General features: G+C 46.7%; 99 protein-coding genes (1 of these 99 only partly in view). 70 read left to right on the forward strand and 29 right to left on the reverse strand.

What is annotated here, in order from left to right; genetic code table 11:
* Positions 1 to 1,668, reverse strand: partial view of a Tex family protein gene (locus tag E8M12_RS03685; RefSeq protein ID WP_136734733.1) — the 5' portion only. 648 nt of this gene lie to the left of the window's left edge; the window shows 1,668 of its 2,316 coding nt (coding positions 1-1,668); its start codon is at positions 1,666 to 1,668; its stop codon lies off the left edge, out of view.
* Positions 1,669 to 2,088: 420 nt separating this feature from the next.
* Here E8M12_RS03685 and greB point away from each other — a divergent pair, with 420 nt between their 5' ends.
* The 3 genes from greB to envZ all read left to right on the forward strand — a co-directional run bounded on the left by greB (position 2,089) and on the right by envZ (position 4,937).
* Positions 2,089 to 2,574 carry a transcription elongation factor GreB gene (gene greB / locus E8M12_RS03690; RefSeq protein WP_136734734.1) on the forward strand — a complete coding sequence of 162 codons (486 nt, stop codon included), beginning with the start codon at positions 2,089 to 2,091 and terminating at the stop codon, positions 2,572 to 2,574.
* A 211-nt stretch (positions 2,575 to 2,785) separates the two neighbouring features.
* Complete coding sequence (gene ompR, locus E8M12_RS03695; protein WP_136734735.1) at positions 2,786 to 3,511, forward strand: osmolarity response regulator transcription factor OmpR; 726 nt, start codon at positions 2,786 to 2,788, stop codon at positions 3,509 to 3,511.
* 130 nt (positions 3,512 to 3,641) lie between these two features.
* Positions 3,642 to 4,937, forward strand: a complete 1,296-nt coding sequence (envZ, locus tag E8M12_RS03700) for a two-component system sensor histidine kinase EnvZ (RefSeq protein WP_136734736.1) — start codon at positions 3,642 to 3,644, stop codon at positions 4,935 to 4,937.
* A 39-nt stretch (positions 4,938 to 4,976) separates the two neighbouring features.
* Here the strand turns inward: envZ and E8M12_RS03705 are convergent, their stop codons facing one another.
* The 4 genes from E8M12_RS03705 to hslR form a co-directional block, all read right to left on the reverse strand.
* Positions 4,977 to 5,315, reverse strand: a complete 339-nt coding sequence (locus E8M12_RS03705; protein ID WP_136734737.1) for a hypothetical protein — start codon at positions 5,313 to 5,315, stop codon at positions 4,977 to 4,979.
* Between the two features lie 217 nt (positions 5,316 to 5,532).
* Positions 5,533 to 7,152, reverse strand: a complete 1,620-nt coding sequence (gene pckA, locus E8M12_RS03710) for a phosphoenolpyruvate carboxykinase (ATP) (protein ID WP_136734738.1) — start codon at positions 7,150 to 7,152, stop codon at positions 5,533 to 5,535.
* A gap of 164 nt (positions 7,153 to 7,316) precedes the next feature.
* A complete protein-coding gene (gene hslO, locus E8M12_RS03715) occupies positions 7,317 to 8,183 on the reverse strand; it encodes an Hsp33 family molecular chaperone HslO (protein ID WP_136734739.1) in 867 nt (288 codons plus the stop codon).
* Positions 8,184 to 8,185: 2 nt separating this feature from the next.
* On the reverse strand, positions 8,186 to 8,599 hold the full coding sequence (hslR, locus tag E8M12_RS03720) for a ribosome-associated heat shock protein Hsp15 (RefSeq protein ID WP_136734740.1): 414 nt from the start codon (positions 8,597 to 8,599) through the stop codon (positions 8,186 to 8,188).
* Between the two features lie 372 nt (positions 8,600 to 8,971).
* Between hslR and gspC the strand changes: the two genes are divergently transcribed.
* From gspC to E8M12_RS03780, 12 genes are read left to right on the forward strand one after another with little or no spacing between them, the layout of a single operon-like run.
* The gene (gspC, locus tag E8M12_RS03725) at positions 8,972 to 9,901 is read left to right on the forward strand and encodes a type II secretion system protein GspC (RefSeq protein ID WP_169303026.1); all 930 of its coding nucleotides are present in this window, start codon (positions 8,972 to 8,974) and stop codon (positions 9,899 to 9,901) included.
* A 17-nt stretch (positions 9,902 to 9,918) separates the two neighbouring features.
* Positions 9,919 to 12,063: a type II secretion system secretin GspD gene (gene gspD / locus E8M12_RS03730; protein WP_136734742.1), complete on the forward strand. Its 2,145-nt coding sequence runs from the start codon at positions 9,919 to 9,921 to the stop codon at positions 12,061 to 12,063.
* Between the two features lie 11 nt (positions 12,064 to 12,074).
* Positions 12,075 to 13,652, forward strand: a complete 1,578-nt coding sequence (gene gspE / locus E8M12_RS03735; protein WP_136734743.1) for a type II secretion system ATPase GspE — start codon at positions 12,075 to 12,077, stop codon at positions 13,650 to 13,652.
* Between the two features lies 1 nt (position 13,653).
* The gene (gspF, locus tag E8M12_RS03740; RefSeq protein ID WP_136734744.1) at positions 13,654 to 14,868 is read left to right on the forward strand and encodes a type II secretion system inner membrane protein GspF; all 1,215 of its coding nucleotides are present in this window, start codon (positions 13,654 to 13,656) and stop codon (positions 14,866 to 14,868) included.
* An 11-nt stretch (positions 14,869 to 14,879) separates the two neighbouring features.
* Positions 14,880 to 15,347: a type II secretion system major pseudopilin GspG gene (gspG, locus tag E8M12_RS03745; protein ID WP_136734745.1), complete on the forward strand. Its 468-nt coding sequence runs from the start codon at positions 14,880 to 14,882 to the stop codon at positions 15,345 to 15,347.
* Between the two features lie 37 nt (positions 15,348 to 15,384).
* Positions 15,385 to 15,963 carry a type II secretion system minor pseudopilin GspH gene (gene gspH, locus E8M12_RS03750; protein ID WP_169303027.1) on the forward strand — a complete coding sequence of 193 codons (579 nt, stop codon included), beginning with the start codon at positions 15,385 to 15,387 and terminating at the stop codon, positions 15,961 to 15,963.
* Positions 15,947 to 16,339, forward strand: coding sequence for a type II secretion system minor pseudopilin GspI (gene gspI, locus E8M12_RS03755; protein WP_136734747.1), 393 nt, complete (start codon positions 15,947 to 15,949; stop codon positions 16,337 to 16,339). Before gspH ends, gspI begins: the two co-directional genes overlap by 17 nt.
* On the forward strand, positions 16,336 to 16,944 hold the full coding sequence (gspJ, locus tag E8M12_RS03760; protein WP_136734748.1) for a type II secretion system minor pseudopilin GspJ: 609 nt from the start codon (positions 16,336 to 16,338) through the stop codon (positions 16,942 to 16,944). The genes gspI and gspJ overlap by 4 nt, the downstream gene beginning before the upstream one ends.
* A complete protein-coding gene (gene gspK / locus E8M12_RS03765; protein ID WP_136734749.1) occupies positions 16,934 to 18,118 on the forward strand; it encodes a type II secretion system minor pseudopilin GspK in 1,185 nt (394 codons plus the stop codon). Before gspJ ends, gspK begins: the two co-directional genes overlap by 11 nt.
* Positions 18,118 to 19,365: a type II secretion system protein GspL gene (gspL, locus tag E8M12_RS03770; protein ID WP_136734750.1), complete on the forward strand. Its 1,248-nt coding sequence runs from the start codon at positions 18,118 to 18,120 to the stop codon at positions 19,363 to 19,365. The genes gspK and gspL overlap by 1 nt, the downstream gene beginning before the upstream one ends.
* A complete protein-coding gene (locus E8M12_RS03775) occupies positions 19,362 to 19,832 on the forward strand; it encodes a type II secretion system protein M (protein WP_136734751.1) in 471 nt (156 codons plus the stop codon). The genes gspL and E8M12_RS03775 overlap by 4 nt, the downstream gene beginning before the upstream one ends.
* Positions 19,829 to 20,581 (forward strand): type II secretion system protein N, encoded by a 753-nt coding sequence (locus tag E8M12_RS03780; protein WP_136734752.1) that lies wholly within the window; start codon positions 19,829 to 19,831, stop codon positions 20,579 to 20,581. The genes E8M12_RS03775 and E8M12_RS03780 overlap by 4 nt, the downstream gene beginning before the upstream one ends.
* Here the strand turns inward: E8M12_RS03780 and E8M12_RS03785 are convergent.
* The 3 genes from E8M12_RS03785 to rsgA form a co-directional block, all read right to left on the reverse strand.
* Positions 20,578 to 21,333: a glycerophosphodiester phosphodiesterase gene (locus E8M12_RS03785; protein WP_136734753.1), complete on the reverse strand. Its 756-nt coding sequence runs from the start codon at positions 21,331 to 21,333 to the stop codon at positions 20,578 to 20,580. The genes E8M12_RS03780 and E8M12_RS03785 overlap by 4 nt on opposite strands.
* Before the next feature lie 12 nt (positions 21,334 to 21,345).
* Complete coding sequence (gene asd / locus E8M12_RS03790; RefSeq protein WP_211244976.1) at positions 21,346 to 22,212, reverse strand: archaetidylserine decarboxylase; 867 nt, start codon at positions 22,210 to 22,212, stop codon at positions 21,346 to 21,348.
* 74 nt (positions 22,213 to 22,286) lie between these two features.
* Entirely contained in the window at positions 22,287 to 23,318 is a 1,032-nt protein-coding gene (gene rsgA / locus E8M12_RS03795; protein WP_136734754.1) for a small ribosomal subunit biogenesis GTPase RsgA, read from the reverse strand.
* Between the two features lie 150 nt (positions 23,319 to 23,468).
* Here rsgA and orn point away from each other — a divergent pair, with 150 nt between their 5' ends.
* Together orn and E8M12_RS03805 are read left to right on the forward strand one after the other, a co-directional pair.
* Positions 23,469 to 24,017 (forward strand): oligoribonuclease, encoded by a 549-nt coding sequence (orn, locus tag E8M12_RS03800; RefSeq protein ID WP_136734755.1) that lies wholly within the window; start codon positions 23,469 to 23,471, stop codon positions 24,015 to 24,017.
* Between the two features lie 101 nt (positions 24,018 to 24,118).
* Entirely contained in the window at positions 24,119 to 25,849 is a 1,731-nt protein-coding gene (locus E8M12_RS03805) for a hypothetical protein (protein WP_136734756.1), read from the forward strand.
* A gap of 1,130 nt (positions 25,850 to 26,979) precedes the next feature.
* Here E8M12_RS03805 and queG read toward each other — a convergent pair.
* Positions 26,980 to 28,122: a tRNA epoxyqueuosine(34) reductase QueG gene (gene queG, locus E8M12_RS03810; RefSeq protein ID WP_136734757.1), complete on the reverse strand. Its 1,143-nt coding sequence runs from the start codon at positions 28,120 to 28,122 to the stop codon at positions 26,980 to 26,982.
* Between the two features lie 10 nt (positions 28,123 to 28,132).
* Between queG and E8M12_RS03815 the strand changes: the two genes are divergently transcribed.
* From E8M12_RS03815 to E8M12_RS03870, 12 genes are all read left to right on the forward strand, one after another.
* Positions 28,133 to 29,623, forward strand: coding sequence for an NAD(P)H-hydrate dehydratase (locus tag E8M12_RS03815; protein ID WP_169303028.1), 1,491 nt, complete (start codon positions 28,133 to 28,135; stop codon positions 29,621 to 29,623).
* Positions 29,624 to 29,625: 2 nt separating this feature from the next.
* Entirely contained in the window at positions 29,626 to 30,096 is a 471-nt protein-coding gene (gene tsaE / locus E8M12_RS03820; protein ID WP_136734759.1) for a tRNA (adenosine(37)-N6)-threonylcarbamoyltransferase complex ATPase subunit type 1 TsaE, read from the forward strand.
* Positions 30,097 to 30,112: 16 nt separating this feature from the next.
* Positions 30,113 to 31,420 (forward strand): N-acetylmuramoyl-L-alanine amidase, encoded by a 1,308-nt coding sequence (locus E8M12_RS03825; protein WP_136734760.1) that lies wholly within the window; start codon positions 30,113 to 30,115, stop codon positions 31,418 to 31,420.
* A gap of 4 nt (positions 31,421 to 31,424) precedes the next feature.
* Positions 31,425 to 33,311: a DNA mismatch repair endonuclease MutL gene (mutL, locus tag E8M12_RS03830; RefSeq protein ID WP_136734761.1), complete on the forward strand. Its 1,887-nt coding sequence runs from the start codon at positions 31,425 to 31,427 to the stop codon at positions 33,309 to 33,311.
* Positions 33,308 to 34,255: a tRNA (adenosine(37)-N6)-dimethylallyltransferase MiaA gene (gene miaA, locus E8M12_RS03835; protein WP_136734762.1), complete on the forward strand. Its 948-nt coding sequence runs from the start codon at positions 33,308 to 33,310 to the stop codon at positions 34,253 to 34,255. The genes mutL and miaA overlap by 4 nt, the downstream gene beginning before the upstream one ends.
* Before the next feature lie 213 nt (positions 34,256 to 34,468).
* On the forward strand, positions 34,469 to 34,714 hold the full coding sequence (gene hfq / locus E8M12_RS03840; RefSeq protein WP_136734763.1) for an RNA chaperone Hfq: 246 nt from the start codon (positions 34,469 to 34,471) through the stop codon (positions 34,712 to 34,714).
* Positions 34,715 to 34,745: 31 nt separating this feature from the next.
* Entirely contained in the window at positions 34,746 to 36,032 is a 1,287-nt protein-coding gene (gene hflX / locus E8M12_RS03845; RefSeq protein WP_136734764.1) for a ribosome rescue GTPase HflX, read from the forward strand.
* Between the two features lie 58 nt (positions 36,033 to 36,090).
* Entirely contained in the window at positions 36,091 to 37,239 is a 1,149-nt protein-coding gene (gene hflK, locus E8M12_RS03850) for an FtsH protease activity modulator HflK (RefSeq protein ID WP_136734765.1), read from the forward strand.
* Positions 37,240 to 37,241: 2 nt separating this feature from the next.
* Positions 37,242 to 38,120 carry a protease modulator HflC gene (gene hflC / locus E8M12_RS03855; RefSeq protein ID WP_136734766.1) on the forward strand — a complete coding sequence of 293 codons (879 nt, stop codon included), beginning with the start codon at positions 37,242 to 37,244 and terminating at the stop codon, positions 38,118 to 38,120.
* A 135-nt stretch (positions 38,121 to 38,255) separates the two neighbouring features.
* Positions 38,256 to 38,444 carry a DUF2065 domain-containing protein gene (locus E8M12_RS03860; RefSeq protein WP_136734767.1) on the forward strand — a complete coding sequence of 63 codons (189 nt, stop codon included), beginning with the start codon at positions 38,256 to 38,258 and terminating at the stop codon, positions 38,442 to 38,444.
* A 227-nt stretch (positions 38,445 to 38,671) separates the two neighbouring features.
* Positions 38,672 to 39,967 (forward strand): adenylosuccinate synthase, encoded by a 1,296-nt coding sequence (locus E8M12_RS03865; RefSeq protein ID WP_136734768.1) that lies wholly within the window; start codon positions 38,672 to 38,674, stop codon positions 39,965 to 39,967.
* A 274-nt stretch (positions 39,968 to 40,241) separates the two neighbouring features.
* Positions 40,242 to 41,489, forward strand: coding sequence for a malic enzyme-like NAD(P)-binding protein (locus E8M12_RS03870; protein ID WP_136734769.1), 1,248 nt, complete (start codon positions 40,242 to 40,244; stop codon positions 41,487 to 41,489).
* 51 nt (positions 41,490 to 41,540) lie between these two features.
* Here the strand turns inward: E8M12_RS03870 and metJ are convergent, their stop codons facing one another.
* Positions 41,541 to 41,822 carry a met regulon transcriptional regulator MetJ gene (gene metJ / locus E8M12_RS03875; protein WP_136734770.1) on the reverse strand — a complete coding sequence of 94 codons (282 nt, stop codon included), beginning with the start codon at positions 41,820 to 41,822 and terminating at the stop codon, positions 41,541 to 41,543.
* 178 nt (positions 41,823 to 42,000) lie between these two features.
* Here metJ and metB point away from each other — a divergent pair, with 178 nt between their 5' ends.
* Genes metB through metF form a run of 3 tightly spaced genes read left to right on the forward strand, consistent with a single transcriptional unit; the run spans position 42,001 to position 46,555 of the window.
* Positions 42,001 to 43,161, forward strand: a complete 1,161-nt coding sequence (gene metB, locus E8M12_RS03880; RefSeq protein ID WP_136734771.1) for a cystathionine gamma-synthase — start codon at positions 42,001 to 42,003, stop codon at positions 43,159 to 43,161.
* Positions 43,162 to 43,175: 14 nt separating this feature from the next.
* Positions 43,176 to 45,671, forward strand: coding sequence for a bifunctional aspartate kinase/homoserine dehydrogenase II (metL, locus tag E8M12_RS03885; protein ID WP_169303029.1), 2,496 nt, complete (start codon positions 43,176 to 43,178; stop codon positions 45,669 to 45,671).
* Positions 45,671 to 46,555: a methylenetetrahydrofolate reductase gene (gene metF, locus E8M12_RS03890; RefSeq protein WP_136734773.1), complete on the forward strand. Its 885-nt coding sequence runs from the start codon at positions 45,671 to 45,673 to the stop codon at positions 46,553 to 46,555. The genes metL and metF overlap by 1 nt, the downstream gene beginning before the upstream one ends.
* A gap of 41 nt (positions 46,556 to 46,596) precedes the next feature.
* Here the strand turns inward: metF and argE are convergent, their stop codons facing one another.
* The gene (argE, locus tag E8M12_RS03895) at positions 46,597 to 47,745 is read right to left on the reverse strand and encodes an acetylornithine deacetylase (protein WP_136734774.1); all 1,149 of its coding nucleotides are present in this window, start codon (positions 47,743 to 47,745) and stop codon (positions 46,597 to 46,599) included.
* Positions 47,746 to 48,098: 353 nt separating this feature from the next.
* On the opposite strand from argE, the gene argC reads away from it, so the two are divergent.
* From argC to argH, 5 genes are read left to right on the forward strand one after another with little or no spacing between them, the layout of a single operon-like run.
* Entirely contained in the window at positions 48,099 to 49,142 is a 1,044-nt protein-coding gene (argC, locus tag E8M12_RS03900; RefSeq protein WP_136734775.1) for an N-acetyl-gamma-glutamyl-phosphate reductase, read from the forward strand.
* Positions 49,139 to 49,912 (forward strand): acetylglutamate kinase, encoded by a 774-nt coding sequence (gene argB / locus E8M12_RS03905; RefSeq protein WP_136734776.1) that lies wholly within the window; start codon positions 49,139 to 49,141, stop codon positions 49,910 to 49,912. Before argC ends, argB begins: the two co-directional genes overlap by 4 nt.
* Before the next feature lie 32 nt (positions 49,913 to 49,944).
* Positions 49,945 to 50,853: an ornithine carbamoyltransferase gene (locus E8M12_RS03910; RefSeq protein WP_136734777.1), complete on the forward strand. Its 909-nt coding sequence runs from the start codon at positions 49,945 to 49,947 to the stop codon at positions 50,851 to 50,853.
* Between the two features lie 14 nt (positions 50,854 to 50,867).
* On the forward strand, positions 50,868 to 52,082 hold the full coding sequence (locus tag E8M12_RS03915) for an argininosuccinate synthase (protein WP_136734778.1): 1,215 nt from the start codon (positions 50,868 to 50,870) through the stop codon (positions 52,080 to 52,082).
* A 1-nt stretch (position 52,083) separates the two neighbouring features.
* The gene (argH, locus tag E8M12_RS03920; protein ID WP_136734779.1) at positions 52,084 to 53,973 is read left to right on the forward strand and encodes an argininosuccinate lyase; all 1,890 of its coding nucleotides are present in this window, start codon (positions 52,084 to 52,086) and stop codon (positions 53,971 to 53,973) included.
* Between the two features lie 79 nt (positions 53,974 to 54,052).
* On the opposite strand, the gene E8M12_RS03925 is transcribed toward argH, so the two are convergent.
* A complete protein-coding gene (locus tag E8M12_RS03925) occupies positions 54,053 to 56,647 on the reverse strand; it encodes a penicillin-binding protein 1A (RefSeq protein WP_136734780.1) in 2,595 nt (864 codons plus the stop codon).
* A 308-nt stretch (positions 56,648 to 56,955) separates the two neighbouring features.
* Between E8M12_RS03925 and E8M12_RS03930 the strand changes: the two genes are divergently transcribed.
* From E8M12_RS03930 to E8M12_RS03965, 8 genes are all read left to right on the forward strand, one after another.
* Positions 56,956 to 58,035: a pilus assembly protein PilM gene (locus E8M12_RS03930; RefSeq protein ID WP_136734781.1), complete on the forward strand. Its 1,080-nt coding sequence runs from the start codon at positions 56,956 to 56,958 to the stop codon at positions 58,033 to 58,035.
* Positions 58,023 to 58,616, forward strand: a complete 594-nt coding sequence (locus E8M12_RS03935) for a PilN domain-containing protein (RefSeq protein ID WP_136734782.1) — start codon at positions 58,023 to 58,025, stop codon at positions 58,614 to 58,616. The genes E8M12_RS03930 and E8M12_RS03935 overlap by 13 nt, the downstream gene beginning before the upstream one ends.
* The gene (locus E8M12_RS03940; protein ID WP_136734783.1) at positions 58,616 to 59,218 is read left to right on the forward strand and encodes a type IV pilus inner membrane component PilO; all 603 of its coding nucleotides are present in this window, start codon (positions 58,616 to 58,618) and stop codon (positions 59,216 to 59,218) included. Before E8M12_RS03935 ends, E8M12_RS03940 begins: the two co-directional genes overlap by 1 nt.
* The gene (locus E8M12_RS03945; protein WP_136734784.1) at positions 59,218 to 59,754 is read left to right on the forward strand and encodes a pilus assembly protein PilP; all 537 of its coding nucleotides are present in this window, start codon (positions 59,218 to 59,220) and stop codon (positions 59,752 to 59,754) included. Before E8M12_RS03940 ends, E8M12_RS03945 begins: the two co-directional genes overlap by 1 nt.
* 2 nt (positions 59,755 to 59,756) lie before the next feature.
* Positions 59,757 to 61,835, forward strand: a complete 2,079-nt coding sequence (locus E8M12_RS03950; RefSeq protein ID WP_136734785.1) for a type IV pilus secretin PilQ — start codon at positions 59,757 to 59,759, stop codon at positions 61,833 to 61,835.
* 152 nt (positions 61,836 to 61,987) lie between these two features.
* Positions 61,988 to 62,506 (forward strand): shikimate kinase AroK, encoded by a 519-nt coding sequence (gene aroK, locus E8M12_RS03955; protein WP_136734786.1) that lies wholly within the window; start codon positions 61,988 to 61,990, stop codon positions 62,504 to 62,506.
* A gap of 3 nt (positions 62,507 to 62,509) precedes the next feature.
* The gene (gene aroB / locus E8M12_RS03960; protein ID WP_211244980.1) at positions 62,510 to 63,598 is read left to right on the forward strand and encodes a 3-dehydroquinate synthase; all 1,089 of its coding nucleotides are present in this window, start codon (positions 62,510 to 62,512) and stop codon (positions 63,596 to 63,598) included.
* Positions 63,599 to 63,614: 16 nt separating this feature from the next.
* Entirely contained in the window at positions 63,615 to 64,445 is an 831-nt protein-coding gene (locus E8M12_RS03965) for a Dam family site-specific DNA-(adenine-N6)-methyltransferase (RefSeq protein ID WP_136734788.1), read from the forward strand.
* Positions 64,446 to 64,476: 31 nt separating this feature from the next.
* On the opposite strand, the gene E8M12_RS16450 is transcribed toward E8M12_RS03965, so the two are convergent.
* On the reverse strand, positions 64,477 to 64,683 hold the full coding sequence (locus E8M12_RS16450; protein ID WP_281277702.1) for a DUF2970 domain-containing protein: 207 nt from the start codon (positions 64,681 to 64,683) through the stop codon (positions 64,477 to 64,479).
* An 82-nt stretch (positions 64,684 to 64,765) separates the two neighbouring features.
* A complete protein-coding gene (locus E8M12_RS03975; protein ID WP_136734790.1) occupies positions 64,766 to 65,683 on the reverse strand; it encodes a LysR family transcriptional regulator in 918 nt (305 codons plus the stop codon).
* A 176-nt stretch (positions 65,684 to 65,859) separates the two neighbouring features.
* Here E8M12_RS03975 and aptA point away from each other — a divergent pair, with 176 nt between their 5' ends.
* The 5 genes from aptA to E8M12_RS04000 all read left to right on the forward strand — a co-directional run bounded on the left by aptA (position 65,860) and on the right by E8M12_RS04000 (position 72,485).
* Positions 65,860 to 67,197, forward strand: coding sequence for an omega-aminotransferase AptA (gene aptA / locus E8M12_RS03980; protein ID WP_136734791.1), 1,338 nt, complete (start codon positions 65,860 to 65,862; stop codon positions 67,195 to 67,197).
* Between the two features lie 32 nt (positions 67,198 to 67,229).
* Positions 67,230 to 68,720: a CoA-acylating methylmalonate-semialdehyde dehydrogenase gene (locus E8M12_RS03985; protein WP_136734792.1), complete on the forward strand. Its 1,491-nt coding sequence runs from the start codon at positions 67,230 to 67,232 to the stop codon at positions 68,718 to 68,720.
* A 51-nt stretch (positions 68,721 to 68,771) separates the two neighbouring features.
* Positions 68,772 to 69,455 (forward strand): cupin domain-containing protein, encoded by a 684-nt coding sequence (locus tag E8M12_RS03990; RefSeq protein WP_136734793.1) that lies wholly within the window; start codon positions 68,772 to 68,774, stop codon positions 69,453 to 69,455.
* 102 nt (positions 69,456 to 69,557) lie between these two features.
* A complete protein-coding gene (locus E8M12_RS03995; protein ID WP_136734794.1) occupies positions 69,558 to 71,033 on the forward strand; it encodes an aldehyde dehydrogenase family protein in 1,476 nt (491 codons plus the stop codon).
* Between the two features lie 42 nt (positions 71,034 to 71,075).
* A complete protein-coding gene (locus tag E8M12_RS04000) occupies positions 71,076 to 72,485 on the forward strand; it encodes an NAD(P)/FAD-dependent oxidoreductase (protein ID WP_136734795.1) in 1,410 nt (469 codons plus the stop codon).
* A gap of 164 nt (positions 72,486 to 72,649) precedes the next feature.
* Here E8M12_RS04000 and E8M12_RS04005 read toward each other — a convergent pair whose 3' ends face one another.
* Positions 72,650 to 73,936: an NAD(P)/FAD-dependent oxidoreductase gene (locus E8M12_RS04005; protein ID WP_136734796.1), complete on the reverse strand. Its 1,287-nt coding sequence runs from the start codon at positions 73,934 to 73,936 to the stop codon at positions 72,650 to 72,652.
* Positions 73,937 to 74,120: 184 nt separating this feature from the next.
* Here E8M12_RS04005 and E8M12_RS04010 point away from each other — a divergent pair, with 184 nt between their 5' ends.
* From E8M12_RS04010 to E8M12_RS04025, 4 genes are all read left to right on the forward strand, one after another.
* Positions 74,121 to 75,614, forward strand: coding sequence for an aldehyde dehydrogenase (locus E8M12_RS04010; RefSeq protein WP_136734797.1), 1,494 nt, complete (start codon positions 74,121 to 74,123; stop codon positions 75,612 to 75,614).
* A gap of 313 nt (positions 75,615 to 75,927) precedes the next feature.
* Complete coding sequence (locus E8M12_RS04015; protein WP_136734798.1) at positions 75,928 to 78,354, forward strand: TonB-dependent receptor; 2,427 nt, start codon at positions 75,928 to 75,930, stop codon at positions 78,352 to 78,354.
* Between the two features lie 121 nt (positions 78,355 to 78,475).
* Positions 78,476 to 78,961 carry a P-loop NTPase family protein gene (locus E8M12_RS04020; protein WP_136734799.1) on the forward strand — a complete coding sequence of 162 codons (486 nt, stop codon included), beginning with the start codon at positions 78,476 to 78,478 and terminating at the stop codon, positions 78,959 to 78,961.
* A 109-nt stretch (positions 78,962 to 79,070) separates the two neighbouring features.
* Positions 79,071 to 79,580 (forward strand): hypothetical protein, encoded by a 510-nt coding sequence (locus tag E8M12_RS04025; RefSeq protein ID WP_136734800.1) that lies wholly within the window; start codon positions 79,071 to 79,073, stop codon positions 79,578 to 79,580.
* 199 nt (positions 79,581 to 79,779) lie between these two features.
* On the opposite strand, the gene E8M12_RS04030 is transcribed toward E8M12_RS04025, so the two are convergent.
* Positions 79,780 to 80,328 carry a cupin domain-containing protein gene (locus E8M12_RS04030; RefSeq protein WP_136734801.1) on the reverse strand — a complete coding sequence of 183 codons (549 nt, stop codon included), beginning with the start codon at positions 80,326 to 80,328 and terminating at the stop codon, positions 79,780 to 79,782.
* 363 nt (positions 80,329 to 80,691) lie between these two features.
* Here E8M12_RS04030 and E8M12_RS04035 point away from each other — a divergent pair, with 363 nt between their 5' ends.
* Together E8M12_RS04035 and E8M12_RS04040 are read left to right on the forward strand one after the other, a co-directional pair.
* The gene (locus E8M12_RS04035) at positions 80,692 to 81,975 is read left to right on the forward strand and encodes an NAD(P)/FAD-dependent oxidoreductase (protein ID WP_136734802.1); all 1,284 of its coding nucleotides are present in this window, start codon (positions 80,692 to 80,694) and stop codon (positions 81,973 to 81,975) included.
* A 48-nt stretch (positions 81,976 to 82,023) separates the two neighbouring features.
* Positions 82,024 to 83,757 (forward strand): amidohydrolase, encoded by a 1,734-nt coding sequence (locus E8M12_RS04040; protein ID WP_136734803.1) that lies wholly within the window; start codon positions 82,024 to 82,026, stop codon positions 83,755 to 83,757.
* Positions 83,758 to 83,820: 63 nt separating this feature from the next.
* On the opposite strand, the gene E8M12_RS04045 is transcribed toward E8M12_RS04040, so the two are convergent.
* From E8M12_RS04045 to E8M12_RS04065, 5 genes are all read right to left on the reverse strand, one after another.
* Positions 83,821 to 84,669 carry a hypothetical protein gene (locus E8M12_RS04045; RefSeq protein ID WP_136734804.1) on the reverse strand — a complete coding sequence of 283 codons (849 nt, stop codon included), beginning with the start codon at positions 84,667 to 84,669 and terminating at the stop codon, positions 83,821 to 83,823.
* A gap of 102 nt (positions 84,670 to 84,771) precedes the next feature.
* Positions 84,772 to 86,127, reverse strand: a complete 1,356-nt coding sequence (locus E8M12_RS04050) for an aspartate aminotransferase family protein (protein WP_136734805.1) — start codon at positions 86,125 to 86,127, stop codon at positions 84,772 to 84,774.
* Between the two features lie 13 nt (positions 86,128 to 86,140).
* Complete coding sequence (locus tag E8M12_RS04055) at positions 86,141 to 87,484, reverse strand: glutamine synthetase family protein (RefSeq protein ID WP_136734806.1); 1,344 nt, start codon at positions 87,482 to 87,484, stop codon at positions 86,141 to 86,143.
* On the reverse strand, positions 87,477 to 88,262 hold the full coding sequence (locus tag E8M12_RS04060) for a gamma-glutamyl-gamma-aminobutyrate hydrolase family protein (RefSeq protein ID WP_438363449.1): 786 nt from the start codon (positions 88,260 to 88,262) through the stop codon (positions 87,477 to 87,479). The genes E8M12_RS04055 and E8M12_RS04060 overlap by 8 nt, the downstream gene beginning before the upstream one ends.
* 240 nt (positions 88,263 to 88,502) lie before the next feature.
* Positions 88,503 to 89,147: a TorF family putative porin gene (locus E8M12_RS04065; protein ID WP_136734807.1), complete on the reverse strand. Its 645-nt coding sequence runs from the start codon at positions 89,145 to 89,147 to the stop codon at positions 88,503 to 88,505.
* A gap of 300 nt (positions 89,148 to 89,447) precedes the next feature.
* On the opposite strand from E8M12_RS04065, the gene rpe reads away from it, so the two are divergent.
* Positions 89,448 to 90,125, forward strand: coding sequence for a ribulose-phosphate 3-epimerase (gene rpe / locus E8M12_RS04070; protein WP_136734808.1), 678 nt, complete (start codon positions 89,448 to 89,450; stop codon positions 90,123 to 90,125).
* Between the two features lie 42 nt (positions 90,126 to 90,167).
* On the forward strand, positions 90,168 to 91,172 hold the full coding sequence (gene trpS, locus E8M12_RS04075) for a tryptophan--tRNA ligase (protein WP_136734809.1): 1,005 nt from the start codon (positions 90,168 to 90,170) through the stop codon (positions 91,170 to 91,172).
* Positions 91,173 to 91,248: 76 nt separating this feature from the next.
* On the opposite strand, the gene E8M12_RS04080 is transcribed toward trpS, so the two are convergent.
* Positions 91,249 to 92,223 (reverse strand): FHA domain-containing protein, encoded by a 975-nt coding sequence (locus E8M12_RS04080; protein WP_136734810.1) that lies wholly within the window; start codon positions 92,221 to 92,223, stop codon positions 91,249 to 91,251.
* Positions 92,214 to 93,467, reverse strand: coding sequence for a S1 family peptidase (locus E8M12_RS04085; protein ID WP_136734811.1), 1,254 nt, complete (start codon positions 93,465 to 93,467; stop codon positions 92,214 to 92,216). Before E8M12_RS04085 ends, E8M12_RS04080 begins: the two co-directional genes overlap by 10 nt.
* Before the next feature lie 333 nt (positions 93,468 to 93,800).
* Here E8M12_RS04085 and E8M12_RS04090 point away from each other — a divergent pair, with 333 nt between their 5' ends.
* The 3 genes from E8M12_RS04090 to E8M12_RS04100 all read left to right on the forward strand — a co-directional run bounded on the left by E8M12_RS04090 (position 93,801) and on the right by E8M12_RS04100 (position 96,857).
* A complete protein-coding gene (locus E8M12_RS04090) occupies positions 93,801 to 94,205 on the forward strand; it encodes a hypothetical protein (RefSeq protein ID WP_136734812.1) in 405 nt (134 codons plus the stop codon).
* Positions 94,206 to 94,552: 347 nt separating this feature from the next.
* Positions 94,553 to 96,370 carry a S8 family serine peptidase gene (locus tag E8M12_RS04095; RefSeq protein WP_136734813.1) on the forward strand — a complete coding sequence of 606 codons (1,818 nt, stop codon included), beginning with the start codon at positions 94,553 to 94,555 and terminating at the stop codon, positions 96,368 to 96,370.
* Between the two features lie 94 nt (positions 96,371 to 96,464).
* The gene (locus E8M12_RS04100; protein ID WP_136734814.1) at positions 96,465 to 96,857 is read left to right on the forward strand and encodes an MmcQ/YjbR family DNA-binding protein; all 393 of its coding nucleotides are present in this window, start codon (positions 96,465 to 96,467) and stop codon (positions 96,855 to 96,857) included.
* On the opposite strand, the gene E8M12_RS04105 is transcribed toward E8M12_RS04100, so the two are convergent.
* Both E8M12_RS04105 and E8M12_RS04110 read right to left on the reverse strand, forming a co-directional pair.
* Positions 96,854 to 97,051: a helix-turn-helix transcriptional regulator gene (locus E8M12_RS04105; protein ID WP_136734815.1), complete on the reverse strand. Its 198-nt coding sequence runs from the start codon at positions 97,049 to 97,051 to the stop codon at positions 96,854 to 96,856. The genes E8M12_RS04100 and E8M12_RS04105 overlap by 4 nt on opposite strands.
* A complete protein-coding gene (locus E8M12_RS04110; RefSeq protein ID WP_136734816.1) occupies positions 97,048 to 97,467 on the reverse strand; it encodes a hypothetical protein in 420 nt (139 codons plus the stop codon). Before E8M12_RS04110 ends, E8M12_RS04105 begins: the two co-directional genes overlap by 4 nt.
* Before the next feature lie 171 nt (positions 97,468 to 97,638).
* On the opposite strand from E8M12_RS04110, the gene E8M12_RS04115 reads away from it, so the two are divergent.
* Positions 97,639 to 98,655: a Gfo/Idh/MocA family protein gene (locus E8M12_RS04115; RefSeq protein ID WP_136734817.1), complete on the forward strand. Its 1,017-nt coding sequence runs from the start codon at positions 97,639 to 97,641 to the stop codon at positions 98,653 to 98,655.
* A gap of 72 nt (positions 98,656 to 98,727) precedes the next feature.
* On the opposite strand, the gene E8M12_RS04120 is transcribed toward E8M12_RS04115, so the two are convergent.
* Together E8M12_RS04120 and E8M12_RS04125 are read right to left on the reverse strand one after the other, a co-directional pair.
* The gene (locus E8M12_RS04120; RefSeq protein WP_136734818.1) at positions 98,728 to 100,119 is read right to left on the reverse strand and encodes an alpha-amylase family glycosyl hydrolase; all 1,392 of its coding nucleotides are present in this window, start codon (positions 100,117 to 100,119) and stop codon (positions 98,728 to 98,730) included.
* Positions 100,120 to 100,227: 108 nt separating this feature from the next.
* Complete coding sequence (locus E8M12_RS04125; protein WP_136734819.1) at positions 100,228 to 100,617, reverse strand: Hsp20/alpha crystallin family protein; 390 nt, start codon at positions 100,615 to 100,617, stop codon at positions 100,228 to 100,230.
* A gap of 232 nt (positions 100,618 to 100,849) precedes the next feature.
* Here E8M12_RS04125 and E8M12_RS04130 point away from each other — a divergent pair, with 232 nt between their 5' ends.
* Positions 100,850 to 101,524 (forward strand): type 1 glutamine amidotransferase domain-containing protein, encoded by a 675-nt coding sequence (locus tag E8M12_RS04130; RefSeq protein ID WP_136734820.1) that lies wholly within the window; start codon positions 100,850 to 100,852, stop codon positions 101,522 to 101,524.
* Between the two features lie 97 nt (positions 101,525 to 101,621).
* Complete coding sequence (locus E8M12_RS16270) at positions 101,622 to 101,798, forward strand: hypothetical protein (RefSeq protein WP_169303030.1); 177 nt, start codon at positions 101,622 to 101,624, stop codon at positions 101,796 to 101,798.
* Between the two features lie 59 nt (positions 101,799 to 101,857).
* Here E8M12_RS16270 and E8M12_RS04135 read toward each other — a convergent pair whose 3' ends face one another.
* On the reverse strand, positions 101,858 to 102,811 hold the full coding sequence (locus E8M12_RS04135) for an NAD(P)-dependent oxidoreductase (RefSeq protein ID WP_136734821.1): 954 nt from the start codon (positions 102,809 to 102,811) through the stop codon (positions 101,858 to 101,860).
* A gap of 244 nt (positions 102,812 to 103,055) precedes the next feature.
* Here E8M12_RS04135 and prmA point away from each other — a divergent pair, with 244 nt between their 5' ends.
* From prmA to purD, 6 genes are all read left to right on the forward strand, one after another.
* Positions 103,056 to 103,937: a 50S ribosomal protein L11 methyltransferase gene (prmA, locus tag E8M12_RS04140; RefSeq protein WP_136734822.1), complete on the forward strand. Its 882-nt coding sequence runs from the start codon at positions 103,056 to 103,058 to the stop codon at positions 103,935 to 103,937.
* Positions 103,938 to 104,158: 221 nt separating this feature from the next.
* Positions 104,159 to 105,124 carry a tRNA dihydrouridine synthase DusB gene (gene dusB / locus E8M12_RS04145; RefSeq protein WP_211244977.1) on the forward strand — a complete coding sequence of 322 codons (966 nt, stop codon included), beginning with the start codon at positions 104,159 to 104,161 and terminating at the stop codon, positions 105,122 to 105,124.
* Positions 105,125 to 105,141: 17 nt separating this feature from the next.
* Entirely contained in the window at positions 105,142 to 105,429 is a 288-nt protein-coding gene (gene fis / locus E8M12_RS04150; RefSeq protein WP_136734824.1) for a DNA-binding transcriptional regulator Fis, read from the forward strand.
* Positions 105,430 to 105,618: 189 nt separating this feature from the next.
* A complete protein-coding gene (gene purH, locus E8M12_RS04155; RefSeq protein WP_136734825.1) occupies positions 105,619 to 107,205 on the forward strand; it encodes a bifunctional phosphoribosylaminoimidazolecarboxamide formyltransferase/IMP cyclohydrolase in 1,587 nt (528 codons plus the stop codon).
* Positions 107,206 to 107,325: 120 nt separating this feature from the next.
* Entirely contained in the window at positions 107,326 to 108,132 is an 807-nt protein-coding gene (locus E8M12_RS04160) for a class I SAM-dependent methyltransferase (protein WP_136734826.1), read from the forward strand.
* Positions 108,133 to 108,159: 27 nt separating this feature from the next.
* Positions 108,160 to 109,443, forward strand: a complete 1,284-nt coding sequence (gene purD, locus E8M12_RS04165; protein ID WP_136734827.1) for a phosphoribosylamine--glycine ligase — start codon at positions 108,160 to 108,162, stop codon at positions 109,441 to 109,443.
* A 75-nt stretch (positions 109,444 to 109,518) separates the two neighbouring features.
* Here purD and E8M12_RS04170 read toward each other — a convergent pair whose 3' ends face one another.
* Complete coding sequence (locus tag E8M12_RS04170; protein WP_136734828.1) at positions 109,519 to 109,968, reverse strand: RNA recognition motif domain-containing protein; 450 nt, start codon at positions 109,966 to 109,968, stop codon at positions 109,519 to 109,521.
* Between the last annotated feature and the right edge of the window lie 346 nt (positions 109,969 to 110,314).

Here is a 110,314-nt window from a genome sequence, read left to right on the forward strand (position 1 = left end):
TTGATTGATGCGAATAAAGCCAGCCGCCTGCTCAAACGCTTTTGGCCCCAGGCGTGCAACTTTCAACAACTGTTTGCGATTGCTGAACGCGCCATGTTGGTCACGATAGGTGACGATATTCTGCGCCATGGTGCGGGTCAAACCGGAAACCCGGGTTAACAGGGGAACGGAGGCAGAATTTGCATCGACGCCGACGGCATTCACACAATCTTCCACCACAGCATCGAGGCTCTTGCTTAACTGACTCTGGCTGACATCGTGTTGATACTGGCCAACACCGATGGCCTTTGGTTCGATTTTCACTAATTCTGCCAACGGATCCTGCAAACGGCGGCCAATAGAGACGGCACCACGCAAGGATACGTCGAGCTCAGGAAATTCTTTAGCGGCGGTTTCTGAGGCGGAATAAACACTCGCCCCGGCTTCGGAAACAATCAGTTTTACCGGTTTGTCACCAGTCAACCCGGCCAGGGTTTCAGCCACTAAGGTATCGGTTTCCCGGGATGCGGTGCCATTGCCAATGGCGATTAATTCAACTTTATGTTCATTGATCAAGTGGCTCAGGGTACGGATGGACTTTTGCCAGTGGTTCTGTGGTTCATGGGGGAAGATGGTAGTGGTATGCAATAGTTTGCCAGTGGCATCAACAATGGCCAGCTTACAACCGGTGCGAATACCCGGGTCGATGCCCATGGTCACTTTCGGCCCACCAGGCGCGGCCATCAATAAGGCTTTTAAATTGCGGGCAAAAACGTCGATTGCCTCCAGTTCAGCGGTTTCGCGCATGCTGGATATTAATTCCGTTTCTAACGATAAGCCAAGCTTTACTTTCCAGGTAAAACGCACCACCCGATTTAACCAGGCCGCTGCGGCTTGTTGGTTTACATGCAGCTGACAATGATCGCGGATTAACGTCTCGGCAGACGACTCTGTTAACTCAGCGCCCGGATCGACATCCAGGTTAAGTTGCAATATCCCCTCATTGCGACCACGCAAGATGGCCAGGGCGCGATGGGAAGGAATAGCGCTAAACTTCTCGCTGAAATCAAAATAGTCTTTGTACTTTTGTGCGCCCTGAGCCTTTTCATCTGTGACTTTGGCACAGATATGCGCCTGTTTTAACAACAGCCTACGCAGTTTTTGAATCAGAACCGCATCTTCGCTAAAACGCTCCATCAGAATATAGGCTGCGCCATCAAGCACATCTTTGCTATTGGCAAAGCCTGCCGCCTCGTTGACGTAAGCAGTTGCCTCCTGTTCCGGCTGCAGGTCCCAGTTTGCCAGTAACGCATCCGCCAGTGGCTCCAGGCCTGCCTCGATAGCAATCTGGCCTTTGGTGCGACGCTTCGGGCGATAGGGAAGATATAAGTCTTCCAGTGTGGTTTTGTTATCCGCCTGATCGATGGCGCTTTGCAGTTCTGCGGTCAGTTTTCCCTGTTCGGCAATATTTTTCAGAACCAGTTGCTTACGCTCCTGTAGTTCTCGTAAATAGGTAAGGCGTTGTTCCAGGTGACGCAGGTGGTTATCATCCAGTCCCTGAGTGGCTTCTTTACGATAGCGAGCGATAAAAGGTACGGTCGCGCCATCGTCGAGTAGCGTAATGGCTGCCTGAACCTGAACTGGGGTGACGGAAAGTTCCTGTGCGATTTGCTGGGAAATGTTAATCATAAAACCATATCCTGATGCCGGTTAGTGCTTCGCGATACTGCGATAATTGAATTGACAGTTGTATACTAGGATTGGATTATTTAATCCAGTTTTTTTCATTAAAGCTGCCATTATTGGCGGTATCGTGAACAGATTTAAAACGTTAATACCAATCACATTAAGTTTGTGCACAACTCAGAGTTAGGGCAGAGGTTCAGTTACAACATAGATTTCATTGATATAGTCATTCTATATTAATGAAATATAGGGAAGTAAATGGACCTCTGGTAAACTCCCTAAGGGTGAGTTTTAAAGGCGTTTATCCTGCGTTACTGATTTTGACAATGGAACGACCATTCTCTGCAATCAAAGCCTTGTCTAAACGCCTTTAAATTCTCACTGAGTGAGCAATAATTTAATGTGATTGGTATAAGACCATTTATGAAGCGATCAAACTATATCACACGCCAGGGGTGGCAAGTACTGGATGATGAATTGAAGTATCTGTGGAAGCAGGAACGGCCAAAAGTGACCCAGGCAGTTTCTGAGGCCGCAGCGTTAGGAGACCGTTCAGAAAACGCTGAATATATTTATGGTAAGAAACGGTTACGGGAAATTGACCGACGGGTACGTTTTTTGATGAAGCGACTCGATGAGCTAACCATCGTCTACCCGCAACGCCAGCAGGCAGGAAAAATTTTCTTCGGTGCCAAAGTCGGGTTGCTTGATGACGATGATAAAGCCATCGACTACCAGTTGGTTGGTCCCGACGAGTTTGACGTCAGTGTCGGTAAAATAAGCATTGACTCACCGATCGCCAGAGCCTTGCTTGGTAAGCAGGTTGGCGATGAGGTGGTGGTGAAAACGCCACAAGGACAACGTTATCTGGAGGTGGTGAGCATTGATTATGATTTCAGTAGCTTTTAAGCCCTTCGCACAGGCGCCGATTTGCATTATCGTAGGGTTAGAACAAAATATAAATCATAATGCCTGATACAAGCAGCCTCTAATGCTCGTCATAATTTGTAACAAAAGCAGGTGGTTATTTACTTTTCAGCTTTTGATTTTCATCTTGATTCGCTTATAGTGCTGTGTATAGGTAGAGTTAGTCATAAATAATTAACAAGCGAGACATGCCATGGGACAGGAAACCCCGAAAATATTAGTCGTCGATGATGATATGCGCCTGCGGGCATTGCTGGAGCGCTATTTGGTGGAACAAGGTTTTGTGGTGCGTAGTGCCGCTAATGCGGAACAAATGGATCGCTTGCTGGAACGGGAAAACTTTCATTTGCTGGTGTTAGATTTAATGCTGCCAGGTGAAGATGGCTTGTCAATTTGTCGACGCTTACGACAAAATGAAAATCAAATTCCAATCATTATGCTGACTGCCAAAGGCGATGAAGTGGATCGGATTATTGGTCTTGAGCTTGGTGCTGACGATTATATGCCAAAACCGTTTAATCCACGCGAATTGCTGGCTCGGGTAAAAGCCGTGCTGCGCCGTAAAACCCAGGAGGCACCCGGGGCTCCATCAATGGCCGAAGATGTGATTGAATTTGGTGAGTTTTCATTGAACCTGGGAACCCGGGAAATGCGCAAAGGGGACGTCAGCATGCCACTGACCAGTGGTGAATATGCGGTACTGAAAGCTTTGATTACCCATCCGCGCGAGCCCTTATCCAGGGATAAATTAATGAACCTGGCGCGGGGGCGCGATTATTCCGCATTGGAACGTAGTATCGATGTTCAGGTGTCGCGGTTACGGCGCATGCTCGAGCAGGATCCCGCCAATCCCCGCTATATCCAGACAGTGTGGGGATTAGGCTACGTATTTGTGCCAGACGGTAGTGCTGCAGGTTAATGCCAGAGCCGTGTTTGCAGAATTTAGTGTTATGTTTTCTCGAAATTTTCAGGCTTGATTGGGTGACTAACCTAATTTACAAACGGTTATTGCGCTCTATTCGGCCAGCAAAGGTCAACAGGCCCCGATTATGAGAATTTTACCCCGTAGTGCTTTTGGTCAAACGGTCTTACTGATCGGTTTTCTGTTATTGATCAACCAGGTGGTGTCCTATGTCTCAGTGGCGGTGTATGTCATAAACCCGAATCTGCAGCAAATTAATCAACTGTTGGCAAAGCAGGTTAAAGTGGTGTTTATTGATGGTGGTGACGCCGAATTCAGCCCACAGTTAGCCCAGGCGTTTCACCAGGAAACTGGTATCGGTGTATACCGGCAACGCGATGCGCAGATGTCCGGTTTGGACCAGGCCATTTACTATCCATATCTGTCCCAACAAATGAGTGAGTTACTTGGCGGCGAGGCCGAAGTACGAGTTTCTCAGGGGGAGCAATACCTGTTTTGGATCCGTCCCCCCCAGGCGCCAAGCTTATGGGTAAAAATTCCCTTGGATGGCGTTGAGGAACAGGGAAATTTTTCGCCCTTAATCTCCTTCCTGGTGCTGATTGGTATCCTCAGTGTTGCCGGTGGCTGGCTGTTTGTGCGGCAATTAAACCGACCGTTAAAAGCATTGCAAAAAGCCGCCGAAGATGTTGGCCGGGGGAAATTTCCTGAGCCCCTGAAAGAACAAGGCTCGACCGAAGTCATGGCGGTGACCCGTGCATTTAATCATATGTCGAAAGGCATTAAGAAACTTGAAGATGACCGTAGCCTGCTGATGGCAGGGATCTCCCATGATTTACGCACGCCATTGACCCGCATTCGCCTGGCCAGTGAAATGATGTCAGAAAATGAAGATTATCTGAAAGAGGGCATTGAGAAAGATATCGATGATATGAACGCCATTATCGATCAGTTTATCGATTATATCCGTCACGATATGCAGGAAAACACGCAGAAAGTGAATGTTAACCAATTGGTAGAAGATGTCCTTGAACAAGAGGCTCCGGAAGGCAGGACATTCAATGTCAATTATGGTGAGGCTGTCGCCATTCCAATGGTGTATGTGGCGATGAAGCGGGTACTGGCAAATTTGATTCAGAATGCCCTGAAATACAGTGAAGGTGTGATCGATATCAGCACCACGGTCGATCATAATCGCAAGCTCGCCTGTATTGAGGTTGCAGATAATGGGCCGGGAATTCGCGATGACGATGTTGAACGCCTGTTTGAACCATTTACTCAGGGTGATACCGCCCGGGGAACCAAAGGTAGTGGCCTGGGCCTGGCGATCATCAAGCGAATAGTCGACGGCCATGGTGGCAATGTTCGTCTGGTCAACCGTCGTGAAGGAGGGTTGCGTGCGTTGGTTGAATTGCCATTGAAATAGCCGTTAGGTATTCAGGCGCAATAAATTTGGGTGAAGACCCTAATAAATTGTATTAACGACAATGGCGAAACAATTAAGGGCGAGGATAATCAGTAATACCCCTCTCGACATTTCCCGGTTCAGCGCACAAAACGCCATGGCGGCACCAATCTGCATAATTTTACCGATGCCTACACCGACGACAATACCGAGCGTATGAGCCAAATGACGTATGATCAGATTGGCTTCTAAGTCGATAGAACCTGCGGTCATAAATCGGTAAGTAGTGATGAAGTCAAAAACGGCGGAAAGGATTAACAAAGCCCACAATAGCTTATGGGTCTGCAATGCGTACAACAGGTTCTCTTTTAACGGCACTTCCTGGTCAAGAATGATCATTGTTTAGGCACATTTTCTGGTTACTGTTTTTGTTGTTGATGCAACCCCGTCACCACGAAATACCACGTTGTATTATCAATTTTGGATACTGATAAGTTATTTATTAAATCTAGTTGGGAAATAAAAAAAAGCCACCTGCAAATACGCAAGTGGCTTTTTATCAACGTTATCGGCAGCTGGATTATCGTCGCATTGCTACCGTCGTCTGTCCGGTTAATCAGGCGTGGGCGTTCAACTTAGGACCGGCCACAACCAATTGCTGGCCGCGTTCTGTGTCAGTAAACTTGTCAAAGTTGTCGATGAACAACTCGGCCAGATTTTGCGCTTTCTCATCCCAGGCAGAACCATCCTGATAAGTATCGCGAGGATCCAGGATCTGATCATTCACACCAGGTAATGAGGTTGGTACATTCAGGTTGAACACTGGCAAGGTTTTGTTCGGTGCATCATCGATGGAACCATCGAGAATGGCATCAATAATCGCACGAGTATCTTTGATTGAGATACGTTTGCCAGAACCATTCCAACCGGTATTGACCAGATATGCCTGAGCACCAGCTGCCTGCATGCGTTTGCGCAGTACCGAAGCATATTGAGTTGGATGTAAGCTCAGGAACGCCGCACCGAAACAGCTCGAGAAGGTTGGTGTCGGTTCCGTGATGCCACGCTCTGTGCCAGCCAGTTTTGCGGTAAAGCCTGACAGGAAATAATACTCGGTTTGCTTTTCATCGAGTTTAGCCACTGGCGGTAAAACACCAAATGCATCAGCAGTCAAAAAGATTACCTTGGTCGCATGACCTGCTTTTGATACCGGCTTAACAATATTATCGATGTGGTAAATCGGATAGGACACACGGGTATTTTCAGTCTTTGAACCATCATCGTAATCGATGTTACCTTCAGCATCGACAACAACGTTTTCCAATAAGGCATCACGACGAATTGCCTGGTAGATATCGGGTTCATTTTCAGCGCTCAGATTGATGGTTTTGGCATAGCAGCCGCCTTCAAAGTTAAATACGCCGTTATCATCCCAGCCGTGTTCATCATCGCCGATAAGCTGACGTTTTGGATCCGTAGACAAGGTAGTTTTGCCGGTACCAGACAGACCAAAGAAAATCGCAACATCGTCGTCTTCGCCCACATTAGCGCTACAGTGCATTGAAGCGATGCCTTTCAGTGGTAGCAGGTAGTTCATCATCGAGAACATACCTTTTTTCATCTCACCGCCATACCAGGTACCGCCAATCAATTGAATACGCTCAGTCAGGTTGAAGGCGACAAAATTTTCCGAATTTAAGCCCTGTTGCTGCCAGTCTGGGTTATTGGTTTTGGCACCATTCATCACAACAAAATCCGGCTCGTAATCTGCAAGCTCTGCGTCGGTCGGACGAATGAACATGTTTTTGACAAAATGAGCCTGCCAGGCAACTTCAGTAATAAATCGTACTTTTAAGCGTGTATCAGGGTTAGCACCACAAAATGTATCCATCACGAACAGACGTTTTGATGATAATTGTTTGGTGACCAGGCTTTTTAGCGACTGCCAGGTTTCCTGTGACATTGGTTTGTTGTCATTTTTTCCTTGATCAGACCACCAAACAGTATCGCGAGTTAAATCATCACGGACGATATATTTATCTTTCGGTGAGCGACCGGTGAAAATGCCGGTATCGACGGCGACAGCGCCAGACTTAGTGACTTTCCCTTGTTCAAAACCTTCCAGACCCGGCTTGGTTTCCTCTTCAAAGAGTTGTTCATACGAAGGGTTATGAATGATTTCCGCAGTATTTTCAATGCCGTATTGGGTTAAATCAAGGGATTTGGCAGCGGTCATTTTGATTGTGCTCCTGAGTGCGAGTTATTGTTACTATAACGGTGAGGCGATGCGCCTGGCGAAATACGGGCAAATAGTAACGAAAAAGCGGAGTCAGTGGAAGCCAATTCTGAAAGTTTCCAGGTAAACTTTCAGAATTGATACATCTTGTTCACAAATCAGGATTAATGCTGGCTCTGTGGGTTTAACAGAGGTTGTAATTTTTGTCGGTCGAAGTGATAAGTTTTCTGGCAATAATCACAGGTCATGTCAAAGCTCATGTACTCCTCGATATGATCCTCGATTTCCTGCCTGGAGAGGCTGGTGATCGCAGCCAGGCATTTATCTTCGGAACAACTGCACTGAAAGCTTACCGCCTGGGGCTCGAACACCCGAACCTTTTCCTGATGATAAAGACGATGTAGGAGTTGTTCAGCGTCAAGATTAAACAGTTCTTCATCTTTTACTGTAGCGGTAAGGTGACTAATGTGCTCAAAATCACTCAGTTGTTGTTCTTTATCGTCGGAATCTGGCAGCACCTGTAACAACATGCCGGCAGCCAGCCGCTTTTCGGCGTCGACACTTAACCATATTCTTGTCGCTAATTGTTCGGATGTTGCGAAATAATGTTCCAGGCATTCACTTAAGGTCTCGCCTTCCAAAGCGACAATGCCCTGATACTTTTCACCTTGTTTGGGCATGATGGTGATAACCATGGTGGCTTTACCAACCAGATCCGTGAGTGATTTTCTCAGGATAGGACCATTGACCTGTGCCACACCACGCATTTGTTGTTTGTGGTTACCATTGATGACGGCAAAAGCTACCGGGCCATCGCCCTGCAACTGCACCGAGATTTCACCTTCAAATTTTAAGGTTGCGGTTAACAAACAGGTTGCCGCCAGAAGTTCACCGAGTAGCTGGGTGACCTCTACAGGGTAGTCATGGCTACCGATAATGTCATCGAAACTTTGTTTAAGCTGAACGACTTCTCCGCGAACGTGTAATTGTTCAAACAGATAACGATTTAAGACATCAAAGTTTTCGTTCACGGTTAGATCCTTTCTTTAAATTGTCGAATTTGCCGACGTTGTTTTTTGTCGGGCTTAGTGTCGGTTGCAGGAGAGAGCAATAACCCTTGTTTGCGCGCCTGGGCATTTGCTTCTCTGCGATTAATACTTTCCTGAGTTTCCTGATACAGGGTCTGAGCAAATGTCGCATCTTTGCGTTTGTCTGCCAGGGCGGTGATGATAACTTCCTTTTCTTCGAATCCTTGTCTGACCCGAATCTTGTCGCCGATACAGACTATTTTTGCCGATTTACTGCGTTGTCCATTATAGAATACTTTTCCGCCTTCTATCATTTGCTTAGCAATTGCCCGGGTTTTATAAAACCGCGCAGCCCAGAGCCATTTATCGAGACGAAACTGGACTTCGGATGCATTGTCTTTATGGGGTTTTTTAGCCATAACATCTCCACGAAATTGGGGCGCGAATCTAACATAGTCGTGACCATCAGGCCAGTCTCCCCTGGTTAATTATTAACCGTAAAGTTAAATTAACGGAAAAAAAAACCGCAATGCCTTGTTGCCGCTGTGTTGGTCAAGTATTATCGGGCAATCACATAACGGCGACACGATGTTTGCACTGCATTTGCACCGACTCAATTTTCTTTTTTTTCCATTGAGTTAACTGATTTTTTCTGGCGCGAAATAGCGCCCATTAGATTCAGAAGCATAAAATACGAAAAAGTGGTGATTGAGTTAGTAATTAACCTTAAGACAAACATCGTCTCTAGACTATTATAATAAATTAAACAAATGTTTATGGATTTGGCTCAGATGACAGAAAGGCTCTCGCAAATATGGCAACGGCTACCACAACAGGGTATTGGCCGGGCCTTGGGTGCTTTGCTGATTATTTATATCGTCTACATGTTAGCCAAAGCTACCTGGTTAATGTTTCCCGACCCGCAGGTCGTAGCAATCAAATCTTCTGCTTCTGATATCAATCAGTCGGCTTCCACCAGATTCGATACCAGTGCCTTTAAAAAGCTCAACCTATTCGGGGTTAAGGTCGCAAAGCCCGATAATCAGCAAGTTCGTGAAATTGAGGAAGAGTCGGCACCGGAAACCCGACTGAACCTGACCCTGACTGGCCTGGTTGCCTCCGATGACCCGGCAGTAGCCGCAGCTATCATCGAGTCACAGGGTAAACAGGAAACCTATGGTATTGATGACAAGATTGAAGGCACCAGGGCCATCTTAAAACGTGTGAAACTGGATCGGGTGATTATCGAAACCGCCGGACGCCTTGAAACCCTGATGCTTGATGGCTTTGAATACACCACCACCGTGCCAGCCGCGACCAAGGTTACTGCCCCAAAAACGACCCCATCTACACCGAATCGCCGCACCCTGACCAATACTCAAACTCAGGCTAACCAGAGCAAAATAAGAGAGCGGGTGGCACAACTTAAGGCGGATTTGAAAGACAATCCGGCGAAATTTACCGATTACATAAAAGTCGCCCCGCTTCGGGAACGTGGTCAAATTAAGGGCTATCGGCTGAGCCCGGGGAAAGACAGAGAATTCTTTAGCGATGTTGGCCTTAAACCAGGAGATATCGCCCTTAGAATCAATGGCAATGACCTGACGGATATGCGCCAGGCGCAGCAAGCCCTGATAGAGCTACGTCAGTCTGCACAATTGTCACTCGTAGTCGAACGAGGCGGGGAAATACATGATATTTCCCTCGATTTACAAAACTAATAAAGTGGAGAACACCCATGCGCCTCTTTGCTAGCGCAAAACAATTTAAACGTGCTGCTCTGTTCAGTGTCAGCGCCATGCTGATGTCCAGCAGTTTGTGGACGGCATCCAGTTTTGCCGCGCAGTACTCGCCTAATTTTAAAGGCACCGAGATTACTGAGTTCGTCAATATTGTTGGTAAAAACCTGAAAAAAACCATCATTGTTGATCCTAAGGTAAGAGGCAAAATTAACGTTCGTAGTTACGATTTGCTTTCCGAAGAGCAGTATTACCAGTTCTTCCTCAACGTGCTGGAAGTCTATGGCTTTGCTGTGGTTGAAATGGAAAACAACGTGCTTAAGGTCATTCCTGATAAAGACGCTAAGAGTTCAGCAATCCCGGTCGTTGGCGATGAAGCCCCAGGCCAGGGTGATGAAATGGTTACCCGGGTTGTCTCAGTACGCAATGTATCGGTGCGGGAATTATCACCGCTATTAAGGCAATTGAGCGATCAGGCCGGCGGCGGTAACGTGGTTCACTACGAACCTTCCAATGTGATTATGTTGACGGGTACAGCCGCGGTGGTAAATCGTTTGGTTGCCATTATTGATCGGGTTGACCGGGCCGGTGACCAGGACGTCAATATTGTTAAACTCGAATACGCTTCTGCCAGTGAAATGGTGCGAATTATCGAAAACATCAATAAACCGGCATCCGGTAAAGCCGATACACCGGCATTCCTGATTCCCAAAATTGTTGCCGATGACCGTACTAACTCAGTGATTATCTCCGGTGAGGGAAAAGCCCGTGATCGTATCGCCCGGCTGATCAGCCGCCTCGACAGTGAGCTGGAAACTTCGGGTAATACCCGGGTTTACTATTTGAAATATGCCAAAGCGGAAGACTTAGTCACCGTATTGCAAAGTGTCTCCGATACCATTCAAAAAGAATCGCAAAGCAATACAAATACGCCACGAAGCACTCGCAGTGGTAGCAATCGTAATGTCACTATTGAGTCGCATAGCGATACCAATGCGTTGGTGATTACTGCTGAGCCTGACATGTTACGCTCACTCGAGTCGGTGATTCGCCAGCTTGATATCCGTCGCGCCCAGGTCCATATTGAAGCCATTATCGTTGAAGTGTTCGAGAGTGAAGGTGCGCAATTAGGTGTGCAGTGGGGAAGTGAAGAAGGTGGCTTTACCCAGTTTACCAATGGAGTTGCCCCGATTTCACAAATCGCTGGAGCCTACGTCGCTGGTCAGGGGCAAGAAGCGGCACAAACCGAAATTGTAAATCCTGATGGTTCAATTACTCGTTCTAATAACCCGGATGAACGCGACGATTTCACCTTGTTGGCGCAATTGCTGGGTAATGTTAATGGCATGATGTTTGGTATCGTCGAGGATGGCTGGGGCGCTGTAGTTCAGGCCGTTCAGAGCGATACCAACTCGAATATTCTGGCGACACCAAGTATTACCACGCTGGATAATGAAGAAGCCTATTTTATTGTTGGCCAGGAAGTACCAATCATTACGGGTTCTTCAACTGGTTCGAATAACTCCAATCCGTTCCAGACTGTTGATCGTAAGGAAGTCGGTATCAAGTTACGGGTAACACCGCAGGTAAATGAAGGCTCTGGCGTCCAGCTTACTATCGAGCAGGAAGTTTCCAGTGTCAGCGGCGCTACCGAAGTGGATATCGCAATTAACAAACGGGAAATTAAAACCACGGTCATGGCCGATAATGGCGCGACGGTGGTACTCGGTGGATTGATTGATGAAGACGTTCAGGAAAGTCAGCAAAAAGTACCACTGCTTGGCGATATTCCGATTCTTGGACACTTATTCAGCTCGACGGGTAATACGGTGCGCAAACGCAACTTAATGGTGTTTTTACGTCCAACCATCGTTCGTGATGGTAAGGCGATGGATGTTATTTCCCGCGAGAAATATAACTTTATTCGTGCCCAGGAAATCCGTAAGCAGGAAGAAGGTCTGTATCTGCTTGATGATGATGCCCTGCCATTAATGCCTGACTGGAACCAGAGCCTGGAATTACCACCGACGTTTGAAGATTATATGGAACAGCGCGAAGTGCTACAGGAGCAGCAGGAAGAGCAGGGTAATCAACCGACTCCGGAAGAAGAAAAGCAACCACTTCAGCCGCGCCAACCATCTTAAGAGATTAGATCATGAGCCAGTTTGAGCAGTCAGAGCAAGCACCAGAACAAGAGGTGGCACAACAGCCATCGACCGACACCGAGGTGGAACTCGGTGTTGCTGAGGAGACTGGGGCGGATGCGACACCGCATCAGTTACCTTTCTCCTTTGCAAACCGCAATAAGGTGTTGCTGGAGCTTCGCGATGATGGCTTTGCCTTGCATTGTACTTCAGGGGTAACAACGGATGTGCTACTCGAGGTGCGCCGCTATCTCGGTGAGACGTTTGTGGTAGAACAGCATTCTGATGATGAATTTGAACAGTTACTGACCCTGGCGTATCAACGAGACTCTTCCGAAGCCAAACAGATGATGGAAGATATTGGCAAAGAAGTGAATATGTACTCTCTGGCCGATGAGATCCATGAAGCGGAAGATCTGCTTAACAACGAAGATGACGCACCGATCATCAAGCTGATCAACGCCATGCTCAGTGAAGCAATCAAGGAAAATGCCTCCGATATACATATTGAGACCTTTGAAAAAGTGCTGAAGATTCGTTTTCGGGTCGATGGTGTGTTACGCGAAGTATTGCAACCAAATCGCAAGCTTGCCTCAATGCTGGTGTCGCGGATCAAGGTTATGGCAAAACTGGATATCGCCGAAAAACGGATACCCCAGGATGGTCGTATTTCGCTGCGAATTGGTGGCCGTGCTGTTGATGTGCGGGTGTCCACCATGCCATCGAGTCATGGCGAGCGTGTGGTACTGCGATTGCTGGATAAAAATGCCGCGCGTCTGAATCTGCAGGATCTGGGGATGACAGATACCATCCGCGAGCGTTTCAGTGACATTATTAATAAACCGCACGGCATTATTCTGGTTACCGGCCCGACGGGTTCTGGTAAAAGTACCACCTTGTATGCGGGATTGACGCAAATAGACAATACCGAACGCAATATCCTCACCGTAGAAGACCCGATAGAATTTGATATCGAAGGCATCGGCCAGACCCAGGTTAATACTAAAGTCGATATGACCTTTGCCCGCGGCTTACGCGCCATTTTGCGTCAGGATCCAGACGTGGTCATGGTTGGTGAGATTCGCGATTTGGAAACCGCACAGATCTCCGTGCAAGCCAGTTTAACCGGTCACCTGGTATTATCGACGCTGCATACCAATACCGCAGCCGGTGCGATAACCCGTCTCGAGGATATGGGTATTGAGCCGTTCCTGATTTCTTCGTCATTATTAGGGGTGTTGGCGCAACGTCTGGTCAGAACCTTGTGCGACGAGTGTAAAGAGAGTCATGTGCCCACTGGGGAAGAACGGGCGTTGATGGAATTACAACCGGACGATGAGCCAGAGATTTTCCGGGCAAAAGGGTGTGTCAGCTGTAATTACAGTGGCTACCGTGGTCGTACCGGTATTCATGAACTTATCGTGGTCGACGATATGGTTCGGGAACTGATCCAAAACGGTAAAGGTGAGCGCGCCATTGAAAAAGCGGTGCGGGGTCATACACCGAGTATTCGAGATGATGGTGTCAATAAAGTTTTAGCCGGATTGACGACTTTGGAAGAAGTCATGCGGGTCACCCGAGAAAGCTAAGATGGCAGCATTTGATTATCAGGCCGTCAATACTGGCGGTAAGAACATTAAAGGTGTCATTGAAGGGGATAATGCCAGGCATGTTCGCTCGTTACTGCGCGAGCAGGGGTTAATTCCTCTTGAAGTTTCACCAAGCCTGGCGAAAGCGCAGCAGCAAAGTGCAGCTAAGTCGCTGTTTGCCAGAAAAATATCGTCTACCGAACTGGCACTCATAACCCGGCAGCTGGCGACCTTGGTGGAATCTGGTCTACCACTCGAAGAATCGTTAATGGCGGTTGGCGAGCAATGCGATAAAGACAAGCTGAAAAGTATGATCATGTCGGTACGCTCGAAAGTTACCGAAGGTTATTCGCTGGCCGAGAGCATGGCCGAATTCCCTCTTGTTTTTGATGATTTATTCCGCGCTATGGTTGCGGCTGGGGAAAAGTCTGGTCATCTGGATAAAGTCCTGAATCGGCTTGCCGATTATACCGAGCAGCGACAGCAAACCCGCAGTCAGATGCTACAGGCAATGATTTATCCTATCGTCATGTTGCTGGTTGCCAGCGCCGTAATTATGGCGCTGCTGATATACGTGGTGCCGCAAATCGTTAGCCAATTTGAGCATATGGGACAACAGTTACCCGGTATGACTCAATTTTTGATTGCCAGTAGCGAATTTTTGCAGGACTATTTGCTGGTCATTCTCATTGCTGTGTTTTTGCTTTACCTGGCGTTTAAACAAATGATGAAACGGCCAGGTTTTCGTAAATCGGTGCATCAGTATGTCTTGCGGTTGCCACTGGTGGGAAGAATTATACGTGGCCTGAACACCGCGAGGTTTGCCCGTACGTTAAGCATTCTGACTGCCAGTGCAGTGCCTTTGCTGGATAGTATGCGCATCGCCGGTGATGTATTAACTAACGATTTTATTAAAGAAAAAGTGCAGCAAAGTGCAGATCTGGTCAGAGAAGGCTCGAGCCTGCGTAAAGCATTGGAGCAAACCAAATTGTTTCCGCCAATGATGCTGCATATGATTGCCAGTGGTGAAAAGAGTGGCGAACTGGAACAGATGCTTGGCCGGGCAGCAGACAATCAGGACCGTGAATTTTCGGCGATTGTCAGTATTGCCCTGAAAGTATTTGAACCGCTGATTATGGTGGCGATGGCCGTCGTGGTATTATTCATTGTATTGGCGATTATGCTCCCAATCATTGAATTAAATACACTAGTTTAAGATGGAGTAGTATGAACATGAATCGAACTAATCAATTGTCGCGTGTAAAGGGTTTTACACTGATTGAAATTATGGTGGTTATCGTAATTTTAGGTATTCTTGCCGGCCTGGTTGTCCCTAATATCATGGGGAATCTTGGTAAAGCGAACATCCAAAAAGCGATCTCCGATGTCAGTGCCTTGGAAAATGCGCTGAATATGTACAAAACCGATAATTACCGCTATCCAACCACAGATCAGGGATTAGAAGCCTTGGTTGAAGAAACCGATATTGACCCGGTTCCTCGTCGCTTTCAGCCTGGTGGTTACATCAATCGCCTGCCACAAGACCCTTGGGGCAATGAATATGTGTTAATCAGCCCGGGCGAATTTGGCAACATCGATGTGTTTAGTCCAGGCGAAGACGGCGAAGCGGGTACCGATGATGATATCGGTAACTGGAATCTGGAAGAGTGGCGTTCCGGTAAAACTAAGGACTAACTATCTTCTTTCCGATGATGACTGCAGGAGGCCTGTTTTGAACCGACTATCACGTGGCTTTACATTACTGGAAGTAATGTTAGTGATCGTGATTATTGGCATCATGGCTTCCCTGTTAGTGCCAACATTACGAGGCAAAGACTTTAGTAAAGATCTTGAGTTGCATGCAAAACGTTTTAACGCCATGTTTACCTTAGCGGGTGAATATGCGCTGTTAAACAATTTCGAATTAGGCCTACTGGTTGAAGATAATGCCTACGAGTTTTATGTCTTTGACGGTAAGCGTTGGCAACCACTCGAAGAAATGGAACGCTTGCAAAAGCAAGAATTTTCAGAGCCTTTCAGCATTAGCCTGAACCTCGAAGACCTACCTATTGAACCGCAAATGGGTATCGATAGTGACGATTTTGAAGAGCGCGAGGACGAGTTTTATCTTGATGAAGAAGAAGAGCCTGTCTACCCTCAGGTGTATATCCTCTCTGGTGGCGATATCACCCCATTCCAACTGACGTTTACGTTTGATGATGGCTTTGAGCCACCCATTTATTATCTGGTCAGTGCCAATTACACTCTTCCCTTGATCATCGAAGGACCTCTGGATGCTGCGCCAAATTAATAAAATGGCCGCCTTTACGTTGGTGGAAGTGATGATTGCGATGGCAATTTTTGCCATTGCGGGCACGGCAATATTTAAGGTTGCCAATTCGACTCTGATTGGCACCTCCCGCCTCGAAACCACCACCATCGCTCAATGGGTTGCATCAAATCAATTGGTAGAGGTTACGCTCGACCAGAGCTGGCCGCCGAAGAAAAATCAGAAAGGCGAATTAGAAATGGCGGATCGCCAATGGCACTGGTTACAGATTGTTGAAGAAACTGAGGATAAGCGCATGCGAGCCGTTACTATCGAGGTTCGCGAAGATCCTGCCGACGCCTATCCGGTCGCCTCATTAATGACATATGTTAGCCAACCCGCCGGAGGCGCGGAATGAGAAACCGTGGCTTCACGTTTTTAGAGGTGATTCTGGCGATGGCGATTTTCGCTTTGGTTGGATTAACCAGTGCCACCATGTTGTCTAATGTACTGAAATCAAGTGACATAGCAGAGGCCAAGAATGCCCGGCTGGTTGAGTTACAGCGCGCATTTTTAGTGATGGAACGGGATTTTTTGCAGATGACAAAGCGTTCTGTCCGGATCGAAGGCGAAGCGCCGCTACAAGGATTCCTGCACAGTAATGAATCCACCTATTCCAGTAATACCCATGGTATCGCGTTTGTGCGTCAAGGTTGGTCAAATCCAGCCTTGCTTTTGCCGCGCAGCGATTTGCAGGCGGTGGCTTACCAACTTGAAGAGGACACCTTAAACCGTCTGCACCGTATTTTTGTCGACACTGTGGTTGGTGAAGAGCCAAAAGTTCGTGCGTTGATACAGGGTGTCGAAAAAGTCGATTTTGAATTTTTTTACAGTAATAAATGGATTGGAGATCTGCAAACGGGCGAAGAATTGCCTAAGGCCATCGCTGTGGAAATAGAGTTGCAGGATCTGGGCCTGATACGTCGCGAGTTTTTAGTTGCGGGGACGGGCAATGACAGTTAAATGTTCCTTTTCCCGAATCTCCCGTACCAACAACCAGCGCGGCGTGGCGCTGGTGATAGTTCTTATGGTCATTGCGTTAACGACCATACTCGCTACCCAAATGAGTAGTTCGCTGATTTTTCAGCAGCAGCGCAATGAAAACCTGGAGTCGAACCAACAGGCATACTGGTACGCCATGGGCGCTGAAGCCTTTGCCAAAAGTGTGCTCTATCAGGATTTCCAGGATGATAAAAATGTTACCCACTTAGGTCAACGCTGGGCGATTGGTGAGACCAGGTTCCCGGTGGATCTTGGCGAAATCAGTGGTGAAATTAAAGATGCGCAGGCTTGTCTTAATTTAAATGCACTAATTAATGACGAGATGCCATCAAATAATAGCCTGCCAACTGCTAACAGCCAGAACAATAATGCCGGCAATACCAATAATCAAAATAACACCAGTAATAATGCTGGTAATGCCAATAATCAAAATAACAATGCCAATAACGGCTCAAATAATCCGAACAATCCCAATAATAATGCCGCCAATCCAGGTGGCAATCAGACCAATGGTGAACTTGCCAAGGCGGCATTAAAGGAACTGATTATTGCCCTGGAGGTAGACGGGATTGGCAATTTTGAAGCTGAATCGATGACCGAAGCATTGGTTGATTGGCTCGATGAGGATAATTCCATCGTTAGCGCTGGTGGCGCCGAAGATGATGATTATGCATCGAAAGAGTATCCTTATCTTGCGGCCAACAGCAAGCTGGCTTCAGTGAATGAATTGCGGGTGATTGAGCATTTTACGCCGCAGGTTATTCTGGCCATGAAACCTTATGTCTGCGTATTACCGAATAATGATTTACATCAAATCAATATTAATACGTTGGATGCGGAAGATACCGTTCTATTGCAGGCTCTGCTTGGTGGGACCGATGCTGGCACCGCCCAGGATATACTCTCGGCACGTCCCGAAGACGGCTTTAAAACCATCGGTGATTTTACCAGTTTGTCACAGCTGGCAAACGTCAGGAACATAAACCAATTCAAACAACAATTTGTTGTCGATAGTCAATACTTTACACTCACAACCAAAACCAACTTTAATGGCAGTTATTTTACGTTAAACTCTATTTTTAAAGTGGATAATAATAAACTACTGGTGATCAATCGGAGCATCGGAGCACATTAATGAGAGAAACACTATATATCCGGCTCGGCAGCCAGGCCCACGATCCCGTATTCTGGTTGATAACATCAACTGAGCAGAACGATGAAATCGCCTCCGGTCAGTTGTCAGGGGCACAGCAGTTGTCCGAGCTAACCGATAAAGCGCGCAATCGCGATGTCAAGGTACTGGTAAACAGTGCCGATGTTCGCCTGAAAGCTGTGCAGGTACCGGGTAAAAATGACCGGGCGATTCGGCAGGCGACACCTTATATGCTCGAAGAAGATTTGGCTCAGGACGTTGATTCCTTGTTCTTTGCATACAGTAATCCCCCAGCGGATTATGAGGGGGAGGCTAATACCTTTGTCGCTATCGTCGCCCATAAACAACTGGCAACCTGGTTGTCCTGGTTGCATGACGCCGATATCACCGCAAAAATGATGTTGCCTGATGTGTTGGCGATGCCTGTCCACGAACAGCGTTGGGTAGCAATAAATCTCGATAAGCATTGGCTTGTGCGCATCGATGCCTGGCAGGGTTTTGTTGTCGACCAGGACAATATAGATTTATTTTTACAACAATATGTCCAGGAGAACGACGGTGTTGATACCGACATTCAGGTGCAGTGTTACTCGCAAACTGCCGACTTTGATTCCGCCGCGCTGCCAAAAGGTATCAGCATTGAACAGATGCCGCAGGAATTGCCGCTGAAGTTGCTCAGTGATTATGCACCAACGACTCGGTTTAACTTATTACAGGGGCAATATCAGTTTAAAGAAGAACGCTCGCCTCTGGTTCGTTTTTACTTAAAAGTAGCGGTTATCGCCATGCTCGCATTATTGGTTAACATGCTCGTTAAGGGCATGGAAATCTATCAGAATACCGGTAAATATGAGCTATATTCGCAGCAAATTGAGAGTGAATATAAGAAAGCTTTTGGTCAGAACCAACGGGTTCGCATGTCGACGGTGAAGCGACAGATCGCGACAAAACTACAGGAACTTGGCGGTGGTAATAGCGATCAAAACCTGTTAGCAATGCTCGAAAAAATCCGCCCGGCATTTGTCTCTGTGCCGACGATGAAACCAGACGCCATTAAATATGATAACAAGCGGGGCGAGATTCGTTTGTCAGTGGTTGCCAGCAACTACCAGGCATTTGAACAATTCAAGCAGGCGTTGGAAAAAGAACAGATGGACGTAACCACAGGAGCCCAGAATAACCAAGGTGATCAAGTGGTTGGCTCTTTCAATATTCGGAGTAAATCATGAACGACTGGTGGCAAGGCTTAAACGCCAGAGAGCAGAAAATGGTCGGCGGCTGTACCCTGGTGCTGGTATTGGCATTGTTCTGGTTTGCTCTGTGGCAACCCCTGAATGAAAGTGTAAATCGGTCACAGGTTAAAGCACAGCAACAGGAGCAATTATTACGTTGGGTTCATGAGAATGTTGCGAAATATGAAGAGCTTAAACGCCAGGGTGGTAATCGTGGTAGCTCAGGAAGTCTTTCGGCGGTGGTAAATCGTACGGCGAAACGTTACCAGATAGATATTGCCCGCATGCAACCACAAGGAGACGATTTGCAGGTTTGGATTGATCAGGTAGCTTTCAATGACCTGATACACTTTCTTGAGCAAATTCAACAACGTGAGGGTTTAGTTATCCAGGCCATTGATATTGTCAGTGGCGATGAGCAGGGCACGGTGAAAGTGCGTCGTTTACAGGTAGGAAGAGGATGAGCAAATTAAAAACAGGAATTTTATACACCGGCGGCTTTTTGCTGTTGTACGTGTTATTCGTTGTCGTTTTAGCTCCGGCCAATAAATTAATTGCGCTTATTGAACTGCCGCAGGGCATTGCCCTGCACGATGTCCAGGGTTCGGTATGGTCTGGGCGCGCAAAAACCATGTCGACGCAAAATTATGAAGTCGACAATGTCGACTGGCGTTTGAGTCCGGTTTCGTTGCTAACCGGTTCGCCAAGTGCCGACGTTGAATTTGGCCGCTCGCCCAAGTCAGGACCAACCGGAAACCTTACTATTGCCAATGAGCAATCACATGTCGGTTTTAGCGATGGCAAGATTCAAATTGATGCAGCACAGGTGCTGAGCCTGCTTACATTACCGGTTGATATGCAAGCTTCCGGACTGGTAACTGTCGATATCAATAAATTTACCACCGGAAAGCAGCTCTGTAGTGAGGTTGACGGTCAAATTCGCTGGCAACAGGCAGGTATCATGGCAATGAATGAAAATATTGCCCTGGGGGAATTCAATGGCCTGTTAAGCTGTGAAAATAACTCGTTGGCCATCACCCTTGATCCAAACAACGACCTGGGCCTGGAATTGTCCATTTATATCCGAGAGCGTGGTCGCATCGCGGCTCAGGGCTATATTACCCCGGGTGAAAAATTCCCTGCACAAGCACGACCTATCCTCGACTTTCTTGGCCCTAAAGATGCTCAGGGACGTTATCGGATTCGTATCTAATCCTGTAATCTGGTGTTTGCAAGCATCGGGTTTAACCCCGGCACCTGCTGACTTTGCAGGTGCGCCACTTTAATCAGCGAACGGGTTGGGTAATTACTGAAAATACCATCCACGCCGAGGTGGTGCATCTCAACAATATCTTCTTCATTATCAACCGTATAGACAAAAACTTTTAGCCCTCGTCGATGCGCGTCATCGACAAAGTCCTGATTTACGAAATCAATATCAATATGGACACTATAGGCATTCAGGCGTTGTGCAAAGCTGGCATAATCGAGTGGACAGCTGGCGGTCAGGGCACCGGTATTGAGGTGACTGTTGAGGGTTTTTAGTTCAAACAAAAGATGATGGTTGAACGACGAAAACAGAAACTGGCTGGGCTGAAAATTCCACCTGGCAATCGCTTCATCCATCACTTTCATCATTGGAATCACCGTGCGTTCGGCTTTTAGTTCAATATTGACCAGGCACTCGCCATTGATACATTCAAGGACTTCATTGAGTGTTGGTGCCGCCTGGCCTTTACCAACATCAATCAGCTTAATTTGCGCCAGGGTTAAATCGCGGATGCGTTTCAACGGTTTGAGCTGGCTTTTCAGCCAGCGATCATGGGTAACAATAAGCTCGCCATCCGCAAGCAGGTGCACATCAATTTCGATTGCATCGACCTGCATTGCCAGCGCTCGTTTAATAGCCAACAGCGTATTTTCTGGCTCATGGCCGCTGGCACCCCGGTGTGCGAATACCAGCATTATCCGCCTCGCTTAGTTATTTACCTGGGCATATGGTTGCCCAAGTCGGGTTACGGTTTCAGGACCAGCACCAGGAGTAAAGTCAACGGTGTCTTTGGCAAATACACATACCACAGTGGATCCTAACTTAAAGCGTCCCATTTCAGCGCCTTTTTCCAGCACGATGGCATCGTCACCCGTGGCGGGATATTGCCAGCTGACAATGTCTTTTCCAGCTGGTGGGGTAACGGTACCGGCCCACACGGTCTCGATGCTGGCAACGATGGTTGCGCCAACCAGAACCATCGCCATGGGTCCAATTTCGGTATCGAAAATGGCAACTACCCGCTCATTGCGGGCGAATAGATTTGGTACATTCTGCGCGGTTAATGGATTGACTGAGAATAACTCTCCGGGCACATATATCATTTCTCTTAAGGTACCGGTCATCGGCATATGGATACGGTGATAATCCTTAGGTGCCAGGTAAATGGTAGAAAACTTGCCATGTTGAAATGGGGCCGCCGTCTCTTCTTTGCCACCAAGCAACGATTGCAGCGAGTAGCTAAATCCTTTCGCCTGGATAATTTGGTCATCAACGATATCGCCTTGCTGCGAGATGGCGCCATCCACCGGATAACAGATTTCTGTTGGATCCGCATTGATGGGGCGCAGGCCATCTTTCAATTCGCGGGTAAAGAAATCATTAAACGTCTTATAATCTTCAGCGTTTTCAAGTTTCGCTTCTTTCATATCGATGCCATAGGCCTTGATAAACTGTTTGATCGCAAAACGCGTAAGGCCTCCAGCCTCTGCGGCGGCAAAGTAGCCGACTAATCGAGACAATCCATGTTTTGGCATGGCATACTGCAGGGCAATTTTAAAATTATCCAATGACACGAAAGATTTCCTTTAAGTAGTGCTCGCCTGCCTGCTAAAGCAAACGAAACAGACTAATGCAAGTATAGGTTTTATTACTGAAACCGTGAGGTAAGCTTATTACCGTCAAGGCTTGCCAAAATACGCTGATAGCTGGCGAATCGTACAGCATCAATCTGGCCTTCGTCAACGGCGGCAACCAGAGCGCAGCCGGGATCGTTTTGGTGCTTACAATCTCGGAATTTGCAATGACCGAAAAATGGCTGGAATTCGATAAAGCCGGCATCGACTTGCTCAGGAGTGAGATGCCAGAGACCGAACTCGCGGATACCGGGCGAATCAATTAAGGAGCCCGAATCTGGCAGGTGATAAAGACGGGCAACCGTCGTGGTATGCTGGCCAAGTCCTGAGTTATCTGATACCTGCTGGGTTAATAAGTCTAGCCCCGGCATCAGGGTATTCACCAACGTCGATTTTCCCACTCCGGACTGACCGACAAATATGCTGGTTCTGTCTTTTAGGCGTTCGCGGATGGCGTCGATGCCGGTTCCGGTTTTGCTGCTCACTTCAATGACCTGATAGCCAATGCTCTGGTACAACGCAAGTTGGCTCTGGATCAATGCCTGTTGTTCATCATCGGTTACAAGATCGACTTTATTCAGCACAATAACCGGTTCGATACCAGTCAGCTCAGTAGCGACCAGGTAACGATCAATAATATCCGGGTTAAAGGCCGGTAAGATTGATGAGACGATAAAAATTTGATCAATATTTGCAGCAATAGGCTTTAAACCGTCATAAACATCTGGGCGGGATAACTCGGAGGAGCGCTCATGGACGGCTTCAATAACACCACTGACCGCATGTTGTGTTTCTTTACCAAGTCGCCATACGACCCGATCACCACATACCAGGCTTTTTACTGTGCGACGGATATTACAGCGATAGATGCTTCCGTTTTCATCTTCTACATCGGCGTGTTGGCCAAAGCGAGAAATCACTATCCCGGATTGTTGCTCACCCAATTCATCATCCTGCCAGTCAATTTTTTCATTTTTTAACTTACTGGACAGATTTGCTTTAATGCGTCGATGCTGACCTTTAGTCAGTTTTTTACGTTTAGCCACGATATTGCTTCATTTAAGTTTCCACCAACCGCTGAGTTGATCCTGAACAAATATTAATTATAAAAAATTTGGCGTATTATACCCCCAGCCATGGCAGATTGCATCTGCGTGGGCTGCGACTGTGTTGGTATAAGGTAAGCGGGAGTAACAATGAGTCTTATTGATGAAAACAATCTAATCTGGCTGGATTTGGAAATGACAGGCCTGGATCCCATCGAGGATCAGATTCTGGAAATTGCCACTATCGTAACCAACAGCGAGCTTGAAATTCTGGCGGAGGGTCCTGTATTTGCTATTGGCCATAGCCAGCAAACCATGGATAACATGAATGAATGGTGTATCAACCAACATGGTAAAAGTGGTTTGACAAAACGGTGTCTTGAATCTGACGTGACCCTGGACCTTGCCTGGCAGCAAACGCGGGAGTTTTTAGAGCAATATGTGCCGGAAGGGAAATCTCCCATGTGCGGCAATAGTATTGGTCAGGATCGACGCTTTCTTAATGCCTATATGCCGGAATTTGAACAGTACTTTCATTATCGCAACCTTGATGTCAGCTCAATCAAAGAGCTGGTACGTAGATGGCAACCGGATATTTTGAAAAAGGTGAAAAAAACCGGCACCCACCTGGCACTGGACGATATTCGTGAGTCTATCGACGAGCTCAAAGTATACCGCCAGCACGCCTTTAAAATATGATGAAAAATTAACCGTTTACCGTTGGCATGATTATGGATAGACTAACTTGACGGCATGCTAGTTAGCCGATGCCTGATAAAAATAATAAATGGACGTATGTTATGAACCAGCCCCTCAAATCCGTAACTATGCCCTCAGGTTTATTTTCCAAAGCCAGTATCTACCTGGCCTTGCTACTTGCCTGTCTGGGATTTTTTGTCGCCACCTCAAGCTGGCTGTATCATCAACTCGCGCAGCGAGCCGATTATCTGCAACAGCAGCAAATTCCTTTTATCAAGAATAACGCGTTATTACTCAATAAGCTGACTGAACTGGAATATTACCTGTCACAACAGCGCCTGAATATCCAACAACAGCAATTTGATCAACCCATCGAACAACTGCGCGAATCCTGGCTGGACATCATTTCTTTAACCCAGGAACACATGCAGTGGTTAAATGATCAGGTTCGCCTCGATCAGGCTGGTGAAGTCCAGGAACAGGCGCAACAATTTGTCGATGAGTATCGCCAGTTTACTGAGTTGGTCGACGATTTATTGTTGCTACGACAAGCGAGAAATGGCCAGTATCGGGCCAATATGCAAAGCCTTGAGCAATTGATTGCCCGGGTTGTTGCCCTGCGCAATCAAAAACAACTGGTGCTGGATAAACAGTCAACGGCATTTGTGTCGGTGCAAAACCGGGTTAATACGCAGTTAATCAACGAACAGGTTATTGCCGTTAATGAGGTTGAATATTATCAGTATCTCTACCAGGAATTATTACTGCTGAATCAACAAATGACATTACTGACATCCAGTCTTGAGCAGAGCAATTTTAATGATGTCGCTGCCAACGTTGCGATTCATGCCCGTCGAATCACGGAACACTTGCCAGACGCACCTGATGACAAAAATTTTGCTGTGATTCGTGAGGATACCGAAACCCTTATCAATCAGTTTATTGGTTCGGGACAGCTATTCGCCAAATGGCGTGATGAAGCGCAGGTCAGCAAACTGGTGGTTAAACGACTGAGCCTTTACCAGGGGTTTTTAAAACAAACCGGGGAATTGGTGTCATCGAGTCAGTTTTTCCATTTACCGGAGTTTGTGTTAACCATCCCTGTGATCGGTATTTCCGTTAGCGAAAGTATGATGTTGCCGGTTGGTTTTCTCGCTATGGTCATTCTGATGACCTTTAGTGCCCTTATCGCCTGGCGCATGCTGGTACTGGTCAGCCGCAGTTTCTATAAAGGTGCCGAGCATGGCTATGAACTGGCTAAACAGGGCATAACAACGAGCGTGACCTCAGATGTCGGGCTGGATACGAAGCGTGTTGCAGAATTAATGAACACCGAGGCTAAACCTGAGATTATCGCCAATGAACTGGCTTTGATCGAGGCGCAGGCGCTGGAAGACGCAAATGCGTTACAGGGACAGCCTGGGCCTGACAGTATTGCGGAATCGTCGCCTGTCTGTAACGCCGATTTAACCCAAGCTCGAACAACCGGGCAATTGGCGGATCAGGTGATTATGGATATGGAAAAGTTTAATCATTACCATGCCACCAGCCAGATGGCGCTGACGATGCTGGACGACTATATGCAGCGCAATCAACAAAATTTACAGAGATTGCACGCAGCCTTCGGGTCAGAAAATTTAGCTCTGGTCGCTAAAATCAATGAGGCGATTTTGCAGACCGCGAAGATATTGTTTGCGCCACGTCTTATCCGGGTTTGCCAGATCATGCGTCAATATTGTCACGAGCAGGAATTTGACGATGCGAAAAGCCTGCTCCCCGCAGTGGAACAAGCGATGGGTGAAATCAAGGAACATGCCCAGCAATGCTGTTAATTGCTGGCATGCTCGAGCCGATGCTGCGGGCGGCTGCTTAGAGCGAACAAGAGTCACTCAACTTAGTGACAAACGGATAAACTGTTGAACATATCAAGGATTGTGTACTTTGCTTGAAGGATTGTTTTCATTAGTTGCAGCAATAGCTGAAGCTGTGTTCGCGTTAATTTCAGCACTAGTTGAATTCGTAGCGGGTTTTTTGTAGCTGCTGGTGAGACACTAACTTTTATAGATTTAGGAGCCTTGCTCGTAGTCTTGTTTTTTGAAGTTGTTCTCTGGTTTATTTTATGGATAGCCGAGCTAATCGTTTCTTTGTTTAGATGGCGCAGGCCTAAATTAGTGAAAAAACCAATTCTCTGGCGCCCTAAACCGAAAAAAAGAAAAAGCACGGAGTAGTGCAAAATGCGTATAGCAACCAGGGGCAGCAAAGAGCGAGCAACAGCCACTTATCTACACTCACAAAAATAAGCTGATATGTGCCATGGAGGCAAAGCCATCAATAGTCTAACTAGAGTCTTAGTCGCTTTCTGCTATCTATTTTCAGCAGTTGTTGCATCACTACCACTTTTTTCCGTGTTCTGGCCAAGCCTCATAGGAACGTTTTTAATCAGCTTTGTCTTAGCGCCAAAACTATATGCTGAAACTTGGCTTTACCGTGTAGTTAAGTCGGTCTATTTTGCCGTAATCATCCCTTGCTTTGGTTTACTTACTGGCGGCCTTATAGTTGCAATACTAGAGAGTGTTGAAAAACAATCAATTGATGAGTTCTGGCCTCTTTTAGGTTCTCAATTGGCATTTGGATCTTTGGGTGTGTTATGGGTCTTGCCTTTGGCAATCATGGCTTATTTTTCGTCAATCATGTTAATAGAGCGGCTCCGCCCATCGGCTTAGCGTTAACAAAAAAAACTAGTGTATATTAGCAATTGCTAACAGACTGTTCCTGGCACATTAGAGTCATTTGGCTTGAACTAAGATTCCCTGTCGCTGCAGGGAATGACTCAAGGGTTTTTGCTTTTTGCTCGGAACAGCGTGTGCTCGGAGCTGATGCCATCAGCGTGCTCGAAGTGACGTTTTACGTCACGTGCTCGGAGTATCGTTCGCGATACGTGCTCAGGGAGTTTCAACTCCCGTCACGCATCCCTCGGCAAACCTTTTTCGATACTGCGAATCAGTCGTTCTTTATTGCGCAATGTGGCAGCTACTGCCTGTTGTTTTGAGCGTTGTTGCTCAATTGCCCAGTCAATGTGTTCCTGAACCATAGGTGTGGAGTCAGGGTGTTTGTCGTTAAGCGCTTGGTAAATGACCTCACTGGGTTTGGCATTGCCCAGCGCGACGGCAAGATTTCGCTGCCAGCACTCATAGCCAATGCGTCGAATCGGCGAGCCTTGCAAATTTTTATCAAATTCAAACTCACTCCAGGCAAATAGTTCCAGCAGGGTTATCTCATCGAGGTTTTGTCTAGGCTGAAAATCATCTTCCTGAGTGATGTTGGCAAAGCGATTCCAGGGACAGATGAGTTGACAGTCATCACAGCCATATATCCGATTGCCCAGCAAGGGGCGAAATTCTTCCGGAATGGCGGTGCGCAACTCAATCGTTAAATAGGAAATACATCGCCTTGCATCAACAACATAGGGAGCAACTATCGCATCGGTCGGACAAATCTTGATACAGGCAACACAACTGCCACATTTTTCTTTGACTGGAGTGTCCGTCGGCAAGGGAATATCGACCAATAATTCGCCAAGGAAAAACCAGGAACCGGCTTGCTGATTGAGTAGCAAACTGTGTTTACCGACCCATCCCAATCCCGCTTTAGCGGCCAGGGGGCGTTCGAGAATAGGGGCAGAATCGACAAAAGGTCGATAGTTAAGCTGCTCACAATAGTTTTTTATGTTCTCACCCAGGCGTTTGAGCCGCTGTCGAAGCAGCTTATGATAATCGCGCCCGAGGGCGTAACGACTGACGTAGGCATGATCGGTTTGTTTAAGAACCCTGGCAAATTTCGCGTTGGCCGGCAGATAATCCATGCGCGTACTGATCACCCTTAATGTGCCTGGTAATAATTCTGTTGCCCGAGCCCGCATCATCCCGTGGCGAGCCATATATTCCATATCGCCATGATAAAGGTTGTCTAGCCAATCCTGTAATGCTTGCTCATGTTGCTGTAAGTCTGGCTCGCAGATGCCTACTTCAGCAAATCCCAATTCCTGTCCCCAATGCTTGATTTTTTCTGCCAATTCGAGATAGTTAATCTTTGACTTTTTATCCATGGACGAGAATATGCTGCCGGTAAATATAAACAAAAGCATACCACAACAGGCCTATCATGCTGAAACCGTAAGGGACAATGAACTGACAATTGCGGCCCGGTTAGGGTTGATGTCGATGCAGCTGATGCAGTTTGCCGGTGACTCGGCATTTAACTTACTGCGTCAGCGTTATCCAAAAGCGAAAACCATTTTGGTCCTCTGTGGTAGCGGTAATAATGCCGGGGATGGGTTGATCCTGGCGAGGCTGGCGCGGGCAGCGAACTTCCATGTTTATGTCCATAGTGTCGTAAATCCAGATAAGCTTAATGGTGATGCTAAGCGGGCATGTCAGCAATTTATTGAGCAGGGCGGGCAATTTCATAAATTTAATGATATTGATGTCAGTCGTATCGATGTTATTGTCGATGGTCTGCTCGGAACCGGCTTAACTGGCAAGGTCCGGGAAAATTACCGCTATGTGATTGAACTGATAAACCAGCTCAATGCGCCGATTTTATCGTTAGATGTTCCGTCTGGATTAAATGCCAATACCGGAATGCCGATGGGATGTGCAGTCCATGCCGACGCAACCGTGACGTTTGTGGCATTAAAACACGGGTTATTAACCGGACAGGCAGCGGACTACTGTGGCCAGGTCTTTCTCGCTGGCCTGGGTATTCAGGACGAATTTGCCAAGTTATGTAATGATGATGTCGGTATCATCGCCAATGATAACGTCCCCTTCTTACGGCGACGTTGCCGCAGCAGTCATAAGGGCGATAGTGGCAGGGTTCTGCTGGTGGGCGGCAATCAATCAACCATGGGGGCTATTTCACTGGCCGGGCAGGCGAGCCTGCGCTGTGGTGCGGGTTTAGTAAGCATTGCATGCCATCCTCAGTACCGAGGTTTCTTACTGGCCAGTTGCCCGGAGATGATGTTGGTTACGGATTTTGAAGAGCAATTAACCGAGCAGCTAAAATCTGCAGACAGCATTGTACTGGGGCCAGGCCTTGGCCTAGATGAGTGGGCACAGCAATTGTTTGTGAAAACCCTTAATACCGATAAACCTATGATCGTTGATGGCGATGGGCTAACTCTGTTAGCGCAATCACAACATAGCCGCGATAACTGGATTTTGACTCCGCATCCGAAAGAGGCGGCACGCTTATTAAATATCAGTGTTGCCCAGGTAATGGCAGATCGCTTTGAAGCGGTGAAATCCATTGCCCTGCAGTATGGCGGTATCTGTATCCTCAAGGGCGCCGGAACATTAATCAGCGATGGAGTGCAAGTTGCGATCAATACTTCCGGGAATCCGGGCATGGCTAGTGGTGGTATGGGCGATTTACTCACTGGAATCCTGGCCGCATTACGCTTACAATCTGCTACAGATTTTGAGGCCTGCTGCACGGGTGTGTTTTTTCACGGCAAGGCGGCCGATTTAGCCTGCGAAGATGGCGAAAAGGGAATGCTAGCGAGTGACCTTTTGCCGATACTTCGCCAACTGGTAAACAGAACCTGATAATGAAGCGATTGCAATTTATTCTTGAAAACGAAACCGCGACCGTGGCTTTCGGCAAACGTCTGGCAGAGCTGGTCACCACGATTCCACTGGATTCACTGGTGGTGTTTCTCAATGGTGATTTAGGTGCGGGTAAAACCACCTTAACCCGGGGCTTTGTGCAGGGCATGGGTCACCTGGGCAATGTGAAAAGTCCGACGTATACTTTAGTAGAACCCTATGAGCTCGAATCCTGTCGGGTGTTTCATTTTGATTTGTATCGACTGGCGGATCCGGAAGAGCTCGAATATATGGGGATTCGTGATTACTTTCAGCCATTTTGCTACAGTTTTATTGAATGGCCGGAAAAAGGCGCTGGTATTTTACCCGCAGAAGATCTTATTATTGATCTGGAATATGTTGAACAACAACGCCGCGTCACATTGATGGCCAAAAGCGTTCGAGGTGAACAAATAATAAATCAACTAGTTTAGGGTTACTCATCACACTATGTTTCGTAGTCAGATAAAAATAATAACCTTGCTGCTAGGTCTGTTAACCGCCCCCGTATTTGCGAAAAGCACCATTGATGGTGTTCGTGTCTGGCCTTCGCCAGATTATACCCGGGTGGTGTTTGATCTCAGTAATACACCGGATTACAGCTACTTCTTTTTAAAGAACCCTGAACGCCTGGTGATTGATTTCAAAGGCACCAAAAATCAGGTGAACCTGGATAACCTGGCTGCTAATGATACCCGCATTAAATTAATTCGTACCAGTTCGGCGAAAGATAAGCAAAGCACCCGAATTGTGATCGAGCTCAATGGCGGATTTGAAGATAAAATTTTTCCGTTGAAACCGGCTGGCCCATACGGTAATCGTCTCGTTGTCGACTTGTTTGATGATGAACGCAAGCAGGTGATCGTCAATAAACCCAAGGCCAATAATCGCGATATTATTATCGGTATCGATGCTGGGCATGGTGGTGAAGATCCCGGTTCCATTTCTAAAAGTGGCACCTATGAGAAAAAAATCACCTTGCAGATTGCCAATCGTCTGAAAAAAATCATTGATAAAGAGCCAGGCATGAAAGCGGTGATGATCCGCAGCGGCGATTATTATATCCATGTGAATCGACGTACTGAAATCGCTCGTCAAAAGGAAGTCGATTTTTTGGTATCGATTCATGCTGATGCATTCCACAGCAGCCAGCCACGCGGTGCATCGGTTTGGATTGTTAATGACCGCCGTGCCGATTCGGAGTTATCCCGTTGGCTGGTCAATCGAGAGAAAAACTCAGAGCTGCTTGGCGGCGGTGGCGAGCTAATCAAGAAAACCAATGATGAAAATCTGGCGGTATTTTTGGCGGACCTGACCAAAGATAAATCGTTAGAAATCTCCGATATGATGGCTCGCAACGTGATCAGCGAGATGCGCAAAATCACCCGTATGCACAAAACCCAGCCACAAAATGCCAGCCTGGCTGTACTGCGTGCTTCTGACATCCCATCGATGCTGGTAGAAACCGGATTTATTTCTAACCCCTATGATTTTAAGAACCTGACCTCGCCAACCCATCAGGGTAAGCTGGCATCAGCGATCTTCACCGGCATGAAGCGCTACTTTCATCAGTATCCGCCTGAAGGTTCATTGCTTGCCAGCATGCGCCCTACTAAGCATAAAATACGTGCTGGCGAATCCCTGTCTGTTGTCGCTCAACGCTATAAGGTTTCGGTGAGCCAGTTGAAAGTTGCGAATAACTTAAAATCCGATGTGGTTCGGATAGGCCAGACGCTGACGATTCCACGGATCAATTAATTCGATGACAATAGCTATCTTGCCACCGCGTCTGGCAAACCAGATTGCCGCCGGTGAAGTGGTCGAGCGCCCCGCGTCAGTGGTTAAAGAGCTGGTTGAAAACAGCATCGATGCTGGCGCGACTAACATTATCATCGATATCGAGCAGGGTGGCCATAAACGCATTCGCATTAGTGATAATGGCCAGGGCATCACTAAAGATGAACTGACGTTGGCTTTGTCCCGCCATGCCACCAGTAAGATTAAAGATCTCGACGATCTCGAGTCTATTGCATCCTTAGGCTTTCGCGGTGAAGCGCTGGCCAGTATCAGTTCGGTATCAAGACTGACCCTGACATCAAAACCCGCTGCACAGGATAATGCCTGGCAAGCAATGGCGACCGGGCGGGATATGCAGGTCGATATTCAGCCCGCGGCCCATCCGGATGGCACCACCATCGACGTTGAAGATTTATTTTTTAATACGCCGGCACGACGAAAGTTTTTACGGACTCATAAAACGGAATTTTCTCATATTGATGAGGTGGTGCGTCGCATCGCATTATCAAAACTGGATGTGAGTTTTGCCCTTAACCACAATGGCAAATCGATTCGCCAGTATCGCCGGGCAACATCTGACCGACAAGTCGAAAAACGACTCGCCAGTATTTGCTCACAAGCTTTTGTTGATCACAGTATTGCGATCGATTTTCAGCACCAGGGGCTGCACCTGTATGGCTGGGTTGCCTCGCCGGGTTTTACCCGCAGTCAGAATGATCTCTGTTACAGCTATGTAAATGGCCGGATGATGCGCGATAAACTGATCAATCACGCCATTCGCCAGGCGTATGGTGAAAGCCTGGCTCACGATGCTTACCCGGCATTTGTATTGTTTTTAAATCTCGATTTTGATCAGGTCGATGTCAACGTGCATCCAGCCAAGCATGAAGTCCGCTTTCACCAGGCAAGGTTAGTGCATGACTTTATTACCAGTGCTATTGCCCAGAGTTTGCACCAGCAACATTTAGATGATGGTGATGACTCATCCATAGCTGCGATTGAAGAACCAAGCCCATCTACTGATCACTCTGAATATCGGCAACCACTGCGAGCAAACAAGCCTCACCAGTTCCGCGATTCGGATTATTCGGGGTCGGTGGAAACGAACAAAGCTGCTGGTTATCGGCCATACTCCGGCAACTATCTTCATGGCAAAGACAAACCGGGTAAACAGGCGCTCAGCAATTACGACCGTTTACTGACTACTGATATCACAGCCTCAGAGCTCTACAGTGGTAATACCGCGTCGGATACTCAAACCGCGTTGCCGGTCGCACCGTTTAGCTCAAGCGCGTTGGTTGGCGACTACCAGGTGATTACCTTAAGTGCCCGGCATACGGCAGTCATATTGCACCAACGACAGTTGTATTTGCTGGACGTTATGCCGCTGATTCGTCAATACCAGACAAGAAAAATGGCAAAAACGCTGGCTACAGAAGTGGTATCACAACCATTATTATTACCAGTGGCCCTGAATTTTGACCCGCAAACCGTTAACTTTATCGAAAAGCATTCCTCACAGTTCCTCGCTCATGGCATTCACCTTGAACTAAAACCCGGTGGTAAGTGCATTATTCGTCAATATCCGGCGATATTGCGAGAGCAGGATGTTCAATCAAGTTTTGAGCGAATTATCAATCAGTTACAAAGTCAGGGTGGAGATGAACCAGACTGGGTTGATTGTTTTGCGCAGTTATTATCGCAGCCGGTGACAAAGGAAACAGAACTACAGTCGATCCTTGCTGACTTATGCGCCGATAAAAATCTGGACTTTTCTGCGTTATTTGACTTGAATTGTCTGCAACTAGACCTCACTTCGTACCTAGATCAACTTAAATCCCCGAGTGAATGAGCGATACTAATCAAGCAACCTTGTTACCTGTAATTTGCATTATGGGCCCGACGGCCTCAGGTAAAACAAGCCTGGCAATGCAATTGGCGGACAAACTGCCTTGCGATTTGATTAGTGTCGATTCGGCGTTAGTGTATAAAGGCATGGATATCGGCAGTGCTAAACCGACGTCGGAAGAGCTGCAACAATATCCTCACCAACTGATAGATTTGATAGATCCCAGTGATAGTTATTCGGCGGCAGATTTTTGCCGCGATGCCAAACTGGCAATTGACGCTGCTCGTCAGCGTCAGCGTTATCCGGTGCTGGTGGGTGGTACTATGATGTACTTTAAAAGCCTGTTACAGGGGCTTTCACCTTTGCCTCCAGCTGATCCACAGGTTCGCAGTGATATTGAAAAGCTGGCGCTGGAACAAGGTTGGGAAGAGGTACACCAACAATTGGCGAAAGTGGACCCGGTATCGGCCCAGCGGATTCACCGTAACGACCCACAACGACTTACCCGGGCACTAGAAGTTTATCGAGTGTCGGGTAAGTCACTGACCGAACTAACGGAAACGAAAGGCGAAACCGTTTCCGGGCCGGTGCTGCAATTTGCGATCAGTACCGAACAGCGAGCTACTTTGCATCAGCGCATTGAACTGCGCTACAGGCAGATGCTGGACCAGGGTTTTGAAGAAGAAGTGAAGTTGTTGAAACAACGCCCGGATTTGCATCCGGATTTACCTTCCATTCGCTGTGTTGGTTACCGCCAAATGTGGGAATACCTCGATGGCCGGTATGACTACGATGAAATGGTATTTCGTGGTATATGCGCCACCCGACAGTTGGCGAAACGACAATTAACCTGGCTTCGAAGCTGGCCGGATTTAACCTGGCTGCAAACCGATGATGCGGATAACCTGCAGCAAATACTGGCGCAACTACCAACGGCATCATCCTGAATTTTGGCATAAAACTGGCATAAGACTGGGTAAGCTTATGTCATACTAAGATGCCAGATTTACCTGCAAGTGATAAATACTCGACAGGTAAAAAATTTTAGAGAAAAATCAAACAAGATTTCGATCTCTGTGTATAATTAAATGGCTCGTTGTGTAACTAGCTAAATTTGAAACAAAATTATTAGAAAAATTAAAAAATAAGGGGCCTTAAAAATGGCGAAAGGGCAATCTTTACAAGACCCGTTTTTAAACGCATTACGACGCGACCGCATTCCTGTGGCGATTTATCTCGTCAATGGCATCAAGCTACAGGGCCAGGTTGAGTCGTTCGATCAATTTGTGATTTTACTGAAAAATACCGTAAGTCAAATGGTATACAAGCATGCGATTTCTACGGTTGTCCCTTCCCGGGCGGTGAATACCAGTAGTCCTACCGAATACAACCAGCCGATGGAATAACGCTTAATGAGATTGAATCGGAGTTGCTCATTTGTTTGATCGACATCAAGCAGGTGAGCAAGCAGTACTTGTTCACATCGATTTTCCACAAGAAAACGCTCGCGAAGATTTACAAGAATTTGAAATGCTGGTGTCATCTGCCGGCGTCAATGCGCTGACGGTCGTTACTGGCCGTCGTGATACCCCTCATCCGAAATACTTTGTCGGCAGTGGCAAGGCGGAAGAAATCGCCGAGGCCGTTAAGATGTATGATGCCGATGTCATCCTTTTTAACCATACCTTGTCCCCGTCGCAGGAAAAAAACCTGGAAGCATTATGCAAATGTCGGGTGATTGATCGGACGACGTTAATTCTGGATATTTTTGCCCAGCGGGCGCGGACACATGAGGGTAAGTTGCAGGTTGAACTGGCCCAGTTAAAACACATATCCAGTCGCCTGATTCGTGGTTGGACTCACCTTGAACGCCAGAAAGGTGGTATTGGTCTGCGCGGTCCGGGGGAAACTCAGCTCGAAACTGACCGTCGTTTGCTGCGCGAACGAATGCATAACATTCAAAAACGCCTGCAGAAAGTTGAAAAACAGCGACATCAGGGACGACGGTTACGAGAGCGTGCAGAAATACCAACCGTGTCACTCGTTGGTTATACCAATGCCGGTAAGTCGACGCTATTTAATCAGTTGACCAACGCTGAGGTCTATGCAGCCGATCAACTGTTTGCAACATTGGACCCGACCCTCAGGCAAATAGACCTGAAAGAAGTCGGTAAAGTCATTCTTGCCGATACGGTGGGGTTTATCCGTCATTTGCCTCACGATTTAGTCGCCGCCTTTAAGGCAACACTGACTGAGACTCGTGAAGCACACCTGCAATTGCATGTGGTGGATATTTCCGATGAGCGGCGTGCTGACAATATGGCTCAGGTAGATTCTGTATTGGCTGAGATTGAGGCCGATGATATCGACCAACTGCTGATTTGCAATAAGATAGATAATCTCGATGACGTATCGCCTAAAATTGATCGGGATGAACAGGGGAAACCGGTCAGAGTCTGGTTGTCTGCGCGTGCTAATATTGGATTAGAACTGCTATTTCAGGCACTTACCGAAGTGCTCGGTCAGGACGTTGTTCAGCATCAGTTGAAGATACCACCGAGTGCAGGAAAATTGCGGGGCCGTCTATACCAACTAAACTGTATATCGGAAGAACGATTTGATGAACAGGGAAATTGCCTGTTGCAGGTAAAAATGCCGTTGCGGGAATGGGAAAAGTTACTAAAACAGGACAATTCTCAGCTACAGAACTTTATCCAGCATTAACCTACTGATATTATATTCAATTGCCCTTAATAAGAATTGCAATCTAACGGAGAGCGAAATGGCTTGGAACGAACCGGGGAATAATGATAAGGATCCCTGGAAAAATAAAGGTGGTCGAGATCAGGGTCCTCCTGATTTAGATGAACTACTTAAAGATCTGGGAAATAAATTCGGTGGAATTTTTGGTAATAAGCCTAACCGCAATAGTAAAAACAGCTTTAGCGGCATCGGAATATCCATTGTCCTGATTATTGCCGTTGTGGTTTGGGGGATTAGTGGCTTTTATACCATTAAAGAATCTGACCGCGGCGTTGTCCTGCAATTTGGTAAATATCTTGGCGAAGTCGAACCAGGTATTCACTGGCAGCCAACCTTCATTCAAAGCGTTATCCCGGTAAATGTGCAGACAACCAATAACCTGCCCGCTCGTGGTGATATGCTGACCGAAGATGAGAATGTGGTGATGGTGGAGATGCAGGTCCAGTATCGAATCATCAATGCCCGCAACTATTTGTTTAACGTCACCAATGCTAATGAAAGCCTGGCGCATGCCTTTGATAGTGCGATTCGCTATGTTATCGGTCATTCGAAAATGGATGAAGTGTTAACCAGTGGACGTGAGCAGGTTCGCCAAGCGGTCTGGGCCGAGCTAGAGAAAATCATTGAACCTTATAACATGGGGATTTTGATTTCTGACGTGAACTTAAAAGAAGCGCGTCCGCCAGAGCAGGTTAAAGATGCGTTCGATGATGCGATTGCAGCGCGAGAAGATGAAGAGCGTTTTGTCCTTGAAGCCGAGAAATACGCGCTATCTGTTGAACCAGAAGCTCGTGGTCGTGCCAAGCGTATGGAACAGGACGCATTAGCGTATAAACAGCAAATTGTATTGGCAGCACAGGGTGAAGTCGCTAAATTCGATAAGCTGTTGCCTGAATATCAAGCAGCGCCACAGGTAACCCGAGATCGTTTATACCTGGCAACGATGGAACAGGTTTACAGCAAAACCTCCAAAGTCATGGTTGATGTAGACGGCGGTAATAACATGATGTACCTGCCGCTGGATAAGATTATGCAACAGCAACCACAGCTGACTTTACCGTACAGTCAGAGCTTGCCTGGCAGCAAACAAACGCCAGTACAAACCACAAACTCGGCGCCAAATAAACCAGCCGGGCGCAGCGATCGTTTTAGCCGGGGGAATAACTAATCATGAAAAACTTTATTGTGATCGTATTGGTTGCCCTGGGTTTGTTGACGGTTTCTTCGATTTTCGTGATCAATGAAACCGAACGCGGCATCGTTTTCCAGTTCTCAAAAATTAAGAGAACTGGTGACGGCGAAATGAAAATTTATCAGCCAGGCATCCACTTTAAAATTCCATTAATTGAACGTGTTCGTAAAATTGATGCGCGTATTCAGACGCTCGATGAAGCGCCAGACCGTTTTGTTACGGCAGAGAAAAAGGATTTGTTGGTAGACACCTATGTTAAGTGGCGTGTGGCCGATTTTTCTACCTACTACGTACGTACTAACGGTGGTTCACTGGAAAATGCACAAGCCCTGTTAAAGCAGAAAGTCAATAACGGCCTGCGTACTGAATTTGGTGCCCGTACCATCCGTGAAATCGTATCCGGTGACCGCGATACGGTAATGGAGCAGGCGAAAGAAAGTGCGCAAACGGCACGTAAGGATCTGGGTATTGAAGTGGTCGACGTGCGCGTGAAGCGCATTAACTTACCTTCAGAAGTTCAAAACTCAATCTTTGACCGGATGCGTGCTGACCGTCAGGCAGTTGCCGAAGAACACCGCTCACAGGGTCGGGAGAAAGCTGAAGTCATTCGTGCGACAGTCGATGCCAAGGTAACGGTTATGTTAGCGGATGCCAAAAAGCAGGCATTTATGCTGCGCGGTGAAGGCGATGCGATGGCGGCGAAAGTCTATGCAGATGCGTACCAGAAAGACCCGGAGTTCTTTAAATTTTTCCGCTCGTTGCAAGCGTATGAAAACAGCTTTAACAGCAAAGGGGATATCCTGGTTGTTAAACCTGACTCCGATTTTTTCAAGTATTTGAAAGAAACCGGTAAATAATAAATGTCGAAAGCCCACTTAATGTGGGCTTTTTTATCGGCGCGGATGTGCCAGTTAATTCTCTGGTTAGCGGTTGTCAACATTAGCCATGTGCGCCAGAATTCGCCCACAGAATCGCATTAAGTTCGTGAAACTATGACCCTATCTACCCTGTTAATTGCCCTGGCTTTAATGCTGGTCCTGGAAGGCCTGGGGCCGTTTCTGTTCCCAAAGCGATGGCAGGCACTAATGCAGAAATTAGCCCAGGAAGACGCCCAGGCGATCCGCCAGATTGGCTTGGCGCTGATTCTGTGCGGCATCGGTTTGCTTTGGTTATTTAGTTAACGGCAGCTAATTAACGACGTTAATACCGATTTGAACCATTACGGGCTACCTATTTAATGGTGGCTGAATCATCTCAACTTACCCTAATTGCTATTATTTCCCTGCAATTGTTAAAACTTCAGTTAGAATTAACTCCATAATCGTAAAAAAGTCGATAAAACGGGTGATTTTTAGCTGCATTTTTTGTAGAATCCCCGCCTAATTTTCTTTCAAAAACTGCAATAGATATGGGCAAAAACGTCGTTGTATTAGGCACCCAATGGGGTGACGAAGGTAAAGGTAAGGTTGTTGACCTGTTAACGGACAAAGCAAAATATGTTGTTCGTTATCAAGGCGGCCACAATGCCGGTCATACATTAGTAATTGACGGTGAAAAAACCGTCCTGCATTTGATTCCATCAGGCGTGTTGCGTGATAACGTAAAATGTCTGATTGGCAACGGGGTTGTGTTAAGCCCGGAAGCCTTGATGAAAGAAATCAAAATGTTGGAAGATAAGGGCGTACCAGTACGTGACCGCTTACTGATCAGCGATGCCTGTCCATTAATTATGCCTTATCACATCTCATTGGATATGGCCCGTGAAGCAGCACGTGGTAATAAGGCTATCGGTACCACAGGCCGTGGTATTGGTCCTGCGTACGAAGATAAAGTAGCTCGACGCGGTCTGCGTGTTGGTGATCTTTTCGATGCAGAAAGCTTTGCGGCGAAGTTAAAAGAAATTATGGAATACCATAATTTTGTTTTGACCAACTACTACAAAGCTGAAGCATTGGATTATGATAAAGTCCTTGCTGATGCAATGGCTGTTGCGGACATTATCAAAGCGATGACGGCAGATGTCAGTGAATTGCTTGACCAGGCTCGTATCAACGGTGATTCCATCATGTTTGAGGGTGCTCAAGGTACCTTGCTGGATATTGATCACGGTACCTACCCATATGTAACCTCTTCAAATACCACCGTAGGTGGTGTTGCTACGGGTTGTGGTTTTGGTCCTCGTCACCTGGATTATGTATTAGGCATCACTAAGGCGTACACAACTCGCGTAGGCTCCGGCCCATTCCCTACCGAGCTGAATGATGAAATTGGTCATCATCTGGGTACGGTTGGTCATGAATTTGGCGCTACCACAGGCCGTGAGCGCCGTTGTGGTTGGTTTGATGCAGTTGCCATGCACCGTGCCGTTCAGGTTAACTCAGTCAGCGGATTCTGTTTAACTAAGCTTGATGTTTTAGACGGTTTGAAAGAACTGAAAATCTGTACCGGTTACAAAACTGAATCTGGTGAAATATTAACGGTTCCGCCAATGGCTGCGGAAGGTTATGAAAACATCACGCCTGTGTATGAAACACTGCCTGGCTGGGATGAAAAAACCGTTGGTGTTACTAAGCGCGAAGAACTGCCAGCTAATGCCCTGGCCTACATCAAGCGCATTGAAGAAGTGACCGGTGTACCAGTAGACATCATCTCAACCGGTCCGGATCGTAACGAAACCATCATTTTGGTTAACCCGTTCGAATAATTCCTGCTTCAAATTTACCTTCAAAGCCCGCTTTATGCGGGCTTTTTTGTAGATAGATGTATTAAAAATCAACGACTCTGACCCCTTGATGTTTAGTGGCAGGAAAGAGCATGCTAGAACCCAGCTCATACCCTCCAATAAACCTACTCTTTTTCACGTCTTGATCTGGTAAGAGGTAAGACCGTCATTTTTTTCCTTAACAGCACTACCCAATTAAGCGTAATATACGCCTTTTTAAAGTACTTCTGAAAAATTACATTAAGGCTTTCAATTTATGTCTGACTTTCGCCAGCAAGCGCTTGATTACCACGCTTTTCCTCAACCGGGAAAAATTTCTATGACGGTCACCAAACCGTCGAAAACCAGTCGCGACCTTGCCCTGGCTTATAGCCCAGGCGTAGCAGAGCCGGTGAGAGAAATTGCCCGTGATCAGGATTTGGTTTATCAGTACACCAATAAAGGCAATACCGTTGCGGTGATTTCTAACGGTACCGCGATTCTCGGGTTAGGAAATCTCGGCGCGTTAGCTTCAAAGCCCGTTATGGAAGGAAAGTCACTGCTGTTTAAGCGTTTCGCCAATATCGATAGTTTTGATATTCAGGTAAAGAATGAAGATCCCGGTGCTTTTATTGAAACCGTTGCCAATATTGCCGACAGTTTTGGTGGTATAAACCTTGAGGATATTAAAGCGCCCGAATGTTTTGAAATTGAAAAAGCCCTGATTGAACGTTGCAATGTACCGGTTTTTCACGATGACCAACACGGTACCGCCATTGTGACTGCTGCAGCGATGCTTAATGCCCTGGAAATACAGGGCAAAGATTTACAACATGCGAAAATCGTCTGCCTCGGTGCCGGGGCTGCGGCAATAGCCTGTATGCAATTGTTAATCACCTGCGGTGCACAGCGGGAAAACATTTACATGTTAGATCGCAAAGGGGTAATACATACCTGCCGAGATGATTTGAACGAGTACAAACGACTGTTTGCAAATAACACTGATAAGCGTACCTTGCAGGATGTGTTATTTGAAGCCGATGTCTTCGTTGGAGTATCCGGACCAAACCTGTTAACCGCCGATGATTTAAAGCTAATGGCAGCAAATCCAGTGGTATTTGCCTGTTCCAATCCTGATCCGGAAATTGCCCCGGAATTGGCATTGCAGACTCGTGACGATTTAATTATTGCAACTGGCCGCTCTGACTATCCAAATCAGGTTAATAATGTCCTGTGCTTCCCGTTCATTTTCCGTGGTGCTCTTGATGTTCGGGCCCGGGAAATAAACAGTGCAATGAAAGTGGCGGCGGTTCATGCGATTCGCAAGATTGCCAAACAACCGGTTCCGGAAGAAGTATTAGCAGCCAGTGGCGACGTTGATTTAATCTATGGTAAAGACTACATCATTCCGAAGCCAATGGACCCAAGATTGCTTACAGAAGTGGCACGGGCAGTAGCCCAGGCTGCCATCGACTCAGGCGTCGCGCAGGCACCTTTGCCAGACACTGCAATTTATCGCTCATAACCCATAAAAAAGGCCCTGTTCAGGGCCTTTTTCACAACTATCTCATTCCACTTACTCGTTTTCTTCACCGTCAGTAGTGAGTGGTTTTTCATTGTCCTTAGACAAATCTTCATCGCTTGGCAATGGCTGGCCAGTAAATGCGTGTAAAAACGCTTCACACAACAGCTCGCTGTTAGTGGCATGGCGTAAATTATTTACCTGGCGACGGGTGCGCTCATCGGTCAATACTTTCAATACCCGAAGTGGGATCGACACCGTAATTTTTTTTACCTGTTCGCTCTTTTTACCGTGTTCCGCGTATGGATTAATGTATTCGCCGTTCCATTCCGCCATCTTGTTTCCTCAGAACCTATGATTATTTTCAGCTGAAATTGTACCCGTTATGGCCGTTGAGTCAACCGCTAACATCTAAAAGCAAAGATGTATAGACGTCTAAAAGTTCTTGACCATACCAAATAATACGTATAGATTTACGGACGTCTATACTTCTAAAAGCGTCAAGAGGGCGATTATGAGCCAGGATCAAGCAGCCACCATTGCCGTGCGTGCCGGCATTAACACGGATAAGCACCATAGTGCGGTTGTACCGCCAATTCATCTTTCCAGTACTTATCGTCTGCATGGTTATGATCAGAAAGGCGAATACGACTACTCGCGTTCCGGTAATCCAACTCGCAGTTCTTTGGCGACTGCTCTTGCCGATCTGGAAGGGGGAAGCACAGGTATCGTGACCAATACCGGTATGTCCGCTATCCATTTACTCTGTCAGTTGCTCAATAAAGACGACTTACTTGTCATCCCTCATGATTGCTATGGCGGGAGTTACCGATTGTTCACCCACCTGCACCAGCGCGGCTTGTTCAGGCTGTTAGTGATTGATCAAACCAATCTTGACGAAGTACGTGTGGCGATGCAGCAAAAGCCGAAACTGACGCTGCTGGAAACTCCGAGTAATCCATTATTGCGTATTGTTGACGTGGCAAAGATTTGTGAGCTTGCCAAACAAGCCGGCTCACTGGTGGCGGTTGATAACACTTTTCTCACCCCGCTACTGCAGAAGCCATTGTCTCTGGGTGCCGATATCGTGATTCATTCCACGACCAAATTCATTAACGGTCATAGCGATGTGGTTGCTGGTGCGGTTGTCTGCAAGGAGCCCCAGATAGGAGAAAAGCTGACCTGGTGGGCAAATTGTATCGGTATTACCAGCAGCCCATTCGACAGTTTTCTGACGTTAAGGGGTCTAAAAACCCTGCCAGTACGAATACAGCAGCATCAGCAGAATACGGTCAGCCTGGTTGCCTTGTTATCCGAACATCCGGCTATCGACGCGGTTCATTATCCGGGGCTTGCTTGCCATCCTGGTCATCAGTTGGCAAGGCAACAACAGTCTGGTTTTGGCAGCATGGTGAGCTTTGAACTTAAGGGAGGCATAGAGGCGGTTAAATGTTTATTCGATCATTTGACCCTATTCACTCTGGCGCAGTCGTTGGGGGGGGTAGAAAGCCTGATATCCCATCCATCGACCATGACTCACGCGGGAATGGACGCTGAAGCACAGCTTGTCGCCGGCATCAAACCCGGACTGGTGCGAGTGTCTGTTGGTATTGAACATATTGATGATCTGGTTGCTGATTTAACGTCGGCCCTGGATAAATGCCTGACCGTTTAGGAGTAAAATTTACAATGTCTCAACTTTCTCACCTTGATGGTAATACCATAGCCGGCGTTGATAGTGGATTATTATCGAACCGGATACTGGCAAACGGGAGGAGCGCCAGAACTGTTCATAAATTTGGTGGTTCCAGTCTTGCCACTGCCCAGTCAATAGACACGGTTTTATCGATTATTGAACAACGCGTGCACGAGCAGGACCTTATCGTGGTATCGGCCAATGGCAAAACCACAGACAAGTTTATCGAAATTATTGACTTGGTCAGTCGGTGCCAGGAAACTGAAGATCAAGCGTTTACCCACTTGTTGTTGTTGATTCAAGCTGAACATCAGCAATTAATCTCTGAGGTCCTGTCCGCTGATACAGAATTGCAGCAATCTTTAGTTGAGGCATTGAATGGAGATATTCGCCAAATTCAAAACTGGTATCTGCATCAATCATTACTGAGCAATCGCAATAATGTCCTTGCATTTGGTGAACTCTGGTCGAGCCGTTTACTGGCGGCGGCGCTTAACCGTCGCGGGTATCGCGCTACGGCCATTGATACCCGGCAATGTTTTGTACTCGATTGCCTGGCCAGAATTACCCTTGCCCGGGAGATTTCCGGACCACGCCTTGCGCAGCAGTTGCCAACCGAGGGGCTGGCCATCCTTACCGGATTTATTGCTGTCGATCGCAGTGGTCAAACACAAACCCTTGGCCGCAATGGTAGTGATTACAGTGCGACCTTAGCTGCCGATTTGATTGCTGCCACGGATGTATGTTTGTGGACCGATGTAGATGGTATTTACAGCGCCGATCCGCGCATCGTGCCGAGTGCCAAAAAACTTCAGCGTCTGGAGGCGTCGGTAGCAAGAGAACTTGGGCGTCTTGGTAATCCAGTACTGCATGCGAACACGCTGGCACCACTACAGAACAACAATATTCACTTGCATATCAATAACACCTTCTATCCTACTCAACAGGGATCGGAAGTAGGGCAGTTTGGAGCTATCGCCAGGCAAGAAGTGTCTATAACCCATAACAATCAGTTAATCGGTTTTCAGTCGAAACATTTTCAAGGCACCTTGCTCCAACAACTAAAACAGAAATTCACCTTGATAGATGTTGATGAGCAACGTCAGCAACTGATTATTCTGGCAGAGCATGGCTATGGCCTGCGTCAACATTTGCAGGAATTAGCAGTCGATTTTCAGTCTTACTCAATGTCCCTGTTAGCCGCAGTCGGATTTTCAATCCGTAACAGTCAATCGCATCGACATTTCGTAAAGATCATTGAGCAAAGCCCTTATCCGTTGCAAAAGCTAAGTGTGAATGAACATTCGTTGATCGCTTTTTCGAAATCCAACTGCGAGATAGAGTGGCTTAACAAGGTTCATAATCGCCTGACCCGTGAACATCGCAATATTGGCGTGATTGTCGCCGGTACTGGCAATATTGGAGCTACGTTTTTAAATAATTTGGCGGCGCAACAACAGGCTCGCGAAGAACTGAATCAGGTACACCTTATCGGGGTGGTAAATTCAACCAGGGCCTGGTTCGATGTTGAAGGTCTGCAGGCTGATCAGGTGATGACACAGTTTTGTCAGCAGGCAACAGAGTGTGATAACCAAGGTTTACTGGACTGGTTAACGCGCCATCCATTCGATGAAGTGATTGTGATTGATATTACCCCGAGTGCAGAATTTGCCCGCTTGTATGAGCAGTTATTTGCTGCCGGGGTGCACGTGATATCGGCAAATAAATGTGCCAATACATTGCCTTCACAGGAATTAGCGCAACTGCATGAAGCTGCCAGCAATGGTGATTGCTATTGGCTGTCGAATACGACGGTTGGTGCGGGCCTGCCAGTCAATTATGCGCTTCGGGATTTGCTTGAAAGTGGCCATCAAATCGAAGAGGTCAGTGGTATTTTCTCCGGCACCCTATCCTGGTTGTTTAGTAATTTTGACGGCTCTAAACCTTTTTCTCAATTACTCAACCAGGCGTTACAACAAGGACTGACTGAGCCGGATCCTCGCGATGATTTATCCGGGCTGGATGTGCAACGCAAATTATTGATCCTGGCAAGGCTGGCAGGATACAGCCTCAATCTTGAGGACATCCACTGTCAGTCTTTAGTGCCCGAATCTTTGCAATCGCTCAGCAAATCCGAGTTTTTAGCCAACAGTCAGCTGCTTGACGCAGACTTTGCCAGGCAACTAACCAGGGCGCAGCAGCAAAACGGCTGTCTTCGCTACGTTGCCCGACTGCAACATACTGGCGGCAAATTAACAGCGCAGGTTGGTATCGAAGTTCTTGATAATCAACATCCTTTTGCGAACTTAAACCCATGCGATAATATTTTTCTACTAAAAACAAACTGGTACCAGGACAATCCGCTAATTATCCAGGGGCCTGGCGCCGGCCGGGAAGTGACCGCTGCCGGTTTGCATTCGGATCTTGTTCACTTATGCAGGCAATTACACAACAGACATCCAGACGTGGACATCAAGGGGATTAACTAATGAATTATCGTTCCGCCAGGCAACTGGACTCGCTTAACCGAACCGTGAGCGAACTTTCTGCTGATTTACAGGTATCCTTTGAATTTTTTCCGCCAAATTCCCCGGAGATGGAAACTACATTATGGAATTCCATTGAACGACTGGCACCGTTAAGTCCTAAGTTTGTTTCTGTGACCTACGGGGCAGGCAGTGGTACCCGGGATCGTACACATGGGGTAATCAAACGTATTCAAAAAGATACCGGTTTGGTCGCCGCCCCACATTTAACCTGCATTGATGCCAGCCCTGATGAGTTGAAGCAAATTGCCAAAGATTACTGGCAATCCGGAGTTCGCCATATTGTTGCTTTGCGTGGCGACTTGCCTGAATCGAATCAGAAGCCAGAGATGTATGCTGCGGATCTGGTGAGCTTGCTAAAAGGGGTGCAGGATTTTGAAATTTCCGTGGCCGCATACCCGGAGACCCATCCGGAAGCACCGAATGCACAATTCGATTTATTAAATCTCAAGCGCAAGGTTGAAGCCGGTGCCAATCGGGCCATTACCCAGTTCTTCTTCGATATCGACGCATATCTACGTTATCGGGATCGCTGTGTATCAGTTGGCATTGATGTGGAAATTGTGCCGGGTATTTTACCGGTTTCTAATTTTAATACCCTGAAGCGATTTGCCGGACTAACTAATGTGCATGTGCCTAACTGGATGTACAACATGTACCAAGGGTTAGAGGATGATCCGACAACCCGCAATCTGGTTGGTGCCAGTATTGCCATAGACATGGTAAAAATACTGCGCAGTGAAGGGGTAGAGAATTTTCATTTCTATACCCTGAATCGTTCTGAATTAACCTATGCCATTTGCCATACGCTGGGGATTCGTCCTTAGCTACGTTATTTCGACGAACAATCCCCAAAACGGCCCTGCTGCTACATGCAGTAATCTTTGATCAGGCGGGTCAGTAGGTTCAGAGTTGGTGGGATTTGATCAAAGGCCAGGTATTCGTCCGGCTGATGTGCCTGATCGATAGAACCAGGCCCTACCACTATGGTCTGACAGCCGAGCTGTTGAATAAACGGCGCCTCAGTTGCATAGTTTACCGCCTGGCAACAGTGACCGGTCAGGGTTTCAACTTTACTTACCAGGCTACTATTGAGGCTTTCGGCGAACGCGGGAGAGCTGGGGTGCAGTTCTTGTAGGTGCACGCGTCCCGGGTATAGATGCGCGACCGGCTTTAAAGCATCAGCTAACCAACTTAATAATTCATCATCACTAATGCCAGGTAGTGCACGGATATCAATATCCAGATAGCAGTCGCCACAGATACGATTGGCATTATCACCACCACGAATGGCACCGAAATTCAATGTCGGCTGCGGTACACTAAAGGCCTCGTTACGATAATTTTGTTGCAGGTTTTGCTTGAGAAGCATCAGCACTTCAATGACGTGATAGATGATTTCGATCGCATTGATGCCATTGTCCGGCTGGCTGGAATGTCCGGATTTACCATGTACGTTAATTCGATGCGACATATGACCCTTGTGCATTACCACAGGGGTGAGGCCGGTCGGTTCACCAATGATAGCAACGTCCGGGCGAATCAATTGTTGCTCAATAAAAAAACGTGCACCTGCCATCGTCGTTTCTTCATCCGCTGTGGCAAGAATATACAGGGGCTTTTTCAGGGAATTGGCGTTTAGGTTTTTGCAAACCTGTAAGATAAAGGCGAAGAATCCCTTCATGTCGCATGTGCCCAGGCCATAGAATTTATTATCTTTATCGATGACTCTGAACGGGTCGCTATGCCAACGAGTCTGATCAAATGGCACCGTGTCGCTGTGACCGCTTAACAAAAGACCACCTTCGCCGCTTCCTAATTGCGCTAAGAGATTGTATTTGCCACTAGCGCCTGGCACTTCCTGAATCGAAACTTTAAAGCTCAAGTCGGTGAACCAACTTGCGAGGGTATGGATCACATCGCGATTGGATTGATCCCAGCTAGGGTCGCAGGAGCTGATAGAGGGCTCTTTAATTAACTCATTCAGAGCCTGGGTAAAATCCGGTAAATTATTCATGAATTATAATTATGCTATTTTCTTGCATAAGTTCTCAGTCGCTGTTATCTTTCGCTAATCAGTGTAAACAACCCGTTTGACCCTGGCTAGCATTATTTTAATTACCGATCTGCAATATGATTGTTAATTAAAGTGGTAAGTTATCGTGCTTTATTGGCTGGCGAACATAAATCAGGCCCGGGTTAAGGTAAAAGTGAATAGAAATTCTATTTGTGGTTATTTATTCACTTTTGTTGTTTGCATAAATGAGCGTCAAAAAATCTTGTATTGAATAACAGCTTAGCAAACAGCGGTAAATCAAGATTGAAATTGACCAAGTAATGAATATTGATATCTCGGGAACTGAGGTTTAAGTGAAAGTAGCAATCGTTGGCGCCAGTGGTTATGTCGGCGCTGAGTTAACCATATTATTGGCCAGACATCCTGCAATTACCGGGATGCACTTGCTGGTGTCTGAATTCAGCGATGCCAAAGGCATCAGGTTTTCGCAACTTTACCCGCGCTGGCAGTCGACATCCCGGTTTAGCGAACAGAGATTACAAGCATTCAATGGCGACTGGTTGGCAACGTTTGGCAGTGAACTTGATGTCGTATTTATGGCCACCCCGCACGAGTATTCGCAACAATGGGCAAGCGCTTTTCTGGAGCAGGGCGTAAAGGTCATTGATTTATCCGGTGCATTTCGCCTGAACCTGGCAGAAGATTATCCAACCTATTATGGCTTTGAACATCACTACCCGCAGTTGTTGGAGCAGGCGGTCTACGGACTTGCTGAGTTTAATTACCAGCAGATTACCGATGCTAATCTTATTGCAGTTCCAGGTTGCTATCCAACGGCCAGTCTATTGGCCAGTAAACCGGTAACTAATGCTAACCTGCAACAGCCTGATACGCATATTATCGTTAACGGCATTAGTGGTGTCAGTGGCGCCGGTCGTAAAGCATCGCTGAATTCTTCATTCAATGAGGTAAGTCTGACGGCTTACAACGTACTACAACACAGACATCAGCCAGAAATTAGTCAGCAATGCGGCCATTCGGTGATCTTTAATCCGCATCTGGCACCATTTAAACGTGGCCTGATGGCAACGGTGACTATCCATTGTCATGAGCAGGTCAAAACTGATGATGTGCAACAGGCATTTGCCAAAGCATATAGCCCTGTTACAACACCATTGGTTCGGGTGACTCAGCAATGGCCAAAAATTGATGATGTAACTTATACCCCGTTTGCCAATCTGCACTGGCAGTATGATGAAGACAAACGCATCTTAGTGGTCAGTTGTGTGATTGATAACCTGTTAAAAGGTGCTGCCTCACAGGCGGTGCAATGTTTCAACCTGGCAATGCAACAACCACCGGGCGCAGCGCTTTTTGACCAGGGGGTTATGGCATGAATCCGTTAGTGATTAAGATTGGCGGCGCGATCATGGAAAACGCGGTTGCCCTGGACAACTTATTTGCGGTGCTGGCTCAATTGCAACAACAGCGGGGCGTAATCATTGTCCATGGTGGCGGCTGTGTGGTCGATCAACATTTGAACCAGGCAGGATTCACCAGTGAGAAGGTCAATGGCCTCAGGGTGAGTGCCAAATCTCACATGCCACTGATCACCGGTGCATTGGCTGGTACGGTGAATAAGCAGCTTGTTGCCCAGGCGAATGCCAAACAGATGAATGCCGTTGGTCTGGCGCTGCATGATGGCAACATGATCCATTGTTCACCAGCGGCGGCTGAATTGGGCCAGGTGGGTCTGCCAACCGCGGCAAACGGACAATTAGTGGAGTTGTTATTGCAACTTAAGATGCTGCCGGTCATCTGTTCCATAGGTCAGTTAAATGATGGTCAACTGGTCAATGTTAATGCCGACGATGCAGCCGTAGCGATCAGTGATTTGGTTGCAGGTGAATTATTATTGTTAACGGATGTTGCCGGAGTCAAAGGCGCGAACGGTGAATACCTTTCTTCTTTAACGCAAGCCGATGCTGAACAATTAATTTCGGCGGGCATCATAGCCGGCGGCATGATTGCCAAAGTTAATGCGGCCTTTGCAGCCGCCAATCGATTACGACGAAGTATCGCGGTTACCAGCTGGAAAGTCCCCGAGCAGCTATTGACGTTGCACAAGGGCCAGTTACTCGGTACCCGCATCGAACCAAACGAATAATATTTTTCGCAAATTACAGGATACTTACGTCAATGAAACACTTTATTGCTGATACTCAGGCGAGTAAAACCGAACTGGAAAAGTTAATCAAACTCGCTATCGATATTAAACAAAATCCACATAATTACAGCCAGGCGCTGCAAGGTAAATCGATCGTAACCCTATTCGAAAAACCGTCGCTACGCACCCATGTCAGCCTCGATATTGGCATTCAAAAACTGGGTGGACACAGCCTCTACATTGGCCAGCAAAATGGTCAGCTAGGGAAACGTGAACGGGTGAAAGACGTGGCAAAAAACCTTGCCTGCTGGGCAGATGCCATCGTTGCCCGAGTCTTTGACCACCAGGTATTGGAAGAAATGGCAATGCATGCGGGCATTCCGGTGGTTAATGCACTTTGTGACAAATATCACCCTTGTCAGGCACTTGCTGATTTCCAGAGTCTGACCGAAACTTTTGGTAGTGTAGAAAACTTAAACCTGGCCTATGTCGGTGACGGTAATAATGTGTCCAATTCACTGATGCTGATGGGCAGTATTTTAGGGGCAAACGTCACCGTAATTACGCCCGAGGGCTATGGGCCTGACAAGGCATTTATTGAACAGGCCGATAAACTTGCCACCGCCAGCGGGGCGAAATTTAAAGTCAGTCACGATATTACTGATATTGGTGGGCAACAGGCGATTTATACCGATACCTGGATATCCATGGGGGATGACACCAAGGTTGCGGATATTTTAAAAACTTTTATGCCTTATCAGGTCAATGAAGCCTTGATGGCAGCAACCGGAGCCAGCGCAGTATTGCATTGTCAGCCAGCCCACCTCGATCAGGAAATTACCACGAGCTTGTTCGATTCTGATAAATCATTGGCTTTCGTGCAGGCCGAAAACCGCATGTGGGCACAAAACGCCGTGCTGGTAACCCTTTTAAAAGATTAATGAGAAGTAAGAATATGAAGCAAAATATCAAAAAAGTCGTTTTAGCATACTCAGGTGGATTGGATACCTCGGCGATCATCCCATGGCTAAAAGAAAACTATGATGGTTGTGAAGTTGTCGCCTTTTGCGCAGACGTTGGTCAGGGTGAAGAAGAGCTTGCGGGTATTCAGGAAAAGGCCATCGCTTCAGGTGCCAGCGAATGTCACGTGGTCGACCTGAAAGAGGAATTTGTTAAAGACTATATTTATCCGATCCTGAAAACCGGTGCTGTGTATGAAGGCCAATACCTGCTCGGTACGTCGATGGCGCGCCCGGTTATAGCCAAAGCCCATGTGGAAGTAGCATTGAAAGTTGGCGCCGATGCGGTTTGCCATGGCTGTACCGGTAAAGGTAACGACCAGGTGCGGTTTGAGTCCTGTTTCGCGGCGTTAGCTCCGCAGTTAAAAGTGATTGCACCATGGCGTGAGTGGGACATGGTGTCCCGTGAAGACCTGCTGGCGTACCTGGCCGAACGCAACATCCCGTGCGCAGCATCACTGACTAAAATATATTCCCGTGATGCCAATGCCTGGCACATTTCCCATGAAGGTGGTGAACTGGAAGATCCCTGGTGTGAGCCGTCCAAAGAGGTCTGGACCATGACTGTTGATCCCATGGATGCGCCGGATACACCGGACTCGGTAACCTTAAGCTTCGAGCAGGGAGAATTGGTTAAGGTTGATGGCCATTCACTCACCCCTTATCAAGCTCTGGTTTATCTCAACGATAAGGCCGCCGCCCATGGTGTAGGTCGTATCGATATTGTCGAAAACCGCCTGGTCGGAATGAAGTCGCGTGGTTGTTACGAAACGCCGGGCGGGACGGTGTTAATGGCCGCATATAAAGGCCTGGAGTCTTTGATTCTTGATAAAGAATCGCTGAAATTCCGTGAGTCGGTCGGGCTGGAATTTTCGCATGTGATTTATGATGGCCGCTGGTTTACGCCGCTTGCCAAAGCCCAGCTTGCTGCCTGCGAAACGTTTGCCGAAAACATCAGCGGAGATGTGGTAGTTAAGCTTTACAAAGGCCAGGCCATCGTCACTCAGCGTCGTTCACCGAACAGTTTGTATTCGGAGGAGTTTGCTACCTTTGGCGAAGATGATGTCTATGATCAAAAGCATGCTGAAGGTTTTATCCGTTTATTCAGCCTGTCGAGTCGCATCGGTGCATTAAAAGCTCAGGAGAAATAACATGGCGTTATGGGGTGGCCGGTTTCAATCCGGCAGTAGTGACATTTTTAAAGCATTCAATGATAGTTTGCCGTTTGATCATGTTTTGGTACACCAGGACATCCAGGGCTCTATCGGTTGGTCCAAGGCGATTCAAAAAGCCGGTGTGCTCAGCATCGCCGAGCAACAACAGCTGGAGCAGGGACTGCTGGACCTTGCGGCCAAAGTGGAAAACGGTGAGGTGGATTTTAGTGAGTCCAGTGCCGAAGATATTCATTCCTGGGTCGAAGCCGAGTTGACGCTTACCCTGGGAGATATCGCCCGCAAGCTGCATACCGGGCGAAGCCGTAATGATCAGGTGTCAACCGACTTACGCCTCTGGGCGCGAGAGCAGGTGGATATGCTGATAAAAACACTGACGCTTTGTGTGCAGGAATTACTTAATCTGGCAGATAACAATAAACAGCATATCCTGCCGGGGTATACCCACTTACAACGGGCGCAACCGGTTCGCTTTGCGCACTGGTGCCTGGCTTATGTCGAAATGTTAAAGCGTGATATTTCGCGACTTGAAGATGCCCGTGTACGCTTAAATCAGTCACCCTTGGGTTGTGCAGCGCTGGCAGGTACGACGTATAACATCAATCGCTATGAATTAGCGGAATCGCTCGGCTTCGACGGCCCGTGCATGAATTCCCTGGATGCAGTCTCCGACCGGGATTATGTCCTGGATCTGTTATTTGCCGCCAGTACCGGAATGATGCACCTATCCCGGTTTGCCGAAGATTTGATCTTTTTTAATTCCGGCGAAGCAAATTTCATTACCCTGGGTGATCAGGTAACTTCTGGCAGCTCCTTGATGCCGCAAAAGAAAAATCCCGATGCCCTGGAACTAATGCGCGGTAAAACTGGCCGGGTTTTTGGCTCCCTGCAGGCGTTGCTGGTGACTCTTAAAGGTTTGCCGTTGGCATACAACAAAGACATGCAGGAAGATAAGCAGGGTTTGTTTGATGCATTAGAGCAATGGTCAAACTGTCTGGTGATGATGAAAGAAGTGGTCAATTCTATTGAGCTTAATTCTGCCGCCTGCCAGAAAGCGGCACGCGAAGGTTACGCCAATGCCACTGAACTGGCGGATTACCTGGTATCCAAAGGCGTGCCATTTCGAACCGCCCATGAAATTACCGGAGCTGTGGTTTTGTATGCGATTAACGAGCGACTACCACTGGAAAGCCTGCGTCTTGATGAATTTCAACAGTTTTCAGATTTAATAGAAGAAGACGTCTATCCGATTCTGGAACTGGAGTACCTGGTTGATAAGCGCAATATCCTTGGCGGCACGGGTATAGAACCGGTGGAAAAAGTTATTGCCCAGAATCGTCATCAGTTTGGCAGTGCCCAGTTTGTTGTCCGTGATGCCAGGCTTACTGACATTCGCGCCATCGTCAAGTTGGTCAACTATTGGTCTTCCCGTGAAGAAAACCTGCCACGCGGTGAGGAAGATTTGATTCGCAGTATTCGCGATTTTGCCGTCGTTGAAGTCAATGGCCAGGTATGCGGTTGTGCGGCACTGTACATCTACTCTACCGGCTTGGCGGAAATACGCTCGCTTGGCGTGTCAGTGAATCATCAGGGCAAAGGCTATGGGCAAAAATTATGTCAGTTCCTGTTGGATCGCGCCAAAGCCATGTCACTTCTAAAAGTTTTTGTGTTAACCAGAAAACCTAATTTCTTTGAGAATCTTGGCTTTATACCGAGTGATAAGGATGCTTTGCCGGAAAAAGTGATGAAAGACTGTGATCTTTGTCCGAAGCAGGATAACTGCGATGAAGAGGCCTTGCTGTATCATTTAAGTGACCATCATTCGATGCCGCAAATGTTAAGCGCAATTGCTATCAATGAAGTGGTGTAATTAGTAATGCTCGCAAACGTATAAAGCCCGCTTAATGCGGGCTTTATTATTAGTAGCTTTTCACAACTTGTGACTGGTACTAGAACAGCTCCTCTTCCGGACTGTTTTCTTCATCGCCTTCTAGCACCGTTTCCAATACGTTTTCCTGCGCCCACTCATTCGGTTCTGTACCTTTAATAAAGTATTCGAAAATCGAACTTCTGTCGGTTTTATCACTGCGCTTACCGGTCATTCGGTCAATGCGAATCGATACCACATCTTCCGGTTGTTCAAAGGGTTCCGGTTGATAATTTTGTAGCGCGGTTTCCATAAAATCGATCCAGAACGGCTGTGCCGCGTTGGCGCCGGCCTCGGCACCGACAATCTGGCCGGCACCGAGATTGCGATTTGAGCTGGTGCGACCAAGGTTACGTTTTGGATCGTCAAAACCGATCCAGGAACTGGCGGCAATGCGACGGCTGAAACCCGTAAACCAGGCATCTTTGGATTCATTGGTAGTACCGGTTTTGCCGGCGATGTCGCGACGGTTTAATTTCTTCGCCCTCCAGCCGGTCCCCGACCAGCCGGTGCCTTCCGACCAGTCTCCACCGCCACCCCAGATTACTGAGTTCATGGCATCGGCAATTAAAAATGCGTTTTGACGGCTGATGATACGTTTTGCCAGCGGCTGGGTTAGTAATTCCAGATCTATGGTATCAAGCGTATCGAGGTTATTTGCATATTCGAGTTGCGCCAGCTCACAGGAATAGCAGGCCATTTTTGGATTGGCCTGATAAATAATCTCGCCATCGCGATTTTCGATGCGATCGATTATGTAGGGCTCGACCAGGTAACCACCATTGGCAAATGCGGCAAAGCCGGTAACAATCTGCAATGGTGTTAGTGAAGCTGAACCCAATGCTAACGATTCATTGCGCGGCAACTCATTGCGATCAAAACCAAACTTGCTTAAATGATTGATCAACGTCTCCAGGCCGATACCACGAAGCAGGCGCACAGAAATAACGTTTTTTGATTTCGCCAGGCCGGTCCGCACACGCAGTGGTCCTTCGTAAATGGCCGGTGAATTTTTCGGACGCCAGGTGAAACCAGAGCTTCGATCCCACTGATTAATTGGCGCATCATTGACAATGCTTGCCAGTGTGTAGTCATTTTCCAGTGCCGCAGAATAGACAAAAGGTTTGATATTCGATCCAACCTGACGATTAGCCTGGGTTACCCGGTTGAACTGGCTTTGCTTGAAGCTATAGCCACCGACACTGGAGATTATTGCACCGGAGTCCGGAGATATCGCTACAACCGCACCCGATACTTCCGGCAACTGACTAAGTTGCATGCGCTCTGGATTATTACGTAAATATACCACCTCACCTGAGGTTAATATGTCACTTGCCGTTTTCGGCGCGCGCCCCTGGCGTTTGTCCCCTAAAAATGGTCGGGCCCAGGACATAGCTTCCCAGTCCAGGTAAACCTGATTACCACTTCTAAGTAACACCAATGCCCGTTGCTCTTCCACCTCAAGTACCGCACCTGGAAACAGATCCTGGTAAGTATCCACCTGTTTCAGCTCGTCAATAATGGTTTCAAGATCCAAAGCTTCGGAAGGCAGGGCATTGAGTTCTGATATAAATTGTTCCAGTTCGAGATCGGTATATTGATTGCTCACTCGTGCTAACAGCACATCACGATCGTTATCCGATACCCATAATCGGCTCACTGGACCTCGATATCCGTGGCGCTCATCATAGGCATAGATATTTTTCAGGACCGCAGCTTCAGCGGCGCGTTGCAAGTCTGAAGATACGGTCGTGTAGACCTTAAAACCTTCGTTGTAGGCGACGTCTTTGGGATACATATCCAGTACTTTTTTATGAGCCATTTGTGCGACATAGGGAGCGCTTAACTCGATTTTCGCGCCATGGCGTTTGGTATGGATTTCTTCATTGTTCGCCTGTTGATATTCATCTTCAGTAATGTAACCACTCACTAACATCCGTTGCAGTACGGTCGTTCGTCGGAATTTGGCATTTTCCGGAGAAGAAATTGGGTTGTATTTTGACGGCGCTTTTGGGAGTCCGGCGATGACCGCGATTTCGGCCAGCGTTAATTCATCCAGGGTTTTACCGTAATAGACTTCGGCAGCGGCGCCAACACCAAAAGCGCGGTGGCTTAATTCTATCTTGTTCAGGTACAGCTCAAGAATTTCATCTTTGCTCAGCAATCGCTCCATATGCAGCGAGATAAAAATCTCCCGCAGTTTGCGGGTATAGGTTTGCTCCCGGGTTAAGAAAAAGTTCCGGGCAGTCTGCATGGTAATGGTTGACGCCCCACCGCGATGGACACCAATCAGTTGTCCCCAGACGGCTCGCCCCATACCCACAGGATCGACGCCGAAATGTTGGTAGAAACGATTATCCTCGGTGGCCAGGAAGGCGTTAATCAATTGCTGTGGCATATCGTCGAGCTTCACCGGAATCCGGCGTTTCTCGCCGAACTGAGAAATGAGTTCACCTTCAGCAGAATAGATCTTCATTGGGGTTTGCAATTCGATATCTTTTAGCACCGCGACGCTGGGTAAATCGTCTTTCATATGAAAATAAAAACCCGTCAGGGTTAATAACCCAATGATTGCGATAAAAAAAGAAAATTGTAATAGACGCTTAATCAATACCACTTAGCTGATTCCAATAGATTTTTTATAAAAAGACTTAGCTTGGTTACCCCTAGTATATCGGTATTTTCATGTCAATAAATGTATTTTTATTGTAACTTATGGTTAAATGGCTTAAAACGTCGTAGCATTTATTTGTTGAAAGTCAAGCAAGTGATTGACATTTGTACAAGTCTGCATTTCAATGGTAACAAACCGTAGTCGAAAATGACGTGATTACCGTCGCTGTTTCAGACAATCACACTGAACTAGCGAATTAAGGACAATTCAGGGCCCCCAAGCAAAATCAATAACAAAGTGTATGGGAACTTATGCTAAGTAAATTATGGAATAAAAATGCCTCATTAATGGTGGGCATAGACATTGGCTCGCATTCTGTAAAAGCGGTACTGATTAGTGAAGGTGCTCATGGTTATCAGCTAGACGCTTATGCCGTGGAACCAATGCCTAAAGGCGCTATTGTTGAACGAAAAGTTCAGGATATCGAGGCAGTTGGTGCGGTCATTCGCAAAATTCGCAAAAAAGTCATGTCCTCAGTAGGTAACGCCGCGGTCGCCGTCTCCGGTTCAACGGTAATTACCAAAACCGTCTATATGGATGTTTCTCTTACCGATGATGAATTAGCCAGTCAGATAGAGATTGAAGCAGACAGTCTGATTCCTTATCCCCTTGATGAAGTCAGCCTGGATTTTGAAAAACTGGATGTCAACGAAGCCGACCCCAGCAAAGTGAATATTCTGCTCAGTGCGGTACGTACTGAAACCGTTGAAGCCAGGGTGTCATCACTGGAAACTGGTGGCTTTCAGACCAAAGTTGTTGATGTTGAATCTTACGCCCTGAGCCGTGCCAGCGACTTGTGCCTGCCAATGCTTCCTGATGATGCTGATGGCAAAGTAGTGGCATACATCGATATCGGTGCCACCATGACCCTGTTCACCGTAACCGAAGACGGTAAAAATATTTACACCAGGGACCAGCTGTTTGGCTCCGAACAATACACCCGCTCTATTGTTTCCTATTACAATAAATCGTTCGAAGAAGCGGAACGGGAAAAATTATCTGGTGCTCTACCACCAACCTATACCTTTGAAGTGCTTGCGCCGTTCCAAACGACCCTGATTCAGCAGATTCGCCGCGCGATTCAAATGTATTTGACCTTCAGTGGTAAAGACAAACTTGATTATCTGGTGGTTTCCGGTGGTTCTGCCAACCTGGAAAATATCAAAGAGTTGCTAACCACGGAATTGGGTATCCATACCATCATTGCCGACCCATTCAACAACATGAGTATTAGTGTTGATGTCGACCAAATAGAGCTTGCAAAAGTCGCCCCCCAACTAATGGTTGCTTCTGGACTTGCGTTAAGGAGTTTCTCACCATGCCACATATAAACCTCCTTCCCTGGCGGGAAGAGGCAAAACGGCTGCAACAACAGCAGTATTTGTCCATTTTAGCCTTCCTGGCGCTGGTGACTTTTCTGGTGTTTTTCCTGATTAGCACATATTTTCAGGCTCGAATAGATGGCCAGATTGCCAGAAACCAATATTTGACCAATGAAATCAAAGTATTGGATACTAAAATTGCGGAAATTAATACGCTGGAACAGAAAAAGAAAGATTTGATTCAGCGCATGCGTCTTATCGAGCAGTTACAGAAAAGCCGTAATGTCGGTACCCAGGTTCTTGATGAGATGGCGAAGATTGTGCCATCTGGTATCTACCTGGTGAAACTGGAAAAAAGAGGCCCTGAGCTGTTTATTGAAGGCAAAAGCGAATCCAATAATCACCTGGCAAACATGATTCGTGAAGTGCAAAGCTCAGAGTTACTGACCGATGCTGAACTTGAGTCAATCACCGCCAGCAATGGTGACAACAAACTACTCAGTGATTTTAAGATGTCATTACGTATCAAAGGCTTGATTGATGATGCTGACAAGGCTGATGGCAAACGCACCACAGTAGGAGGTCGATAATGGATTGGAAAAATATCGACTTATCGCAGTTTGATAACCTCGAACTGGATAACATTGGCCAGTGGCCTAAAGCAGCAAAGATTATTTTAGCGCTGTTTATGGTGATATTGCTTGGAGCATTAGCTCATTACCTGTTGGTTAAAGATAAAATTGTTAACTTAGAAACTGAAATAGCTAAAGAAAGTGACCTGCGTATTTCCTATAAAGCGAAATACAAAGTGGCCGCAAACCTTGAACTATTTCGCGAGCAAATGGAAGAAGCGGAAGAGTTATTCCGTAACCAGGTTAAGCGCCTGCCAGAGAGTCACGAAACTCCGGGCCTACTTGATGATATTACCTTTGTGGGCACCACCAGTCGTCTCGATTTTAAGAAACTGAACTGGCAACCAGAGATTCCCCAGGAGTTCTATGTTGAATTACCCATTGAAGTTGAAGTCACGGGAAGTTACCATGACTTCGGAGAATTTGTGAGTAAAGTCGCGGGGTTACCTCGAATTGTTACCCTTCATGACTTCACTATATTGGGTGATACCAAGGGTGGTGAGAGCTCACTAAGTTTGAAATTACAGGCTAAAACCTACAAATACAGGGAGAGTAAATAATGCGCTATCTAGTATTACTTTCCGTATTTTTGTTATCGGCCTGCTTTGATGATCTGACAGACATCAAAGAATACACAGAACATGTTAAGGCAACGACAACCAGCAAGATTAAGCCTATGCCAACATTGGCGGAATTTAATCACTTTGATTATTCCGCGTTTGCACTGCGCAGTCCCTTCGTTGCACCAAAACCGGAAGCCATTCAGGAAAAAATGCAACAAATGACTGATTGTCTGCATCCGGATCCAATGCGGCGTAAGCAGCCCCTGGAAAAATTTGCGCTGGAAAGTCTTAACATGCGAGGTACTCTCGGAGATGAAGGTATCATCTGGGCGCTGGTAGAAGCCTCAGACGCCACCTTACATCGGGTTTCCGTGGGTAGTTATTTGGGCTTGTATAATGGTCGCATTACCAATGTCGGTCAGGAAGAAGTCATAATTGTAGAATTAATACCTGACGGCGCTGGCTGTTGGGTAGAACGTGAGACTACGTTGAGCATGATTGACCAGGATCTAGAGGGGCAAGGGAACTCATAATTATGGACAATAATAATTATAATTCAGGCCAGCAAATGGCACGCAAAACCCTCGGTGTTTTGTTATCCGCTTTGTTGATATTAGTATCGTTTTCCTCTAAGGCGGCGACCCAGTTAAATGATATTTATTACAATACCCTGTTAGCCGATGAAGTGGAGTTTACTTTCGGTTTTGACAGTGCATTAACGACCGAACCAGAGGTTAAGACGTTTACCGATCCGGCGCGCATCCAAATTACCTTCGATGCCGAGGAGTTTGTTGAACCCCTGGCCCAGACTGATGTTAATCATGCAGGTATCAAAGATATCCAGGTTCGTAAATCTGCTGGTAAGGTCACAGCCGATATCTACCTTGATGACCTGAAATTGTACCAGTCTGGTCTTGTCGAAGGTAAATTCGTCATTTTGTTGAACAGCCTTAATAGCTACGATCAGGTGCCGACACCGAGTAACGATGAATCAGGCTTTATCAATAACATTCAGGCGATTGATTTTCGCAAGGGAGACGCTGAAACCGGGCAGGTTCTGGTATTCCTCGATGACAGTAAATCTTTGGTAGATGTCAAAGAAGTGTTGGGCAAAATCGAAATGGTTTTCCATAACACCAGTATTTTGGATGACTTACTGTATAAACTGGATGTGACTGACTTCGGCACCCTGGTAACCAGCATCGAAACCTTTAAAGAAGGTGACAATGCCCGCATTCAGATTGAAACAGACCGACCGTTTAGTTTCGAACACAATCAGGTAGATAATATTTTCTCTCTGAGCGTGAAAGAATTGGAAGAGAAAAAGTCTTACATGGAAAATGGAGAAGACTTTAACGGTAAAGCCATCTCTCTGAACTTCCAGGACATTCCGATTCGAACAGTATTGCAGATTATTGCCGACTATAATGGCTTTAACCTGGTAACGTCAGATACCGTGGCAGGTAATATCACCTTACGCCTTGACGGTGTTCCATGGGACCAGGCTTTGGACATTATTCTTAAAGTCAAAGGCCTGGGTAAACGCATGGATGGTAACATCCTGATGATTGCTCCGAATGATGAATTAATTGCCCGTGAGGCTCGTGACCTGCAGGCGCAGCAACAGGTTTCCGAGTTAGCACCTTTATATAGTGAATACGTACAGGTTAATTACGCAAAAGCAGCAAGCTTTGCCGGCCTGCTGAAAAATGAAGGTACTAGCCTGCTTTCAGAGCGTGGTAGCGTAACCGTTGATGAACGTACTAATACCCTGCTAATTCGTGATACCGCTAAAAGTATCGAAGATATCAAACGCATGGTCGGCGTCTTAGATATTCCGATTCGCCAGGTTGTTATTGAATCTCGTATGGTCACGGTTAAAGACAATATCAGTGAAGACTTAGGTATTCGCTGGGGCGTTTCCGAATATAGCGGTGATCGCGGTATCTCCGGAACATTGGAAGGTGGTCTGGCAAACATGACTTCTGGAGGTGATCCGGGCTCGATTGGTGGCATCAATGATCGCCTGAATGTGAATCTGCCAATTGCAGAGCCAGCCGGGACGATTGCATTCCAGGTAGCACGCCTGGCGGATGGCACCATACTTGATCTTGAACTTTCCGCTCTCGAGCAGGAAAACAAGGGTGAAATCATTGCCAGCCCGCGTATTACCACATCAAACCAGAAAGAGGCTTATATTGAACAAGGTACAGAAATTCCATTTGTTCAGGCAGCGTCCTCAGGTGCTACATCGGTAACCTTTAAGAAGGCGGTACTCGGTTTGCGGGTAACTCCACAGATCACGCCGGATAACCGCATTATTCTTGATCTGGTTATCACTCAGGATACCCGTGGTGATACGGTGCAAACCGGTACCGGTCAGGCAACCGCAATTGACACTCAGGAAATCGCTACTCAGGTATTGGTGAATAATGGTGAAACTATCGTTCTGGGTGGTATTTACCAGCAACAGATTATCAATGCGGTTTCGAAAGTACCTGTACTTGGCGATATTCCTTATGTAGGCTGGTTGTTCCGTACCAGCAGCGAGTTTAACGAGAAAAAAGAGTTACTTATTTTCGTAACCCCACGAATTGTGACAGAAACTCTGTAATCGTAAACATTCCGAAGTTTAAGTTTTCGGTAAATTAATGGCGCATTACTTGCAATTAACCTAGAAGAATTGCGATAATTGCGCCCTTAATTTTTTCGAGGAGTGTCCTCAGCCCGTTAACTAAACAATTTTACGAGTATTAAAGTAATCTCATGGCAGAAAAACGTAACATTTTCCTTGTAGGCCCAATGGGTGCCGGTAAAAGCACGATTGGCCGAGAATTGGCAGAAAAATTACACCTAGAGTTTTATGACTCGGATCAGGAAATTGAACGTCGTACCGGAGCGGACATTGCTTGGGTATTTGATCTAGAGGGTGAGGAAGGATTCCGTAAAAGAGAAGAGGATGTCATTGAAGATTTGTCCGAATTACAGGGCATCGTACTGGCAACCGGTGGTGGCAGCGTTATTAGTCCACAGATCCGTAATCGTTTGTCGGCACGCGGCATCGTTGTCTATCTGGAAACAACCATAGACAAACAGGTTGCCCGTACTCAACGTGACCGTCGTCGTCCTCTGTTACAGACCAAAGAAGACCCACGCGTGGTATTGGAAAACCTGGCGGTTGAGCGCAATCCTCTTTATGAAGAAATTGCCGATGTCATTGTGCAGACTGATGATCAAAGTGCCAAAGTTGTAGCCAATAAAATCATCGAGCGATTGGATTTCTAAGTTCTGATGGCTAGCCTGACTGTTTCACTGGATGAACGCAGCTATCCTATACACATTGCAAGCGGGTTATTGTCTGACACTGACCTGCTAAATCGATACATACGCGGTAAGCGCGTATGTATCATCAGCAACGATATCGTTGCTCCTCTCTATCTAAATCAACTCAAACAAAGCCTGGGCGGGTTCGAGCTTGATCAAATCATCATTGCCGATGGTGAAGCCAATAAAAACTTAAACAGTTTTGAAACCATCATGGCACATATGTTGGCAAATGGTCATGGCCGTGATTCCACGATTGTTGCCCTTGGTGGTGGCGTTATCGGCGATTTAAGTGGCTTTGCCGCTGCCTGTTATCAGCGTGGCATTGACTTTATTCAGGTACCGACAACGCTACTGTCTCAGGTCGACTCATCGGTGGGTGGCAAGACGGCGGTAAATCATCCGCTTGGTAAAAACATGATAGGCGCGTTTTACCAGCCCAAAGCGGTGTTTATTGATTTAGATACCTTGCTGACATTGCCAGACAGGGAATTCGCTGCCGGAATGGCAGAGGTCATCAAATATGGTGTGCTCGCCGATGGCGAATTTTTTCAGTGGCTGATAGATAATCGTAAGGCGATTGCGGATAAAGACAGAAAGACGCTGGCGACCATGATCGAGCACTGTTGTTCGATAAAGGCGGATATCGTTGCCCGCGATGAAAAAGAATCTGGTGTACGTGCGCATCTTAACCTTGGACATACCTTTGGCCACGCCATTGAAGCTGAGCAGGGGTATGGAAATTGGTTGCACGGTGAAGCTGTGGCTGCCGGTATGGTGATGGCAGCAGCGCTTGCCGCAAATATGCAATTAATCACTAGCGATGATGTAGAGCGTATTCGTGAACTATTGCTCGCATTTGCATTACCGGTAACTGGGCCGTCAGGTATGTCGGTAGACGGCTATATACGGCATATGCGTCGTGACAAGAAGAATATGGATGGTAATATTCGTTTGATCCTGCCAACTAAAATTGGTCAGTGTGAGATTTTCGATAACATTGAACATCGTCAATTGGCGCAGGTAATTGAATCCCTGACGGCCCGTTCGTGAAAAGATAATAACAACCATGAAGCAGCAAAAACAGCGCGCTTTTTTAAAGTGGGCGGGCGGTAAATACTCCCTTAGCGATACCATCAGTAAAATGCTCCCAAAAGGCGGTCGTTTAATCGAACCGTTTGCCGGGGCGGCCAGTGTGTATTTAAATACACAATATTCCCACTATCTGCTAAACGATATTAATCATGATCTCATTAATCTGTATCAGGTATTGCAGCATGACGCCGCACAGTTTATTGCAGATGCAAAAATGCTGTTCACTCCAGAACAAAACCAGGCCGAGCAATACTACCTGAATCGTCAACAATTTAATGACAGTGATGATCCTTATCTGCGCTCTTTACTATTCCTGTATATGAACCGCCATGGTTATAACGGTCTGTGCCGATACAATAGTAAGGGTGGTTACAATGTGCCGTTCGGCAAGTACAAGCGTCCTTATTTTCCCGAGGATGAATTAAAAGCTTTTGCACAAAAAGCGAAGGTAACCGAATTCGTTTGTGAGGGGTATCGAGATACCTTTGCCCGTGCCAAAGACGGCGATGTCATTTATTGCGATCCTCCGTATGTACCATTGAGCAAGACGGCAAGCTTTACCAGCTATGCGGGCAATGGTTTCGGGCTTGATGAACAGGCTGATCTGGCCAATGCTGCGGAAGAAGTAACCCGGGAAAAACGGGTAACCGTGCTGATTTCTAATCATGATACGATTTGGACCCGGAAAATATACGAGCACGCTGATCAGATAAAAGCAATTAAAGTCGCGCGCACCATTTCTCAAAAAGGTGCAACTCGCAATAAAGTCGGTGAGCTGTTGGCCTTGTATAAGCCAAAGGTATGAACCGAGTAGCGATAAATGCTATTAGGTGCCTTTAACCAGGTAACACCAGCCAGACGATTCCTACCAGGGACAACACAAATATAGCGACGGCGATAATTCCTATCACGATGAATCGCAGGGCATTACCCTGTTGAAAATCCTGAACCCGGTTTTTATCGCTTTGCACGCCAAACATGGCGGCAACAACGCTTTTAAAAGTCAGCCATAAGCCAGATTTTTGTTGTGTTGAAATCGACAAAATCTTATCCCCCGTGACCAATACGAGCAAGTTTATTAAACATTTGGTGTAAGTACCTACATAACGTGTGCTTACTATCTTATTAGGTGTTCGCCAATGCATTAAGGTAGGCCTCCAAGATTAAATTGCTGCGCGATCCCTTACGGGTCACCGCACAGTAGCTGGTTGTAAAATTTCGGTTATGTTCATCAACTGCCCGCATTTTATCTTCTTTTACCCAACGATCGGCAAAATGGGTTGGTATAAAGCCAATAAACCGGCCGGTTAAAATTAAAAAGGCAATGCCTTCCCGGTCCGTCGATGTCGCGCTGGCTTTCAGCATTGATTGTTGCTGTTTAATTTCCAGGGATTGTGGGTAGGTTGGTACCACCGCATCATAACTGGCCAGCGCCTGATCACTGATATTGTTAAGCTCTTTATCAAATAGCGGATGTGTATCTGAGCAGTACAGCAAGGAGCGTTCCTGATAGAGCTTAATATAGTTAAGGCCGGCAATATTTCTCAGGTGTGGCACGATGCCAATATGCAAATGCCCATCGAGTATGCCTGATTCAATATCTCCGGGTGGGATCATCGAAATATTAATGGTCACCCTCGGGGCCTGCTGCTTTAATCGACGCAAGGCTTCGGTTACCCGCATCTGCGGTATGGTCACCATATTATCGGTAATACCGATATTTAGCTCGCCAACCAGCTCAGTATTTATCGCATTAACCTGGGTGCGAAAGGTTTCTAGGCTGGTCAGCAATTGCAACGTTGATTGATACACCTGCTGACCCTGCTCAGTAACAGAGAATCCGGCCCGGCCGCGATTACAAAGACGCATCGACAATAATGACTCGAGCTCAGTGATCGCCTGGGAAATGGCAGGCTTGGATATATTTAAATCCACTTCCGCATTGGCAAACCCTCCGTTTTCGATCACCGACTTAAATATTCGTAGTAGACGTATATGGCTATCGCCTAATTGCCGGGGTAGTAAGGTGCTGTTCTGACTCATAAAGATTACTTAACTTAATACTTAACTTAACTTTAATAAATATGGATTTAATAATCTATGTTTTGGTCAATAATACCTCTCAGTAACAGACCAACTCTGGCAGGTGTTCGCACTTTGGTGCGAAATAGGTTAACGAATGGTGACTGGCATTTGCAGTGTTTAAAGGGATTAGTGACATGACAACAGATCGACTAACGTGTGGGCTCAGCCAGCAACAGCTTGATGCTCATTGGATGCCATTTACCGGCAACCGTCAGTTTAAAAAAGACCCCAGGCTGATAACCGCAGCCCAAGGGCGTTATTACACCGATGCCAGTGGCAGGAAAATATTTGATGGTTTATCCGGCTTGTGGACTTGTGGTGCCGGACATGGTCGTGCAGAAATTGCCGATGCAATCGCCAGTCAGGCTCGAACACTGGATTATTCCCCGGCTTTTCAGTTTGGCCAACCTAAATCGTTCGAACTGGCACATCGCATCAGTGAGTGGATGCCACAAGACCTGAACCGGGTATTTTTTACTGGATCTGGTTCTGAGTCGGTGGAAACGGCACTAAAAATTGCTCGTGGCTACTGGCGCAAGCAGGGCCAGGCCAGCAAGACTCGCTTTATTGGCCGCGCCAAAGGCTATCACGGCGTTAACTGGGGTGGCATTAGTGTCGGCGGCATTGGCCCAAATCGAGCCTTGTATGGCCAGGGCATTGATGCCATTCATTTGCCTCATACCATGTTGCCAGAAAATACCTTTACCCAGGGAATGCCGCAAACCGGTGCCCATCTTGCCGATGAATTAGAACAGCTTATTGCCATTCATGATGCCAGTAATATAGCTGCCGTTATTGTCGAACCCATGGCAGGTTCCGCCGGAGTTATTCCACCGCCACAAGGCTATCTGAAAAAGCTCAGGGAGATCTGTGATCGTCATAATATCCTGTTGATCTTTGATGAAGTGATTACCGCCTTTGGTCGCGTTGGCAGTAGAACCGGCGCCGAAGAGTTTGATGTAACACCGGATTTAATGACCATTGCTAAACAAATCACCAATGGTGTGGTGCCCATGGGGGCGGTGATCGCCAGGCAGGGAATTTACGACACCTTTATGGAAACGGGTGGGCCTGACTACATGCTGGAATTGCCACATGGTTATACCTATTCCGCCCATCCGGTTGCCTGCGCAGCAGCATTAGCGACCCTCGACATTCTTGAAAGTGAACAATTGATTGAACGTTCAGCGGCGCTGGCACCAGAATTTGCGCAAAAACTGCACTCCCTAAACGGATTACAACATGTCACCGATATTCGTAATTACGGTTTAGCCGGGGGATTAACCATTGCGCCGAAGCAGGGGCAACCCGCGTTACGGCCATATGAAATAGCGATGAACTGTTGGCAGAAAGGTTTTTATGTTCGCTACGGTGGTGACACCATCCAATTAGGCCTGCCATTTACCACTGAGTCCGAGGAAATTGATTTGCTGGTGAACGCCTTGGGTGATGCCCTGAACGAAACCGAATAAACCCAAATAAATTTGTAGTAAGTGAGAAAATTATGTCGATTATTGGCCATTTTATTAACGGCGAAGATATTCAACTCGATGAACCTAAGCAGTCGGTCTTTAATCCGGCGACCGGTGATTCTGACAAGTCGGTATTACTGGCGACTCAATCAACCGTAGAAGAAGCAATCGCCAGTGCCGAGGCGGCCTTTCCTGAGTGGCGCAATACACCGCCGATTAAGCGCGCCCGTATCATGTTCCGTTTTAAAGAATTACTTGAGCAACATGCGGATGAGATTTGTCACCTGATTGGTGAAGAGCATGGCAAAATCAGCCACGATGCGGCGGGAGAGTTGCAGCGTGGCATCGAAAATGTCGAATTTGCCTGTGCAGCTCCACATTTATTGAAAGGTGAACACAGTCGCAATGTTGGTCCCGGTATTGATTCCTGGAGTGAATTTCAGCCTCTGGGTGTCGTTGCCGGGATCACCCCATTTAACTTTCCGGCGATGGTGCCGATGTGGATGTTCCCACTTGCTATCGTCTGCGGTAATACCTTTGTTCTAAAACCTTCGGAACGGGATCCCAGCTCGACCATGTTTATTGCCAAACTGCTTCATCAAGCGGGCTTACCACCGGGTGTTTTAAACGTGGTTAATGGTGACAAAGTGGCGGTAGATACCCTGTTAACCGATCAGCGTGTAAAAGCCGTTAGCTTTGTTGGCTCTACGCCTATTGCGGAATATATCTACACCACCGCCAGTGCCAACGGTAAACGCTGCCAGGCATTGGGCGGTGCCAAAAACCACGCGATAATTATGCCGGATGCGGATATGGACAATGCTGTCAATCAGTTACTGGGCGCTGCATTTGGTTCTTCCGGTGAACGTTGTATGGCTTTATCGGTCGCCGTTGCTGTTGGTGATAAAGCCGGTGATGAGTTGGTCGCAAAAATGAAAACGGCGATGGAAGGGTTAAAAGTTGGCGCTTTTTCTGATGCCAGTAATGACTTCGGTCCGGTAATTACCTGTCAACATCGTGACAAAGTGAATGATTTAATCACCAGTGCTGAACAGCAGGGGGCAACCGTTGTCGTCGACGGACGTAATCCACAGGTGCCAGGGCATCCAGATGGTTACTTTGTCGGTGCGACCTTAATTGATGGCATAACGCCTCAGATGGACAGTTATAAAGTAGAAATTTTCGGTCCGGTTTTGCAGGTGGTGCGTGTCAAAACCATGCAGGAAGCGATGCAGCTAATTGACGATCATGAATACGGTAATGGTACCTGTATCTTTACCCGTGATGGTGAAGCGGCGCGTTATTTCTCCGATCATATTCAGGTCGGTATGGTAGGCATCAATGTCCCCCTGCCGGTTCCCGTGGCGTATCATAGTTTTGGTGGTTGGAAGCGATCCTTATTTGGTGATTTGCATGCTTATGGTCCGGATGGAATTCGTTTTTATACCAAGCGTAAAACGATAACCCAACGCTGGCCATCCAGTGGTGTCCGTGAAGGCGTAAGCTTTTCCTTCCCAAGTTAATCGTGATGGCGGGTTATACCCGCCTGATAACCTAAATTGATAGCAGTCACTATGTCACAATCAATGCAAATTTATTCGACCCAAGTTAGTCAGCTAGCGGCAAACCCGGATCCGTTAAGCGCGGATATGTTTGACTCGGCGCTTCCAGTGCAGCACACCCGGGAGTTCTACAGTGATGAAAACCGGGGTATTTACGTCGGGCTCTGGGATACCACATCGATGCGCGAGCAGGCTGGGCCGTACGAGATGGAAGAGTTTATGGTGGTGCTGGAGGGAAGGGCGGATATTGCCCTGGCAAGTGGCGAGATGTCCCATGTTGTCAGCGATCAGGGTTTCGTGATCCCTCGTGGCCTTGATTGTCAGTGGCAACAGCATGGTTATCTGAAAAAGTTGTTTGTGATTGTCGACAACGAACGACTGTGTCCTGCTAATCAGGATGTTTGTGACATTAGCGTATTTTCACCGCAGCAAAAGCATCGCCCCTATTACAACCAGGCTAAAAGCTTTGCCGTATATCCCTTCTCGGCACAACAGGATGTTGAAATCACAGCACTGAGCTCTGGTTTTGCGGTTGTGTTTTGTCAGCAGGGGCAATGTCAGTACGATGACATATCCGAGGCAACTCATCGGCTCAAAGCATCAGAGGTTATGGTGATTGAGGACTTCAAAATAGCTAAGTTTTCATGTGAACCGGGCTCTTGTGGCTATCTTGTAGTGATCAGCGACAGCATTTAGGATATTGACCGCTGAGGCATTTAATGAACATAATAGGTCAGGTGTTCAATAAATTTAACAATAAAAAAGATTCTCTAGTTCAGGGAATTAAGCAGGCAAATTATGACATTTAATCACTTTATCGATGGCCAATGGCAACCCGCTGACAGCCAGCAGTCGTTTGTTACCATTAATCCTGCGACTGAGCAGCCAATTCAATCGGTGGCAGCGGGAAACTCGGTTGACATAGATAAAGCGGTGAAGGCTGCACGTAAGGCGTTCGACCATGGCCCGTGGCCAAGATTGTCAGGGAAACAACGTGGTGCTTATTTGCGAAAGATTGCCGATTTGATTAACCAGCGTTTGGATGAGCTGGCCCGGTTAGAAGTTACCGATAATGGCAAACCTTTTCCTGAAGCCAAGTGGGATATCGAAGATACCGCCGGCTGTTTTGAATTTTACGCGGCGTTGGCCGAGCAAATGGATGAACAGGATAGTGAAACTATCGATCTTGGCGAGCCTGCCTTTACCAGCAAAGCGATTAAAGAGCCTGTCGGTGTCGCTGGTGCCATCATCCCTTGGAATTTCCCTATGCTTATGGCCGCCTGGAAAGTTGCGCCGGCTCTTGCTGCGGGCTGTACTATGGTTCTCAAACCCTCCGAGGTAACCCCGTTAACAGCCATCGCGCTGGCCGAGATTGTTGAACAGGCCGAGTTACCTGCCGGGGTACTGAATATTGTTACCGGTACCGGACCAGAAGCCGGTCAACCGCTGGCCGAACACCCGGATGTCGATAAAATGGCATTTACCGGCTCCGTACCTACCGGAAGCCGCATTATGTCGATGGCCGCCAATCAGGTGAAAAACATTAGTCTTGAACTTGGTGGCAAATCACCATTAATTATTTTTGCCGATACGGATATTGAGCAGGCGGTAGAATGGATCATGTTTGGCATTTTCTGGAACCAGGGGCAGGTCTGCTCTGCGACCTCGCGCGTATTGGTTGAAGAATCGCTTTATCCGCAATTACTAGAAAGATTGACCGAAGAAGCGAAAAAAATCACCATCGGTGAGGGAAATGAGTCAGGAGTCTTGCTTGGACCTTTGGTCAACGAGGCGCAATATCAAAAGGTGATGGCGGCAATAGAGCGAGGACAAGGTGAAGGAGCCAAACTTGTCTGTGGTGGAGGTCGCCCAGAGCACCTGCATCAGGGGTATTATGTTGAACCGACGATATTTACCGAGGTCCCGGAAGATTCCTGGATTTGGCAGGAAGAGATCTTTGGTCCGGTGGTTTGTGTAAAATCCTTTACCAGTGAAGAACAGGCGGTACAACTGGCTAATGACAGTCGATTCGGTCTAGCCGGCGCTGTCATGTCCAACGATTTACAACGCTGTGACCGAGTTGCATGTGCCCTGCGAGCGGGGATTATTTGGATCAATTGTTCGCAGCCTACCTTTGTCCAGGCCCCATGGGGAGGTTACAAGCAATCTGGCATTGGCCGTGAACTTGGCCATTGGGGATTGAACAATTACCTGGAAACGAAACAGATAACATCGTATGACCCACAGCAACGCTGGGGTTGGTACATTAAATAGTCAATATATAGATCAATAAACAGGCTACAAACGAGAGGATTTATGCAGTATGCCGAAGCGTTAAAAGATTCAAAATATGGTTCAGTGTGGCTCGATTCGCCGGATCGCCCTGAACCAGAACCTGCTTTGGAAGAGAATACTACCTGCGAGTTATTAGTGGTCGGTGGCGGGTTCACCGGCCTTTGGGGTGCTTTACAGGCTAAGGAGCGTCGCCCCGACTTAGACATTATTCTGGTGGAAAAAACCTTTGTTGCCGACGGCGCTTCAGGCCGTAATGGAGGTTTTTTAAGTGCCGATCTCGCTCACGGTGAGGCGAATACTGAACATCATTTTCCCGGTGAAGAAGAGCTGCTCTATGAACTGGGCAAGCAAAACCTCAGGGAGATGCTGGCCACCTTCAAAAAATATAATATCGATGCCCATTATGAATGCGTCGGCGAGACTGAGGTTGCTGTTGATGATGCCCAGGTCGAAGAACTTCGTGAATACTACGAAGAAGAAAAAGCCGCCGGCGAAGACGTAACCTGGTTTGACGAAGAGGAAATGCAGGAGCAGGTTAAATCACCGACCTACAAGGCGGGCCTGCTGTTTCACAATGGCCTGGATGGCACCGTGAATCCGGCAAGAATCTGTTGGGGTCTGAAACAGGTGTTGCTTGATCTTGGCGTCCGTATTTTCGAGCATACCCCGGTTGATAAGTTATTACCTCGTTCCCGGCAACGGATGAAAGCATTTTGTCCCAATGGCATTATCACCTGCAAGAAAGTTCTGATGGCGACTAATGCGTTTCGCTCGCCGGTACGTAAAATCCGCAAATCCATTATTCCGGTCTGGGATTATCAAATCGCTACCGAGCCCCTGACTCAGGAACAGTTGGAGATGATTGGCTGGGACAAATTCCACCATGCGTTAGGGGAATTTAATAATATGTTCCACTATTATCGACTGACCAAAGACAAGCGTATTACCTGGGGCGGTGGTGGTGCCGTTAGGTATTATTACAATAAAAATATATCCCGACGCGATTGTGCGGATGTACCGGAGGCATTCGAACAGTTAGCGGAAGAGTTTTTTGAAACCTTCCCGCAACTTGAGGGCATCAAATTTACCCATCGCTGGAGCGGTATTATTGCCACCTCGACCCGGTTTTGTATGGTGCCTGGTACCGCTTATGATGGCCGAGTCGCCTGGGCGGTCGGCTACACGGGACTGGGAGTCGGCGCATCGCGCTTTGGAGCTCGTATTGCAATCGAGCTGCTTGGCTACGATCCCTCAGACATACTTAATCTGCAATTGGTCCAGAAAAAGCCGATGCCATGGGCACCTGAGCCGCTTCGCTGGATTGGCGTGCAGCTAACCCACGCAGCACTGGTTCGAGCGGATAAAAATAATGGTAAACGTGGTCTGTGGCTGAAGTTGCTGGACAAGTTAAACCTAGGTTTTACCTGCTAAATCAAAAAGGGCCGGAGATACCGGCCCTTTTTGCGTTTAAGGGTGTCTGAAGGAGACAAAACTTTCGGCTTTAGTAAAAGGCCGTTCGCCTCCGAGACCTGAAACCTGAAACCGGAATCCTTGCACCGTCGTGATCTGCAGTGAGACGGTGCAGAATATTTAATTTAAATCCCGAACTTATCCCTTACGCCATAATACCAGGCTCCCAGCTTAGTAAAGGGAACGCGTAATAACCTACCACCCGGAAATGGGTAGTGTGGCAAAGAGGTGAACACGTCGAAGCGACTTGACTCGCCATCAATGGCTTCGGCCAGCAAGCGACCCGCCAGGTGGGTGGTATTTACGCCGTGACCGCTATATCCCTGGGTGTAATAAGTGTTATCGCCAATCTTACCCAGTTGCGGCAATCGGCTCAGGGTCAGTAAAAAGTCACCACCCCAGGCATAGTCAATTTTTATGTCTTTTAACTCAGGAAACACTGATTCAAACCTGGGGCGAAGATAGTTTTCGATACTTGTCGGATCACCTCCGCCATAGGTTACACCGCCGCCAAATAGCAGTCGGTTATCGGCTGTCAGGCGATAATAATCAAGCTTGTAATTCATGTCTTCGACGCAAAAGCGCGATGGGATCAGGCGCGTTGCAACATCCTCAGGCAGGACTTCAGTGGTGATAATCTGGGTGCCACATGGCATTGACTTGCGCGCCAGCTTGGGTTCCAGGTTGCCTAGATAGGCATTACCTGCTAGCACCAGCTTCTTCGCTTTTACCCGTCCTTGCTCGGTAATTACCTCGGTTAAACGCTCACCTTCACCGTGGTTAATATCGATAACTTTTGAATGCTCGAACACCCGGCCACCGAGTTCAGTCAATGCCCGGGCTTCTTCCAGGGCCAGTTTCAGCGGATGAATATGGCCACAGTGTTCATCGACGAGACCACCTACATAAGCATCCGTCGAAACAATATCACCTAACTCGGTGTTATCTACTAAGCGCAGTTTGGTGTTGCCGAATCTTTCCCAAAGGGATTTCTTTTCCGCCAGTTCCTGCATTTGTTTTTCAGTAAATGCGGCAAAAAATCCGCCATGTTGATAATCCACGTCAAGCTTGTATTTAGCAATTAAGTCGCGAATGATATCCGCGCCTTCAAATGCCATATTTCCTAACGCGTTGGCGGTATCGGTTCCATAGTGCTTTTCAATGTGATCGATATCGCGACTAAAACTGTTGACCATCTGCCCGCCATTTCGCCCCGAAGCTCCAAAGCCGATACCCGATGCTTCAAGCAGTACCACCTGATAGCCTTTTTCCTGGAGGAATATCGCTGTAGAAAGGCCACTAAAGCCGCCACCGACTACACAGATATCTGCATTGATGGACTCCTGTAGGGTTGGATAGTGGACCTGGCGATTACAGCTCGCCGCGTAATAGGAATTGGGATATTCAGACATAATTAATAAGGCAGATTAACGGTTAAAGATGTTCTATATTTTGAACAGATGCGCGAAGAGATGTCAAATATTCTCAGGAAAAACTGGGATTTTGTAAAAAATATTGAAATGGGGTCGGGGCTCTTGTAGTTTATCTGTTAACGTTAATGAGTAACTTATTTTTCAGTAGATTTCGGAGTAGACAATGAATCAGGGCAGTCTTAATTACTGGCAGCAACAGGCGCAACAACTGACGTTTGAAGGCAGGGCTTACATCAATGGTAACTATCAAACGGCGATGTCAGGCGAACAATTTGATTGTATCAGTCCGATCGATGGTAAGTTGTTAGTGCAAGTCAGTGCCTGCGGGCAGGCTGATGCCGATCTTGCCGTGACTGCCGCTCGCAATGCTTTTAATCAGGGAGATTGGCGTCGTCGTTCGCCGGCACAGCGTAAATTAATATTGCAAAAATTTGCTGATTTAATCGAAGCCAATGCCGAACAGCTTGCCCTGCTGGAAACCTTGGATATGGGAAAACCCATTAGTGATGCCTTAAATGTCGATATTCCTGGAGCATTGCGCTGCCTGCGCTGGACCGCGGAAGCGATTGATAAGGTATATGATGAAATTGCCCCGAGTGCTGAAAATGAACTTGGCATGGTTACCCATGAACCTGTGGGCGTGGTAGCGGCCATTGTGCCGTGGAATTTCCCGCTGTTAATGGCATGTTGGAAACTGGCACCGGCTTTGGCGACGGGCAATAGTGTAATCTTAAAACCATCCGAAAAATCACCTCTAACCGCAATCAAAATTGCCGAACTGGCAACTCAAGCCGGTATTCCTGATGGCGTTTTCAACGTCTTGCCGGGTTTTGGGCATAGTATCGGTAAAGCCCTGGCCTTGCACCATGATGTTGATACCCTGGTTTTCACCGGTTCGACTGCGGTTGCCAAGCAACTATTTATTTATGCCGGGCAATCCAATATGAAACGGGTGTGGACCGAAGCCGGTGGTAAAAGTCCAAATATCGTCTTCGCTGATGCCCCTGATCTTGATGCGGCTGCACAAGCGGCTGCTGGCGCCATTTGCTTTAATCAGGGCGAGGTCTGTACTGCCGGTTCGCGGTTACTGGTTGAGGCCAGTATTAAGGATGAATTTGTCACTAAAGTGGTAAATGCCATGAAAAACTGGCGTCCCGGACATCCGCTCGATCCCAACACTAATGTTGGCGCTATTGTTGATAAAGAGCAACAGGCAAGGGTGATAGGTTTTATTGAACAGGCCCAGGCCCAGGGCGGCCAATTACGCCAGGGCGGAAAATCTGTCGAACCGGTGCAAAATGGCTTTTACATTGAACCAACAATTTTCGATAATATCGCCAATGATATGGACGTCGCCCAACAGGAGATATTTGGCCCGGTATTGTCGGTTATCAGCTTTGATTCTGCTGAAGATGCGATCAATATCGCCAATGATAGTGAATATGGTTTGGCGGCAGGTGTCTGGACCCGTGATTTATCAAAGGCACACCGGGTGGCAAAGTCTTTGCGTGCCGGTTCGGTGTGGGTAAATCAGTGGGATGGTGGTGATATGACAGCGCCATTTGGTGGCTATAAGCAGTCCGGTAATGGTCGCGATAAGTCGTTACATGCGTTCAGTAAATACACCGAGGTTAAGGCCACCTGGATTAAATTTTAATCCACAAAAGACGGTTTTTTTAAGCTTTTAAAAAAGGAAGCCTGGCTTCCTTTTTTTGACGGTGAAAGTTAATAATATTGATTTTTATCAATGGTTTATGTCGATATTTTGTGGTGCAACTGTGCACCGAAATTGGACATGTTTTTGGAGATTTGCCTGCAAAAAATAATTTTAACGTAAATTTTACATAACTGTTTGATTTATTTTACGCCACGTGTATTATCGAATCTGAGTGACGAAAAAATAATCATGATTCATTGCTTGAATAGATAACAAAAAACAATTGCTTTTACATTTAGGGAAGTCGTACGTTATGAACCATCGCAAATCCTTACTTGCTTTGACAGTTGCATCACTTTTTACCACCTCGATGTCATATGCTGAAGAAGCGAACAAAGAAGATGACTATGAAGTCATCGTTGTAACCCAAAAACGCGCTCAGTCTTTAAAGGAAGTGCCGGTATCGGTAAGCGCTTTCAATGAAAACTTTATCGACGATTACAATATCGATAATGCGGTTGCGCTATCAAAATTTACCCCGGGCTTAAACGGTGGCACCAGTAACGACAGCTTCGTTGATACTATCGGTATTCGCGGTATTGTGACCCAGGATTATGGTATCGGTGGTGATCCTTCCATCGGTTTATATTTTGATGGTGTCTACCAGGGCCGCAGCGGTGGCGCCTTGGGAACATTTTTTGATATTTCCCGGGTAGAAGTGACTAAGGGACCGCAGGGTACCCTTTTCGGTCGTAACGCTGCGTCCGGGGCAATCAGCATTTATTCTAACGATGCTGTCGATGGTGTAGAAGGTAGCATCGAAGGTGCGCTGGGTAGCGACAACTTGCAGGAGCTGACGGGTGTTTTTAATACCAATCTAGGCGACAACCTGTTTTTACGCCTGGCAGGTCACTATTCATCCGAAGACAACTATGTTGAAAATCTTGCCGGTGACGAATTGCGTGGCCGTGATGTGGCCGCATTGCGTGGTATTTTAAAATATGAAGGCGACGACACCATGGTTCGCCTGAGTGCCAACTATGAAGATCGCGACATGGATGGCGGTATTTATCGCTCGATCTGGACCGAAGGTCCGGGTGATGCGATCGCTACAGATTTAGGTAAAGATAGCCAGGATGTCGCGGAAGTGACCGCATTGACGCTTGATATTGAGCACGATTTTGGCAGCGTTATTTTTACCTCGCAAACCGCATTAAAAAATTACACCTGGGATTATGTTGAAGACTATGATGGTACAGCGATGCCATTTGGTAATTATTCGCAGGTTGATGATACCGAATATGTCAGCCAGGAATTTCGCTTAAATTCAGATAATGATTCTGATATTTACTGGTTTGTCGGTGTCAGTGCCTATAAAGAGACCATTGATACTCAGTTTTATAATGAATATGACGACGATGCTTTCTGTTCATACCTTCCTTATTTTGAAGAGTGGGATGAACCTTTAGCCGATATCACTTCAGATCCAGGCGCGTATTATGCAGACTGTCATGAACTGTTTGTCGATGGCTGGTACGAGCTTGATTTTGTCGATGACGCCGACGAAATTCAGATGATGGTCGATGACGGCGACATTCCGGCGCCGGGTGCTGGCGAGTTGGGTGTTCGTGAAGAGGTCTTTGCTCGCGGTACCAACCAGGGCTGGGGGATCTATGGTGATATTACCTGGACCATCAGCGATACCACAGATGTTACCGTTGGTGCTCGTTACTCCTATGACGAAAAAGAATTTGGTCTTAATCTACCAGAGCCTGATGGTTGGTTAGGTCATTACTGGCTGGTTGGTGCCCATACCTCAGGTGCCTGGATTGATGATAAACAGGACTGGTCAGAATTCACCCCCCGGGTAGCGATTAATCATCAGCTAACTGACGATATCAACGTCTATGCGAACTACTCGCGTGGTTACAAGGCCGGTGGTTATAACACGTTTGCCTTTAACCTTAACTATCTGGACTGGACCGGTTTTGACGAAGACGAAGAATGGTTTGACTATGAGCCGGATGGTGTTATCGATGATATCGATGAAGCATTCTGGGAGTCCGAACTATATGGTGGCGAGTTACCTGAAGGTAGTACCCTGGCAAGCTATGATCCAGAGATCGTCGATAGTTATGAAATCGGCATGAAAGGTGCATTTTTGGATAATACCCTGAATGTTAACCTGGGTGTTTATTACTACGACTACACCGATTTCCAGGGAACTTTCCCTAATGCTGGTGGTGTAATCATCAAAAACATTGGTGAAGCGGAAGGTAAAGGGGTCGAGTTTGACGCTACCTGGACACCGACGGACAGCCTGCGTTTGTTTGTTGCAAGTGCCTTGCAAAATTCAGAAGTCAAAAAAGGCGAGAGTGCTGAAGGCGAGTCTATCGTTGGTCAGAAACTTTCTGCACCGGAGGCGACCTTCACATTTATCGGTACTTACAGCTTTAGCATTGGTGAAGATACCGATATGGATGTTCAGTTGTCCTACGCCTGGCAGTCTGAAACCTTTGGCGACGAGTTCTTAGGTGGCAGTAATTTGCTTGAACAAGACGCCTACGGCCTGTGGGGCGCGGTTGCTAATCTATACACTGAATCCTGGCAGTTCACGGCTTACGTAGAGAACATCACCGATGAGCTTTACTATGAGGGCGCGGTTATCGATACGGGCTATACCCGTTTCGGCATCGGCCAAGGTACCAATGGCGGCATCAAAGCGAAATTCAGCTTTTAATCTGCCATCTATAATTTAACATTGGTAAAAAGTAAGGGGCCTGCAGTTTGCAGGCCTTTTTATTTTCCGCGACTGCCGTATCAAAATGTGTTGAAATATAGATGCGTGAGGTGAGGGTGATATGCGTAACATTGTGATTTTCGGCAATTCTGGTTCTGGAAAATCCACCCTGGCAGGCAAACTAGCCTCAAGGCAACAGCTAGCCCATTTCGATCTTGATGTGATCGCCTGGCAGCAGACTAATCCGCCAACACGGCAACCGCTGGCAGAGTCATTTATGCAAATTGACCAGTTTATTAAAGAGAATCATGACTGGGTTATCGAAGGCTGTTATTCAGATTTAATTGCCTATGTCATGGTGCATGCGGATAAAGCAATCTTTATGAATCTCAGTGTCGCGGATTGCATCGATAACGCCAAAAAGCGCCCGTGGGAACCTCACAAATATCCATCGAAACAGGCCCAGGATAAAAATCTACCCATGTTGCTAAATTGGATAAAGGATTATGAATCCCGTACCGATACCTTCTCTCTTTCAGCACACCAGGCTTTGTACGACGAGTTTACCCGGGAAAAGGTGATGTATACGCATAATGTTCCCGACTAACTGTATCGTGGATGATTGAAATGTTGATAGAGGATTGACGTTAACCGATTGAAAAGGTTAATGTTATTTTAGAGCGATAAGCGGAAATAATAAACCTGAGTTAAAGTGAATGGAATCGGATATAAAAAGTGAGATAGTAGGAATTTTCACTAAATATAAACATTCAAAGGATATTGAATTTGTCGAAGAAAATTTTTTAGATTTCTTAATCGCTAATCCAAGCGACAAAGGTGCATTCAGGAATAGCTTTAAAGGCTTAAGAAAATACAATCATTTTATAGATGAGGTTCAACTTAAGTTTGGAATCTGTTTTTCTATAAAAGATAGAGAAACAAACTTCTCTTTAGAAAACTTTACCTTAAGAGTAATTCAATTAATGAATTCGAAACGCTCTTCTCTCAAATCTCTTCGAAATCAAATGAAACAGCCTTTTGAGCTGAACGTATTTTTAATAATAAACTTAATAGGAATATCAATAATTGCAGTGCTGTGGGGGAATAAAGTCATAGCAACAGTTGTAGTCTTTTTACTAATTGCTATTAACTTAAAACTTGCTCACTTTTATCATAAAGAGTATTCCTATCAAAAAAGACTGAAAAGTCGAATCTTAAACGGCTGAGAATGGCACATTTGAGACATTCGGCTCCTGGTGAAGATTCCCCGTAGTATCAGGGAGTGACTCAAGGTTTTTTGCTTTTTGCTCGGAACAGCGTGTGCTCGGAGCTGATAACATCAGCGTGCTCGGAGTGGCATTTTCTGCCACGTACTCGGAGTATCGTTTACGGTACGTACTGAGGGAGTTTTAACTCCCGTTCCCGCTAAAAATTCCCAGGCGTCGTCGCACTGACTATTTTACAGGTTTTCTTATAAGGATTACGGAAACGGTGCGGCTGGTTATTATCGAAATAATAGCTGTCGTTTTTGTTGAGGATGTATACCTCATTACCTACGGTCAGCTCTATCTTACCTTCCACCACATAGCCGCCCTCTTCGGCGTCGTTTTGCAGCATGGTCGTGCCGGTATCAGAGTTTGGGGGATAGGTTTCTATCAGAAATGTCATTTGTCGACGCGGGAAGGCTTTGCCGACCAGGCTCATCAGGATATCACCGGTGCCGATTTCGACTAAATCTTCCGGTGAGTAAACGACTTGTTGGGTTTTTTCGGCATAAACATCTTCAGAAAAGAAATCGACCAGGGACACTGGAATGCCATTGAGTACTTTTTTCAGGGAACTAATCGATGGACTGACGCTATTTTTTTCAATCATAGAAATCGTGCTGTTGGTGACACCGGCACGTTTTGCCAGCTCCCGTTGTGACAAATTATTTTGCATTCGCACTTCTTTCAATCTTGCGCCAACGTCCATTCATATTCCTTTTCATGTGGTGAAATTAAAATGCAATCGCAGGCGATTAAATATACGCCAATAGCTTGAAGATTAATCATTTTCGACTGCCTGTAGTTAATATATCGGTGTAAAAAAAATAAAGCAATCGTGTTCAAGATTTAAGGCATTTTATCTCCTCCCGACCGTAAAATCGGCTAAGCACAGGTAACTGTCACTCACGTTGAGATTATCAGTCAACGAAGGCAATGCTGGTTACTTCGCATATCTGGTCGGAGAATAATAACTGAGTATTTTTTAGTCGAACTCAGTTAAATAGTTGGTTACTATATGTTTTATATAGTTTACGTAGCTGATTATTAAATTGAACACTTGGATAGGGTTATGGCGAAGTACAGCAATGGTGATGCTCACTCTTACTATCAACATAGTAAAAATATGGATATCCAGTTTCCGCGTCTGGAAACCTCTGTTGAGGTTGATGTCTGTATAATCGGTGGCGGCTTTACTGGTGTCGCCAGTGCCGTTGAGTTAAGTGAGCGCGGCTACTCGGTGGCCTTGCTGGAAGCTCATAGCATAGGCTGGGGGGCATCGGGTCGTAATGGCGGACAATTGATTCGTGGCATTGGCCATGAAGTTAGTAAGTTTCGATCGCAAATCGGTCAGTCAGGCGTCGAGTTAATCAACCAGCTTGGTGTTGAATCTTTGCAGGTGGTAAAGGATCGAATCAGGGACTATCAAATCGATTGTGATCTGACCCTGGGGTACTGTGATATTGCCAACCACCCGAAACATATTGAGTACTTACAGCAAAGCTTTGAGCGGCTGCAAACGAATGGCTATCCTCATTCCCTGGAGCTATTGGACCAACAGCAGGTACAGCAACGGGTAATCGGCTCGAAGACTGCACTGGCGGGGTTAGTGGATATGGGAAGTGGCCATTTACATCCGTTAAACCTTTGTCTTGGCGAAGCCCTTGCCGCCCAGCGGCTGGGCGCACAGATCTTTGAACATTCGCCGGTGACTCAGGTTACTCGGGGCCGTACCCATCGTATTTCCTCAGCCAAGGGCGAAGTTAATGCCCGGATCCTGATTTATGGAGGCAATGCCTATTTGCAGGATCTGGAGCTCCAGTTGACCGGTAAAGTATTACCGGCGGGAAGCTATATCATAGCCACCGAACCTCTTTCCCCATCGTTATGCAAACAACTGATGCCGGCAAATTTTGCCATTTGTGACCAGCGCGTAGATTTGGATTATTTTCGCATGTCTGCGGACAAGCGCTTGCTGTTTGGCGGCCTCTGTCATTATTCGGGTAAAGATCCACACGACATCAAGGCAGTGCTACAACCTAAGATGCTCAAGGTGTTCCCCCAACTGGCCAATGCCAAAATCGATTTCCAGTGGGGTGGGATGATCGGAATTGGCGCCAATCGATTGCCGCAAATTGGCCGCTTAGCAAAGAATGTCTATTACGCCCAGGCATATTCCGGACATGGCCTGAATGTAACCCACATGGCCGCAAAACTTATCGCCGAGCATATTCATGGTGAAACCGAACGTGTTGAGGTATTTGAACAGGTTAAACATCTCCGGTTTCCTGGCGGTAGGTACCTACGCTCGCCACTACTGGCGCTAGGTATGATGTATCACAAAATGTTTGGCTGATTGCTAACAGGATCACCCAAGCGAACCCACCAATAATTAGGTGTTAATATGAAAAAACTAATAATAATCCATTTAATATGTGCACTTGTAGCGGGTTGTAGCAATGGCCGTAATGAGCAATCGGCAACCAAAATCGCCGACCGGGTATTTATCGGTGATTATATTTATACGGTCGATGAAAACCGACCCTGGGCTCAGGCATTGGCGATTAAAGATGACAAGATTATTTATGTTGGTGATCGCCAGTCGGTGACTGATTATATTGGTGAATCAACTCAGGTTGATACCCTTGGTAAGCAGATGTTGCTGCCCGGATTTATCGACTCCCACGCCCATCCTGTTATGGGAGGTGCCTATATTCGCAGCCTGGCACTGGACACCTTTGCCACCCCGGAGCACTGGTATCAGCAGATTGCCGATTATGCCAAACAGCATGACAATGATGAGATCCTGTTCGGGTTCGGATTTTTAGCCAGTGCATTCGGGCCTCAAGGCCCAGATAAAAGGCGTCTTGATGAAATTGTTGCCGACAAACCCGTATTTATCTTTGACGAAGGCTTTCATGGCGCCTGGGTAAATTCCAAAGCCCTGGAGTTGCTGGCGGTTAATGCCAACACCCCTGATCCGGTGCCCGGTTTTAGTTATTACAAGCGCGACGAAAACCATCAACCAACCGGATATTTATTGGAAGGTACGGCAACCGATGCCGTTTCAAGGCTCGGGATCCTGACCCGGGATCGAGTTGCAGCCGGCACGGCTGATGTTATCTCAGTGATGAATCAATTTGGCATTACTTCCGTATTCGATGCCGGCGCACTGGATGTTGATAGGGTGCAGCTTGACGTCTTAGAGTTGCTGGCGCAAAACCAACAACTCACCGTTCGCTATGTCGGCTCGCACATGATTAAGTCGCAACAGGGGTTTGCCGATGGCGTTAAGCAAGCGATTGAAAAGCGACGTATTGCTTCTGGTGACGGCTATCAAATTAACATGCTAAAAATCATGAACGATGGCACGATAGAAGGGAAAACGGCAGCAATGCATACGGATTATCAACAGGAGGTTGGCAATCGTGGCGAGACCGTTTTTGACGAGCAGCAAATGACTCAGATACTTTCACAGGCTACGGCTGCTGATATGGACGTGCATATCCACGCCCTTGGCGAGCGAGCCATCAGTGAAGCGCTTAATGCGATTGAAGCGGTGAAGCGCGACTATCCATCGCACAGCAACCGTTTTACCTTATGCCACATTCAGGTTATGACGGATGCAGATGTGCAACGATTCGCCGAATTAGGTGTGATTGCCCAGAGTACGCCTTTGTGGGCTTCCTATGATGAGTATGGTAAAGCCTTTGTCAATGATGATCAGTTTCAGCGATATTTTCGCTTTAACAGCTTAAATGAAGCCGGGGTTACGCTATCGTTTGGTAGTGACTTTCCTGCCAGTGGCGCTGGAATCCTTGGTATGTCACCGGTGTTTAATATGGAAATCGGTCACACCCGGCAAAACCCCGGAGAACCGCAGGCGCCGATTCAACCCGGTGAAAATGAACGTCTCGATATTGCCAGCTTAATTGAAGGTTATACGCTCGGGGCGGCGCATCAGTTGCGGATGGAATCGCAAATAGGTTCATTAGAGGTTGGCAAAATGGCCGATTTGGTCATTCTGCAAAACAACTTGTTTGACGTTGAACCGTATGACATCCATCAGGTTGAGGTGGTCGAGACGATTCTGGCCGGGAAGGCGGTCTATGTTTCCGACGAGGCATTCGTGGAGTAAACGCCTGTACATCGCTAACCCCGTTTAACGGGGTTAGCGGGCATAATCAGAAGGTTTACAGTACTACTTGGTAGTAACCTCTGGTTCTTGTTGTGCAGTTTCCGCCTGCCATTCGAAGACATTGAGTTCAATTAAAAAGAACGCAACCAACCATAAAAAGGCATCCCAAAAGTCAATGAAGTCGCCTTCAAAACCCCAGAATATTGCCGCAGCGAGCAGGACCAGATATACCGCACCTTTGATCACATGGCTGTACCGAGACCAGAAATTATTGTGAATATGCCCAAGTTGAATACGAACGTCTAATTCGAGCATCAGCACGACAAATAACCAGGCACCGGCATTGATGACATCAACCCAGGCCAGGCCTTTGGTGGCGAATAGATCGTCGCGATTGCTGAGCACGGAAATTTCCGGATGGCTGAACATGCCTCCGGTGCTGGCCAGGCCCTGGCAATTTTGCTGAGTGATCTGCACGTATTCATTGAGAGAGCTCATGTATTGCCACTTTCCATCTAAATTACACAGATCGGAAATTGCGGTCGGAGCGAATCCACTTAGCAGACCGAGCTTAGTGCAATAACCATAGAAGGCATACAGGATGAACAAATAACAGAATACGCGTACACCGTGCAAAGACCATCGGGTTGCCCCATGGATCTTCTCATCTTCGAGAACATAGGTTTCCAGTTCAAACAGCAGCAGCAAAATGACCCAGGCTGCGGTATCAATGGTCGATGAAAAGGCTTCAATAATTGACGTTAAGCTGAAACCATTAACAAAAATCACTTCACTTGCCAGGGATTCTTCCTGAAAAAACAGCAGGATGTTGTAAGCCAGCAACCCGTATATCAGGTATTTAAACGCCTGGTATCCCCAGGAGTGAAAATGTTTAACCAAGGCTTTTGTCATGTCGGGTTTCCAAAAATGTTCCGCTGCCATAGATGCGTTTCCTTGTTTTTATTGTTTTTGGAAAGGTACAAATCACAGTGTTGGATGCAGCAATTATCGTGATTAACTTATACCATAAAATTGCGCCGTGTCATCCAAGGTTTTTTTCGCTTTTGTAATTAGTTCATCGATTTCTGATTTGCTGATCACCAGGGGAGGGGAAATGATCATGGTATCGCCACAAGGCCGCATAATCAGGCCGTTGGCGATGGCAAAGTCGCGACACACGCCGCCTGCTTTACAATCTGGTTCGAGGCGTTCATTGCTGGCTTTATCTTTCACCAGTTCAACGGCGGCAACCATACCCAGTCCGCGGGCCTCACCGACGATAGGGTGCGACGCTAATTCCTGCCAGCGTTTTTGCAAATAGGGGGATATTTCGTCTTTAACCTTAGCGACAATACCTTCCTGTTCTAGGATCTCAATATTCTTCAGCGCCACCGCTGCTGCTACCGGATGGCCGGAATAGGTAAAGCCGTGATTAAAATCACCACCTTCGTCAATCAATACCTGTGCCACTTTATCGGAAACAATAACCCCTCCGATTGGTAGGTAGCCGGAGGACATGCCTTTGGCAATGGTGATTAAATCAGGTTTCAGGTCAAAATACTGACTGGCAAACCACTCGCCGGTACGACCAAAACCCGCAATCACTTCATCAAGAATGAAAAGGATGTCATATTTGGCGAGGATCTTTTTGATTTCTGTCCAGTACGTCGGTGGTGGAATAATAACGCCGCCAGCTCCCTGAAAAGGCTCGGCAATAAATGCCGCGACATTATCTTCGCCAATTTCCAGAATTTTTTGCTCGAGCGAGCACGCGGCTTTGATACCAAAATCGTCTGGCGACATGTCCTGGCCTTCGCCAAACCAATAAGGCTGGTCGACGTGGACGATACCTGAGATCGGCAGGTCGCCCTGCTTGTGCATGTAGTCCATACCACCTAGGCTTGCCGCCGCAACCGTTGAACCATGATAAGCATTGTGGCGACTGATGAAGGTTTTTTTATTCGGTTTACCTTTTAAGTCCCAGTAGCGACGCACCATGCGAAAGTTGGTGTCATTGGCTTCCGACCCGGAACCGGTAAAAAACACCCGGTTCATATGCGCGGGCGCTAATTCGGCGATCTTGGCGGCGAGTTTTGTCGCCGGAGTCGTAGTGGATTGAAAAAACAGGTTGTAATAGGGGAGTTCGGTCATTTGCTGGTGGGCGACTTCGGCAAGCTCTTCCCGTCCATAACCCAGATTGACACACCATAGCCCTGCCATGGCATCGAGGAATTTGTTGCCCTCGATATCATATAAATATACGCCTTCAGCGCGTTTAATGACGCGTGGACCTGATTCAGCCAATGCTTTATTGTCGCTAAATGGTTGCAAATGATGCGCACTGTTTAATTGTTGTAATTCGGATTGCATGGCGATTCTCGTTTTAAACTATGTTCAACAGATATTGACGCTCCCAGCTGGAGACGACATTTTTATAATTTTCGTAATCGGTTTTCCGAGTCTCAATAAACGCCTGAACAAAACGTTCGCCCAGGTACTCGTTGATTTTGACACTGGCAGCCATTCTTGACAGGGCTGCGTCAAAATTCAAAGGTAACTGTTTGGAACGGGTTTTGTTGCATTTATGCAATGACGGTTTGGACGGGGTGATTTGTTCCATCATGCCCAAATAACCACAAAGCATACTGGCGGCAATTGCCAGGTAAGGATTAGAGTCAGCACCTGGCAAGCGATTTTCAATTCGCCGTGCCTGAACCGGTGATTCCGGTACGCGCAGACCAACGGTTCGGTTTTCCAGGCCCCATTGCAAATTTACTGGTGCAGCAATGCCAGCGACGAAACGTTTATAGGAATTTACGTTCGGCGCAAAGATCGCCATCACTTCCGGGATATAGGTTTGCAGGCCACCAATGAAGTAGTGGAAAAGCTCGGTATCACCATCGTCATTGGCAAAAATATTTTTGCCAGTGTTGGCATCAAGGATACTTTGGTGAATGTGCATTGCACTGCCGGGTTGGCCACTGATCGGTTTGGCCATGAAGGTTGCTGTAAAGCCATGCTTTTTAGCCGCCTCCCTGACCATACGCTTAAACACAAAAACCTGATCGGCCATGGTGAGAGGGTCACCATGAACCAGGTTAAATTCAAACTGGGCGCGACCTTCTTCGTGAACGACCGCATCCAGGCGCAACTGCATTTCATCTGCCCACAGGTAGACATCGTCGATAAACGGCGCAAATTCATCCGTTGCTTCAATACCAAATGACTGGCGCCCACATTCACGATATCCGGAACGACCTTTAGGTGGTTGCAGGGGAATATTCGGATCGGTGCAGGTTTGCGTCAGGTATAGCTCCATTTCCGGAGCAACAATCGGCTGCCAACCCTGTTGTTCATAAAGAGCGATAACTTTTTTCAGGATATTACGCGGTGATAAATCGAATTCATGGCCAAGATGCGAATAGCAATCGTGAATAATCATCGCCGTTGGTTTTTGCGCCCAGGGTAACAGGTAGCAACCTTCGTCCACCGGCTTTAAAATCATGTCCATATCGCGCTCGTCAATCAGCGAAAACAGGATATCGTCTTCGATTAACTGACCGGAGCCAGCCATAAGCATAGACCCTTCTGCCAGTTTGACTTTGGCACCATCGATAAAGGTTGAAGTCGGTACAATTTTGCCGCGGGCAACTCCTGTCTGGTCGCTGGTAAGGCACTGTACTTCTTCAATATTGTGTTCGGTTAACCACTGCTTAATATTATCCATGATGATTTTTTACCTGTTGTCGAGATAAGCAAGCCTGACCAAATGCGGCAAACAGCTTGCGACTATATAGATTGTTTTCGAATTGCCATTCCGGGTGCCACTGTACTGCTAAGGCGAAGGCTTTAGCGTCACTGACAGAGAAAGCTTCAATCAGCCCATCTTCGGCGGTTGCTTCAATGGACAAAGACGGGGCGAGACGTTGCACTCCCTGAGTGTGCAGGGAGTTTACCTGGATGCAGGATTCAGCAAACAGTGATTGTAATACGCCGCCGCTGGCAATATTGATAGGATGGGCGAGATCATATTGTTGCTCGAGACTGACATTTTTGTCCTCCCGGTGTTCAATATATTCTCCAGTTTCATGCAGCTTTTGATGCAGGCTGCCGCCTAATGCCACATTCATTTCCTGAAAGCCCCGACAGATACCAAAAATGGGAACTTGATTTTCTATTGCCAACTTAATGAGTGGCAAAGTGGTATTGTCTCGATTTGGGTCGAGTTTGGTATCGGCGTCTGGTGTATTTCCCTGATAATGACTCGGATGTACCATAGAGTAGCCACCCGTTAATAATATGCCATCGAGGGATTTAATAAGCTGCTCTAATGCCTGTTCGTTTGCAAGAGCAGGGATCAGAACCGGGATGCAGTTGCTACCTTCGATAACGGCATGAATATACTTATGGCCGGCCACATGAAATGGATGCGGGCCAATAATTTCCATATCACATACCACGCCCACCAAAGGTCGGCTATGAGATGGTTCAACTGTCATATTCATAAGATGTCGATTAGGGTTTTGTGTTCGATTTATTACACACTAACACAGTATTTTAGCGTTAGTCGAGACGCTTTGTTTAAAAAATAAAACAAAATTGTCGATTTTTTACTTCGCCCGCTTAAGGGAATTATGCTCAGCATTGAAGTGAGTTGTGGTACGGGTAAGGAATGAATTGGACAGGAAGAATAAGCTAGCCGGCAATCGTCAGACCGCCGGCTGATATCATTGGGAGAATGATAGTTAGAAAGATTTACCGATGCTGAATACTAAAGACTCATCTCCTTCGCCGGTTTCTACATCCAGTTCATCAGAATTGGCTATTAAGGCAACGCCAAGATCTAAGCCTGCGAACTCAGTGCCATATCCGACTTCCAGGTAATCACCATCAAAATCCTTGCCCCAGGCACCGTAGGTTGCATAAAACCCTTCATGCTCCACCGTTAGCGACAGGAAATCGTAATCGGATTCCGGGATTCCCAGGCCCGCATCGTCTTCATGAGTACCTACGTTATAAGTGGCGGAAAAGAAACCGAAACTAAAACCGAGATTAATTTCATTGTAAGCTGAGTCAAAGTCACCGGTGTACTGATAACTGGTAACACCGGCGCTAAAACCTAAGCCACCGTCTGTTTCAAAGCCATAGCCACCATAAAAATCAATTTCCAGGCCATCCTGAACGTCTGCCGCCCAGGTACCGACATAAAACCCGCCATTTTCATAATCAGCTCCTGCACTTGCTGAGGCCGTAAAAGTTTGCGCGATACCGCGGAAGAAATACTGTGATACCACTCCGGCATTGGCACTGAATTCCGCTGAAGCAGACGTTGATACACTCATCATGCAGGCCGCTGCAACAGCTAGCGCAGTTTTGCTCATTGTTTTCATTTTATGTTCCTTAGTTTAATTGAGACTAAATTGTTGTTTCTTATTGTTATTAACCAGAGGTTTCTGTTTTGACTTCAACAATTGTGCCAATTCGAATAATTAATCTAATTCCGGACTGAAGACCCCGCTTTAGCGGGGCTGTAGAAAAGATGTAAAACATCGGTTGGGGAAATGTAAGAAAATACCGGAAATAACAATTGCACTAAATTTGAGCAGTTTTTTCTTTGTTGGTGCAGGCCTTTGGCTTTTCATTAACCATGCTTTTGGGTAAAGTAGCGCATGGATAAAAAGGGGGGATGTATGGCAGATTATTGGATTGCGCCATCGATATTATCGGCGGACTTTGCAAGGCTTGGTGAAGAAGTGAGTAATGTGCTCGATGCCGGCGCCGATGTGGTTCATTTCGATGTGATGGATAACCATTTTGTTCCGAATCTGACTGTTGGACCTATGGTTTGTAAGTCGTTGCGGGAATATGGCATTGATGCAGTGATCGATGTGCATTTAATGATAGAGCCGGTTGACCAGTTAATTCCTCCTTTTGCGAACGCTGGCGCGGATATCATTACCTTCCATCCAGAAGCCAGTGATGATGTTGCCAGAACCCTGGCGCTGATCAAGCAACAAGGTTGCAAAGCTGGCCTGGTATTAAATCCAGAAACGCCATTAGACGTTGCTTTACCCCATATCGAAGAGCTGGATGTACTTTTGTTAATGTCGGTGAATCCGGGTTTTGGTGGACAATCCTTTATCCCGCAAACGTTGACTAAAATTCGCCAGGCAAGGGCGTTGTTGGATGAAAAACAATTGCCAACACGTTTGCAAGTTGATGGCGGGATAAACCTGGATAATATTGCTGAGATCGCTCGCGCTGGTGCTGATATGTTTGTCGCCGGTTCAGCCATATTTGCCAGTGACGATTATCAAGCGACCTTGTCGCAGATGCGTGCACAATTAGCGCAGGCAGAATCAAAATAAATTTATTGAACAGCACAATCTGGTGCTTTAGAAAGGAAAATTATGTCAAAACCTGTTGTTTTAAGTGGCTGTCAGCCATCAGGTGAATTAACGATTGGTAACTACCTTGGTGCATTACGCCAATGGGTGGCGATGCAGGAAGACCATCAGTGTTTTTATTCGTTGGTAGACCTTCACGCCATTACCGTGCGCCAGGACCCTAAAGCACTGCGCAATGCCTGCCTGGATGGCCTGGCACTGTACCTTGCCTGTGGAGTCGATCATCAAAAGAGTACGATTTTCGTACAGTCGCATGTTCCGGAACATTCACAGTTAGCCTGGGTGTTAAACTGTTATACACAAATGGGTGAATTAAACCGAATGACCCAGTACAAGGACAAGTCGCAAAAAGCGGAAGCGAATATGAATGCGGGCTTGTTCACTTATCCGGTATTAATGGCTGCGGATATTCTTCTCTATCAGGCTGAGCGGGTGCCGGTAGGTGATGATCAAAAACAACATCTGGAATTGGCGCGCGACATCGCAAACCGTTTCAATAACATTTATGGTGACACGTTCACCGTACCTGACCCGTATATTCCAGAGTTTGGTGCTCGGGTCATGAGCCTGCAAGAACCCACCAAAAAAATGTCCAAATCGGACACTAACCCGGGTAACTTCATTGGCCTGTTGGAAGATCCTAAAAAAATCACTAAGAAAATTAAACGTGCTGTAACTGATTCCGACGAGCAGGCTCGCATTTATTTTGATATTCAGGAAAAACCCGGTGTCTCTAACCTGTTGTCATTATTATCCTGCGCGACGGGTAAAACGGTGGAGCAGTTAGTCCCTGAATATGAAGATAAAATGTATGGCCATTTAAAAGGCGATGTCGCCGAAGCGGTGGTAGCGATGCTGACGCCTATTCAGGAAAGATTCCAGCAATATCGACAGGATCAGGCGTTTCTTGATGAGGTGATGAAAACGGGTGCGGAAAAAGCATCGGCGCAGGCTTCCGGTGTACTAAGCAAGGTATATGACGCGGTAGGCTTTATCGCTCGCCCTTAACCGACCAATGCAAAAACCTTAAAGCCACCTGCTGAACACAGGTGGCTGCACAAATTCCATCGATACCATGGCAGTTTTACTGCGTTTTTTTCTTCGCAGCTTGCCGTGCAGTAGTGAATAATTCACTGCTGTTTTCTACAAACTGCCCACTACTCTCCCCGGTTACCAGCAAAAAGCCTGGTGTCATAATCTGTGAATTGTATTGCGGGAACGGATTAAATTCTGGCTTGTTGCCCGCATCAATCAATAATACGGCGCCATAAATCAAGGCAGTTAAGCCTCCGGCAAATTTCAGTCTGCGTTTTGGCTCCTGATGCAGGGCGATATAAAAGTTAAACCAGAACAGACAGAATGTAATGGCAATACCCAATGCCGCAGTTATCCATTCAACAGATATAGCGCTGGACGTATTAAAGCCGAGGATGGCTTCGCTGAAATCGGCGATCCAGAACAAGCTGATAATGATAAAGGTGACCCCAATCTGATTTCTGAGCCTTGCTTCGTGTTTGTTGATAAAGGCAATAAATGCACAAACCAGAGGCCAGATAAAAACCACCAGAGAGGTCAATAGCGCGTCGGTAAAGACTTTCGAATAAGAAATTTCCCGGATGTCTGTATTGAGATAGGCAAACAGCGCATTGATTAGCGTAAATGCGGTAATGACGGTTAAAATTACCCACCACTGGGCGCTAAATTCAACGAAATGCTCCATCTTAGAGAATTTAACGCTGTCGGCTACCGGGTGATCCGGCAACAGAAACCGCAATTGGCTTTTACCTACACGAATCACATCACCAGACTTCAACACCTGCTCAACGTCCATGCGTTTGCCGGAGCCATTAATGCTGCCATTTAAAGTCTGCATATCTTTGACAAACCATAGCTGTTGCTCGTTATCAAAACGTAATTGCAAATGTTCTGCACAGACATGAGGATCAGAGAGAATCAAATCATTCTGATAGCCGCGGCCAATCTGTAAGGAGTCACCCTGGTACTTATGACGGCCGATCAACTTGTTACCACGACTGATTTCTTCAATGATTAGTTCCATCGACTGGCCTCCATAAAGCGTTGGGTGAAGGATTGTGCCAGGGATTCATTGACACCAGCGAGAGTGAAGTGGCTGACCAGTGCCTGATTACCCTTATCAACGGATGCGGCCAAAAACATGATATCGAATAGCCCCTGGTACTTCTTGTATGCCCGCACACACATAATTGACTTACTGGTCATCGAACTGTCCTGTGTTCGGGTAATGTCATGTTGGCATTCAAATTCGGTCACATCTTCTTTACCCGCCTGGTTATCGGCACCCGCCTGGGTGATAGATGATTTGTAATTCTGATAAAAGCGCCAGTCACTGATGTCCTCGCCCTCAAAGAAGTGAAACTCCATCGACACTTTGCCGGTGTTAAAGCTATCGGAAATGTAGACGCTTTCTTCCATTTGACACTGGGTAATGGCCTGGAACAGTAAATCGTCGGGGCGGTCGGTGTTGGAATTGCCCCAGCAGCGGATGAAATCGACTCCCATTTGCGGAATACTCGCTTTCGCGAATGTCTTACTTTGCCACGGGTTATCAAGAATGGTGGTGATCAGGCGACGTTGATTTTCATCGAGTTGCTCAGTGATTTGCTGGTTGATCGTTTTTTCCACCTGCACATCAAATTGATTGATTAACTGGGCAAGTTTTTCATGAGGAATTAAGAATCCTATCTGATTGCCTGATGTGGCCACATTTACACCGACCACTTCCCCGTAGGCATTGACAACCGGACCGCCACTCATACCGGGATTGACTGACCCGGTAAAATGAATTCGGTCATTAAAAGCTTCTTTTTTAAGTCCGTTGTATGTGCCTGGAACGACAATCATACCAAGGTCGTGAGGATTACCGAGTGAGTATAATTGCTCGCCCTTTTTCGGCGTTTGCTCGGCAACAATAAAATGCAGAGGTTGAGGATCATTTTCATGCAGGACAATCGCCAGGTCGTTAACAACGTCTACCGTTTGCAGGCTAAGCTGGCCGGTTTGTCCCTGATGATCTTCATATTCAATAATGTACTTTTCCGGGTGCTGGGCATATCCGGAAATCACATGATAATTGGTAGCGATATAGCCATTTTCACCAATTTGAAAGCCACTGCCTATACCTGATTTCTCACCGGTGGCTTGGTCGATAATGCGGATTTGATATAGGGCTGGCGCTAAATCCGCAAAAATTTGCTCTGCGTTTTCATTGGCCTGGCTAACGCCAGCAGCGATGAAAGCTAACAATAGAACGACGACTCGCATTCTTCTTCCTTTCTGACTGTTTCAGCTATTGTGCCATGCTTATTCAGGCCTGCAAAGTTGAGAATGTTGCACTAATTGACAAATATCTTTGCGGCCATGGAATCATTTCGATTATTGTCGGTCAAAGGTTGGTGAGGGGCAATGTAGCGCTATCCATTTCTACACTTAACTGCCTGAATAAAAACAATATGATTCAGCCAGTTTGAGAAATTATTTATTCACAAAGTGAAAATTTTACGGCATTATCTTGTTCCTCTAATGAACAATTTATTGTAATTTTGTGCAAAACGTTTTCTAAAAGTCCCCATAAAAATAATACCCAATGGAGTATTCATGAAATATACCCTGAGTTTTGGTTATATCAATATTATCAATGACAATATCGCAGAAGTTCTGGTGGACGAAGGCGTGGAAATGAGCCTGGAAATGTGCGAGGAGTATGATGAGTTTTTGCATAGCCACTTCCATGGACCTTATGCGGTGTTAGTGAACCGTATTCACAATTACAAAATGAGTTATGAAACTCGCCTGCATATTGCATCTCATCAGGACTTGGTTGCTATTGGCGTTGTTTCTTATAACAATCATGACAGTGATGAAGTCGCGAAATTGCTGCAGCAGCGTAAAATAGATAACCTTAACCTGAAAGAATTCCACGGCCTTGATATGGGCCGGGGCAAGGCCATTGCCTGGTTAGAGCGTGAGTTATCAACCGTTAACGCCAATACCAACAGCTAATTTACATATTCTTTTTGAAGATCGCGGATGGTGGATTAACAGCTCTGTCATTCGCGTTTTTTGTATCTGATTTTTGATTCATACAAGCAGTGATTTTTTAACTGAAAATCTTTTTTCTTTCTTATCAGGTTATGAAAAAAGAAAACCCAAGCTTCCTATCCCTTGATTTATCTCCCTTATGAATAATTGCTGATTTCTGTCTGTAAGTTATAACTTATTGTTTTATTTATCTTAGTTTAGTTTGTTCGTTTTTTGAGCTATTGTGGATTTACTTTGGCATGAACACGTTGTTTTCAAAGTTAGCCCCTCAAACAATAACAATTTAATAATTCATAGGAACAGTCGTCATGTTTAAAAAATTTACGATGTCAGCAATTGGTTTGTCGGTATTAACGGCAATAAGCACTACGGCACACGCGGAACGTGTGATAGTGCATGTAGATAATACCAACAAAGGCGTGGTCAAAGCGCTGGCCAAGCAACTTGGTGGTGACATTAAAGTCGACGGTAAAAACTTTATCGCCGCAGATTTTGCTGGTAAGGATGCATCTGAAATTCGCGGTTTAATGAATAATCCGCATGTAAAATTGGTAGAAGTGGATCAAAAGCGCAAGCTGTATGCCGCATACAATGATGATGCCGGTAATCCGGAAACACAGCAATTAACCCCATATGCAGTTTATCAGTCACAGGCTGATCAGGTGGCTTTCGATGCATCTGCTGGTATGAAGGTATGTGTAATCGATTCCGGTCTGGATATTGGCAATAATGATTTCAACTGGGCCGATATCACCGGTGATAATGACTCAGGCACGGGCAACTGGTTTGATGCCGGCGGTGCCCATGGTACTCATGTCGCCGGAACCGTTGGTGCGGCGGACAACAACTTTGGGGTTGTTGGTATGGCCCCGGGTGTACCCATGCATATCATCAAAGTATTCAATGAAGGTGGTTGGGGATACTCATCAGATTTAGCTCATGCAACGGATCTTTGTGCTCAGGCAGGCGCTAACATTATTAATATGAGTCTTGGTGGCGGCGGTACCAGTACTGCAGAATCGAACGCCTTTGAGAACTTTGTTGCCAACGGTGGTTTAGTCGTTGCAGCCGCTGGTAATGATGGTAATTCCGTTCGCTCCTATCCTGCTGGTTATCCTTCAGTAATGATGATTGGTGCGAATGATGCCGATAATAATATTGCTGATTTTTCTCAGTTCCCAAGCTGTGAGTCTGGTCGTGGCAAAAACGTAGTTACTGATGAAACTATCTGTGTTGAGGTAACCGCAGGTGGGGTTGATACGCTATCTACCTATCCGGCCGGTTCTGCGGCTGCCAGTAACGTATCACTTGATGGAAGTACATACAGTTCTGCTGGTATGGAAAACTTTGGTAGTGCATCAGGTGCGACTTACTTTATGGGCACAGCGGAAACAATCGATGCCGGTGCTGACGGCAAAGTTTGTTTAATTGACCGCGGAAACATCAGTTTTCATGACAAGACGAAGAACTGTGAGGACTCGGGTGGTATCGGTGCAATCGTTATCAACAATGAGCCTGGTATGTTATACGGAACCTTGGGTGAAACCAATGCCACAACGATTCCTGTTGTCGGTACGGCTCTGGAAGACCGGGATGCAATTCTGGCGGCAGCGAATGCTGATGTAGAGGTTTTTGCCACAGACTATGGTTATATGAGTGGTACATCCATGGCAACGCCTGCTGTTGCAGGCTTGGCTGCGTTGGTCTGGTCAAATCATCCTGAATGTAGCGGTGAAGAAATTCGTGCAGCATTGAAAGCAACGGCAGAAGATGCTGGTGCAGCAGGTAATGATGTTTACTTCGGTTATGGCATAGTTAAAGCCAAGGCTGCTTCTGATTACCTGCAAGCAAACGCATGTGGAGATACTGGTGGTCCTGGCGGCGGTGACATTACCCTGAGCGCTAATGGCTATAAGAGCCGTGGTCTTCAGGTTGTCGATTTGACCTGGCAAGGTACCGCTGCTGCCAATGTTGATGTGTACCGTGATAATTCAGTCATTTTCAGCGGTTCTGATACTGGAGCCTACACCGATAATATCGGTGTTAAAGGTGGCGGAAGCTACACTTACAAGGTTTGTGAGCAAGGTACAGCAACCTGTTCCGCCGATGTAAACGTAGTTTTCTAGAAAGAGATTTCTCGAAATACACCTGTACACATAAAGGAGCTTCGGCTCCTTTATTTTTAACTAGATGATGTGCCATTTTTTTATGAGATCTCAGATGCCGGAACATATACGCAACTATCTGTTAAATAGACCTTTTACTGAAATGCAATATCCATTTGGAGAAGGCGTTGAAGTCTACAAAGTAAAGGGAAAAATGTTTGCCACTCTTTCGCTAGGGAAACTGGGCAAGGGAGGAGGAGGTGATGATGCTTATTGGTGGATGAATCTCAAATGTGATCCAGACGAGGCAATAATGCTCCGTGATATTTTTAGGTCGATCATTCCCGGTTATCACATGAATAAAAGACTCTGGAATACCGTCATTCTTGATGGTTCGGTGCCCATTGGAGAAATTGAAAGAATGATAGATAGCTCTTTCGATTTGGTCGTAGCGAGTTTAAAAAAAGTGGACCGGCAGGCGGTCCGGCTTTATCTGGAAAAAGACTAGTCCGTTTCCTCTTCAAATATTTCTTCGATTTTCAGACTGAATAAACGTGCAGTTTTAAACGCCAGGGGCAAACTTGGATCAAACTTTCCTTTCTCAATCGCATTTATGGTCTGCCTTGACACTTCCAGTTGGTTTGCCAGATCGGCCTGAGTCCAGTTGCGTTCGGCGCGCAGTACTTTTAATTTGTTTTTCATGACAATCTTTTTAACCCGATAACCAATGAAATCATATAGGTAATGGCCATTATCATCATTAGATGAGATATTTCGGCGTCAGTCGCAATCACGTTGGCAATGTCTAAGTTGGAATAGGCAAAACCCAACACCATGCCTATACCTAACGTAATTCCCATCGACTGTAACTGCACTTTTTGCTGCATTTCATCCAGCCCCCTGAGGTGGATAACATTGGCGTAAATCATCCCGAAACCGAGTAGGACATTCAGACCAATGGCTAACATGCTGAATAGTTTATCTTCCTGCCAAAGCAATGCCGGGCCGAGCGTCGCCAGAGCCATGGTCAGTACCCAGGCCAAGGTCCATAGTGCCAGGTTTCGAGTACGCTTTTTATTACGGTTTTGCCAGCTAGAAGATGGTGTCGTGGCATTCATTTGTCTATCTCCTTTGTCATTAAGTAAATTAAGCTTGACTAATTTATGGGTCAATATGATTGCAATGTCAAGTTTAATTTACTTTTTGTTATGTTAAGTTGATATTTTAACGTGTCATCAATGTGCTAACCTAGTACTCACAACATTACCTAGAAAGGGAAGGATGAATCATTGCAAAAAGACAACAATAAGTTGAACTGGGGCATATTGAGCAGTGCGAAAATTGCACGCCAGAAAGTCATTCCAGCGCTACAAAAATCGGACATGACAGGAACGATTACCATGGCTTCCAGAACCCCGGAAAGTGCTTTACAGTGGGCATCGGATTTAAATATTCGTGCCTGCAGTGGTGATTACCAGACTCTGCTAGAAGATCCAGACATTGATGTTATTTACAACCCGTTGCCGAATCATTTGCATGTGCCGATGACCATTGCTGCACTTGAGGCAGGTAAGCACGTGTTATGTGAAAAACCCATTGCCTTGTCTAGCCAGCAATTAGCAGAACTGACGATTGCTGCGGCGAAGTATCCACACCTTTGCGTAATGGAAGCATTTATGTATCGTCACCACCCGCGCTGGCAGATGCTCCTGGACCTGATCGAGCGTGAAAATTTAGGGGAAATAGGCTTTATGCATGTGTCATTTACCTACTTTAATCGCGATCCTGGAAATGTTCGAAATCAGGCCGACATAGGTGGTGGCGCCCTTTATGATATCGGTTGTTATTGTCTGGCTGTGTCGCGTTTATTGCTGGCGCGGGAGCCACAACGGCTGCTGGCCAGTCAACAGATTGACGCAGATTTTAACATCGACAAAATGACCAGTGGGCTTATTGATTTTGGTGCGGCTCAGGTGAGTTTCAATTGTTCGACCCAGTTGGCGGCTGGTCAGTACCTGGAAATACAATGTGAACGCGGCAGACTAAGGATTGATGACCCGTTTGCACTCGATTCAGGTGATACTGAAATCTTGTTGTATGACAACGGCCAATTGCCAGCTAAGAAAATTTCGGTGCCTTATAACGATCATTATTTAAGCCAGATAGATGATTTTTCTCAGGCAATTTTAACAGCTCAACCGGTGCCCTATGGGCTTGATGATGCCGAGGCGATCATGAGGCTGATTGAAGCGGTTCAACAAAGCCACGCGACGCAAGCCTGGGTACAGCTGAACGATAATATTTAAAAATGGCCCAGTTAAGCCTTGATGGGAATTTCTGTCATCAAGGCTTACATTTATACCAATCACATTAAATTATTACTTCACAAAAACTTTATAACTAAAAGCGGGTAGTTGCAGTCGACTATCCTTCTTTATCGTAAATGGTTTTTGGCTAAATAATTCCCGGTAGTCGCCTAGCTGAATGTTTTCTTCGAAACTCACTGATTGTTCTTTGTCTGAAAAGTTTATTACCACGAATACTTTATCTATGTCCTGCTCTCTGACAAACGAGATCACCGATTTACTGGCATTATTTGGAACCGGGATCATGGCACCACCCCAGTTACCATTCCACAGAGCTTTGTTTTTGTGTTTTAAGGTAAAGAGAGTCTGATATAAGTCGCCGATCGGATCTTCTTTCCAGACAATCAGGTCTTTCTCGAAAAATGCTAAGACTTTGTCCAATCCGGCTTCCTGGCCACTGTAAATCAATGGCATGCCCTCAGCAGTAGCGGTCAGGACGATGCTGGCCGGTAGGTAATCGCCAAACCTATCGTACATGGTTTGCTCCCAGGAGTTTTTGTCATGATTGTCGACAAAGTTCATCTTAATAGCATCACGGTCCCAGGCGTTGAGCGTTTTTGCAAAATAGTTATAAATGGCGGACGCATCCTTTTTGCCCATGGCCACTTCATGCAGGGTGTCATGTAACTGCCAGGCATAACTCATATCAAAAGCATGTTGGTGTAAATCCCTGGATTCCCACTCGGCCAGCATAAACACCGGTTTGATGGCATCGAGTTTTTTCCGGACATGCTCCCAAAAATCAATCGGGATAAACCCGGCAACGTCTGCGCGATATCCATCGATATTGGCCTCTTTCACCCAAAACTCCATCGACTCGGCCATGTACTGCCGCATGTGCGGGTTGTCAAAATCAAAATCAATAATATCCGACCAATCCCACCAGGGGGTTGGCTGAAAATTGCCATTATGATCTTTACTGTACCAGTCTGGGTTTGATTCCGTTAATGGGTTATCCCAGGCTGAGTGGTTTGCGACCCAATCGAGAATCACATACATACCCATATCGTGGGCCTTTTCAACCAGCGCTTTGAAATCGTCCATCGTGCCAAAATCCGGGTTTACTGCACGATAGTCTTTTACGGAATAGTAGCTACCGATACTGCCTTTGCGATTCTTCTCGCCAATGGGATGGATTGGCATCAGCCAGAGGATATCAACACCTAAACGTTTCAGTCGCGGCAAGTGCTCAGCGAAAGCATTGAATGTCCCTTGTTCTGTATATTGACGAATATTTACTTCGTAAATCGTGGCATTGCGAATCCAGTCGGGGTGTTGCAGTTTCACATAGGGTTCAGGTTGGTAACTGTTGTTAGCTTTAGCCGCCGCTGCCGGTAGTGAAATCGACTGGCCGACGCAGAGCAGCACGGTTAGAAGTAATGTTTTAGCTTGTAAAAATTTCATAGTAGTTTTTCATCGCATCACAAGTGTTTGATTTGATTGTAACAAGCAGGTGTTTGGTTGCAATAAACCCTCTTATTTTTAACTGGTTAGGTCGTGTATCAGCGGTCACTAACGCTTGGCCAGAATCAGGATAAGCACGCCATTATGAAAATGGCGGTGGACCAGTTTACTGCTTACCCGACAGGAAAATTCAATAAAATAATCACAACCTAGTTGTGTAGGTCTGGAGGCCGATATTCTCTCATTAACTGGCGGCAGGTTTTGCCGGGAGTGCAATTGATTTCGCATCCGCGAGGTTGAAAGTTGCAGTGACTTGTTAAAAATCTGGACGTGGACGTTATCGCGCAAACTACCTGGGAACTTTGCGATAACCTTGTAATGATCGGCAAATTCTTCAGTTGTGATATTGGGGCGTGATTGAGGCTTACTGGAAATCGCGGCCAATTCCGGCATCGCTGAACGCCAATCCCACAACTCACCACCGTTTGAAGATGTCATGTTTGCTCCTTTGCATGTTATGACTTCCGATGAAATGACATGAAACCGCTTTTTTCACTTACTTTGTTAATTTAGCAGAGAATTATTTTTTTACCTGCGCGGATATTGAAATTATCATCGCTGGTTGGAAGAACGGAGCTTTCCTGGAAGTGATCTGATCACTGTTTTGATTCGAACAATCTTTAACGTATCTAACTATAATTGCAGAATCGATGCGCGATGAGAGAGAGTTATGAAGAAAATTTTAGTGGTGGCAACCAATCATGGCACTTTGGGTGATACTAACGAAGCAAATGGAACCTATGCGCCTGAGCTGACCCACGCCCTGGAGAAATTTTTTGCCGCAGGATTTGGCTTTGATATCGCCTCAATCAAAGGAGGGGTTGCTCCCATCTACGGCGAAGATACCGAAGGGGATGCGATTAATTCAATGATCCTGTCCAGAGATGATGTTAAGAAAAAGCTGGCAAACACTCTGGTCGTTGAACAACTCAATCTTGCCGATTACGCTGCAATTTTTTATCCGGGAGGCTTTGGGTTATTGTCAGATTTAGCCACTCATAAGAAAACCGCAGGTTTGCTCGCTGACTATTATGAGAACGGAGGTGTGATTGGTGCTGTTTGTCATGGTCCGGCGGGGCTGCTTCCAGTGCAGCTAGGCAATGGCGAATCGTTGCTGAGCAAGCACATGGTCACTGGCTTTACCCGGGAAGAAGAAGTTGAATTTGGCACGATTGAGAAAATCCCATTCTTGTTGGAAGAGTCTTTGACACGCAGTGCCCGTAAATACATCAAGCGCGCGCCCTGGACGGAAAATGTGGTGGTCGATGGACGGCTGATCACCGGGCAAAATCCAGCATCCGCTTCCGGCGTCGGGGAAGCAATCGTTAACCAACTTCTCAATTGAACTACGCCTGATCAGTTATACTGAATTTATTGCAAGGTGAGTTATCCGTGCTCATCTGTGCCAACTATGCCAATAGTGAGTCTTATAGGAGGTTGTCATGGCCCTGGAGCATGATTTGATTGAACAATTGGTCGCCGAGCATTTACAACTTACGCAAAGAGCCGAACAGGCCATGCTGAACGGGCATCCACAGGAATGTGAGGATTGCCTCAGTCAGGCAGAGCAAATATGGCAGTACCTGGAGGCTGCAGAAGTTGAGCAAGGACACAGTTAAGCCAGGGACAATACGTTAAGCTGAAACAATGATGCTCGAAATTCAGCAGGCTTTGCCGCTCAATTAGATTTGCCGCTGTAATAGATTCGGATGTCTGTTAGATCCGACACCTGTAACGTTTCAAGTGTCGTAGTAATGACTACAACTCTGCGACCCGCTTGCACATCAGCAAGTATTCGTGACGATTCAAACTCGGGCGGTTTTTCACTATCGCGCCTGGCAAATTCGTAAAATCGTTCCGATAACAGGGGATCCCGATAGACTACATCGGCGACCTGCATGGCCTGATACGCCGATAATGTCAGCAGGTCAGGGTTATTGTCACTGGCAACGACGAGCGTAAGGCTGCCGGGAGCTTGCCGTTGCGAATGTTTATCCTGGGCGATGTGTTGCAAGCGCTGCTCAAATTGTTGTTCAGCACCTTGCTGTTTGCCGCTGACAATAAGCTTCGCTATTTCTCCGGACAAAACCTCCTGCCAAAACGCTTTTCGGGCAGCAAAATCTTCAATGCATTGATGTACCCGGTGACGACGACTGCGGCAAAACTCGGCAAGCTGGCCGTAGTGACTGGGTAATGTCTGCTCTATCTGGCTCTTCAGCATTTGCAATAGAATAGGAGCGCTGCCTGAGCTGGATAAGGCTACGAGCATAGGGGCTCTATCGATAATGGCTGGGGTAATATATGTACACTGCTGAGGAGAATCGACAACGTTCACCAATATATTAGAAGCACTGGCGTCACTGTAGACAGCGGCATTGACCGTTGCATTATTAGTCGCGGCAATAACCAGGTTCGCCTGTTCGAGCGCGGCGCGGTGATAAGAACCAGCCTGCCAGGCAATGTTATGTCGTTCAATAAGTGCGGCGACAGTTGCATTCACGTGCGGCGATACAATTGTGACCCGTGCCGGCGTCTTGCTAATAAGTTCAATTTTTCTGGCAGCGACGCTGCCGCCGCCGACAATGACGACATTAAGCTTTTCAGCATCCAGGAAAATGGGGAAATATTGCATGCTGCGTCCATGATTATCAACGATGAGATAGCCTATCTTCGCAGATTTTTTCGTTTCGGCAAATAACCGGATTGCATATCATAGCTCGCGGCCCGTCAGCCAATATAATGGTCGGAGTGACAGTTATAGGATTCGTGACTCAATTGGCCTGTCGGCGATGAAACCTGTAATGCCAGGTGGAAACCGCACCAGATCGCAGTTAGCCGTGATAAACTATACCCATCAAGTCAATTAGAGAGCGAATATGCCCTGGATTCAATTAAGACTGGCAGCGAACGAAGAAACTGCTGAAAAATATTCTGACTGGTTATCCGCATGTGGTGCGCAGGCGGTTACTTTTATTGATGCCAAAGATACTCCTATTTATGAACCCTTACCGGGAGATGAAGTCACTTACTGGAGCAATACTGTGGTTATGGGTCTATATGATGCCAGCCATGATATGGAAAAGGTCATTACCTACCTGCAATCGATTCACCCGGATAAAAAGGACATGCAATATAAGCTGGAGCAGCTCGAAGATAAGGATTGGGAACGTGAGTGGATGGATAACTTTCATCCAATGAAATTTGGCCAACGATTGTGGATTTGCCCAAGTTGGCGCGAGGTACCTGAGCCGGATGCGGTGAATGTGATGCTAGACCCAGGCCTCGCTTTCGGTACCGGTACCCATCCGACTACCGCGTTATGCCTGACCTGGCTTGATGGTTTAGACCTGGCTGGCAAAACGGTTGTTGATTTTGGTTGCGGTTCCGGGATCCTATCCCTGGCGGCGCTGAAACTTGGTGCCGAGCGGGTGATAGGTATCGACATTGACCCGCAGGCGTTACAGGCGAGCAAAGCCAATGCCGAGAGAAACAATGTCGCCGATCGCTTGTTTTTGTACCTGCCAGATGAGCAACCAGAACTAAAAGCCGATATTGTCGTGGCGAATATTCTTGCCGGGCCGCTAAAAGAGTTATCACAGGTGATAACCAGTTTTGTTAAGCCCGGTGGCCTGTTGGCGTTATCCGGCATTCTTGAAGAGCAGGGGGAGTCACTTAGCCAGGTCTATGACCAATATTGCCAGATGAATCCGATGACGGTTCAGGAGGAGTGGGTAAGGTTGGACGGTATCCGTCGCTAACTGTCTGATTTCAAGAAATTTAATGAATTGTATTTTTGTACAAAAATGCAACAGTTTCGCAGCTATTTCAGCCCATCAATTCAGGTCTAACCTGTTTGCCAAAATGTCAACTATAAAAAGTACAAAAAAATAGCCATTCGTACATTTTATAGGCTTTTCATCGGCGCTAAAAACACGTAAACTTAGCGCCCTTTTGAACATGAGCTCAAAAAACCATCAACGTGAACATTGGTCCTTATCAGTTAGAAAATAATGTGATCCTGGCGCCGATGGCGGGGATTACCGATCGTCCTTTTCGACAACTTTGCTGTCGATTAGGGGCTGGTTTGGCTGTGTCTGAAATGTTGTCTTCTAATCCTAAAGTTTGGAAGTCAGACAAATCCCGATTGCGAATGCAACACGGTGATGAAGTAGGGATCCGCTCTGTACAGATTGCAGGCTCTGATCCTGAGGAAATGGCTTATGCCGCTCAGGTCAATGTCGACAATGGTGCACAGATTATTGATATCAATATGGGATGCCCTGCGAAAAAGGTAAATAAAAAGCTCGCTGGCTCAGCATTGTTAAAAGAACCGAAGCAGGTAGAACAAATCGTGAAAGCGGTTGTTGCTGCTGTGGATGTTCCGGTGACGTTGAAAATCCGTACCGGTTGGTGTGAAAACACCCGTAACGGTGTTGAGATAGCAAAAATAGCTCAAAGAAATGGAATTCAGGCACTGGCAGTGCACGGTCGTACCCGATGTGATTTTTATAAAGGTAACGCGGAGTACGATACGATAAAAGCCATAAAACGAGCCGTAACTATTCCGGTAGTTGCCAATGGTGATGTGACTTCTGCGGAAAAAGCCCTGCAGGTGTTGGAATATACTGGTGCTGATGCAGTCATGATTGGCCGCGCAGCTCAGGGACGCCCGTGGATATTTCGAGAAATAAATCATTATCTGGCAACAGGTGAAACGTTATCGCCTCCTGATGTCGGGGAAGTGAAAGCAATTTTGCTCGGGCATGTTAAGGAATTGCACAAGTTTTATGGTGAGTTTATGGGAGTAAGGATTGCTCGTAAGCACGTATCCTGGTATCTGCAGGCGCATGACCAGGCTAAAGAATTTCGGCCTATATTTAATGCTCTTGAGTTGCCGGAAGAGCAACTAAACGCATTAAATATGTTTTTTGACCAATTAACTTAAATAAGAGTCTGAACTTTATGTTTGAACAAAATATTTCTTCTCCATTTGTGATCGGTGACCAGCAAACTCAGACCAAGGCATCACCTTTGCGCTCTCAAGCTAAAATCGCGATTAAAAACTACTTGTCGCAATTAAATGGCAACGACGTTGACGATATGTACGAATTAGTACTCTCTGAAATCGAAGCACCGATGTTAGAAGAAGTAATGCAATATACTCGCGGTAATCAAACGCGCGCTGCAAACTTACTAGGCATCAACCGCGGTACTTTGCGCAAGAAACTTAAAAAGTACGGCATGAACTAATATCGCGCAGGTTCGCCTGCATTAAAAGCACCTTCGGGTGCTTTTTTATTACATGGATGTATGTATGCCCGGATAGCAGGACGCGGTACGGGTATATTTTTTGAAGCCTGCAATACTTTGCAGGCAATGAAGTAAACTATACACACATTAATCAACCTGTAATCACGGTAAAAGGTAAACAAGATTATTATGGATACTCCTCGCCCAATAAGACGCGCTCTGTTAAGTGTTTCTGATAAAACTGGCATCGTTGAGTTCGCGCGCAATCTGGCGCAACAAGGTGTAGATATCTTATCTACGGGTGGCACAGCCAAGTTGTTAGCAGACAACGGCATTCAGGTAACTGAAGTTTCAGATTACACCGGCCACCCAGAGATCATGGACGGTCGTGTAAAAACCCTGCACCCGAAAGTCCATGGCGGCATCCTTGGTCGTCGTGATCTTGATGAAGCGGTAATGAGTGAAAACAACATCCAGCCCATCGATATGGTTGTGGTGAACCTTTACCCGTTTGCAAAAACGGTTGCAAACGATGATTGCAGTCTGGAAGACGCTATCGAGAATATTGATATTGGCGGCCCGACCATGGTGCGTGCGGCGGCGAAGAACCACAAAGATGTGACTATCGTTGTTAACGCTAAAGATTACGATCGCGTATTGGCAGAAATGAACGCCAATAATGGTTCGTTAACCTATCAAACGCGTTTCGATTTAGCGATTGCAGCTTATGAGCACACGGCTAGCTACGACGGCATGATTGCTAATTACTTCGGTAAGATGCTGCCAGCTCACAATGTCGAAGATGCTGAAGCGACCAAATTCCCTCGTACCTTCAACAGTCAGTTTATCAAGAAGCAGGATCTGCGTTACGGTGAAAACTCGCATCAGCAAGCAGCTTTCTATGTAGAAGCAGAACCACAAGAAGCGTCAGTTTCTACGGCTACTCAACTTCAGGGTAAAGCCCTTTCATACAACAATATCGCTGATACGGATGCTGCGCTTGAATGTGTTAAAGAATTCGCCGAACCTGCCTGTGTGATCGTGAAGCATGCCAACCCTTGTGGTGTTGCCATTGGTGACAATATTCAGGCAGCGTATGATGCAGCATTCAAAACTGACCCAACGTCCGCGTTTGGTGGCATTATCGCCTTTAACCGTGAACTGGATGCCGATACGGCAGAAGCAATTGTTTCCCGCCAGTTTGTCGAAGTGATTATTGCGCCTTCAGTTTCTAGTGGCGCTGCACAGATTGTTTCTGCGAAACCCAATGTACGTCTGCTTGAGTGTGGTCAGTGGGAGACTCAAACCGATGGTTATGAGCTTAAGCGTGTAAATGGTGGCCTGTTAGTTCAGGATCGTGATCAGGGTATGGTAACCCTGGATGATTTAAAAGTTGTGAGTAAACGTCAGCCGAGCGAAGAAGAATTAAAAGACCTGTTGTTCAGCTGGAAAGTCGCCAAGTTCGTTAAATCTAATGCTATCGTATATGTGAAAAATCAAATGACAGTTGGTGTCGGTGCCGGCCAAATGAGCCGTGTATATTCGGCTAAAATCGCTGGTATTAAAGCTGCCGATGAAGGCTTGGAAGTCCCGGGTTCAGTCATGGCATCTGACGCCTTCTTCCCATTCCGTGATGGTATCGATGCCGCTGCAGAAGCGGGTATTACCGCCGTTATCCAACCGGGTGGTTCAATGCGTGATGAAGAAGTCATTGCCGCAGCCGACGAACACGGTATGGCCATGGTGTTTACCGGAATGCGTCATTTCCGTCATTAACCATAGTGTTATTCAGGGTCGTTGCCAGGATTGGTTGCGGCCTTGTTACTTTTCCACGTTGTTTATGCTATATACTAGTTCGCGTAACGATCTGAAATTTAACAAATGTGGAAGAAAAATATGACAATAATCAAATCCGTAGTAAAAGCTTCTCTGTTATCTGTTGCCTTGATGGGTACACTCTCCAATGCGGCATTCGCCTTTGATAAATTGGATGCGGCCATTGCTGGTGACCATCGTTCAGAAAAAAATAAAGCACGTGATGAATATCGTCACCCGAAACAAACACTGGAATTCTTCGGATTCAAAGATGATATGACCGTTGTTGAGATTGCCCCGGGCGGTGGCTGGTACACAGAGATCCTGGCTCCGGCCTTAAAAGGTAGTGGTGTCCTCTATGGTGCGCACTATCCGGATACGGGAAAGGATGATTATTACAGCCGCTCTCGTCAATCCCTTGAGAAAAAGCTTGCCTCAGATCCAGTATTTAGTGAGGTAAAACTGACCGATTTTACTCCGAAAGAGGGCAGTGAGTTAGCTCCGGCAGGTAGCGCCGATATGGTGTTAACGTTTCGCAACCTTCACAATTGGGGTGAAGCGGGCGTAAAACAGGTATTTGCCGATGCATTTAACGCATTAAAGCCTGGTGGTGTTCTTGGGGTAGTAGAGCATAGACTGCCAGAAAACCTCGAGAAGTCTGACGGCTATTACTCGCAGGCCCTTGCCATTGAGCAGGCAAAAGCGGCAGGGTTTGAATTGGCAGCAACCAGTGAAATAAATGCTAACCCGAAAGATAACGCACAACATCCTAAAGGTGTCTGGACTTTACCACCTTCATTACGTCTGGGTGAGCAGGACCGTGAAAAGTATCTTGCTATCGGGGAAAGCGATCGCATGACATTGAAATTTGTAAAGCCGGCTAAATAAGTCGGCCTGTTTTAGGAATAAGTAGTAATGAAAATTTTAGTGATAGGTAGTGGTGGGCGCGAACATGCGTTGGCATGGAAAGCGTCGCAGTCGGCCAATGTAGACAAGGTTTTTGTTGCCCCTGGCAACGCGGGTACTGCTACCGAAGCTAAGTTAGAGAATGTCGCCATTGCCGTTGGTGACATTCCGGCTTTAGTTGAGTTTGCTCAACAGGAAAAAATCGAATTGACCATTGTTGGTCCGGAACAACCTCTGGTTGATGGCGTCGTGGATGCGTTTCAACAAGCGGGCTTGACGATTTTTGGCCCGTCGGCGAAAGCCGCTCAGTTGGAAGGCTCAAAAGCATTTACCAAAGACTTCTTGGCTCGCCATAAGATCCCAACGGCAGATTACGCGAACTTTACCGAAATTGAACCGGCAATCGAATACGTCCGAAAAATGGGGGCGCCGATCGTTGTAAAAGCCGATGGCCTGGCAGCAGGTAAAGGGGTAATCGTGGCGATGACCCTGGCAGAAGCAGAAGATGCTATCAAAGACATGCTCGCTGGTAATGCCTTTGGCGATGCTGGTCATCGTGTTGTAATCGAAGAGTTCCTGGAGGGCGAAGAAGCCAGCTTTATCGTCATGGTAGATGGCAAAAATATTTTGCCAATGGCCACCAGCCAGGATCACAAACGTGCACTGAACGGTGACCAGGGACCTAACACAGGTGGTATGGGAGCTTATTCTCCGGCTCCGGTTGTGACCCCACAAATTCATGATCGAATTATGAACGAAGTGGTTATCCCTACGGTTGAAGGCATGGCGAAAGAAGATGCGCCGTATACCGGATTTTTATATGCCGGCCTGATGATTACCGCAGATGGCACTCCGAAAGTGATCGAGTACAATTGTCGTTTTGGTGATCCGGAAACACAACCCATTATGATGCGGTTACAGTCGGATTTAGTGCAGTTATGTCTTGAAGCCTGTGCAGGTAACCTTGATAAGGCAACAGCAGAATTTGATCCGCGTGCAGCTGTAGGCGTGGTATTGGCGGCTAATGGTTATCCGGCAAGTTATCCGAAAGGCGATGTTATTTCGGGTTTGAATACCAATTCATCAACAGATAGAAAAACGTTTCACGCCGGTACTGCTATGCAGGATGATAAGGTCGTTACCGCCGGAGGTCGAGTTTTATGCGCAACGGCATTGGGTAACTCAGTGACCGAAGCACAAAAATCTGCCTATCAGCTGGTAGAGGAAATCAGTTGGCAGGGTATGATTTACAGAACAGATATTGCTTATCGTGCGATAGCCCGTGAAGCATAAATACTGATAAAACTAAAAAAGGGTCCGCAAGGACCCTTTTTTATTTAAAGCCTGAAGTGTTTACCGACTTATAACTTAATCGTTGTTCTGACCTGGTTCAGGTCGCTCTTTCGCTTCCCGGACTTTTAATGTTCGTTGTTGAAACTCTGTGTCATTTAACGATTCGATCGCTCCGTCTGCATCACTGGCTGCCATTTCAACAAAACCAAACCCACGACGTTTGCCGGTTTGCTTGTCCTTCATCAGTCGCACTGAGTGAACTTCACCATGGGATGCAAATAAACTTCTAACCGCGGCTTCATTTGCACGATAGGGTAAATTACCCACGTATAACGTTTTGATCTCCTGGGTTTGTTGTTCACTCGATAACAGCTTGGCAATGAATGGCGAAACAACAGCACCAACGAATAAACCTATCGTTAAGGAAATGGCGTCTACGTTGTCAACCGCAGAGCCGATGAAATAACCAACCAATGCGCACCCTGTCGCAATGAGGGTAGATGTGAGGACTAATGGAGCTTTCATGATTATTACCTGATTATTATTGTACTTGTAATGTTCTAATCCAATCCTATGTTAACAATACCTTAACAAATGGCAATAACATTAATGAAAAACCTTAAATACAATAAGGATTTTTATGAATGTTACTCTGATTAAAAGATAGTTCTAACGATCGTTTTAGCCAACTTTAGCCGGAATTCTGCTTATTTTTGTACTCTTTTTGTTCGGTTTGTTCTGTTTTTGAGCAAACGATCGTTTTTTTGTGTTTTTTGTTGATTTGGGTGTTGACGGCGACCAGAAAATCCCTAAAATGCGCATCCACTTCCACGGCACAAGTCAACGACTAACCAGGAAGGGTTTTGAAGCC

The organism is Thalassotalea mangrovi (assembly GCF_005116735.1).
Taxonomy (GTDB): domain Bacteria; phylum Pseudomonadota; class Gammaproteobacteria; order Enterobacterales; family Alteromonadaceae; genus Thalassotalea_A; species Thalassotalea_A mangrovi.

What these genes read in the sequence shown, in the direction of transcription:
- greB (WP_136734734.1), top strand. Translation starts at nt 2,089, where the DNA reads ATGAAGCGATCAAACTATATCACACGCCAGGGGTGGCAAGTACTGGAT.
- ompR (WP_136734735.1), top strand. Translation starts at nt 2,786, where the DNA reads ATGGGACAGGAAACCCCGAAAATATTAGTCGTCGATGATGATATGCGC.
- envZ (WP_136734736.1), top strand. Translation starts at nt 3,642, where the DNA reads ATGAGAATTTTACCCCGTAGTGCTTTTGGTCAAACGGTCTTACTGATC.
- E8M12_RS03705 (WP_136734737.1), bottom strand. Translation starts at nt 5,315, where the DNA reads ATGATCATTCTTGACCAGGAAGTGCCGTTAAAAGAGAACCTGTTGTAC.
- pckA (WP_136734738.1), bottom strand. Translation starts at nt 7,152, where the DNA reads ATGACCGCTGCCAAATCCCTTGATTTAACCCAATACGGCATTGAAAAT.
- hslR (WP_136734740.1), bottom strand. Translation starts at nt 8,599, where the DNA reads ATGGCTAAAAAACCCCATAAAGACAATGCATCCGAAGTCCAGTTTCGT.
- gspC (WP_169303026.1), top strand. Translation starts at nt 8,972, where the DNA reads ATGACAGAAAGGCTCTCGCAAATATGGCAACGGCTACCACAACAGGGT.
- gspD (WP_136734742.1), top strand. Translation starts at nt 9,919, where the DNA reads ATGCGCCTCTTTGCTAGCGCAAAACAATTTAAACGTGCTGCTCTGTTC.
- gspE (WP_136734743.1), top strand. Translation starts at nt 12,075, where the DNA reads ATGAGCCAGTTTGAGCAGTCAGAGCAAGCACCAGAACAAGAGGTGGCA.
- gspF (WP_136734744.1), top strand. Translation starts at nt 13,654, where the DNA reads ATGGCAGCATTTGATTATCAGGCCGTCAATACTGGCGGTAAGAACATT.
- gspG (WP_136734745.1), top strand. Translation starts at nt 14,880, where the DNA reads ATGAACATGAATCGAACTAATCAATTGTCGCGTGTAAAGGGTTTTACA.
- gspI (WP_136734747.1), top strand. Translation starts at nt 15,947, where the DNA reads ATGCTGCGCCAAATTAATAAAATGGCCGCCTTTACGTTGGTGGAAGTG.
- gspJ (WP_136734748.1), top strand. Translation starts at nt 16,336, where the DNA reads ATGAGAAACCGTGGCTTCACGTTTTTAGAGGTGATTCTGGCGATGGCG.
- gspK (WP_136734749.1), top strand. Translation starts at nt 16,934, where the DNA reads ATGACAGTTAAATGTTCCTTTTCCCGAATCTCCCGTACCAACAACCAG.
- gspL (WP_136734750.1), top strand. Translation starts at nt 18,118, where the DNA reads ATGAGAGAAACACTATATATCCGGCTCGGCAGCCAGGCCCACGATCCC.
- E8M12_RS03775 (WP_136734751.1), top strand. Translation starts at nt 19,362, where the DNA reads ATGAACGACTGGTGGCAAGGCTTAAACGCCAGAGAGCAGAAAATGGTC.
- E8M12_RS03780 (WP_136734752.1), top strand. Translation starts at nt 19,829, where the DNA reads ATGAGCAAATTAAAAACAGGAATTTTATACACCGGCGGCTTTTTGCTG.
- E8M12_RS03785 (WP_136734753.1), bottom strand. Translation starts at nt 21,333, where the DNA reads ATGCTGGTATTCGCACACCGGGGTGCCAGCGGCCATGAGCCAGAAAAT.
- orn (WP_136734755.1), top strand. Translation starts at nt 23,469, where the DNA reads ATGAGTCTTATTGATGAAAACAATCTAATCTGGCTGGATTTGGAAATG.
- E8M12_RS03805 (WP_136734756.1), top strand. Translation starts at nt 24,119, where the DNA reads ATGAACCAGCCCCTCAAATCCGTAACTATGCCCTCAGGTTTATTTTCC.
- queG (WP_136734757.1), bottom strand. Translation starts at nt 28,122, where the DNA reads ATGGATAAAAAGTCAAAGATTAACTATCTCGAATTGGCAGAAAAAATC.
- E8M12_RS03815 (WP_169303028.1), top strand. Translation starts at nt 28,133, where the DNA reads ATGCTGCCGGTAAATATAAACAAAAGCATACCACAACAGGCCTATCAT.
- tsaE (WP_136734759.1), top strand. Translation starts at nt 29,626, where the DNA reads ATGAAGCGATTGCAATTTATTCTTGAAAACGAAACCGCGACCGTGGCT.
- E8M12_RS03825 (WP_136734760.1), top strand. Translation starts at nt 30,113, where the DNA reads ATGTTTCGTAGTCAGATAAAAATAATAACCTTGCTGCTAGGTCTGTTA.
- mutL (WP_136734761.1), top strand. Translation starts at nt 31,425, where the DNA reads ATGACAATAGCTATCTTGCCACCGCGTCTGGCAAACCAGATTGCCGCC.
- miaA (WP_136734762.1), top strand. Translation starts at nt 33,308, where the DNA reads ATGAGCGATACTAATCAAGCAACCTTGTTACCTGTAATTTGCATTATG.
- hfq (WP_136734763.1), top strand. Translation starts at nt 34,469, where the DNA reads ATGGCGAAAGGGCAATCTTTACAAGACCCGTTTTTAAACGCATTACGA.
- hflK (WP_136734765.1), top strand. Translation starts at nt 36,091, where the DNA reads ATGGCTTGGAACGAACCGGGGAATAATGATAAGGATCCCTGGAAAAAT.
- hflC (WP_136734766.1), top strand. Translation starts at nt 37,242, where the DNA reads ATGAAAAACTTTATTGTGATCGTATTGGTTGCCCTGGGTTTGTTGACG.
- E8M12_RS03860 (WP_136734767.1), top strand. Translation starts at nt 38,256, where the DNA reads ATGACCCTATCTACCCTGTTAATTGCCCTGGCTTTAATGCTGGTCCTG.
- E8M12_RS03865 (WP_136734768.1), top strand. Translation starts at nt 38,672, where the DNA reads ATGGGCAAAAACGTCGTTGTATTAGGCACCCAATGGGGTGACGAAGGT.
- E8M12_RS03870 (WP_136734769.1), top strand. Translation starts at nt 40,242, where the DNA reads ATGTCTGACTTTCGCCAGCAAGCGCTTGATTACCACGCTTTTCCTCAA.
- metJ (WP_136734770.1), bottom strand. Translation starts at nt 41,822, where the DNA reads ATGGCGGAATGGAACGGCGAATACATTAATCCATACGCGGAACACGGT.
- metB (WP_136734771.1), top strand. Translation starts at nt 42,001, where the DNA reads ATGAGCCAGGATCAAGCAGCCACCATTGCCGTGCGTGCCGGCATTAAC.
- metL (WP_169303029.1), top strand. Translation starts at nt 43,176, where the DNA reads ATGTCTCAACTTTCTCACCTTGATGGTAATACCATAGCCGGCGTTGAT.
- metF (WP_136734773.1), top strand. Translation starts at nt 45,671, where the DNA reads ATGAATTATCGTTCCGCCAGGCAACTGGACTCGCTTAACCGAACCGTG.
- argE (WP_136734774.1), bottom strand. Translation starts at nt 47,745, where the DNA reads ATGAATAATTTACCGGATTTTACCCAGGCTCTGAATGAGTTAATTAAA.
- argB (WP_136734776.1), top strand. Translation starts at nt 49,139, where the DNA reads ATGAATCCGTTAGTGATTAAGATTGGCGGCGCGATCATGGAAAACGCG.
- E8M12_RS03910 (WP_136734777.1), top strand. Translation starts at nt 49,945, where the DNA reads ATGAAACACTTTATTGCTGATACTCAGGCGAGTAAAACCGAACTGGAA.
- E8M12_RS03915 (WP_136734778.1), top strand. Translation starts at nt 50,868, where the DNA reads ATGAAGCAAAATATCAAAAAAGTCGTTTTAGCATACTCAGGTGGATTG.
- argH (WP_136734779.1), top strand. Translation starts at nt 52,084, where the DNA reads ATGGCGTTATGGGGTGGCCGGTTTCAATCCGGCAGTAGTGACATTTTT.
- E8M12_RS03930 (WP_136734781.1), top strand. Translation starts at nt 56,956, where the DNA reads ATGCTAAGTAAATTATGGAATAAAAATGCCTCATTAATGGTGGGCATA.
- E8M12_RS03935 (WP_136734782.1), top strand. Translation starts at nt 58,023, where the DNA reads ATGCCACATATAAACCTCCTTCCCTGGCGGGAAGAGGCAAAACGGCTG.
- E8M12_RS03940 (WP_136734783.1), top strand. Translation starts at nt 58,616, where the DNA reads ATGGATTGGAAAAATATCGACTTATCGCAGTTTGATAACCTCGAACTG.
- E8M12_RS03945 (WP_136734784.1), top strand. Translation starts at nt 59,218, where the DNA reads ATGCGCTATCTAGTATTACTTTCCGTATTTTTGTTATCGGCCTGCTTT.
- E8M12_RS03950 (WP_136734785.1), top strand. Translation starts at nt 59,757, where the DNA reads ATGGACAATAATAATTATAATTCAGGCCAGCAAATGGCACGCAAAACC.
- aroK (WP_136734786.1), top strand. Translation starts at nt 61,988, where the DNA reads ATGGCAGAAAAACGTAACATTTTCCTTGTAGGCCCAATGGGTGCCGGT.
- E8M12_RS03965 (WP_136734788.1), top strand. Translation starts at nt 63,615, where the DNA reads ATGAAGCAGCAAAAACAGCGCGCTTTTTTAAAGTGGGCGGGCGGTAAA.
- E8M12_RS03975 (WP_136734790.1), bottom strand. Translation starts at nt 65,683, where the DNA reads ATGAGTCAGAACAGCACCTTACTACCCCGGCAATTAGGCGATAGCCAT.
- aptA (WP_136734791.1), top strand. Translation starts at nt 65,860, where the DNA reads ATGACAACAGATCGACTAACGTGTGGGCTCAGCCAGCAACAGCTTGAT.
- E8M12_RS03985 (WP_136734792.1), top strand. Translation starts at nt 67,230, where the DNA reads ATGTCGATTATTGGCCATTTTATTAACGGCGAAGATATTCAACTCGAT.
- E8M12_RS03990 (WP_136734793.1), top strand. Translation starts at nt 68,772, where the DNA reads ATGTCACAATCAATGCAAATTTATTCGACCCAAGTTAGTCAGCTAGCG.
- E8M12_RS03995 (WP_136734794.1), top strand. Translation starts at nt 69,558, where the DNA reads ATGACATTTAATCACTTTATCGATGGCCAATGGCAACCCGCTGACAGC.
- E8M12_RS04000 (WP_136734795.1), top strand. Translation starts at nt 71,076, where the DNA reads ATGCAGTATGCCGAAGCGTTAAAAGATTCAAAATATGGTTCAGTGTGG.
- E8M12_RS04005 (WP_136734796.1), bottom strand. Translation starts at nt 73,936, where the DNA reads ATGTCTGAATATCCCAATTCCTATTACGCGGCGAGCTGTAATCGCCAG.
- E8M12_RS04010 (WP_136734797.1), top strand. Translation starts at nt 74,121, where the DNA reads ATGAATCAGGGCAGTCTTAATTACTGGCAGCAACAGGCGCAACAACTG.
- E8M12_RS04015 (WP_136734798.1), top strand. Translation starts at nt 75,928, where the DNA reads ATGAACCATCGCAAATCCTTACTTGCTTTGACAGTTGCATCACTTTTT.
- E8M12_RS04020 (WP_136734799.1), top strand. Translation starts at nt 78,476, where the DNA reads ATGCGTAACATTGTGATTTTCGGCAATTCTGGTTCTGGAAAATCCACC.
- E8M12_RS04025 (WP_136734800.1), top strand. Translation starts at nt 79,071, where the DNA reads ATGGAATCGGATATAAAAAGTGAGATAGTAGGAATTTTCACTAAATAT.
- E8M12_RS04030 (WP_136734801.1), bottom strand. Translation starts at nt 80,328, where the DNA reads ATGGACGTTGGCGCAAGATTGAAAGAAGTGCGAATGCAAAATAATTTG.
- E8M12_RS04035 (WP_136734802.1), top strand. Translation starts at nt 80,692, where the DNA reads ATGGCGAAGTACAGCAATGGTGATGCTCACTCTTACTATCAACATAGT.
- E8M12_RS04040 (WP_136734803.1), top strand. Translation starts at nt 82,024, where the DNA reads ATGAAAAAACTAATAATAATCCATTTAATATGTGCACTTGTAGCGGGT.
- E8M12_RS04045 (WP_136734804.1), bottom strand. Translation starts at nt 84,669, where the DNA reads ATGACAAAAGCCTTGGTTAAACATTTTCACTCCTGGGGATACCAGGCG.
- E8M12_RS04050 (WP_136734805.1), bottom strand. Translation starts at nt 86,127, where the DNA reads ATGCAATCCGAATTACAACAATTAAACAGTGCGCATCATTTGCAACCA.
- E8M12_RS04055 (WP_136734806.1), bottom strand. Translation starts at nt 87,484, where the DNA reads ATGGATAATATTAAGCAGTGGTTAACCGAACACAATATTGAAGAAGTA.
- E8M12_RS04060 (WP_438363449.1), bottom strand. Translation starts at nt 88,262, where the DNA reads ATGAATATGACAGTTGAACCATCTCATAGCCGACCTTTGGTGGGCGTG.
- E8M12_RS04065 (WP_136734807.1), bottom strand. Translation starts at nt 89,147, where the DNA reads ATGAAAACAATGAGCAAAACTGCGCTAGCTGTTGCAGCGGCCTGCATG.
- rpe (WP_136734808.1), top strand. Translation starts at nt 89,448, where the DNA reads ATGGCAGATTATTGGATTGCGCCATCGATATTATCGGCGGACTTTGCA.
- trpS (WP_136734809.1), top strand. Translation starts at nt 90,168, where the DNA reads ATGTCAAAACCTGTTGTTTTAAGTGGCTGTCAGCCATCAGGTGAATTA.
- E8M12_RS04080 (WP_136734810.1), bottom strand. Translation starts at nt 92,223, where the DNA reads ATGGAACTAATCATTGAAGAAATCAGTCGTGGTAACAAGTTGATCGGC.
- E8M12_RS04085 (WP_136734811.1), bottom strand. Translation starts at nt 93,467, where the DNA reads ATGCGAGTCGTCGTTCTATTGTTAGCTTTCATCGCTGCTGGCGTTAGC.
- E8M12_RS04090 (WP_136734812.1), top strand. Translation starts at nt 93,801, where the DNA reads ATGAAATATACCCTGAGTTTTGGTTATATCAATATTATCAATGACAAT.
- E8M12_RS04095 (WP_136734813.1), top strand. Translation starts at nt 94,553, where the DNA reads ATGTTTAAAAAATTTACGATGTCAGCAATTGGTTTGTCGGTATTAACG.
- E8M12_RS04100 (WP_136734814.1), top strand. Translation starts at nt 96,465, where the DNA reads ATGCCGGAACATATACGCAACTATCTGTTAAATAGACCTTTTACTGAA.
- E8M12_RS04105 (WP_136734815.1), bottom strand. Translation starts at nt 97,051, where the DNA reads ATGAAAAACAAATTAAAAGTACTGCGCGCCGAACGCAACTGGACTCAG.
- E8M12_RS04110 (WP_136734816.1), bottom strand. Translation starts at nt 97,467, where the DNA reads ATGAATGCCACGACACCATCTTCTAGCTGGCAAAACCGTAATAAAAAG.
- E8M12_RS04120 (WP_136734818.1), bottom strand. Translation starts at nt 100,119, where the DNA reads ATGAAATTTTTACAAGCTAAAACATTACTTCTAACCGTGCTGCTCTGC.
- E8M12_RS04125 (WP_136734819.1), bottom strand. Translation starts at nt 100,617, where the DNA reads ATGACATCTTCAAACGGTGGTGAGTTGTGGGATTGGCGTTCAGCGATG.
- E8M12_RS04130 (WP_136734820.1), top strand. Translation starts at nt 100,850, where the DNA reads ATGAAGAAAATTTTAGTGGTGGCAACCAATCATGGCACTTTGGGTGAT.
- E8M12_RS16270 (WP_169303030.1), top strand. Translation starts at nt 101,622, where the DNA reads ATGGCCCTGGAGCATGATTTGATTGAACAATTGGTCGCCGAGCATTTA.
- E8M12_RS04135 (WP_136734821.1), bottom strand. Translation starts at nt 102,811, where the DNA reads ATGCAATATTTCCCCATTTTCCTGGATGCTGAAAAGCTTAATGTCGTC.
- prmA (WP_136734822.1), top strand. Translation starts at nt 103,056, where the DNA reads ATGCCCTGGATTCAATTAAGACTGGCAGCGAACGAAGAAACTGCTGAA.
- fis (WP_136734824.1), top strand. Translation starts at nt 105,142, where the DNA reads ATGTTTGAACAAAATATTTCTTCTCCATTTGTGATCGGTGACCAGCAA.
- purH (WP_136734825.1), top strand. Translation starts at nt 105,619, where the DNA reads ATGGATACTCCTCGCCCAATAAGACGCGCTCTGTTAAGTGTTTCTGAT.
- E8M12_RS04160 (WP_136734826.1), top strand. Translation starts at nt 107,326, where the DNA reads ATGACAATAATCAAATCCGTAGTAAAAGCTTCTCTGTTATCTGTTGCC.
- purD (WP_136734827.1), top strand. Translation starts at nt 108,160, where the DNA reads ATGAAAATTTTAGTGATAGGTAGTGGTGGGCGCGAACATGCGTTGGCA.
- E8M12_RS04170 (WP_136734828.1), bottom strand. Translation starts at nt 109,968, where the DNA reads ATGAAAGCTCCATTAGTCCTCACATCTACCCTCATTGCGACAGGGTGC.